The 80959-nt window shown below is 74.0% G+C and carries 68 protein-coding genes, 8 tRNA genes, 1 other RNA gene and 1 pseudogene (1 of these 78 cut by a window edge); 41 read left to right on the top strand and 37 right to left on the bottom strand.

Annotation, left to right across the window (positions count from 1 at the left end):
• Nucleotides 1–124 precede the first annotated feature (124 nt).
• The 7 genes from purM to purS all read right to left on the bottom strand — a co-directional run bounded on the left by purM (nucleotide 125) and on the right by purS (nucleotide 7578).
• Entirely contained in the window at nucleotides 125–1189 is a 1065-nt protein-coding gene (purM, locus tag ACZ63H_RS05965) for a phosphoribosylformylglycinamidine cyclo-ligase (protein ID WP_469862528.1), read from the bottom strand.
• Between the two features lie 35 nt (nucleotides 1190–1224).
• Nucleotides 1225–2754 carry an amidophosphoribosyltransferase gene (gene purF / locus ACZ63H_RS05960; RefSeq protein ID WP_469862526.1) on the bottom strand — a complete coding sequence of 510 codons (1530 nt, stop codon included), beginning with the start codon at nucleotides 2752–2754 and terminating at the stop codon, nucleotides 1225–1227.
• 202 nt (nucleotides 2755–2956) lie between these two features.
• Nucleotides 2957–3406 (bottom strand): META domain-containing protein, encoded by a 450-nt coding sequence (locus ACZ63H_RS05955; protein WP_469862524.1) that lies wholly within the window; start codon nucleotides 3404–3406, stop codon nucleotides 2957–2959.
• 35 nt (nucleotides 3407–3441) lie between these two features.
• On the bottom strand, nucleotides 3442–4239 hold the full coding sequence (locus tag ACZ63H_RS05950) for a maleylpyruvate isomerase family mycothiol-dependent enzyme (RefSeq protein WP_469862523.1): 798 nt from the start codon (nucleotides 4237–4239) through the stop codon (nucleotides 3442–3444).
• 143 nt (nucleotides 4240–4382) lie between these two features.
• On the bottom strand, nucleotides 4383–6641 hold the full coding sequence (gene purL / locus ACZ63H_RS05945; protein WP_469862521.1) for a phosphoribosylformylglycinamidine synthase subunit PurL: 2259 nt from the start codon (nucleotides 6639–6641) through the stop codon (nucleotides 4383–4385).
• On the bottom strand, nucleotides 6638–7318 hold the full coding sequence (purQ, locus tag ACZ63H_RS05940) for a phosphoribosylformylglycinamidine synthase subunit PurQ (RefSeq protein ID WP_469862519.1): 681 nt from the start codon (nucleotides 7316–7318) through the stop codon (nucleotides 6638–6640). Before purQ ends, purL begins: the two co-directional genes overlap by 4 nt.
• The gene (gene purS, locus ACZ63H_RS05935; RefSeq protein ID WP_014673609.1) at nucleotides 7315–7578 is read right to left on the bottom strand and encodes a phosphoribosylformylglycinamidine synthase subunit PurS; all 264 of its coding nucleotides are present in this window, start codon (nucleotides 7576–7578) and stop codon (nucleotides 7315–7317) included. The genes purQ and purS overlap by 4 nt, the downstream gene beginning before the upstream one ends.
• Before the next feature lie 311 nt (nucleotides 7579–7889).
• Here purS and ACZ63H_RS05930 point away from each other — a divergent pair, with 311 nt between their 5' ends.
• From ACZ63H_RS05930 to ACZ63H_RS05895, 8 genes are all read left to right on the top strand, one after another.
• A complete protein-coding gene (locus tag ACZ63H_RS05930; protein ID WP_318202584.1) occupies nucleotides 7890–8207 on the top strand; it encodes a histone-like nucleoid-structuring protein Lsr2 in 318 nt (105 codons plus the stop codon).
• A gap of 166 nt (nucleotides 8208–8373) precedes the next feature.
• A tRNA-Gly gene (locus ACZ63H_RS05925) sits at nucleotides 8374–8445 on the top strand.
• A gap of 80 nt (nucleotides 8446–8525) precedes the next feature.
• Nucleotides 8526–8598 (top strand) — tRNA-Gly (locus tag ACZ63H_RS05920).
• A gap of 126 nt (nucleotides 8599–8724) precedes the next feature.
• The gene (locus ACZ63H_RS05915) at nucleotides 8725–9666 is read left to right on the top strand and encodes an ABC transporter ATP-binding protein (protein ID WP_469862517.1); all 942 of its coding nucleotides are present in this window, start codon (nucleotides 8725–8727) and stop codon (nucleotides 9664–9666) included.
• Nucleotides 9663–10451: an ABC transporter permease gene (locus tag ACZ63H_RS05910; protein ID WP_469862516.1), complete on the top strand. Its 789-nt coding sequence runs from the start codon at nucleotides 9663–9665 to the stop codon at nucleotides 10449–10451. The genes ACZ63H_RS05915 and ACZ63H_RS05910 overlap by 4 nt, the downstream gene beginning before the upstream one ends.
• Before the next feature lie 16 nt (nucleotides 10452–10467).
• Nucleotides 10468–11721 (top strand): sensor histidine kinase, encoded by a 1254-nt coding sequence (locus ACZ63H_RS05905; RefSeq protein WP_469862514.1) that lies wholly within the window; start codon nucleotides 10468–10470, stop codon nucleotides 11719–11721.
• Nucleotides 11718–12332 carry a response regulator gene (locus ACZ63H_RS05900; RefSeq protein WP_469862512.1) on the top strand — a complete coding sequence of 205 codons (615 nt, stop codon included), beginning with the start codon at nucleotides 11718–11720 and terminating at the stop codon, nucleotides 12330–12332. Before ACZ63H_RS05905 ends, ACZ63H_RS05900 begins: the two co-directional genes overlap by 4 nt.
• 23 nt (nucleotides 12333–12355) lie before the next feature.
• Nucleotides 12356–12431, top strand: a tRNA-Gly gene (locus tag ACZ63H_RS05895).
• A 68-nt stretch (nucleotides 12432–12499) separates the two neighbouring features.
• Here ACZ63H_RS05895 and ACZ63H_RS05890 read toward each other — a convergent pair.
• The 6 genes from ACZ63H_RS05890 to ffs form a co-directional block, all read right to left on the bottom strand.
• A complete protein-coding gene (locus ACZ63H_RS05890; protein WP_469862510.1) occupies nucleotides 12500–13399 on the bottom strand; it encodes a phosphoribosylaminoimidazolesuccinocarboxamide synthase in 900 nt (299 codons plus the stop codon).
• A gap of 70 nt (nucleotides 13400–13469) precedes the next feature.
• Entirely contained in the window at nucleotides 13470–14966 is a 1497-nt protein-coding gene (locus ACZ63H_RS05885) for a N,N-dimethylformamidase beta subunit family domain-containing protein (RefSeq protein WP_469862508.1), read from the bottom strand.
• A gap of 290 nt (nucleotides 14967–15256) precedes the next feature.
• Nucleotides 15257–17599, bottom strand: coding sequence for a hypothetical protein (locus ACZ63H_RS05880; RefSeq protein WP_469862506.1), 2343 nt, complete (start codon nucleotides 17597–17599; stop codon nucleotides 15257–15259).
• Nucleotides 17600–17877: 278 nt separating this feature from the next.
• Entirely contained in the window at nucleotides 17878–19137 is a 1260-nt protein-coding gene (purD, locus tag ACZ63H_RS05875) for a phosphoribosylamine--glycine ligase (RefSeq protein WP_469862505.1), read from the bottom strand.
• 152 nt (nucleotides 19138–19289) lie between these two features.
• Nucleotides 19290–21623, bottom strand: a complete 2334-nt coding sequence (locus ACZ63H_RS05870; protein WP_469862503.1) for a DNA polymerase III subunit gamma and tau — start codon at nucleotides 21621–21623, stop codon at nucleotides 19290–19292.
• Nucleotides 21624–21692: 69 nt separating this feature from the next.
• Nucleotides 21693–21789, bottom strand: an RNA gene (gene ffs, locus ACZ63H_RS05865) — signal recognition particle sRNA small type.
• Between the two features lie 119 nt (nucleotides 21790–21908).
• On the opposite strand from ffs, the gene ACZ63H_RS05860 reads away from it, so the two are divergent.
• Nucleotides 21909–21996, top strand: a tRNA-Ser gene (locus tag ACZ63H_RS05860).
• Between the two features lie 215 nt (nucleotides 21997–22211).
• Complete coding sequence (locus ACZ63H_RS05855) at nucleotides 22212–23699, top strand: ApeA N-terminal domain 1-containing protein (protein WP_469862502.1); 1488 nt, start codon at nucleotides 22212–22214, stop codon at nucleotides 23697–23699.
• On the opposite strand, the gene ACZ63H_RS05850 is transcribed toward ACZ63H_RS05855, so the two are convergent.
• The 4 genes from ACZ63H_RS05850 to ACZ63H_RS05835 all read right to left on the bottom strand — a co-directional run bounded on the left by ACZ63H_RS05850 (nucleotide 23641) and on the right by ACZ63H_RS05835 (nucleotide 29682).
• Nucleotides 23641–25467: a copper resistance CopC/CopD family protein gene (locus ACZ63H_RS05850; protein WP_469862543.1), complete on the bottom strand. Its 1827-nt coding sequence runs from the start codon at nucleotides 25465–25467 to the stop codon at nucleotides 23641–23643. The genes ACZ63H_RS05855 and ACZ63H_RS05850 overlap by 59 nt on opposite strands.
• A 186-nt stretch (nucleotides 25468–25653) precedes the next feature.
• Nucleotides 25654–26427: an SDR family NAD(P)-dependent oxidoreductase gene (locus ACZ63H_RS05845; RefSeq protein WP_469862500.1), complete on the bottom strand. Its 774-nt coding sequence runs from the start codon at nucleotides 26425–26427 to the stop codon at nucleotides 25654–25656.
• A gap of 37 nt (nucleotides 26428–26464) precedes the next feature.
• Nucleotides 26465–26941 (bottom strand): cupin domain-containing protein, encoded by a 477-nt coding sequence (locus ACZ63H_RS05840; RefSeq protein WP_469862498.1) that lies wholly within the window; start codon nucleotides 26939–26941, stop codon nucleotides 26465–26467.
• On the bottom strand, nucleotides 26938–29682 hold the full coding sequence (locus tag ACZ63H_RS05835) for a GNAT family N-acetyltransferase (RefSeq protein WP_469862496.1): 2745 nt from the start codon (nucleotides 29680–29682) through the stop codon (nucleotides 26938–26940). The genes ACZ63H_RS05840 and ACZ63H_RS05835 overlap by 4 nt, the downstream gene beginning before the upstream one ends.
• 81 nt (nucleotides 29683–29763) lie before the next feature.
• Here ACZ63H_RS05835 and ACZ63H_RS05830 point away from each other — a divergent pair, with 81 nt between their 5' ends.
• The 3 genes from ACZ63H_RS05830 (at nucleotide 29764) to ACZ63H_RS05820 (ending at nucleotide 31495) form a co-directional block, all read left to right on the top strand.
• Nucleotides 29764–30507, top strand: a complete 744-nt coding sequence (locus tag ACZ63H_RS05830) for a siderophore-interacting protein (RefSeq protein ID WP_469862495.1) — start codon at nucleotides 29764–29766, stop codon at nucleotides 30505–30507.
• A gap of 37 nt (nucleotides 30508–30544) precedes the next feature.
• The gene (locus ACZ63H_RS05825; RefSeq protein ID WP_469862493.1) at nucleotides 30545–31141 is read left to right on the top strand and encodes an HhH-GPD-type base excision DNA repair protein; all 597 of its coding nucleotides are present in this window, start codon (nucleotides 30545–30547) and stop codon (nucleotides 31139–31141) included.
• Nucleotides 31142–31255: 114 nt separating this feature from the next.
• Nucleotides 31256–31495, top strand: a complete 240-nt coding sequence (locus ACZ63H_RS05820; protein ID WP_469862491.1) for a hypothetical protein — start codon at nucleotides 31256–31258, stop codon at nucleotides 31493–31495.
• 255 nt (nucleotides 31496–31750) lie between these two features.
• On the opposite strand, the gene ACZ63H_RS05815 is transcribed toward ACZ63H_RS05820, so the two are convergent.
• On the bottom strand, nucleotides 31751–33319 hold the full coding sequence (locus tag ACZ63H_RS05815; RefSeq protein WP_469862489.1) for a helicase HerA-like domain-containing protein: 1569 nt from the start codon (nucleotides 33317–33319) through the stop codon (nucleotides 31751–31753).
• Between the two features lie 135 nt (nucleotides 33320–33454).
• On the opposite strand from ACZ63H_RS05815, the gene ACZ63H_RS05810 reads away from it, so the two are divergent.
• Both ACZ63H_RS05810 and ACZ63H_RS05805 read left to right on the top strand, forming a co-directional pair.
• On the top strand, nucleotides 33455–33751 hold the full coding sequence (locus tag ACZ63H_RS05810) for a type II toxin-antitoxin system VapB family antitoxin (RefSeq protein ID WP_004943146.1): 297 nt from the start codon (nucleotides 33455–33457) through the stop codon (nucleotides 33749–33751).
• Between the two features lie 97 nt (nucleotides 33752–33848).
• Nucleotides 33849–34502, top strand: coding sequence for a LytR C-terminal domain-containing protein (locus ACZ63H_RS05805; protein WP_469862487.1), 654 nt, complete (start codon nucleotides 33849–33851; stop codon nucleotides 34500–34502).
• Between the two features lie 43 nt (nucleotides 34503–34545).
• On the opposite strand, the gene upp is transcribed toward ACZ63H_RS05805, so the two are convergent.
• Entirely contained in the window at nucleotides 34546–35181 is a 636-nt protein-coding gene (gene upp / locus ACZ63H_RS05800) for a uracil phosphoribosyltransferase (RefSeq protein ID WP_467941004.1), read from the bottom strand.
• Between the two features lie 96 nt (nucleotides 35182–35277).
• Here upp and ACZ63H_RS05795 point away from each other — a divergent pair, with 96 nt between their 5' ends.
• From ACZ63H_RS05795 to ACZ63H_RS05760, 8 genes are all read left to right on the top strand, one after another.
• On the top strand, nucleotides 35278–35457 hold the full coding sequence (locus tag ACZ63H_RS05795; protein ID WP_469862485.1) for a hypothetical protein: 180 nt from the start codon (nucleotides 35278–35280) through the stop codon (nucleotides 35455–35457).
• A gap of 301 nt (nucleotides 35458–35758) precedes the next feature.
• Nucleotides 35759–36286, top strand: a complete 528-nt coding sequence (locus tag ACZ63H_RS05790) for a tRNA adenosine deaminase-associated protein (RefSeq protein WP_469862542.1) — start codon at nucleotides 35759–35761, stop codon at nucleotides 36284–36286.
• An 89-nt stretch (nucleotides 36287–36375) separates the two neighbouring features.
• A complete protein-coding gene (gene tadA / locus ACZ63H_RS05785; RefSeq protein ID WP_469862483.1) occupies nucleotides 36376–36837 on the top strand; it encodes a tRNA adenosine(34) deaminase TadA in 462 nt (153 codons plus the stop codon).
• Between the two features lie 127 nt (nucleotides 36838–36964).
• A tRNA-Ser gene (locus ACZ63H_RS05780) sits at nucleotides 36965–37049 on the top strand.
• Nucleotides 37050–37205: 156 nt separating this feature from the next.
• Complete coding sequence (locus ACZ63H_RS05775) at nucleotides 37206–37385, top strand: hypothetical protein (protein ID WP_344351499.1); 180 nt, start codon at nucleotides 37206–37208, stop codon at nucleotides 37383–37385.
• Nucleotides 37386–37394: 9 nt separating this feature from the next.
• Complete coding sequence (locus ACZ63H_RS05770) at nucleotides 37395–37688, top strand: Dabb family protein (RefSeq protein WP_467941008.1); 294 nt, start codon at nucleotides 37395–37397, stop codon at nucleotides 37686–37688.
• A gap of 183 nt (nucleotides 37689–37871) precedes the next feature.
• Complete coding sequence (locus ACZ63H_RS05765; protein WP_469862540.1) at nucleotides 37872–38708, top strand: RNA polymerase sigma factor SigF; 837 nt, start codon at nucleotides 37872–37874, stop codon at nucleotides 38706–38708.
• A gap of 369 nt (nucleotides 38709–39077) precedes the next feature.
• Nucleotides 39078–40037 (top strand): RNA polymerase sigma factor SigF, encoded by a 960-nt coding sequence (locus ACZ63H_RS05760; protein WP_469862481.1) that lies wholly within the window; start codon nucleotides 39078–39080, stop codon nucleotides 40035–40037.
• Nucleotides 40038–40660: 623 nt separating this feature from the next.
• On the opposite strand, the gene ACZ63H_RS05755 is transcribed toward ACZ63H_RS05760, so the two are convergent.
• Nucleotides 40661–40855 carry a hypothetical protein gene (locus tag ACZ63H_RS05755; RefSeq protein ID WP_467941011.1) on the bottom strand — a complete coding sequence of 65 codons (195 nt, stop codon included), beginning with the start codon at nucleotides 40853–40855 and terminating at the stop codon, nucleotides 40661–40663.
• A gap of 205 nt (nucleotides 40856–41060) precedes the next feature.
• Here ACZ63H_RS05755 and ACZ63H_RS05750 point away from each other — a divergent pair, with 205 nt between their 5' ends.
• The 4 genes from ACZ63H_RS05750 (at nucleotide 41061) to ACZ63H_RS05735 (ending at nucleotide 45557) form a co-directional block, all read left to right on the top strand.
• Complete coding sequence (locus tag ACZ63H_RS05750; protein ID WP_467941012.1) at nucleotides 41061–41555, top strand: MarR family winged helix-turn-helix transcriptional regulator; 495 nt, start codon at nucleotides 41061–41063, stop codon at nucleotides 41553–41555.
• Nucleotides 41556–41637: 82 nt separating this feature from the next.
• A complete protein-coding gene (locus ACZ63H_RS05745; RefSeq protein ID WP_469862477.1) occupies nucleotides 41638–44112 on the top strand; it encodes an MFS transporter in 2475 nt (824 codons plus the stop codon).
• 103 nt (nucleotides 44113–44215) lie between these two features.
• On the top strand, nucleotides 44216–45037 hold the full coding sequence (locus ACZ63H_RS05740; RefSeq protein WP_469862475.1) for a YceI family protein: 822 nt from the start codon (nucleotides 44216–44218) through the stop codon (nucleotides 45035–45037).
• 49 nt (nucleotides 45038–45086) lie between these two features.
• The gene (locus ACZ63H_RS05735) at nucleotides 45087–45557 is read left to right on the top strand and encodes a PPOX class F420-dependent oxidoreductase (protein WP_469862473.1); all 471 of its coding nucleotides are present in this window, start codon (nucleotides 45087–45089) and stop codon (nucleotides 45555–45557) included.
• Here ACZ63H_RS05735 and ACZ63H_RS05730 read toward each other — a convergent pair whose 3' ends face one another.
• The 7 genes from ACZ63H_RS05730 to ACZ63H_RS05700 all read right to left on the bottom strand — a co-directional run bounded on the left by ACZ63H_RS05730 (nucleotide 45558) and on the right by ACZ63H_RS05700 (nucleotide 54808).
• Entirely contained in the window at nucleotides 45558–46316 is a 759-nt protein-coding gene (locus ACZ63H_RS05730) for a TetR/AcrR family transcriptional regulator (RefSeq protein ID WP_469862471.1), read from the bottom strand.
• Between the two features lie 131 nt (nucleotides 46317–46447).
• Entirely contained in the window at nucleotides 46448–47833 is a 1386-nt protein-coding gene (locus tag ACZ63H_RS05725; protein WP_469862469.1) for an MFS transporter, read from the bottom strand.
• Between the two features lie 61 nt (nucleotides 47834–47894).
• Nucleotides 47895–50057, bottom strand: coding sequence for a glycosyltransferase family 39 protein (locus ACZ63H_RS05720; protein WP_469862467.1), 2163 nt, complete (start codon nucleotides 50055–50057; stop codon nucleotides 47895–47897).
• Nucleotides 50054–51451, bottom strand: coding sequence for a bifunctional glycosyltransferase family 2/GtrA family protein (locus ACZ63H_RS05715; protein WP_469862465.1), 1398 nt, complete (start codon nucleotides 51449–51451; stop codon nucleotides 50054–50056). The genes ACZ63H_RS05720 and ACZ63H_RS05715 overlap by 4 nt, the downstream gene beginning before the upstream one ends.
• Before the next feature lie 14 nt (nucleotides 51452–51465).
• Nucleotides 51466–53088, bottom strand: a complete 1623-nt coding sequence (locus ACZ63H_RS05710) for an ATP-binding protein (protein WP_469862463.1) — start codon at nucleotides 53086–53088, stop codon at nucleotides 51466–51468.
• Entirely contained in the window at nucleotides 53085–53825 is a 741-nt protein-coding gene (locus tag ACZ63H_RS05705) for a response regulator transcription factor (RefSeq protein ID WP_358689112.1), read from the bottom strand. Before ACZ63H_RS05705 ends, ACZ63H_RS05710 begins: the two co-directional genes overlap by 4 nt.
• Nucleotides 53826–53935: 110 nt before the next feature.
• Nucleotides 53936–54808 (bottom strand): DUF2797 domain-containing protein, encoded by an 873-nt coding sequence (locus ACZ63H_RS05700; protein WP_469862461.1) that lies wholly within the window; start codon nucleotides 54806–54808, stop codon nucleotides 53936–53938.
• Nucleotides 54809–54919: 111 nt separating this feature from the next.
• Between ACZ63H_RS05700 and ACZ63H_RS05695 the strand changes: the two genes are divergently transcribed.
• Nucleotides 54920–55411 carry a MarR family winged helix-turn-helix transcriptional regulator gene (locus ACZ63H_RS05695; protein ID WP_469862459.1) on the top strand — a complete coding sequence of 164 codons (492 nt, stop codon included), beginning with the start codon at nucleotides 54920–54922 and terminating at the stop codon, nucleotides 55409–55411.
• Between the two features lie 116 nt (nucleotides 55412–55527).
• Here the strand turns inward: ACZ63H_RS05695 and ACZ63H_RS05690 are convergent.
• Together ACZ63H_RS05690 and ACZ63H_RS05685 are read right to left on the bottom strand one after the other, a co-directional pair.
• A tRNA-Arg gene (locus ACZ63H_RS05690) sits at nucleotides 55528–55600 on the bottom strand.
• 195 nt (nucleotides 55601–55795) lie between these two features.
• A tRNA-Ser gene (locus ACZ63H_RS05685) sits at nucleotides 55796–55886 on the bottom strand.
• Nucleotides 55887–56051: 165 nt separating this feature from the next.
• On the opposite strand from ACZ63H_RS05685, the gene ACZ63H_RS05680 reads away from it, so the two are divergent.
• Nucleotides 56052–56555 (top strand): SSI family serine proteinase inhibitor, encoded by a 504-nt coding sequence (locus ACZ63H_RS05680; protein ID WP_469862457.1) that lies wholly within the window; start codon nucleotides 56052–56054, stop codon nucleotides 56553–56555.
• Nucleotides 56556–56782: 227 nt separating this feature from the next.
• Nucleotides 56783–61777 (top strand): hybrid sensor histidine kinase/response regulator, encoded by a 4995-nt coding sequence (locus ACZ63H_RS05675; protein ID WP_469862455.1) that lies wholly within the window; start codon nucleotides 56783–56785, stop codon nucleotides 61775–61777.
• A 3-nt stretch (nucleotides 61778–61780) separates the two neighbouring features.
• Here the strand turns inward: ACZ63H_RS05675 and ACZ63H_RS05670 are convergent, their stop codons facing one another.
• Nucleotides 61781–62362 carry a TetR family transcriptional regulator gene (locus tag ACZ63H_RS05670; RefSeq protein WP_469862453.1) on the bottom strand — a complete coding sequence of 194 codons (582 nt, stop codon included), beginning with the start codon at nucleotides 62360–62362 and terminating at the stop codon, nucleotides 61781–61783.
• A 134-nt stretch (nucleotides 62363–62496) separates the two neighbouring features.
• Here ACZ63H_RS05670 and ACZ63H_RS05665 point away from each other — a divergent pair, with 134 nt between their 5' ends.
• Nucleotides 62497–63708, top strand: a complete 1212-nt coding sequence (locus ACZ63H_RS05665) for an MFS transporter (RefSeq protein ID WP_469862451.1) — start codon at nucleotides 62497–62499, stop codon at nucleotides 63706–63708.
• A gap of 427 nt (nucleotides 63709–64135) precedes the next feature.
• Here the strand turns inward: ACZ63H_RS05665 and ACZ63H_RS05660 are convergent, their stop codons facing one another.
• Together ACZ63H_RS05660 and ACZ63H_RS05655 are read right to left on the bottom strand one after the other, a co-directional pair.
• Nucleotides 64136–65791 carry a long-chain fatty acid--CoA ligase gene (locus ACZ63H_RS05660; RefSeq protein WP_469862449.1) on the bottom strand — a complete coding sequence of 552 codons (1656 nt, stop codon included), beginning with the start codon at nucleotides 65789–65791 and terminating at the stop codon, nucleotides 64136–64138.
• 119 nt (nucleotides 65792–65910) lie between these two features.
• The gene (locus tag ACZ63H_RS05655; protein ID WP_469862447.1) at nucleotides 65911–66465 is read right to left on the bottom strand and encodes a SigE family RNA polymerase sigma factor; all 555 of its coding nucleotides are present in this window, start codon (nucleotides 66463–66465) and stop codon (nucleotides 65911–65913) included.
• 310 nt (nucleotides 66466–66775) lie between these two features.
• On the opposite strand from ACZ63H_RS05655, the gene ACZ63H_RS05650 reads away from it, so the two are divergent.
• Together ACZ63H_RS05650 and ACZ63H_RS05645 are read left to right on the top strand one after the other, a co-directional pair.
• Nucleotides 66776–67651 (top strand): bifunctional DNA primase/polymerase, encoded by an 876-nt coding sequence (locus ACZ63H_RS05650; RefSeq protein WP_469862445.1) that lies wholly within the window; start codon nucleotides 66776–66778, stop codon nucleotides 67649–67651.
• 100 nt (nucleotides 67652–67751) lie between these two features.
• Nucleotides 67752–67994: a hypothetical protein gene (locus ACZ63H_RS05645; RefSeq protein ID WP_469862443.1), complete on the top strand. Its 243-nt coding sequence runs from the start codon at nucleotides 67752–67754 to the stop codon at nucleotides 67992–67994.
• A 173-nt stretch (nucleotides 67995–68167) separates the two neighbouring features.
• Here ACZ63H_RS05645 and ACZ63H_RS05640 read toward each other — a convergent pair.
• Nucleotides 68168–68254, bottom strand: a tRNA-Ser gene (locus ACZ63H_RS05640).
• A gap of 68 nt (nucleotides 68255–68322) precedes the next feature.
• Entirely contained in the window at nucleotides 68323–69822 is a 1500-nt protein-coding gene (locus ACZ63H_RS05635; protein WP_469862441.1) for a S1C family serine protease, read from the bottom strand.
• Between the two features lie 238 nt (nucleotides 69823–70060).
• Here ACZ63H_RS05635 and ACZ63H_RS05630 point away from each other — a divergent pair, with 238 nt between their 5' ends.
• The 3 genes and pseudogenes from ACZ63H_RS05630 (at nucleotide 70061) to ACZ63H_RS05620 (ending at nucleotide 72993) form a co-directional block, all read left to right on the top strand.
• The gene (locus ACZ63H_RS05630; protein WP_469862439.1) at nucleotides 70061–70888 is read left to right on the top strand and encodes a glycerophosphodiester phosphodiesterase; all 828 of its coding nucleotides are present in this window, start codon (nucleotides 70061–70063) and stop codon (nucleotides 70886–70888) included.
• A 92-nt stretch (nucleotides 70889–70980) separates the two neighbouring features.
• Nucleotides 70981–71580: pseudogene (locus tag ACZ63H_RS05625) on the top strand (ATP-binding protein); the annotation flags it as partial.
• A 450-nt stretch (nucleotides 71581–72030) separates the two neighbouring features.
• Nucleotides 72031–72993, top strand: coding sequence for a DUF5926 family protein (locus ACZ63H_RS05620; protein WP_469862437.1), 963 nt, complete (start codon nucleotides 72031–72033; stop codon nucleotides 72991–72993).
• A 296-nt stretch (nucleotides 72994–73289) separates the two neighbouring features.
• Here the strand turns inward: ACZ63H_RS05620 and ACZ63H_RS05615 are convergent, their stop codons facing one another.
• Both ACZ63H_RS05615 and ACZ63H_RS05610 read right to left on the bottom strand, forming a co-directional pair.
• Nucleotides 73290–73889 (bottom strand): hypothetical protein, encoded by a 600-nt coding sequence (locus tag ACZ63H_RS05615; RefSeq protein WP_469862435.1) that lies wholly within the window; start codon nucleotides 73887–73889, stop codon nucleotides 73290–73292.
• 55 nt (nucleotides 73890–73944) lie between these two features.
• Nucleotides 73945–74610, bottom strand: coding sequence for a bifunctional DNA primase/polymerase (locus ACZ63H_RS05610; protein ID WP_467940520.1), 666 nt, complete (start codon nucleotides 74608–74610; stop codon nucleotides 73945–73947).
• A gap of 493 nt (nucleotides 74611–75103) precedes the next feature.
• Here ACZ63H_RS05610 and ACZ63H_RS05605 point away from each other — a divergent pair, with 493 nt between their 5' ends.
• Both ACZ63H_RS05605 and ACZ63H_RS05600 read left to right on the top strand, forming a co-directional pair.
• Nucleotides 75104–76621, top strand: a complete 1518-nt coding sequence (locus tag ACZ63H_RS05605; protein WP_469862433.1) for a PP2C family protein-serine/threonine phosphatase — start codon at nucleotides 75104–75106, stop codon at nucleotides 76619–76621.
• Between the two features lie 165 nt (nucleotides 76622–76786).
• Complete coding sequence (locus ACZ63H_RS05600) at nucleotides 76787–78271, top strand: aminopeptidase P family protein (protein ID WP_469862431.1); 1485 nt, start codon at nucleotides 76787–76789, stop codon at nucleotides 78269–78271.
• 34 nt (nucleotides 78272–78305) lie between these two features.
• Here the strand turns inward: ACZ63H_RS05600 and ACZ63H_RS05595 are convergent, their stop codons facing one another.
• Entirely contained in the window at nucleotides 78306–78749 is a 444-nt protein-coding gene (locus ACZ63H_RS05595) for an ATP-binding protein (RefSeq protein WP_469862429.1), read from the bottom strand.
• Between the two features lie 206 nt (nucleotides 78750–78955).
• On the opposite strand from ACZ63H_RS05595, the gene ACZ63H_RS05590 reads away from it, so the two are divergent.
• The 3 genes from ACZ63H_RS05590 to ACZ63H_RS05580 all read left to right on the top strand — a co-directional run.
• The gene (locus tag ACZ63H_RS05590) at nucleotides 78956–79798 is read left to right on the top strand and encodes a hypothetical protein (RefSeq protein WP_469862427.1); all 843 of its coding nucleotides are present in this window, start codon (nucleotides 78956–78958) and stop codon (nucleotides 79796–79798) included.
• Nucleotides 79799–79971: 173 nt separating this feature from the next.
• Nucleotides 79972–80700 (top strand): YcnI family copper-binding membrane protein, encoded by a 729-nt coding sequence (locus tag ACZ63H_RS05585; RefSeq protein WP_469862425.1) that lies wholly within the window; start codon nucleotides 79972–79974, stop codon nucleotides 80698–80700.
• Nucleotides 80701–80803: 103 nt separating this feature from the next.
• Nucleotides 80804–80959, top strand: partial view of an SCO family protein gene (locus ACZ63H_RS05580; protein ID WP_469862423.1) — the beginning only. The gene runs 501 nt beyond the window's last position; only the first 156 of its 657 coding nucleotides appear in the window; the start codon lies at nucleotides 80804–80806; the stop codon falls past the right edge of the window.

The following is an 80959-nucleotide window of genomic DNA, read 5'->3' as shown; positions in this document are numbered from 1 at the left end:
TCAGAAGCCCCGTCGGTGCGATCGACTCTTGGGGCGATTTTTCCCCCCTTCCCCTGTTCTGGGGCCGGGTCGCTGGCTTTTTTTTTGTTCTGCCCTCCCCCCCCCCCCCCCCCCCGCACCGGTCTTACGCGTAGTCACCGATCAGCTCGGCGCCCGTCGTCCGGTCGCCGCGCTCGGTGATCTCGCCGGCCACCCAGGCGCCGACGCCCCGGTCGGCCAGGGTCGCGAGGGCCACCTCGGCCGACTCCTGCGGGACGATCGCCATCATGCCGACGCCCATGTTCAGGGTCTTCTCCAGCTCCAGGCGCTCGACGCTGCCGGTCTTCCCGACCAGGTCGAAGATCGCGCCCGGGGTCCAGGTGGAGCGGTCCACCACGGCGTGCAGGCCGTCCGGGACGACCCGGGCCAGGTTCGCCGCGAGACCGCCGCCGGTGATGTGGCTGAACGCGTGCACCTCGGCCGTGCGGGTCAGCGCCAGGCAGTCCAGCGAGTAGATCTTCGTCGGCTCCAGCAGCTCCTCTCCGAGGCTGCGGCCCAGCTCCGCGATCTCCGACTCCAGGGCCAGCCCGGCGCGGTCCAGCAGGACGTGACGGACCAGGGAGTACCCGTTCGAGTGAAGCCCGGAGGACGCCATGGCGATCACCGCGTCACCCGTGCGGATGCGATCGGCGCCCAGCAGCCGGTCGGCCTCCACGACGCCCGTACCGGCCCCGGCGACGTCGAAGTCGTCCTCGCCCAGCAGACCCGGGTGTTCGGCCGTCTCACCGCCCACCAGGGCGCAGCCGGCCAGCACGCAGCCTTCCGCGATGCCCTTGACGATGGCCGCGACCCGCTCGGGGTGGACCTTGCCGACGCAGATGTAGTCGGTCATGAACAGCGGCTCGGCGCCGCACACCACGATGTCGTCCATGACCATGGCGACCAGGTCGTGGCCGATGGTGTCGTAGACGCCCATGCGGCGGGCGATGTCCACCTTCGTGCCGACGCCGTCCGTGGCCGAGGCCAGCAGGGGACGTTCGTAGCGCTTGAGGGCGGAGGCGTCGAAGAGCCCGGCGAAGCCGCCGAGGCCGCCCAGCACCTCGGGGCGCCGGGTCTTCTTCACCCATTCCTTCATGAGCTCGACCGCGCGGTCGCCCGCCTCGATGTCGACGCCCGCCGCTGCGTAGCTGGCACCGGTTGTCTCAGACATGACTGTGAGAGCTTTCGTGTCGTACTGCGGGGGTGTTACGGGCGACGGATCGCGTCGGCCGCGGCCGTGGCGGCGGGACCGGCGGCCAGCTCGGTCTCCAGGAGCTGCTTTCCGAGCAGCTCCGGGTCCGGCAGCTCCATCGGGTACTCGCCGTCGAAGCAGGCGCGGCACAGGTTCGGCTTGGCGATGGTGGTCGCCTCGATCATGCCGTCGATGGAGATGTAGGCGAGGGAGTCGGCGCCCAGGCTGGTGCCGATCTCCTCGATGCTCATGCCGTTGGCGATCAGCTCCGCGCGCGTGGCGAAGTCGATGCCGAAGAAGCAGGGCCACTTCACGGGCGGCGAGGAGATCCGGATGTGGACCTCGGCGGCGCCCGCCTCGCGGAGCATGCGGACCAGGGCGCGCTGCGTGTTGCCGCGCACGATCGAGTCGTCGACGACGACCAGGCGCTTGCCCTTGATGACTTCCTTCAGCGGGTTCAGCTTCAGCCGGATGCCCAGCTGGCGGATGGTCTGCGAGGGCTGGATGAAGGTCCGGCCGACGTAGGCGTTCTTGACCAGACCGGCGCCGAAGGGGATGCCGGAGGCCTCCGCGTAGCCGATGGCGGCCGGGGTGCCGGATTCCGGGGTCGCTATGACCAGGTCGGCGTCGGCCGGGGCCTCCTTGGCCAGCCGGCGGCCCATCTCCACGCGGGAGAGGTACACGTTGCGGCCGGCGATGTCGGTGTCCGGGCGGGCCAGGTACACGTACTCGAAGACACAGCCCTTGGGCTTCGCTTCCGCGAATCGCGAGCTGCGCAGGCCGTTCTCGTCGATGGCGACGAACTCGCCCGGCTCGATCTCGCGCACGAAGCTGGCGCCGCAGATGTCCAGGGCGGCCGACTCGGAGGCGACCACCCAGCCGCGCTCCAGGCGGCCGAGGACCAGCGGGCGGATGCCCTGCGGGTCACGGGCGGCGTAGAGGGTGTGCTCGTCCATGAAGACGAGCGAGAAGGCGCCCCGCACCTTCGGGAGGACCGTGTGGGCGGCCTCCTCGATGGTCAGCGGTTTGCCGTCCTCGTCGACCTGGGCGGCCAGCAGGGCCGTCAGCAGGTCGGTGTCGTTGGTCGCCGCGACCCGGGTGGAGCGGCTGTTGTTGTCGTTGGGCAGTTCGGCGACCATCTCGGCGAGCTGCGCCGTGTTGACCAGGTTGCCGTTGTGACCGAGCGCGATCGAGCCGTGCCCGGTGGCACGGAACGTCGGCTGGGCGTTCTCCCACACGGAGGCCCCGGTGGTCGAGTAGCGGGCGTGTCCGACCGCGATGTGACCCTGGAGCGAACCGAGCGAGGTTTCGTCGAAGACCTGGGAAACCAGGCCCATGTCCTTGAAGACGAGGATCTGGGAGCCGTTGCTGACCGCGATTCCCGCGGATTCCTGACCCCGGTGCTGGAGGGCGTAGAGCCCGAAGTACGTGAGCTTTGCGACCTCTTCACCCGGAGCCCAGACGCCGAAGACGCCGCAAGCGTCCTGGGGGCCCTTTTCGCCGGGAAGCAGATCGTGATTGAGTCGACCGTCACCACGTGGCACGCCACCGAGTGTAGGCGAGGTCGACCACTGGTCCGAATTGGGGATACGTGCCCTCGACCGGCCCGACCGCTCCGATCACCTTGGTGCTTTCTGCGTTTCCGCAGGTCACCTGGCGTGTCCCGGCGACCGGGCCGTTCCCGGGCCGGGCCGGCGGGAGGCGAATACGAACGATTCGCCGCCGCGATGAGTGAGGTGTCGCACATCATTCGGGCGCGCTGCGGCCGAGCCGGACGAGGTCGCCGTGACCGCTGGTGAGGGTGAGCTTGCCCTGCTCGACGGTACCGGTGACCGTCTGCCCGTCGAGCACCCGGGTGAGCGCCCGCTCGAAGCGCATCCGCGCGGGATCACAGGCCATCTTGGTGGTGCGCAGCGCCCCGAAGCTGATCCGGTCCCCGCGCACCCCGACGCGGGCGCTGAACCGGTTGCAGCCGAGATCACCGGCCGCGGTGCCGTCGGTGCCGATCCTCAGGTGCGGGGAGCCGCCGGCGGGGGCGCCGAGGGTCTCCCCGCCCGCCGTGACGCTCTCGACCCGCCATTCCACCCCGGTCACCGACGCGTTCCCGTCCATGGCACTCCTGTCCGCCTCCCCGGCGGCGCAGCCCGCCAACAGGGGAACCATCAGCAGCCCGAGCCACTTCCCGTGCCGTTTCATGCCGTTTGGACGAGGGCGGGCGACCGCCGGTTCCGCTACCCCAGCAGCGGCAGCAGCCCGCCGAGGTCGGCCCGCTCCCCGCTGGCGGCGACCTGTGCGCCGGCCACGGCGTCCGCCCAGGCCAGGCGGCCGGTCGCGAGCCGGATCCAGGTCAGCGGGTCGGTCTCCACGACGTTGGGCGGGGTGCCGCGGGTGTGCCGGGGCCCCTCCACGCACTGCACGACGGCGTACGGCGGCACGCGCACCTCGGTGGAGCCGCCGGGCGCCTTGACCGCGAGCGCGTCGGCGAGCAGCCGGGTGGCGGCGGCCAGGGCCTGCCGGTCGAACGGCACGGCCGGGCCCGGGACGGCGGCGTTCAGGTCGTCGGTGTGGACGACGAGTTCCACCGTGCGGGTGACGAGGTAGTCGTCCAGCGGCATGGCGCCCGCGTTGGTCTCCAGCAGCCGGCCGCCGGGGTGCTCGTCCAGCAGGGCGCGCAGGCCGTCCTCGGCCCCGGCGAGGTACGCGTCGAGGTCCGGGTGCTCCTCGGCGATCCGGCGCGTGAAATCGGCGATCGCGGCCGAGTTGGCGGAGGTGGCGAAGGTCCAGTCGACCACTTGGACGTCCTGCTTCGGCGGCGCCGGCCGCGCGGCGGCCCGCAGCACGGCGGTGACGCTCATCCCGATGTGCGCGACCAGCTCCCGCACGGTCCACGCCCCGAGCCGGGTGGGCAGCCCGAGCCGCTCCTCGTCCAGCCCGCGCACGGCTTCCCGCACGTTGCCGAACTGGGCGAGGACGGCGGCCCGGGTCTTGGCCGGGTCGTAACTGCGCGCACGCTTCCTGGCTGTTGGCATGCGCCGAGCCTATGCGGACGCGGACCGGGCGAGGGCCGGGGGGCCCGGGGCGGCGGAGCGCGGAAGCCCGCGCGCGGAAACGTGTTCGTGTTTCCGGGCGCGGGCCTCCTCGCCGTACGGGCCGTGGCCCCGAGCCGGTGGGGTTACGCCAGCAGCGCCGGGATCGTCTCCTCGTGGGCCTTGCGGAGGTCTTCCAGGGGGAGGGAGAACTCGCCCTGGATCTCGACCGCTTCGCCGTCCACCACGCCGATGCGGGTGGCCGGCAGGCCGCGGGCGCCGCACATGTCGGTGAAGCGGATCTCCTCCGAGCGCGGCACGGCGACGATGGCGCGGCCGGCCGACTCGGACAGGAGGAAGGTGAAGGCGTCCAGGCCGTCGGGGACGACCAGGCGGGCGCCGATGCCGCCGAGCAGCGCCGACTCCACGACCGCCTGGATCAGACCGCCGTCGGACAGGTCGTGCGCGGAGTCGATCATGCCGTCGCGGGAGGCGGAGATCAGGATCTCGGCGAGCAGCCGCTCCCGCTCCAGGTCCACCGCCGGGGGCAGGCCGCCGAGGTGGTCGTGGACCACCTGGGACCAGGCCGAGCCGCCGAACTCCTCGCGGGTGTCGCCGAGGAGGTAGATCAGCTGGCCCTCCTCCTGGAAGGCGACCGGGGTGCGGCGGGCCACGTCGTCGATCACGCCGAGGACGGCGACGACCGGGGTCGGGTGGATCGCCGCGTCGCCGGTCTGGTTGTACAACGAGACGTTGCCGCCGGTCACGGGCGTGCCGAGCTGCTGACAGCCGTCGGCGAGACCGCGCACCGCCTCCGCGAACTGCCACATCACCGCCGGGTCCTCGGGCGAGCCGAAGTTCAGGCAGTCGGAGACCGCCAGCGGCTTGGCGCCCGTGGTGGCGACGTTCCGGTAGGCCTCGGCGAGGGCCAGCTGCGCGCCCGTGTACGGGTCCAGCTTGGCGTACCGGCCGTTGCCGTCCGTCGCGATCGCGACGCCGAGACCGGTCTCGTCGTCTACGCGGATCATGCCGGAGTCCTCCGGCTGCGCCAGCACGGTGTTGCCCTGCACGAAGTGGTCGTACTGCTGCGTGACCCACTTCTTCGACGCCTGGTTCGGCGACGCCACCAGCCTCAGGACCTGGTCCTTCAGCTCCTCGCTCGTCTCCGGGCGGGGCAGCTTGTTCGCGTCGTCCGCCTGGAGGGCGTCCTGCCAGTCGGGACGGGCGTACGGGCGTTCGTAGACCGGGCCGTCGTGCGCGACCGTGCGCGGGTCGACGTCCACGATCTTCCCGCCGTGCCAGAAGATCTCCAGCCGGTCGCCGTCGGTCACCTCGCCGATGACGGTGGCGATGACGTCCCACTTGTCGCAGATCTCCAGGAAGCGGTCGACCTTGTCCGGCTCCACCACCGCGCACATGCGCTCCTGCGACTCGCTCATGAGGATCTCCTCGGGCGAGAGCGTGGAGTCGCGCAGCGGCACGTCGTCCAGGGTGACGCGCATGCCGCCGGAGCCGTTGGAGGCCAGCTCGGAGGTGGCGCAGGACAGACCGGCCGCGCCGAGGTCCTGGATGCCGACGACCAGCTTCTCCCGGAACGCCTCCAGGGTGCACTCGATGAGCAGCTTCTCCTGGAAGGGGTCGCCGACCTGGACGGCGGGGCGCTTGGAGGGCTTGGCGTCGTCGAAGGTCTCGGAGGCCAGGATGGAGGCGCCGCCGATGCCGTCGCCGCCGGTCCGGGCGCCGTAGAGGATGACCTTGTTGCCCGCGCCGGACGCCTTGGCGAGGTGGATGTCCTCGTGCCGCATCACACCGATGGCACCGGCGTTGACCAGCGGGTTGCCCTGGTAGCAGGCGTCGAAGACGACCTCGCCGCCGATGTTGGGCAGGCCCAGGCAGTTGCCGTAGCCGCCGATGCCCGCGACGACGCCCGGCAGGACGCGCTTGGTGTCGGGGTGGTCGGCGGCGCCGAAGCGCAGCGGGTCCACGACCGCGACCGGGCGGGCGCCCATCGCGATGATGTCGCGGACGATGCCGCCGACGCCGGTGGCCGCTCCCTGGTAGGGCTCGACGTACGACGGGTGGTTGTGCGACTCGACCTTGAAGGTCACGGCGTAACCCTGGCCGACGTCGACCACGCCGGCGTTCTCGCCGATGCCGACGAGGAGGGCGTCCGACCGCGGGGCCTTCTCGCCGAACTGGCGCAGGTGGACCTTGGAGGACTTGTACGAGCAGTGCTCGGACCACATGACCGAGTACATGGCGAGTTCGGCGCCGGTCGGGCGGCGGCCGAGGATCTCCACCACCCGCTCGTACTCGTCCTTCTTCAGACCGAGTTCGGCCCAGGGCAGCTCGACGTCGGGGGTCGCGGCCGCGTGCTCGACCGTGTCCAGAGGCGTCCGGCTCATGCGCCCACCAGCTTCTTGAGGATCGAGGTGAAGAACGGGAGCCCGTCGGTACGGCCCGTACCGATCAGCGGCTCGACGGCGTGCTCGGGGTGCGGCATGAGGCCGACGACGTTCCCGGCCTCGTTGGTGATGCCGGCGATGTCCCGCAGCGAGCCGTTCGGGTTGAAGTCGAGGTACCGGAAGACGACGCGGCCCTCCGCCTCCAGCTTGTCGAGCGTGTACTCGTCGGCGACGTACCGGCCGTCCATGTTCTTCAGCGGGATGTGGATCTCCTGCCCGGCGCGGTAGTCGCCGGTCCAGGCCGTCCCCGCGTTCTCCACCCGCAGCTTCTGGTCGCGGCAGATGAAGTGGAGGTGGTCGTTGCCGAGCATGCCGCCCGGGAGCAGGTGGGCCTCGGTGAGGACCTGGAAGCCGTTGCAGATGCCGAGGACCGGCAGCCCGGCCTTCGCCTGCTCGATCACGGAGTCCATCACCGGCGAGAACCGGGAGATGGCACCGGCCCGCAGATAGTCGCCGTAGGAGAAGCCGCCGGGCAGGACCACGGCGTCGACCTGCTTGAGGTCCTTGTCCTTGTGCCACAGGGCGACCGGTTCGGCGCCCGCGAGGCGGATCGCACGCTGGGTGTCCCGGTCGTCCAGGCTGCCCGGGAAAGTGACGACGCCAATACGAGCGGTCACTTGGCCGCCTCCGCGACTTCGTCGACCCGGACCGTGAAGTCCTCGATCACGGTGTTGGCGAGGAAGGATTCCGCGAGATCGCGGATGCGGGCGAGGGCGGCCTCGTCGACCGGCCCGTCAACTTCCAGTTCGAAACGCTTTCCCTGACGTACGTCCGAGATCCCTTCGAATCCCAGGCGGGGCAGCGCACGCTGGACCGCCTGGCCCTGGGGGTCGAGGATCTCCGGCTTGAGCATGACGTCGACTACGACGCGTGCCACTGGCACTCCCGGTGTGTGGTGCTGAGCAGGTTCCTTCAGACTACCCGCACAAAATTTCTACGCGGGTAGAGTTGGAGGAAAGTACGTGAGGCGCATCACGATCGGGTGTCGAAGCCGCGCGCCCGCGAAAAGATCTGGGAAAGTTCCACAGTCCGCCCGCCCACGCCTATTGCGCCCGGACACGCGGGCGGATTTAGTCGGGCTTCACATTTCATTGCCGGGCACTGTACAAATGAATTGGCAATAGCCGATACTCGGCACGTCGTCGGCGCTGAGCTGTAACGACGTGCCGCACGAAGGGACCGATATTCGTGGCGCAAAAGGTCGTGGTCACTCTCTTTGACGACATCGACGGCTCGGAAGCGGCGGAAACGATCGCCTTCGGACTCGACGGCAAGTCGTACGAGATCGACCTGAACGAAACCAACGCCGAGAAACTGCGCAAGGCGCTCGCACCGTACGTCGAGGCCGGCCGCAAGCGGTCGCGCTCCGGCAAGGCGTACAAGCAGACGGAGGTCGCCCCCGACCCGGCGGCCGTCCGCGCCTGGGCCCAGGCCAACAAGATGGACGTCCCGGCCCGCGGACGCATCCCGAAGAAGGTCTACGAGGCGTTCACCGCCGCCCAGTGAGCCCGCGAAGGGGCGGCTCCCAGGGACCGTCAGGGGCCCCTGGGAGCCGTGCACTTGGGACATACGGGACCCGGGAGGGAGCCGACTTGCGCAACCCCCCCGACGATCGGCTAATGTCTGGGACACGCCGAGGGGCGAGGCCGACAGGCCGGAACCCCGAGGACACGCGGGTGTAGTTCAGTAGCAGAACATCCCCCTTCCAGGGGGAAGGCGCAGTGTGCAATTCCTGTCACCCGCTCTGCACCGCCGACACGACCACTGCCGTGGATCGGGTAGGCTGGTGCTCGCACCGGTCGGTGAGAGCCGATCGGGGGCAGTGCGGACGTAGCTCAGTTGGTAGAGCGCAACCTTGCCAAGGTTGAGGTCGCGAGTTCGAGCCTCGTCGTCCGCTCGGGAATGAGACCCCGGTCCAATGGACCGGGGTCTTTTCGTTCTCCGGCGCCCTTCTGACATTTGTCATGCGCGCGGATGACATCGCGCACTGCCGACGGGCGCCCGCCGCGCGGACGCTGGTGCCATGGACATCGACGGGCACGAGAACGTGATCGAGGTCACCGGCCTCAGGCGCGTCTACGGGGGCGGGTTCGAGGCCGTACGCGGAATCAGCTTCTCCGTGGCACGCGGGGAGATCTTCGCCCTGCTGGGCACCAACGGCGCCGGGAAGACATCGACGGTGGAGCTGCTGGAGGGACTGGCCGCACCGGCCGGCGGCCGGATCCGGGTCCTCGGCCACGACCCCCACCGCGAGCGGGCCGCCGTACGGCCCCGCACCGGCGTGATGCTCCAGGAAGGCGGCTTCCCCGCCGAACTGACCGTCGCGGAGACCGCCCGGATGTGGGCCGGCTGCACCACCGGCGCCCGGCCCCCGGCCGAGGTGCTGGAGCGGGCGGGGCTCGCGGACAAGCACGGGGTACGGGTCAAGCAGCTGTCCGGCGGCGAGCGCCGGCGCCTCGACCTGGCCCTCGCGCTGCTCGGCGACCCGGAGGTGCTCTTCCTCGACGAGCCGACCACCGGACTGGACGCCGAGGGCCGCCGGGACACCTGGGCCCTGGTGCGCGCGCTGCGGGAGGAGGGCACCACCGTGCTGCTCACCACGCACTACCTGGAGGAGGCCGAAGAGCTGGCCGACCGGCTCGCCATCCTGCACGAGGGCCGGATCGCCGCCTCCGGGACACCGGCCGAGGTCACCGCCGACCGTCCCTCCCGGATGTCCTTCGAGCTGCCCCCGGGCCACCTCCCCGGCGACCTGCCGCCGCTCGCCACCCTCGGCGTCCTGGACCACGAGTACGACGGCCGGACCGTCCGGCTGCGCACCCGCGAACTCCAGCGGACCGCCACCGCCGTCCTCACCTGGGCCGCGCGGGCCGGCGTCGAACTGCGCGCGCTGGACGTGCGCTCGGCCTCACTGGAGGAGGCATTCCTCGGGATCGCCCGGGAGCGGGCGGAGGTGGCGGCATGAGCACGTTCCCCACAGCGCCCACCGCGCCCTCCGCGCGCCGGCTGCGGGCGCTGGCCCGGGCCGAGCTGTCCCTCCTCTGCCGCAACCGCGGGGTCGTGTTCACCGCGCTCGTCGTGCCGCTGGTGCTGCCGTTCGGCATGCGGCCGGCCCTGGACCACGTGGACCTGGAGAAGCAGGGCATCGGCGTCGGCTCGGCCCTGCTCACGGCCGGGATCGGCTTCTCGTTCCTCTTCGCCGTCTACAGCGCGCTCGTCAACGCCTACGTGGCCCGCCGCGAGGAACTGGTCCTGAAGCGGCTGCGCACCGGCGAGTTGTCCGACACGGAGATCCTCGCCGGCACCGCCCTGCCCGCCATGACCGTGGGTCTCGCCCAGTCGCTGGTGCTGTGCGCCGGGTGCGCGGCGCTGCTGCGCGCCGGGGCGCCGAAGGCGCCGTACCTGACCCTGCTGGGGCTGCTCGCCGGGCTGGTGCTGAGCGCCGCGCTGGCCGCGCTCACCGCGTCCGTCACCCGGACCGTGGAGAGCGGCCAGGTCACCGCGCTGCCCGTGGTGTTCGGCTCGATGATCGGCTCGGGGATGATGGTTCCCACCGAGGTCATGCCGAAGCCGCTCGCCTCCGTCTGCGAGCTGCTCCCGCTGTCCCCCGCCCTCCGGCTCGTCCGGGGCGGCTGGACCGGCCAGTTGAGCGCCTACGAGGCATTCGGGGCGCTCGCGACCGCGCTGGCCTGGACCGTGGTGGCGGTGGTCGCGGTACGGCGGTGGTTCCGGTGGGAGCCCCGGCGCTGAGGAACGGGGGGCGTGCGTGGTGGTGGGGCCGATACGGCGGTGGCAGCAGCGGCACTGGCGGGAGCGCGGCAAGGCGGACCGGGTCGAGCTGTACACGGTCGTCACCTGGTACGTCACCACCTGGTTCTTCGTCCTGAGCTGGCTGGTGCTGCCGCTGTCCGCCGCACTCGCCCACCACCGGCCCGCGGCCCTCCTCGGCGTCCCGCTGATGCTGGTGGCGGCCCTGCAGTGCGCTGTCGCGAACCGGCTCACCCGGCCCGCCCTCGACCACTACCTGGGACGCGCCCGGCTGCCGGCCGGCGCCCACCGCGTCCCGGCCGCCCTGCTGGTCCTCTCCGTGGCGCTGATCGCGGCCCTCGCCGCGGTGGACGGGACCGACCGGGGGACGGCCCGGCTGGCGCTCGGCGCGGTCCTGCTGCCGTTCGCGCTGCTGTACGGCCTCACCGTCCCGGTACGGGTCTACCTGCGCGGCGCGGCCGTGTGCTCGGTGCCGCTGGCGGCCGCCCTCTGGCTCGCCGACCCCTCCGCCGCCGGGCTGCTCGCCACCGCTCTGGTCACCGCCTTCATGGCGGTGTTCGCCCAGCTCGCCTGCCGGTGCGGGGCCTGGACGCTGTCCGTGCTGTGGGAGGCGGAACGCGCCCGCGAGGTGGAGGCCCGGCTCGCCGTCGCCGAGGAGCGGCTGCGGTTCGGCCGGGACCTGCACGACGTGCTGGGCCGGAACCTGTCGGTGATCTCCCTCAAGAGCGAGCTGGCCGTCCAACTGGCCCGGCGGGGAAGGCCCGAGGCGGTGGAGCAGATGATCGAGGTGCAGCGCATCGCCCAGGAGACCCAGCGGGAGGTGCGGGCCGTCGTGCGCGGCTACCGGGAGGCCGACCTCGGCGCCGAACTCGCCGGGGCGCAGGGCGTGCTGGCGGCGGCCGGGATCGACTGCGAGGTCCACGCGGAGACCGGCGGACTGCCCGCCGAGGTGCAGTCCGCGCTCGGCTGGGTGGTGCGCGAGGCGGCCACCAACGTGCTCCGGCACGGGGACGCGGGCCGGTGCCGGGTGGGGCTGACGGTGCGTGAGGGGCAGGCGGTGCTGACGGTGGAGAACGACGGTGCCGTGGCGGCGCCCGGGGACGGGGGCGGCGGCTCGGGACTGGCCGGACTGCGGGAACGGCTGGCCGCCGTGGGCGGGACCCTGGAGGCCGGCCACGTCGGCACCGGCCGGGACCGGTTCCGGCTGATCGCGGAAGTACCCCTGACCACGGTGGGAGGAGTCGCCTCATGAGCGGCCCGGTACGGCTGCTGCTCGCCGACGACGAGCATCTGATCCGGGGCGCGCTGGCCGCGCTGCTGTCCCTGGAGGACGATCTGCTGGTCGTCGCGGAGGCGGCGAGCGGGCCCGAGGCGCTGGCCATGGCGCTGGCGCACGCGCCCGACGTCGCCGTCCTGGACCTGCAGATGCCGGGCGCCGACGGTGTGAAGGTCGCCACATCGCTGCGCGCCGAACTGCCCGGCTGCCGGGTGCTGATCGTCACCGGGCACGGCCGCCCCGGGCATCTGAAACGGGCGCTCGCGGCCGGTGTGCGGGGGTTCGTCCCGAAGACGGTCAGCGCCCGGCGGCTCGCCGAGATCATCCGCACCGTGCACGCGGGAAACCGTTACGTGGATCCCGAGTTGGCCGCCGACGCGATCTCCGCCGGGGACTCCCCGCTGACCGCGCGGGAGGCCGAGGTGCTGGAGCTGGCCGCCGACGGGGCACCGGTCGCGGAGATCGCCGAGCGGGCCGCGCTGTCGCCGGGGACCGTGCGGAACTACCTCTCCTCGGCCGTCACCAAGCTCGGTGCCGAGAACCGTCACACGGCGGTGCGTCTCGCCCGCGAGCGAGGTTGGGTATAGTTGCTCTCGCGCCACGGCGCAACGCGGACGTAGCTCAGTTGGTAGAGCGCAACCTTGCCAAGGTTGAGGTCGCGAGTTCGAGCCTCGTCGTCCGCTCCACGAAAAAGCCCCCGGTTCTCCGCCGGGGGCTTTTCGCGTACCCCCGGCTTTCGCCGGGGGCTCGCGGGCTACGACCAGCCGGTGCCGGTCAGCCGCTCGTACGCCTCCACGTACTTCTGCCGGGTCGCGGCCACGACCTCGTCCGGCAGCGGCGGCGGGGGCTGCTCGCTCCGCCGGTCCCAGCCGGAGGCCGGCGAGGTCAGCCAGTCGCGCACGAACTGCTTGTCGTACGACGGCTGGGCGCGGCCCGGCTGCCACTCGTCGGCCGGCCAGAAGCGGGAGGAGTCCGGGGTGAGGACCTCGTCGGCGAGGACGAGTGTGTCGCCGTCGAAGCCGAACTCGAACTTGGTGTCGGCCAGGATGATCCCCCGGTCCCGGGCGATGTCCCGGGCCCGCGAGTACACCGCGAGCGTGGCCTGGCGCAGCTGGGCGGCGGTCTCCGCGCCGACCTGGCGGGCCACCTCCTCGTAGGAGACGTTCTCGTCGTGCTCGCCGACCTCGGCCTTGGTGGCCGGGGTGAAGATCGGGGCGGGCAGCTCGGAGCCGTCGACGAGTCCCTCGGGGAGGGCGAGGCCGCAGACCGTGCGGGACTCCCGGTACTCGGCGAGGCCGGAACCGGTGAGGTAGCCCCGGGCCACGCACTCCACCGGGACCATCTTCAGGGACTTGCACACCAGCGTCCGGCCCGCCCAGTCGGCCGGGGCGCCCTCGGGCACCTCGGTGCCGACGACGTGGTTCACGGCGAGGTCGCGCAGCTGGTCGAACCACCACAGGGAGAGCTGGGTGAGGACCCGGCCCTTGTCGGGGATCTCCGTGGGCAGCACCCAGTCGTAGGCGGACATGCGGTCGCTGGCGACCATCACGAGGTCGCCCGCCTCGTTCTGGTACAGGTCGCGCACCTTCCCGGTGTGCAGGTGCACCAGGCCCGGAACCTCGATCGGCTCGGGCTTTTCTACGAATCCGGACACGGTTCCTCCCCGTGGCTCTGTCCAATGCACCCGATTCTCCCGTACGGGGCCGATCGGGCGCGCCCGGGGGTCAGTCGCGTTTGCAGATGCGGTCCAGCAGGTTCGCCGTGGCGCGCTGGACGCGGGCGTCCACGTGGCCCGGGCGGTCCAGGGCCGGGGACCAGGCGAAGGTCCCGGAGGCGAACACCCAGGCGCCGGAGGGGGCGCGGTAGAGGGACGTCTCCTGGTGGCGCAGGACGCCGTCGGCGTCGGTGTACGGGGAGTGGGCGAGCAGGATCCGTTCGTCGTGCTCGGGCAGCGCGGTGCGCGGGAAGTAGCGGTCCGCCTCGCCGGCGACCAGGTCCTTGATCTCGTCGCCCTCGTGCGCGCCGGTCGCCTCCCACAGCCAGTGGCCGCCGTTGCGGACGATCAGCGGGCGCGGCTCGGGCACCTGGCCCGCGTACTGGATGCCGACCAGTTCCTGTTCGGGCCGGTCGATCTCGCGCCAGAGCACCGGCTTGCCGGGCCCCTTGCGCTTGCGGCAGGTCAGCAGCCGGTCCGGGACGCCGGACGGGGACGGGGCGAGCTCCACCTGCCAGTACATGGTGTTGGCGGAGAGGAAGACCAGGGAGGTGCCCCGGTCGCGGGCCTCCTCGACGGCCCGGCGCATCGGCACCGACCAGTACTCGTCGTGGCCCGGGAAGACCAGGCCCCGGTAGCGGGTGGGGTCGATCCGGCCGGCGTGCAGATCGCGGGCGTCGGCGTAGGCGAGGTCGTAGCCGTAGCGCTCGGCCCAGCGGATGAAGTCGTAGGCGTGGCCGACGTGCAGGGGCAGGCCCGCGCCCGCGTACGGCCGGTCGAAGGAGACCGTGGTGGCGGCGTCGGCCTCGCCGAGGAGACGGCCGTGCTCGTCCCAGGCGTGGTAGAGGCTGGCGCCGGTGTGGCCGTCCTCCGGGTAGAGGTTGTACGCCTGCCAGGTGACGTCGGGCAGCAGCAGGAGCAGATCGGCGGGGTGGCTGTCGCGGACCGTGAAGGGCACGTGGGAGCGGTAGCCGTCGGCGGTGGTCAGAACGGCCACGTAGGCGCCGATGCTCCAGTAGGAGGGCACCTGGAGGCGCCAGGACAGCCACCAGTGGTGGCAGGAGACCGTGCGGTCGGCGGTCAGCGGCGGGGGCTGGACGATGCCGGACAGGCGCGGGCTGGTGGTGATCTTCGCCGCGCCGTCGCCGCCGTAGTGGCCGATGCGGTAGATGTCCACGAAGAACTCCTGCGGCGGGTCGACCGTGATGTGGAAGTCGATCGCCTCGCCGGGCGCGACGGCGCCGCTGGACGTGAAGCCCTTGATCTGGCGGTGCACGTCGTCGGCCGAACGGGGGCCGGAGGAGGAGGTGCGGGGGGCGGGGGCGCGGCGGCCGGCCGCCCCGGCGGCCTGCGGGCAGGCGTCGACGTACCAGGGCATCACCTTGCCGAAGTCGTCGATGTACGGCTCACTGCCGCGCAGCCAGGGCACCGGGCCCTGGCCGAAGGGATCCGTGACGCCATGCGCGAGTGCTCCGGACTCCCAGCGACGAATGTGGTCCGAGGCCATGGTCGCTCCCCTCCCTCATCCCCCCGTGTCTGTCTCGGTGGTGCCCGCTGAGCGGTGATGCTCCGCCGTGCTCGGCCGCGCTGTCGTATGTCGCGCGCCATTGCCAAAGGCGTGGTCGGTCCCAGCACATCACATTACGCACGGGGCCGGTCACTACTCGTTGCGAATTGACCTGAAGTGGAAGACGCGTTTCCGCTACGGGGGAGAGAGCGGAGGCGGCTTGCCGAAAGGTGCGGTGGCTGCGGTGGCCCGGCCCGGTTCCGGCCCGCGCGGCGCGGGCCGCGGCGGGATCACACGAGCCGTACGGGCTTTTCGGGGCGTATCCCGAACGCGGTGAGCCAGTCGCGCAGCGGGCGCGGGTCGCCGTCCTCGATCAGGGTGAGCACCTTGGGCGCGAGGTCGGCCGCGCGTTCGCCGTCCAGCAGCAGGGAGGGGCCGTCCAGCCAGTCCAGGGCGGGGACGGCGCCGGCGGTGTCCACGGCCGCGCAGCACACCATCGCCGTGACGTGGTCGGCGAGGAGTTCGCGGGCGGTGCGGTGGGGCTGGAGCGGGAACGGGGGCAGGCCGTAGTCACCGGGGGCCCACGCGGTGCCGTCGGGGCCGTGGGGGGCGCCGGCGGCGCCCTTGCGGTCCTTGCCCTTGCGGGCCTGCTGCGCGCGGGCCTCCTCGCGGGCCAGCTCGGCGGTGAGGAGGGCGGCCAGGGCGACGCTGCGGGGCGTTCCGGGCTCCGCCTCGGCCTCACCGTCGGCGTCCACTTCACTCCCACCCGTACCACCCGCGCGTGTGACGTCGTCGAGGACCGGAGGTTCCTGCGGGTGGCTCCCGCCGTCGGCGGCTCGGGAGTGGGGCGGGGCGGGGGACCCGACGGCGGCTTCCCACGCCGGGGCCGTGCCGGGGGCCGGCCAGTCCAGGGATGCGCCGGGGGCCGTCTCTGCCGGGGCGCTGCCGTCGGCGCTCTGCGTCTCGGGCCCGCCGCCGGGGGCCTGTGGGACGGTCTGTGGTCCCGGCCTGCCGTCGGGGGCTTGCGGGGCAGCCTGGGTCAGGGGGCCCTCGGGGGTCTGCGGGGCGGTCTGTGCCTCGGTCCTGCCGTCAGGGGTCTGCGGGGCAGCCTGGGCCAGGGAGCCCTCGGGGATCTGCGAGGCGGGTTGGTCCAGTCGGCCTTCGGGAGTCTGCGAGGCGGGTTGGTCCAGTCGGTCTTCGGGAGTCTGCGAGGCGGTTCGCGGCTCCGGCCCGGCGTCGGGGGTCTGCTGGGGGGCCTCGGTGGTGGCCCGGGTCGCCGGGCCGGCCGGTGTCTCCCGCGTGGTCTCTCGCGCCTGTTTCCCGTCGGTCTCGAACCCGAGCGCGGGCTCGTCGTCGGCTTCGGGGGCGGCGGTGGTCAGGTGGTTCAGGACACGGGCGAGGGTGGGGCCGCCCGGGTCGCGATGGCCGGCGGCCGGGGCGGGGCGGACGCCCAGCGAGTCCAGGGCCCGGTGCAGGCGGGCCGCGTCGACGCGCCAGGTGCGGTCCACGACCTCCTCCGGGTACGCCTGCCAGTCGACCGGCGCCCAGTCGGAACACGGCTCGGCGGGGCCGCCGTGGAAGAGGCGGGCGGCGAGCAGGGACGCGGCCTCGTCCACCGTGCCGGGCTCCTCCAGCAGGTCGCAGGCCGGCCGCTCGCCGAGCCGGGAGGCGAAGCCCTCGGCCAGCCGGTCGCGGCGGGACAGCTCGGTGAGCGCCGCCACCACGCCCGCGTCCAGCCGGGACGGCCAGCGGCCCATGCGCCAGGCGGGCAGCGCGACCCTGGTCAGCAGCCGGTCCCAGCCGGCGTAGGCCAGCCCGACCTGCTCCTGGGCGACGATCCGCAGGCCGTAGTCGACCGCCTGGGCGCGTTCGGCCGCCGCCGCCGCGACCCCGCGCTCCATCAGCGTCGCGTGCTCCTGGCAGCCGCGCAGCAGCAGCCGCGCCACCCAGCCGACGGCCGCGCACAGCCCCCGGGCCGGCGGACGGCGGCCCGGGGCCGAGGTGACCGCCACGGCCGCGTCCAGCCCGCGCACGAAGCGGCGGGCGGCCGCTATGTCGGGGTGCGCCGAGGGGCCCGTACTCGCGATGACCGGGGCGAGGACCGCGCGCAGCTCGCCGACGCGCATCCACCACAGGAACGGGGAACCGATGACGAGGACCGGCGGGGTCGGGGTCCGGGGGGACGCCGGCCGGCCGGGTGCCGGACGCGGGGGCGGGCCGTGCGCCGAGTGCGCCCGGTCCTCCAGCCAGCTGTCGCAGTCCGGGGTGAGGGCTATGGCCGACGGGGCCGGCACGTCCAGGCGGTCGGCGAGGTCGCGCACCATCCGGTACAGATCCGGGGCGGACTCCTCCGGGATCGGCACCGTGGGGCTGGTGGCGGGGCGGGCCCGGGCCACGACCAGGGCGACACTCGCGGCGGTCAGCAGCACCAGCACCGCGAGCGCGCCCACGGCCCAGCGGGCGGCGTCCCAGCCCGGGCCGGCGAATTGGCCGGTGGAGGCGCCGGTCAGCAGGATCACCGCGGCGCCCGCGGGCAGCAGCGCCACGCCCAGCGCGCGGCCCCGGACCCGCAGCACGGCGAGGGCCCGGGAGCGCGCGGCCTGCGCGCCCGCCTCCACACCGATTCCGTTCACGTGCCGATCTCGCCCCCTCCCTGCCGCTCGCGTGCTGTCCTGGTGGTGCTCACTCCCCCACTGTGGCACCCGTCACTGACATCGCAATGCCGGTGGGCCAAGTGCCGGAACGCTTGCGCGGCACCCTAGTTGGGGCCCGGGTCCCCGTCAGCCGGATAGCCGATTGCTCACTCGATGGAATGGCTTTGGTCAGAGCTGGGTGACAGACAGCAAGGGTCAGGCCCCGGATCGTGGATCCGGGGCCTGATGGCAGAACCGCAGGTCAGAAGGGCAGGGGCTCAGGCGTCCGCGGACTGCGCCGCCTTCGCCGCGATGTCCGTGCGGTGCTGCGAGCCGTCCAGCCCGATCCGGCCCACCGCCCGGTACGCCCGCTCGCGCGCCTCGGCCAGGTCCTTGCCGGTGGCGGTGACGGACAGCACGCGTCCGCCGGCGCTGACGACCGCGTCGCCGTCCCGCTTCGTGCCGGCGTGCAGCACGTAGGCGTGCGGGGCGTCCTCGGCGGCGACCGCGTCCAGCCCGGTGATCGGGTCACCGGTGCGCGGGGTGTCCGGGTAGTTGTGCGAGGCGACGACGACGGTGACCGCCGCGTCGTCGCTCCAGCGCAGGGGGGGCAGGTCGGCCAGGTTCCCGGTGGCGGCGGCCATCAGCACGCCGGCCAGCGGCGTCGCCAGGCGGGCCAGCACGACCTGGGTCTCCGGGTCGCCGAAGCGGGCGTTGAACTCGATGACCCGGACCCCGCGCGAGGTGATCGCGAGACCTGCGTAGAGGAGCCCGGAGAAGGGCGTGCCCCGGCGGCGCATCTCGTCCACCGTCGGCTGGAGCACGGTCTGGAGCACCTCGTCGACCAGCTTCGGGTCGGCCCACGGCAGCGGCGAGTACGCGCCCATGCCGCCGGTGTTCGGGCCCTCGTCGCCGTCCAGGGCCCGCTTGAAGTCCTGGGCGGGCTGGAGCGGTACGACGGTCTCCCCGTCGGTGACGGCGAAGAGGGACACCTCGGGGCCGTCGAGGAACTCCTCGATCACCACCTGCTCGCAGCCGGCCGCGTGCGCCTTGGCGGCGTCGAGGTCGGAGGTGACGACCACGCCCTTGCCGGCGGCGAGGCCGTCGTCCTTGACGACGTAGGGGGCGCCGAAGGCGTCCAGGGCCTCGGCGACCTCGTCCGCGCCGGCGCAGACGTAGGAGCGGGCGGTCGGCACCCCGGCCGCCGCCATGACGTCCTTGGCGAAGGCCTTGGAACCCTCCAGCCGGGCGGCCTCCCCGGAGGGGCCGAACACCGGGATGCCGGCCGCGCGGACGGCGTCGGCGACACCGGCGACCAGCGGGGCCTCCGGGCCGACGACGACCAGCTCGGCACCGAGGCGGGTGGCGAGTCCGGCCACCGCCGCGCCGTCGAGCGCGTCGACCGGGTGCAGCTCGGCCACCTCGGCGATGCCGGCGTTGCCGGGGGCGCAGTACAGCGCGGTGACGTCGGGGTCGAGGGACAGGGAGCGGCACAGGGCGTGTTCGCGGGCGCCGCCGCCGATGACGAGGACCTTCACGGGGTCAGCCTAATGGCAAGGTCGCCGAAGCCCGGGCGCCGGGTTTGTCGGAGCTTCCTCCAAAACGACGCCGGCTACGCCCGTCTCCGGCCCCCGGAGCGGGGGTTTCCCGCGAGACGGCGTGCCTGCCTCGGGGCCCGCCCGCCCGCGGGCTACTCGTTGGAGAACTCCTCCACGACCGTCGCTCCCAGCTCCCGCACGATCAGCTCGTGACCGGACAGGGCCGACTCGTCCAGGTCCGGGTCGTCGTCCTCGGGGATGTCGTCCTCGAGGGCCACGGGCGGGGGCTCCGGGGCGGCGGCCGGCTGGGGCGGCGGCACGGGACCGGAGGAGGCCGGGGCGCTGTGCCGCGGGGCGGTGGCCTGCGGGGCGGCCTGGGGCGCCGCGGGGCGGGGGGCGGCCGGGGCGCCGTAGCCACCACCGCCGGGAGCGCCGCCGTAGCCGCCGGCGGGGGAGCCGCCGTAGCCGCCGCCTCCGCCGTGGCCGGACGCGCCGCCGCCCGGAGACTGCGGGGCGCCGCCGCCGGACGGGTCGATGATCGCCTCGATCTTCCACTGCACGTTGAACTGCTCGGCCAGCGCCTGCCGCAGCACGTCCTCGCTGCCGCTGCCGGAGAAGTTGTCCCGGGCGCCGGCGTTGACGAAGCCGAGCTGGAGGGTGGTGCCGTCGAAGCCGGTCACCTGGGCGTTCTGGCTGAGCAGGATCCAGGTGAAGCGACGGCGGTTCTTGACGGCCTCCAGGATGTTCGGCCACAGCGCGCGGGGGTCGAGTCCCCCGGTGGGCGCGGGCGCCGGGGCCTGGGGCGCCGGAGCGGGCGCGGGTGACGCGTGTCCCGGCTGCTGCTGGGGCTGCTGCGGCTGACCGGTGCCCTGGCCCTGACCGGGCCGCCCGCTCGCCGGGGCGGCGGCCGTGGGCCAGCCACCGGGGCGCCGGCCGCCGCCGGCGGGGGCGGCGGCGGGCCAGGCACCGGGGGCGGGGGCGGGGGCGGCAGGACTCTGCGCCGCCGCGGGGGCCGGGGCCGCCGGGGCGGGGGCCGCCGCCGGCGCGGCGGGAGCGGCGGGCGCGGGGGCGGGTGGAGGCGCCGGTACGGCGGAGGCGGGCGGGACGGCCTCGGCCGGACCACCGGGAGCCGCCGGGACCCCCTCGGCACTCGGAGCGCCCGGGACACCGGGGCCCCGGACGGCCGCGCGGGCCGCCGCCGGGCCCCCGCCGGGCGGCACGGACACCGCACCCACGCCCGTGCCGGCTCCTGCCGCCGGAGCGCCTCCGTGGGCCTCGGGGCCCGGGACGTAGCCCATGGCGGGCGTGCCGCCCCCGCCGGAGAAGCCGATGCCGCGTTCCAGGCGGTCGAGGCGGGCCATGAGGGACCGCTCGTCGCCGTAGGCGGCCGGGAGCAGGACGCGGGCGCAGATCAGTTCCAGCTGGAGGCGGGGCGAGGTGGCGCCGCGCATCTCGGTCAGGCCCTCGTTGACGAGATCGGCGGCGCGGCTCAGCTCGGCGGCGCCGAACGTCTCGGCCTGGGCCCGCATCCGCTCCAGCACGTCGGCCGGGGCGTCGAAGAGGCCCTTCTCCACGGCGTCCGGCACGGCGGCGAGGATCACCAGGTCGCGCAGCCGCTCCAGCAGGTCGGCGACGAAGCGCCGCGGGTCGTTGCCCCCCTCGATGACCCGGTCGACGACCTCGAAGGCGGCGGCCCCGTCACCGGTGGCGAATGCCTCCACGACGGAGTCGAGCAGGGAGCCGTCGGTGTAGCCGAGCAGGGAGGTCGCCATGGCATACGTCACACCGTCCTCGCCGGCACCGGCGAGGAGCTGGTCCATGACGGACATGGAGTCACGCACGGAACCGGCGCCGGCGCGCACGACGAGCGGCAGCACGCCGTCCTCGACCGGGATGTCCTCCTTCTGGCACACCTCGCCGAGGTACTCGCGCAGGGTGCCCGGGGGCACCAGCCGGAACGGGTAGTGGTGGGTGCGCGACCGGATCGTCCCGATGACCTTCTCGGGCTCGGTGGTCGCGAAGATGAACTTCAGGTGCTCCGGCGGCTCCTCGACGACCTTCAGCAGCGCGTTGAAACCGGCCGACGTGACCATGTGGGCCTCGTCGATGATGTAGATCTTGTAGCGGCTGCTCGCGGGGCCGAAGAATGCCTTCTCGCGCAGCTCGCGGGCGTCGTCCACACCACCGTGAGAGGCCGCGTCGATCTCGATGACGTCGATGGACCCCGGCCCGTTGCGGGCCAGGTCGAGGCACGACTGACACTCCCCGCAGGGGGTCGGCGTGGGACCCTGCTCACAGTTCAGGCAGCGGGCGAGGATGCGCGCGCTGGTCGTCTTGCCGCATCCGCGGGGGCCGCTGAACAGGTACGCGTGATTGACCCGGTTGTTCCGCAGCGCCTGCTGCAGCGGGTCGGTGACATGCTCCTGCCCGATGACCTCGGCAAAGGTCTCCGGGCGATAGCGGCGGTACAGCGCGAGAGACGACACGCATACGAGGTTAATGGGGCGCACTGACAACGGGCCCCGCCCGCGGATCCGGACCCACGGCCCGGGGAACGCAAGGGCCCCCCACGCACCCGCCAGAGCCGACCTACCCTTGCTGCCTTCCGGCCCTGGGGGAGTTCAGTCAGATAGCGCCGCGTGAGGGGCTGTGCCCCACAGTACCCGATGGCGGCCCCCGGACCGAACCCGATCGCCCGGCCCCCCGCACCCGGGGACGGCCTGCGGGAACGGGTTCGCGAGCACTCCCCTCGGTCATGTAATGTTCTCGGCGGAGGATTCGCCTAGAGGCCTAGGGCGCACGCTTGGAAAGCGTGTTGGGGGCAACCCCTCACGAGTTCGAATCTCGTATCCTCCGCCAGTGCCTCACCGGGCACGATGTCGAAGGGCCCCCTGGAAACAGGGGGCCCTTCGACGTTGTCCCCAGACGTCGTCATTCCACTCCGGACGACAACGCGGCCCTAGTAGTGTGCAGTCCAGGCAGCGGCCGTCTTCCGTGTGATCCCGGACGAGCCGCCGGCCCTCCTCGTGGACGAAGCCGACACCTCTTCGGCAGCCCCGCTCGGGAGAAGACACTTGGCGAACAACCCGTTGAACCTCGACGAAGTCGGCGAATGGTCGGGCCTCTGGTGGCTGCCCGAAGATCCCGACCGGCGGATACCCGGTGTCCTGCGGTACTCCCCGGACGACGGCCTGGTGCTGTCGCTGATCGGTGCGTTCGAAGACCGCATCATGTCGACGCCCTCTCCTGGAATCACCGTGTTCCACCAGGGGAGCCGGCAGTGGGACGTCATCCATGGCGCTGCCGAGCAACGGGAGATCTCCCTCCTCGGCTGTTTCCCGAAGGACGGGAAGCGAACGATCGGCGCGCGGGTGAAGAGCCCCGACAAGCAGACCGTGGTGGCGATGACCGCCCTCGTCGGGGCGCACGTGAGCGGTGAGGACGACGCCGTGTTCTCCGCCGCGGAGATCGCCGTCGAGGACCTCGGCTTGTGGGCCGCGTCATCGGTGTTCGAGGGGTTCGTCGGCACCGCCGACGGCAGGTTCGACGGGACCGGGAGCATCTCCGTGAAACCGGTGGAGACGCGGTCGGCCCTGGTCGACGGGATCGAGTTCCAACTGCAGCACCAGCACACCGTGCCCTTCTTCGACCAGCGCAAAGGCGGCACCGTCGGGCGCATGCACGACACGGTGTTCGTACGCGTCGTACCGCCCACCCCGTATTCCCTGGCCGGCGCGCGGGAAGCGGCCGGCCTGGTGCAGGATCTCGTCTCGCTCGCGACCCATCGAGCCGCCGGCTTGATCTGGCTCCGGCTCGAGGTGGCGCAGACGGAGCCCGCGCCGCTGCCGGACGGCCGCCCCGCGCCGAGGCGACGCGCCGATGTGCTCTACTCGCCCACCGCACTCGGCAGGGGAGACGCCAAGGCGGTCGACCACCACCGTGTCTTCTTCACCTGTGCGTCGCTCCCGTTCGAAGACGTGGTGCCCCGCTGGTACGAGGCACACGGCCGGCTGCGGGCGGCCACCAGCATGATCCTGGGCCTGCGCTACGCACCGGCCCGCTACGTGGAGAACAACCTCCTGACGGCGGTGGGAGCCGCCGAGGTGCTGCACCGTGGTCTGCGCATCGACGAGAAGCCGTTTCCCAGGGCGGAGTTCAAGGCGATGCGGGACGCCATGCTCAAGCAGGTGCCGGAGAGGCACCAGGAGAGGTTCAAGGGGGTCATCCGCAACGACCCGACTCTCCGGGACCGGCTGTACGCCCTCGCCGCGCGCCCCGACCAGGACGCGATCGCGCTTCTCGTCCCGGACGTGGACCGGTGGGCCGAAAGGACCACTCGGGCGCGCAACGACCTGACGCACGAGGGAAAGACGCCGAATCACCGCGTGGAAGAGCTGATTGCCGTCGTGGAGGTGACCACGGCAGTCGTCATTCTCAATCTTCTGCACGAACTCGGCCTGCCTGCCCGGCGGCAGAGCGAGATCGTGCGGGAGCATCCCCAGCTCAGGGCAACCGCCAACGTCGCTCGCGAATGGCTGGTCCCGCCCGACGCCGTCTCCTGAGACTCCGTGTGACCGACGTCCTCAGCCCCGCGGAAGCTCCCTGGGCCTGTGGCGTTCGCCCTTCCACGGACTGGCGGATCACGTTCAGCGGTGCCGACACCGTCACCTGGTCGACCTCCGACACCCGGACCGTGGCCTTCAGGGTCCAGGTGCCGGGGAAGGGGAGGGTGAAGGCGTCGGCGGCCCAGTAGCCGCCGCGGTCCGTGAGGCGGGTGTCCAGGGGGCCCAGGCGCTGGGCGGGGAGCGTGAGGGTGATCCGGAGCGCGGGGACCGAGGACAGGCCGCCGTCGGGGCCGTAGACCACCGCCTGGACCGAGTTCCGGCCGGTCCGGCCCGGGTCCAGGGTGATCTGGACCGTGCCGTGGCCGCCGGAGGCGCCGGTGTCGAAGGGGACCGTGGTGACGGAGGCGGTGGGGACGCCGGCCGGTACGGGCGCGGACCCGGAGGCCGACGCGGCCGCCTGCTCCGCCGCCGCGCGGCCGGGGACGGTGCCGGTCAGGAGGGTGGTCAGCGCCAGGACGACGGTGGCCACGGCCGCCTCCGCCAGCACCGAGCGCCGCAGCGGGCGCGCGTCGCCCACGGTCGGGGCGGCGGCACCGGTCGGACGGGTGGTCCAGGCGCGGGAGCGGGCCGCCGCGAGGAGCAGGGCGCCGATCGCCGCCAGTTTGGCCAGCAGCGTGTGCCCGTACGCCGTGCCGGTCAGCGCCTGCCAGGAGCCGAGGCCGCGCCAGGACTGGTAGACGCCGGTCAGCACCAGGACCGTCACCGAGGCCGACGCCAGCCGGGAGAAGCGGGCCGGGACCCGGGCGGGGAGGGGACCCGGGGCGCGCCGTAGCGTCCACAGGAGCGCGGCCAGGCCGCCCAGCCAGACCGCCGTCGCCAGCAGGTGCAGGGTGGCCGAGACGATCGCCGCCGGGACCTGTATGCCGGCCGCGGCGTGGCCGGAGGCCGGCCAGGTCAGGCAGAGGGCGACGGCGGTGCCCGTGCCGGCCGCGAGGGTGGCGCGGCGCGGGAGCCGGACGCGGCGGGCGCGCGGCAGGGACGCGCCGGCCGCCACCAGGAGGAGCAGCGCGATGCGGGCCAGGAGCAGCAGGCCGGGGCGGGTCGTCGCGGTGTGGGTGAGGGCGGCCGCGGTGAACGCGGTCGCCGGGGCGGTGCCCCGCTCGTACGGCGCCCGCAGGAGGTAGCCGGCGGCCGTGGCGGCGAGCAGGGTGCCTCCGGCGGCCAGCGCGGGGGTGCGCAGGGGGGCCGTGACGGGCGGGCGGCAGTACGCCGCGAAGGCGGCGGTGCCCAGGAGCAGGGCCAGGGAGAGGTGGGCGAGGTGGCGGGCGATCGTGTGCAGGGCGGTGGTGGCCGGGTGCTCCGCCGGCTGCGCGGGAGGCGCCTCCGCTGCCGCCGTGCGCTCGCCGACCGAGAAGGTGAGGGCGCCGGACACCGGGTGGCTGTCGGCCGACACCACCCGCCAGGCGACCGTGTACGTCCCGGGGCCGAGGCGGGCGGGCAGGGTGACCCTGGCGGTGTCGGAGCGGCCCGGGACGTGATCGGCGGGGGCGGTGCGGACGCGGTGGTTGCCGGGGTCGTAGACCCGGAAGGAGTCGGTCGGCAGGCCGACCGGCTCGCTGAAGGCCAGCGTGACGTGGCGGGGCGCAGTGCGCAGCACCGCCCCGTCGGCGGGTTCCGTCACCCGCGGCACGGCGTGGGCGCGGGCGGGGGCGGCGGCACCGAGGAGGAGACCGCAGAGGAGACCGCAAAGGAGGACGGGGAGCAGAAGGACCGCGCGGAGGCGGATCCACCGGTCGGGGCGCGGGGCCGGTCGGGGCGCCGGGGGTTGGGTGGGGGTGGCCGGGTGTGTTCCATGTTCCTGGCGTCGCACCCTCGGTCTCCGTCCGTCGCCTCGTGTGCCGTGTCCGTCGGCAGGGCCCCGGGATACGTACGGAAGTGGCGGCCGGTGTGCTCACCAGGTCGGGCGGGAGGTCACCCCGCCGTCCACCACGAGGTCGTGGCCGGTGATCCAGGAGGCCAGCGGGGAGGCGAGGAAGGCACAGGCGTCGGCCACGTCCTCGGGGCGGCCCAGGCGGCCGGCCGGGGCGGCGGCGAGCCAGCGGCGGACGCCGTCCGGCCAGGACCCGGCGAGGCCGGGCCGGTCGATCAGGCCGGGCGAGACCGTGTTGACGCGGATGCCGTCGGGGCCGTACTCCAGGGCCGCCGCGCGGGCGTGCATGACCACCGCCGCCTTGGCGGCGCCGTAGTGGGCGTGGCCAGGGGCCGGGTGGGCGGCCTCGATGGAGGCGATGTGGGTGATGGTGCCGCCGCCGTGGGCGCGCATGTGGGCGGCGGCGGCCTGGGTGCAGGCGAAGACGCTGGTGAGGTTGGTGTCGACGACCGTGCGCCAGTCCTTCGCGGTCAGTTCCGGGAGCGGCTGGACGGGCTGGACGGCCGCGTTGTTGACGAGCGCGGTCAGGTGCCCGTCCGACCAGTCCGTCGTCTCCTCGACCAGGCGGCGGCAGGCGGCCTCGTCGGTCAGGTCGGCCCGCAGGACGACCGCCCTGCCGCCCGCCGCCCGGATGCGGCCGGCCACCTCGGTGGCGGCGGTGAGCGCCGTGCGGCAGTGCACGGCGACCGCCGCGCCGTGCTCCGCGAAGCGCAGTGCGAGGGCGCGGCCGATGCCGCCGCCCGCGCCGGTCACCAGGGCGGTCTGTCCTTCGAGCAGGCGCGGGGGCGCGGTCATGGGCGGCGGGGCTCCGTGATCGGGGACGCGGACGGGGTCATGGGCGGCAGAGTTCCGTGATCAGGGCGGCCTCGGCCGGATAACGCGCCGTGAGGTCGGCCGCATCCCCGTGTTCGTAGTCCGGGTAGGTGAATCCGGGGGCCATCGTGCAGCCGAAGAACGTCCACGCGCCGCCCGCCGCCACCCGCGCGCCCATCCAGGTGCGGGCCGGCACGGTCAGCTGGAGGTGCTGGCCGCCGCCGGGGTCCGGGCCGAGGACGGGGCGGCGGATGGTGCCGTCGGGGGCGAGCAGCAGCAGGTGGAGCGGGTCGCCGAGGTAGAAGTGCCAGGTCTCGGCGAAGGGCAGCCGGTGCAGGGCGGAGAAGTCGTCGGCGGTGAGCAGCGCCACGATCGCCGATCCCTCGGGGCGGCCGTCCGGACGCTCGGGCCCGGCCCAGGTGCGCCGGAACAGGCCGCCTTCGCGGGGGATGGGTTCGAGGCCGTAGCGCGCGATCAGCTCTTCGGGCGTCGTCACCCGGGGAAGGCTACCGCCCGGTCCAGAAAAGCGAGTTGGGCGTGCTTCTCGGGCAGGTACACCTCGGGCAGGTCGACCTCGGGCAGGACGACTGCTGGGCCGCGGGTGAAGCCCTGGCGTTCGAAGCGGGCGATCGCCTTGTCGTTGCGCACGTCCGGGTCGATCACGATCCGCGGCCGGTCCAGGACCCGCAGCACGTACGTCGTCATCGCCCTCACCAGCCCGGACGTCCAGCCGGGGTGCGGGCCGCCGGGTCCGGCGGGGGCGAGGAGGAGGTGGACGCCGAGGTCGCCGGGGCGGACGTCGTAGCACTCGCCGACCCGGTCGGCCGAGGGCTCGTACGTCTGGAACAGCGCGGCCGGTTCGCCGTCCTTGGTGACCAGGTGGGCGTGGTGGGTGTCGAGGGCGGCCATGTGTGCGTAGACGTCGGCGACCTGCTCCCGGGTGAGGCCGTTCATGCCCCAGAACGCGGCGCGTTCGTCGCTCACCCAGCTGTGGATCAGTTCCGCGTCGCCCTCCGGGTCGAGGGGGCGGATCCGGACGGTGCCGTAACCGTCGATGTGCTGGACGTGCAGGTCGGTCATGGGACTCCTCGGGGGTGCGGGGCGTTCGGGGGTGAGCCGGGACCAGTCGGTGACCACCGGGGCCAGGTCGCCCGCGAGCCACAGGGGCAGCTGGTCGTGGTGGTGGGCGGTGCCGGGTACGCCGTCGGCGCCGAAGGGCACCACCCAGCGGCTGTCGGCGCGGTCGGCCAGGTCCCAGACGAAGCGGGCGGCCGGACCGCGGGCGGCGCGGTCGGTGACGCCGGGGACGGCCGAGGTGCACAGCACGCAGTCGTGGTCGCCGCCGAGACCGGGTTCGGCGGCGGCGTCCGGCTGCCCGGGCAGCGCCCGCCAGGGGGCCAGGCGGTGGGTGGCCGACCAGGGCCGGGCGGGCGGTGCGGCGGCGGTCTCCTCGAGGGCCGAGCGGACGACCTCGGTGCGGTCGATGTCGTACAGCTCCTTCGCTTCCAGGAGGTGTTCGAGGGCGTGTCCGATACGGGGCACGAGGGCCAGCCAGGGGCGCAGGACGTCCGGGCAGGCCGGGGGCTCGGCGAGCGGGGCGAAGACCGGGTGCGCGGCGAGGCGGCGTACGACCGCGTGGCGCAGTGCCGCGAACGCCGCCGCGTCGGTGCTGTCCGCGTCCATCCGGCGGTCCCAGTCGAGCAGGCGGTCGCGCAGGGCCGCGGCGGCGGGGGTGAGGCCGGTGAGGGCGGTGAGGCGCTCCAGCAGGGGGGCGGCGGAGCCGAGGTGGGTGTCGGTGTGGATCGCGGCCATGTCGTCGGCGGTCCAGACGCGGCGCGTGCCGAGCAGGGTGGCGATACGGGCGGCGCGGTGGGGCGGGGCGAACTCGACGCCGAGGGGGGCGGCCGGGCCGCGGGCGTTGGCCATCACCGCGATGCCGTCGGTGGTGGGCGGGTCGGCGTACGGCGTCTCGTGCGTGCCGTCCCAGTCGTGGCCGGGCTCCCAGGCCGGGACCGGGTGGAGGAGGTTGGCGGCGGCGCGGCGGGGGACCTTTCCGGCGACGCGGTGCAGGATGCCTCCGGCGGTGTCGGCGGCCTGGACGACGTTGACCGGCTCGGTCCAGGCGTCCAGGGCGCGGTCGACGTCGGCGACGGTGCGGGCGCGGAGGAGGGGGAGCAGGGCGCCGAAGCCCAGGTCCTCCGTGACGCGGGGCGGGTAGCGCAGGGCCAGCGCCTCCGCTCCGCGCGCGCCGTCATCCGCCGTCACCGGCTGGTCCCGGCCGGCGTCCGCCCCCGGCGCCGCGAGCGCGTCCGGTTCCTCCGGGCCGCCGGTTATCACCGGCCCCCGGGGCGTCTCGATCAGCTCTATCTCCAGCGGTGGCGCGGAGGCGATGTGGACGGTCTCCGTGTGGCGGGCGGCGCGTTGCCAGGTGCCGTCGGGGCCGAGGGCCTCGACGCCCGCGCCGGTGCGGCGGAGCCGTTCGCGGTAGAGGTCCTGGTAGTCGGCCATGGCGTTGGTGATGGCCCAGGCGACCGTGCCGGTGTGACCGAAGTGCGCGATGCCGGGCGCGCCGGGCACGGCCAGGCCGACGACGTCGAACTCGGGGCAGGCCAGGCGGATCTGCTGGTAGACACCGGGGTCCTCGATGAACCGGTGCGGATCGCCGGCGAGCAGCGCCCGCCCGCCGGCGGTGCGTTCCCCGGTGACCAGCCAGCCGTTGCTGCCCGCCGTGCCCGTCCCGTCCGTGGCGAACAGGCCGACCGCGTCCGGGCCCAGATGCCGTATCACCTGCTCGCGCCAGAGCTTGGCGGGGAACCCGGCGAACAGGATGTGCGTGCCGAGCCAGACCGCGAGGGGCGTCCAGGGCCGCCAGCGGCCCGGGGCCAGAGCGGCGCGGGCGAACTCGGGGGCGCGGCGGGCACCGGCGGCCAGCCCCTCGTTGACGCCGTCGACGTACGCCCGTACCCAGTCGGCCGTCTCGGCGTCCCGGCGCTCCAGCGCGGCGAAGCAGCGCCGGGCGGTGTCCTCCAGCCGGGCCCGCCGGGCGAAGAGGTCCCAGGACAGGGCCTCGGCGCCGAGGAAGGACGCGGAGGTGCCCCGCGCCCGGTGGCGCTCGACCTCCAGTTGCCAGGCCCGGTCGTGCGCGGTGACCAGGCCCTGGGCACGGGCCAGTTCGCGGGCGCCGGACGCGCGCAAGTGGGGGACGCCCCGGGCGTCGCGGTAGATCTCGATGGCCACGAGGGACCCCCTAGAGGATTTTAGGTTAGCCTTGCCTAAGTATTTTCCGTGGCGGAATCGTACGCGAACGATGGAGGGGGCATGGGACAGGGGCGGGGCTGGGAAGGCGCGGTCCTACGACTGCTGCGCGCCAAGGACTTCGTACTGACCGTCCTAGACGCCGAGGACGTGACCCCCCACTACCGGCGGCTGCGGCTGAGCGACGGCGGGCTGCTCGCCGCGACCGGCGTCCACCCGACGATGTGGGTCCGGCTGTGGTTCGACGACCGGGGCCGGCCGCACCAGCGGGCGTACACCCTGGTCGACCCCGACCCGGCGGCGGGCACCCTCGGTCTCGAATTCGCCCTGCACGAGGGCGTGGCCTGCGACTGGGCCCGGGCCGCGCGGCCCGGCGACACCATCGAGGCCACCGTCCAGGGCACCGGCTTCCGGGACCCCGACCCCGCGCCCTCCCACCTCGTGGCGATCGGCGACGCGGCCTCGCTGCCCGCCGTCAACTCCCTGCTCGGCGCCCTCGGTCCGGCCCCGGCGACCGTCTGGTTCGAGGGCGAGCCGGCGGGTCTGCCCCAGCGGATCGAGCCCGGCCGGCACGAGATCCGGCCGGTGCCCCGCCGGGACGCGGGCGCCCACCTGGTGGAACGGGTCCGCGCCGAGTTGCCCGCCGTGCTCGCCGGCACCCCGCACCCGTACGTCTGGATCGCCTGCGACACGGCGACCACCCGCACCCTCGCGGCGTACGTGCGCAAGGAACTGGGCGTGCCGAAACAGCGCGTGCACGCGCTGGGGTACTGGCGCGCGGACTCCCCGCCCCAGGGACAGGACTGAGCGGGCGGGGCGGGCGCGGGCGCGGGATCATCGACGCATGGACGTCACCCTGCACCTCGCCCAGGACCCCGCGGCCGACGCGCTGCTCGGGCGCTCCCCGCTCGCCGCGCTGACCGGGATGCTGCTGGACCAGCAGATCCCGATGGAGTGGGCGTTCAAGGGTCCCCGGACCATCGCCGACCGGCTCGGCGCCGAGGACCTGGACGCCCACGAGATCGCCGCGATGGACCCGGAGGCCTTCGCCGCGCTGCTCTCCGACAAGCCCGCCGTGCACCGCTACCCGGGCTCGATGGCGAAGCGGATCCAGCAGCTGTGCCGGTACCTGGTCGAGCACTACGACGGGGACGCGGAGGCGGTCTGGCGGGACGCCGGCAGCGGGGCCGAGCTGCTGCGCCGGCTGGAGGACCTGCCGGGGTTCGGCAGGCAGAAGGCGCAGATCTTCCTGGCCCTGCTCGGCAAGCGGCTCGGGGTGGCCCCCGACGGGTGGCGGGAGGCCGCCGGCGCCTACGGCGAACCGGACTCCTTCCGCTCCGTCGCCGACATCACCGGACCCGAGTCGCTGGCCAAGGTGCGCGCCCACAAGCAGGAGACGAAGGCGGCGGCCAAGGCCGCCAAGGCGACGAAGAAGAAGTAGCGGAGGAAGGGGGAGGAGGGGAGGGGGAAGGGCGCTGCGGACGCGGAAGCGGAGGCTCCCGACCGCCGTCCGGACCACTCCGGTGCCCCCCGCCCCGGCGGGGAGACAACGCCCATGGGCAGGAACAGCGCCCGCGCGTCCGGCAGCCGCCACCGGCTGCGGCCGCCGGCGCTGCTGCTCGTCCTGTGGGTGCCCGGCGCCCAGGTCCCGCTCCAGGCCGTCCCGGACCTCGTGGTGGCCGCCCAGACCGCCGAGCACGACCTCCTCGGCACGACGGCGCTCCGCCCACCCGCGCCGTGCACCGGGCCGACGCCCGCCGCGTCCCCGCCGCGCACGGTGGTGCCGCGCCGCTGACGGACCCGCGCTCCCCCGCAAGGTCGGTCGGCTCTACGCAAGGAGCGGCACAGCCATGCCCAACGACCCCTACGCCGTCCTGTGCCCCCTGCTGCGCGCGGAGGCCCGGCGCGGCACGCCCCCCGGACCGGACCCACGGACCCCCGGCCCGAACGCGCACCGGACGGGAACCGGAACCGCTGAGCCGCCCCCGGCGGGGGTGGTCCCCCGCCTCCGCCGGACGGCTCCCCGCCCACCCCGTGCCCTCCCCGGGAGCTACCGCCTCCGCCGGGCCGTGCCGAACAGGGAGCGGGTGATCTCCCGGCCGATCTGCGTGCCGACCGAGCGGGCCAGCGACCGGAACATCCCGCTGTTCACGACCTGTTCGACCAGCGAGGGCTCCTCCCCGGGCGCCTGCCGCGGCCCCTCCCGGGGACCCGGTGCCGCCTCCCGCGGTCCCGCGGCGCTCAGCTTCTCGTACGCCGACTCGCGGTCCACAGCCTGTGCATAACGGCCGTGGAGCGCGGAGGCGCGGACCGCCCGCTCCAGTTCGGCGGGGTCCACCGGTCCCATCAGGGACTCCGGGGCGCGCAGCCGGGTGGCGGCGACCGGGGTCGGCGCGCCGGTCTCGCCGAGCACGGTCACCACGGCCTCGCCGGTGCCCAGCCCGGTGAGCAGTTCCTCCAGGTCGTACGCCGATTCCGGGAAGGTCCGCACGGTCGCCCGCAGGGCCTTGTGGTCGTCCGGGGTGAAGGCGCGCAGGGCGTGCTGGATCCGGTTGCCGAGCTGGCCGAGGACGTCGCCGGGCACGTCCTTCGGGGTCTGGGTGACGAAGAAGACGCCGACGCCCTTGGAGCGGATCAGCCGCACGGTCCGGGTGATGGACTCCAGGAAGGCTTTGGAGGCGTCCTGGAACAGCAGGTGCGCCTCGTCGAAGAAGAAGACCAGCTTCGGCCGGTCGACGTCGCCGACCTCGGGCAGGTCGTGGAAGAGGTCGGCGAGGAGCCACATCAGGAAGGTGGAGAACAGCAGCGGCTTGTCCTGGACGGCGGGCAGTTCCAGGACCGAGACGACGCCCCGGCCGTCCGGTGCCGTGCGCAGCAGATCGGCGGTGTCGAACTCCGGTTCGCCGAAGAAGTCCGCCATGCCCTGCGCCTCGAACTCCGTCAGCGAGCGCAGGATCACCCCGGCGGTGGCGCGGGACAGGCCGCCGATCCCCCTCAGCTCGGCCCGGCCCTCGTCCGAGGTGAGGAAGGCGGCGACCGCGCGCAGGTCCTTGAGGTCGGTCAGCTCCAGGCCCTTGGTGTCGGCGTAGTGGAAGACCAGGCCGAGGGACTGCTCCTGGGTCCGGTTCAGCCTGAGGGCCTTGGCCAGCAGCACCGGGCCGAAACCGGTGACCGTGGCCCGTACCGGAATGCCGTGGCCGAGACCGCCGAGCGCGTAGAACTCCGCCGGGAAGCCGGCCGGGGCCCACTCCTGCCCGACCTCGCCGGCCCGCCGCCGTACCCGGTCGCCGCCTTGCCCGGGCCGCGCGATGCCGGACAGGTCGCCCTTGGCGTCCGCGAGGAACACCGGCACGCCCCGCGCGGAGAGCTGCTCGGCGATCAGCTGGAGGGTCTTGGTCTTGCCGGTGCCGGTGGCGCCCGCGACCAGGCCGTGCCGGTTGAGCACCGACAGCGGGACGCGGACGGGCGCGCCCGGCAGGCACCGCCCGTCCCACAGGAGCGCCCCGAGGTCGAGCGCGGGGCCGGCGAAGGCGTAACCGGCGGCGATCCGCGCCGCCTCGGCGGGCAGCGCGGCGGCCTGCGGGGCGCCGGCGGACGGCACGCTCTCGCTGTCACTCATCTCGGGCCCCTGTTCCCGTAGCAGACTGTATGCCCGTATTCGTGCTTCTTTGACCTGTCTTCGAACCGTCTTTTCAAGCGTCGCACCGGGCCGCCATGGCTGCGCCCGGAACGTGTTGGCCGGTAGGCTTTCCGTGTGATCTTCAAGCGCATCGGAAACGGCCGGCCGTACCCCGACCACGGCCGGGAGAGCACCCGGCAGTGGGCGGACGTCGCGCCGCGCCCGGTCCGCCTCGATCAGCTCGTGACCACCAAGCAGCAGCTCGACCTGGAGACCCTGCTCGCGGAGGACTCGACGTTCTACGGCGACCTCTTCGCGCACGTCGTGAAGTGGCAGGGCGACCTGTACCTGGAGGACGGGCTGCACCGCGCGGTCCGCGCCGCCCTCCAGCAGCGCCAGGTGCTGCACGCACGCGTGCTCGAACTCGACTGACCCGGCACGACACGGCCGTTGGCCCTTTCGGGTTCGCTCTCCGGCATCGGCTGATCATCTGATAGGCATCGCCGCCCGGGCGCACTACGCTGCGCTCATGAGCATGCTGACTCCTCCCGGCATGGGCGGCCAGTACCGGATCACGGGGGACAAGTACCCCCGAATGCGTCCGCCCCGCCGGCACGGCAGGCTCGTGGCCGCGGCGGTCGCGTCCGTCGCCGTGCTCGGCCTGCTCGGCTGGGGCACCGTGCAGCTCATCGACGTCTTCACCGGCGGCGGCGACACCGCGGCGGCCCGCCGTACGGCGGACTGCCGCACCGGGGCCCACCGGGCCGGCCGGACCGATCCGGCCCCGGCCGCGCGGGCGGACTCCCTGCCCGCGCCCGGCCGGATCACGGTGAACGTCTACAACGCCACCGCGCGCACCGGGCTCGCCAAGAAGACCGCCGACGAACTGCGCCGGCGCGGCTTCCGGATCGGCAAGGTGGGCAACGCGGCCAAGGCGTACGACAAGAAGGTGAAGGGCACGGGCCTGCTCCTCGGCTCCCCCGCCGCCCAGGACACCTCGCTGCGGGTGCTCGCCACCCAGCTCGCGGGCGCCGACCTGCGCGCCGACGCCCGCAAGGGCGCCGACCTCGACCTGATCATCGGCGACGCCTTCAAGACCCTGGCCCGCCAGCGGACGGCCGACGAGGCCGTGACCACGCTGACGGCCCCCCGGGCCACGGCTCCCGCGAAAAGGGCCTGCTGATCAGGCGCGGGGAGCCGCACCCCGGCGAAAGCGCCGCGGGGAACTACTCCGCGGAGCCGTAGAGCCGGTCCCCCGCGTCCCCCAGCCCCGGCACGATGTACCCCTGCTCGTTGAGGTGATCGTCGACCGCCGCCGTGACCACGGTCACCGGCGTCCCCGCCAGCTCGCGCTCCACCACGGCGACCCCCTCGGGAGAGGCCAGCAGCACCACGGCCGTCACGTCGTCGGCACCGCGCTTGATCAGCTCCCGGATCGCCGCGACCAGCGTGCCGCCCGTCGCCAGCATCGGGTCGAGCACGTACACCTGGCGGCCCGACAGGTCCTCCGGCATGCGCGAGGCGTACGTGGACGCCTCCAGCGTCTCCTCGTTGCGGATCATGCCCAGGAAGCCCACCTCGGCGGTCGGCAGCAGCCGGACCATGCCGTCCAGCATGCCGAGACCGGCCCGCAGGATCGGCACCACCAGCGGACGCGGACGGGCCAGCTTCACACCCGTGGTGCGGGCGACCGGTGTCTGAATGTCGACGGTCTCGGTCCGCACGTCCCGCGTGGCCTCGTAGGCCAGCAGGGTGACCAGCTCGTCGGCGAGCCGCCGGAAGGTCGCGGAGTCGGTGCGCTGGTCGCGCAGCGTGGTGAGCTTGTGAGCGACCAGGGGGTGGTCGACGACATGGAGACGCATGCCCCTAACGGTACCTGCGCCCCCGGCCGCCCTCACGCTGGCGTCAAACCGGCCGTCCGGGGGAAAGGGGGAAGGAAGGGAATGGGGTGGTGTGACGTGTCCGACCTGCCTGACCAGCCCGGAAAACCCGAGAGCGAGGCCGAGCGCCGGCGGCGGCGCGCCCGGTTCCTGCGCGATCTCGCCGAGGCCCGGGAGCTGCGCGCCCGGGTGCGGCCCCGGCACGCCAAGGCCGCCCGGCTGCGCCAGGCGCTGCGGATGCGCACGTTCCGCTGGTAGCCCGCGAGGCCGTGACCGGCGTGGAAGACCCCCGTCCGCACCGGTGTTGGAGAGGTGGCCGTGCGTGGCCGCGGCGAAAAGCCGCGTACGATCCGCAGGTGGCGGCAACGAGTGCGCTGCTGAGCCGATCACGGACCAACGATCGAAACAGCCAGACACAGGGAGCCGAAGACGTCCCCTGAACGCCTTGTTTCTGCCACGATTCCGAGTGGGTGGGGCTCGGAGCCCAGCTCTCTCCGCCCAAGTACCTCCGCCGGGGGGACCCCCAACCGGCACGCCTATGACCAGTGGGAGAGTCACGGTGTACTTCGCCGCACTGCTCGCGCGCACCGAAGACGGGTGGGAAGCGAGCGACACAGAGCTCGACGATGTGGAAACCCTGTCGGATCTGGCCGACCTGGCCCGGGAAGCCTCTCCCGACGACGACACGGTGCTCGTCCTGATCGAGCAGGAGGGCGCCTGGTTCGGCGTCGTCCGCGTGGACGGCGAGGACGACCCTCGCATCTACGTCTCGGACGCCGCCGCCGCCCGCCGCAGCGCGTACGGGGAGCTGCTGCTCACCGACGAGCTGCTCGGCCGGGAGCCCGGTAAGGACGACGGCCCGGACCTGGACGCCCTGGACCTCGACGGCACCGAGGAGGGCGAGTCCGAGGACGACGAGGAGGAGAGCGCCGCGGGCGCCGTGCCGCACAGCCCGGTGGGCGACAGCGGCATCCTCGACGACCTCGGCATCAGCGAGAAGGAGCTGCGGGCCCTGGACGCCGACGACGCGCTGGGCACGATCGCCGAGGCGCTGGGCGCCTCGGAGGTGCTGGAGACCGTCCGCTGACCACGGCACGGAATCCGCGGGAGGTCCCGGAACCGGCGGGACACCCGCGCGGCACACCGGACCCGGTACGGGACCCCTGGCGGGCCGCGATGCGGCTCGCCCTGGACCAGGCCGGCCTGGCCGCCCGGGGCGGCGACGTCCCGGTCGGCGCCGTCGTGCTGTCCCCGGACGGTACGACGGTGCTCGGCTCCGGGCACAACGAGCGTGAGGCCACCGGCGATCCCACGGCCCACGCGGAGATCCTCGCCCTGCGGCGGGCGGCGGCCACCCTGAACGGGGCGGCGGACGCCGGAGGGCGGATCCGCGAGTGGCGGCTGACCGGCTGCACGCTCGTGGTGACCCTGGAACCCTGCACGATGTGCGCGGGCGCGCTCGTCCAGTCCCGGGTGGACCGGGTGGTCTACGGCGCCCGGGACGACAAGGCGGGCGCGGCCGGCTCCCTGTGGGACGTGGTGCGCGACCGGCGGCTCAACCACCGCCCGGAGGTCATCGCCGGCGTCCTCGAGGCGGAGTGCGCCCGGCCGCTCAGGGAGTTCTTCCGGGACCGCTGACAGGGACTGCCGGCGGGACCGCCCGCGGAGCGCCCGCGCGGCGGCCGACCGGAGCGCCGGGCACGGTCACCGGGCACCGCGGCCATCGATTTCGAACCACGCCTCCCCGTGCTGTAAGGTCTCCCTCGGTAGCGTGTCCGAGCGGCCGAAGGAGCTCGCCTCGAAAGCGAGTGTGGCGCAAGTCACCGAGGGTTCAAATCCCTCCGCTACCGCTTGTCGAAGGGCCCCGCCGAGAGGCGGGGCCCTTCGCGTGTTCCGGCTCACAACGGGCGTGCCCCGGCGGGCTGTCGCCCCGGCGCGCGAAGCCCGGACGTTACACTCACGGCCGGCAACAGGGGGGCCTCGGGGCCCGGCACAGGGAGGCCGTGGTGGCGGTGAACGTCAAGAAGATCGCCGTGTACGTCCTGGTGGTCTTCGCGCTGTACGTGATCATCACGGACCCGGCCAAGGCGGCCGACTACGTCCAGATAGGCTTCGAAGGCATATCGGACGCGGCCGGGGCCGTCGGGGACTTCATGACCTGGGCCGCCAACGGAGGAAAGAGCTGAGGTACCCCCATGATCCGCCATCTGGTCCTCTTCCGGCTCAACGAGGGCGTCGAGCGCGACGATCCGCGGGTCGTGGCAGGCGTCGAGGCATTCCGGGCCCTCGGCGGGCAGATCGAGGAGCTGCGGTTCTGGGAGTGCGCCTGGAACATCAGCGACCGTCCCATCGCCTACGACTTCGCGATCAACTCGGCCGTGGACGACGCCGACGCCCTCAAGCGCTACCTGGAGCACCCGGCCCACCAGGCGGCCGGCGCGCAGTGGCGGGAGTTCGCCACCTGGGTGATCGCCGACTACGAGTTCTGAGCCCCGGACACCCGCGAGCCCCCCGCCGATCCGATTCGGCGGGGGGCTTTCGCATGGCCGTACGCCCGTCAACTTGTCGGTAACGGACGGCAACACGGTGTTATCGGGTGCTTGCACACCGTGCACATGTCTTGTGATGCTATGACCGCTTTTGACGGATGATTGACGGACGAAGAGGTGGCGTTGACCGTGTCGGCCAGTACTGCGCCCCCTCAGGACGAGGCGGCGTCCCCGACCCCGTCGGCCCCCGCGAAGCGTCGTGGCGCGGACACCCGCGCCCTGACCCAGGTGCTCTTCACCGAACTCCAGCAGCTGACCCCCGGCACGCCGGAGCACAACCGGGTGCGGGGAGCGCTGATCGAGGCGAACCTCCCGCTCGTACGCTATGCCGCCGCCCGCTTCCGTTCCCGCAACGAGCCGATGGAGGACGTCGTCCAGGTCGGCACCATCGGCCTGATCAACGCCATCGACCGGTTCGACCCGGACCGGGGCGTGCAGTTCCCGACCTTCGCCATGCCCACCGTGGTCGGCGAGATCAAGCGCTACTTCCGGGACAACGTCCGCACCGTCCACGTCCCGCGCCGGCTGCACGAGCTGTGGGTGCAGGTCAACAGCGCGACCGAGGACCTGACCACGCTCTACGGCCGCTCGCCGACCACCGCCGAGATCGCCGACCGGCTGCGGATCAGCGAGGAGGAGGTGCTCAGCTGCATCGAGGCGGGGCGCTCCTACCACGCCACCTCGCTGGAGGCCGCCCAGGAGGGCGACGGACTGCCCGGCCTGCTGGACCGGATCGGCTACGAGGACCCGGCCCTGGACGGCGTCGAACACCGCGACCTGGTCCGCCATCTCCTCGTCCAGCTCCCCGAGCGGGAGCAGCGCATCCTGCTGCTGCGCTACTACAGCAACCTCACCCAGTCCCAGATCAGCGCCGAGCTCGGTGTCTCCCAGATGCACGTCTCCCGGCTGCTCGCGCGCAGCTTCCAGCGGCTGCGCTCCGCGAACCGGATCGACGCGTAACCCACGAACGGTACGCGGACACCACCGGCACCGGCCCGGAGCACGCCGGGGGTCGGCCTGGCGCACGGCGGGCGCACGGAAGCACGACCCTCATGGCACTGCATCGCATACCCGATCGATCGGTAACCGGCGCGAGCGAATCGCTCACCAGGGCGGATGCCGGCAAACACGGCCCGAAACCCCGTCAGACCCCTTCCGTGCAGGGGCGATTCACCACTCCCGTGTCGACATGTCGGTACAGAGCGTTGCCGACATGTGACATTCTGCGGGAAGCGCGTTTGCCGTGGCTCCGGCTCCGGTATTCAGGTGAAGGCTGCGTTGCTCGACGACGGCGCCGCCGCGACCGTCCCGCGACCCAAAGGGGGTGGCATGTCCGCAGACCAGGGCAGCTCGAAGGTGCTGACGCCGACGAAGTGCGAGGCAGCGCCCAAGGAGCTCGACGCTCTCGACGTCCTCGACGGCTTCGAGGGTGTCACGGCCCTCGACGCCGTGCCGGCCCTCGACACCGTGCCGGCCCAGGCCGCCGACCCGTCCGTCGAAACGCTCCCGGCCCCGCAGGCCGCGGCGAACATCGACACCCGCACCCTGTCCCGGTCGCTGTTCCTGCGTCTGGCCGCGCTGGAGCAGGACAGCCCCGAGCGGGCGTACGTCCGGGACACCCTGATCGAGCTGAACCTCCCGCTGGTCCGGTACGCGGCGGCCCGCTTCCGCTCCCGCAACGAGCCGATGGAGGACATCGTCCAGGTCGGCACCATCGGCCTGATCAAGGCGATCGACCGGTTCGACTGCGAGCGGGGCGTGGAGTTCCCGACGTTCGCGATGCCCACCGTGGTCGGCGAGATCAAGCGGTTCTTCCGGGACACCTCCTGGTCCGTGCGGGTCCCGCGGCGGCTCCAGGAACTGCGCCTGGCGCTCACCAAGGCCAGCGACGAGCTGTCGCAGAAGCTGGACCGCTCCCCCACGGTCACCGAACTGGCCGCCGTGCTCGGCGTGTCCGAGGAGGACGTGGTCGACGGCCTCGCGGTCGGCAACGCCTACACCGCCTCCTCCCTCGACTCGCCGGCCCCCGAGGACGACGGCGGCGAGGGCTCCCTGGCCGACCGGCTCGGCTACGAGGACACGGCCCTGGAGGGCGTGGAGTACCGCGAGTCCCTCAAGCCCCTGCTGGCCAAACTCCCGCCGCGCGAGCGCCGGATCATCATGCTGCGCTTCTTCGCCAACATGACGCAGTCGCAGATCGGCGAGGAGGTCGGCATCTCCCAGATGCACGTCTCCCGGCTGCTGACCCGCACGCTGGCCCAGCTCCGCGAGGGCCTGATCTCGGACTGAGGCCCCCCGCCCGCCTCTCCCGATGGACACGCGGCCGCCGGGTCGCCGCCACGGCGGCCTCGGCGGCCGTCGCCCTGAGCGGGTGCCGCCCGCGGGGGCGACGGAGCGGGCGGCGGTCCCACCGGGGTCGGCGCGGGCCGCGGCGGACCGACGGCCGCGGCGCGACGCCGACGGATCCGGTGCCGCGCGCACCGCTGGACGAGCCCGCCGACGGGCGGGGCGAGCGGAGAGCAGGCCCCGGGCGGACCGGAATCCCGGCGGACCTCAGGACCTTGACGGACGCACAGGCGTCCACGGCCGTACGGGCACGGCCGCGCCGGCTCCCCAGGGCACGGCGAACACGCGCGGCACGGCTCCGGCCCCCGGAACCCGGCGGCGGGCAGGACGGCCGTACGACGGCATCGCCGTCACCGGCCGCGTCGGCACCTCGTGTACCCCACCCCCGCCGACCGCCTCGCCCGGCCGTACGACCCCCGCCGGGGGAAGCTGGTGAGGGCGCGGGCATGGACCGGCGCCGGTGCCGGAAGGCGACCGCCGCCTCGCGCGACTCCGGGACGGTGGCGGTTCGTTCCGGGACCGAGCCCCACGGGGCCGCGCCCCGCGGGGACCGCCCCCTGCTTCGGCTACTTCAGCGCCAGCCAGGCGACGCCGGCCACCACGACGAGCGCCACGACGACGCCGATGATCAGACCGACCCGGGGGCCGGAGGAGGCCGCCTGCTGCTGACGCCCCTGGGGCGCCTCGTCGACGAAGGCGCGGAACATCTGGGTGCTGCCTGCGGGGTCGTAATTGCCCTGGGGGCCCTGGGTGTTAGCCATGCCCCGAGACCCTAGCGAATCCAGGCGACCGGCCCAACCGCGGGGCCTTCGGGACAGACGGGGACACCCCACCCGCAGCCACCTGCACATTTACGTTCGCAATACTTGCCTTTGCCAAGTTTTTGCGCCGACGACCCCATGATTGTTTGCCTTCAGCAACCAAACAGTCCTATGGTTGCCCCAAGCAACGAATACGGGAGGTGTGATGGCCGAGCGGGCGCAGTTTGAAGAGCTGGCGCGTCAGCTCAGTGCCGTCGGAGCCGTGAAACGGGACATGGGGCGGATCCTGCCGCCCGACTGCCCGGCCGGCTCGGCCGCCGTGCTGACCCTGCTCGGCCGCCACGGCGACATGCGCATGAGCAAGCTCGCGGAACTGCTCGCCGTGGACATGTCGGTCACCAGCCGGCACGTCGCGCACGTGGCCGCACGCGGCTGGATCGAGCGGCTCCCGGACCCGGCGGACAAGCGGTCGCGCATCCTGCGCCTGACCCCGGAGGGCCTGGAGCAGCTCGACGAGCTGTCCCGGCGGACCACGCATCTGCTCGCCGAGCGGCTGGCGGACTGGACCGACGACGAGGTCGGCCAGCTGATCCGGCTGATGACGCGGCTGCGCGACTCCTTCGGAGACTGCCGGTCCGCACCGGTCCGGCTCCCCGCCCCCGTAATCGAAGAGACCACCCGTACACCCGCAAGCACGTAAGAAAAGGAAGCCCATGGCAACGACCACACCAGCCGGTGTGCGGGCTCACGCCAAGCACGGGGGAGGCCCAGGCGACGCCCCGATGACGCACCGGCAGATCATGGAGGCCCTGTCCGGGCTGCTGCTCGGCATGTTCGTGGCGATCCTGTCGTCCACGATCGTCTCCAACGCCCTGCCGGAGATCATCGGAGACCTCGGCGGCGGCCAGTCCGCCTACACCTGGGTGGTCACGGCCGCCCTGCTGTCGATGACCGCGGCCACTCCCCTGTGGGGCAAGCTCGCCGACCTGTACAGCAAGAAGGCTCTCGTCCAGATAGCCCTCGTCATCTACGTGGTCGCCTCCATGGCGGCCGGCCTGTCGCAGAACCCCGGCATGCTCATCACCTTCCGGGTGTTCCAGGGCATCGGCGTCGGCGGTCTGTCCGCCCTGGCGCAGATCGTGATGGCGGCGATGATCTCCCCGCGCGAGCGCGGCCGGTACTCCGGCTACCTCGGCGCCACCTTCGCCGTCGCCACCGTCGGCGGCCCGCTGCTCGGCGGCGTCATCACCGACACCTCCTGGCTGGGCTGGCGCTGGTGCTTCTACGTCGGTGTGCCCTTCGCGATCCTCGCGCTGATCGTGCTGCAGAAGACCCTGCACCTGCCCGTGGTCAAGCGCCAGGTCAAGGTCGACTGGGGTGGCGCCACCCTGATCGCCGCCGCCGTCTCCCTGCTGCTGGTCTGGGTCACCTTCGCCGGTGACAAGTACGACTGGCTGTCCTGGCAGACCTACGCGATGGTCGGCGGTTCCATCGTCCTCGGCGCGCTGTTCGTGCTCGCGGAGTCCAAGGCGAGCGAACCGATCATCCCGCTGCGCCTGTTCAAGAACCGCACGATCACGCTGGCGTCGCTCGCCTCGCTGTTCGTCGGCATCGCGATGTTCACCGGCACCGTGTTCTTCAGCCAGTACTTCCAGCTGGCCCGCGACAAGTCCCCGACCATGTCGGGCGTCATGACCATCCCGATGATCGGCGGCCTGTTCGTCTCCTCGACCGTCTCGGGCCAGTTCATCACCCGCACCGGCCGCTGGAAGGCCTGGCTGGTCAGCGGTGGCGTGCTGGTCACGGCCGGCCTGCTGCTGCTCGGTGGCATCCGGTACGACACGGACTACTGGAAGATGGCCGTCTTCATGGCCCTGCTGGGTCTCGGCATCGGCATGATGATGCAGAACCTGGTGCTCGCCACGCAGAACCAGGTGGCGCCCTCCGACCTCGGCTCGGCCAGCTCCACGGTCACCTTCTTCCGCTCCCTCGGCGGTGCGGTCGGCGTCTCCGCGCTCGGTGCCGTGATGTCCCGCCGGATCACCCACTACGTCAAGGACGGCGTCTCCGCGCTGGACGCGAAGTCCCAGGCCGCGCTGGCCGGCAGCTCCGGCTCGACCGACAGCATCCCGGACATGGACAAGCTCCCGGCGCCCATCCGGACGCTGATGGAGAGCGCCTACGGCCACGGCATCGCCGACGTCTTCTTCATCGCCGGCTGCCTCGCCGCCGTCGCCTTCCTGATCACGCTGTTCATCAAGGAGGTCCCGCTGAAGACCAAGGGCGCGCTCGCGCAGTCCGCCGACGGCGACACCCCGGCCGCCGCCGAGGCCACGGCCGCCGCCCAGGCCCAGACCGCCGCCCAGGCCGCCGCGGCTCCCGCCCCGGTCCCGGCCGCGGTCGCCCAGGCCGTCCCGGCCGCGTCCGGCGGCACCGCCGCCGACACCCGGCCCATGGCGGCCGTCGCCACGGTCGCCGAATCCGGCGCCGGCCAGGGCGGCACCCCGGTGCACGGCTTCGTCCGCGGCGCCGAGAGCGCCCCGGTCGCGCAGGCCGCGGTCACCCTGATCTCGCTGTCCGGCCGCCAGCTGGGCCGCTCGGTCGCCCAGGCCGACGGTTCCTACGCGCTCGACGCCCCGGGCACCGGCAGCTACGTCCTGATCGCCTCCGCCGACGGCTACCAGCCGCAGGCCTCCACCATCGTGGTGGGCGAGGAGCCGGTGGCGTACGACATCCTGCTCAGCGGCACCAGCGGGCTGACCGGTGTGGTCCGGGCCGCCGGGAGCGCGCTGCCGGTCAAGGACGCGATGGTGATCGTCACCGACGTGCGCGGTGACCTGCTGGCCACCGCCGCCACCGGCGAGCAGGGCGACTTCGCCCTCACCGACCTGGTGCCCGGCACGGTGACCGTCGCGGTCAACGCGAGCGGCTTCCGGCCGCGTGCCCTGCCCGTCGAGGTCGGCGCCACCGGCGTCACCCGGGTCGAGGTCGACCTGGACGCCGGCGCCCGGCTCCAGGGTGTCGTCCGGGCCCCGCACGGCCCGCTGGCCGACGCCCGGGTCACCCTGGTCGACCAGGCGGGCAACGTGGTCGGCACCGCCACCACCGGGACGGACGGGGCGTACGCCTTCACCGACCTGGACGGCGGCGAGTACACCGTCATCGCGACCGGTTACCCGCCGGTGGCCACCGCGCTGACCGTGACCGGCCCCGGTGTGGACGGCCACGACATCGAACTCGCCCACCCCGGCGAGTAGGCACACCCCGGCCCGTGGCGGCGCGCGTCCTGAGCGGAGGGCGCGCCCGCCGCGGGCCGGTCTCGTACGAACAATTTTTGAGCCTTTTTCAGGGAGAAACGGGATGGGACTGACCGCGAAGATCCGTACGCGGGACGGGTGGGCCGTGTCGCACGCGGTCGTCACGGTGACCGACATGACCGGTGCGCAGGTGCTGCGCGCCGAGGCGGATCACGAGGGTGCCGTCCGGGACGCCACCGAGCTGGCGCCGGGGGCGTACACCGTGATCGTGACGGCCGTCGGCTACGCGCCCGCGGCCTCCTCCGCGATCGTCACCGCGAGCGGCCGGGCCGAGGTCGGCACGGTCACGCTGGCCCGGCAGGGCGGTACCGAGCTGCCGCCGCCCGGACCGTGGACCATCGACCCGGCGCACTCCTCCGTCGCCGCGGTCGCCCAGCACCTGGGCATCTCCAGCGTGCACGGCCGGTTCACGGAGTTCGGCGGCACGATCGAGATCGCCCCCGACGACATCGCCAAGTCCCGCGTGGAGGCGGTGATCCGGGCGGCCTCCGTCGACACCGGCAACGGCATGCGCGACACGCACCTGCGCTCCGCCGACTTCCTGGACGTCGAGCGGCACCCGGAGATCACCTACCGTTCGACGGGCCTGGACCAGGCCGGCTCCGACCGCTGGACGGTGCACGGCGAACTGTCCCTGCACGGCGTCGTACGACCGGTGGACCTGGACCTCGCCTACCTCGGCACCGGCGCCGACCCCTGGGGCGGCACCCGCGCCGCGTTCCGGGCCACCGCCGAACTGCGCCGCGAGGACTTCGCGATGAACTACAACCAGGTCCTCCAGGCGGGCATCGCCGCCATCGGCACCACCCTGAAGGTGGAGCTGGACATCCAGGCCGTGCAGGGCGACTCGCTCCCCCAGGCGTAGGAACGGCAGGGTCAGCCACGGGGGCACCCGTTGCCCCTAGGCTGCCCCCATGGCACCGAACATCGCTACGAACACCCGGGTATCGCAGGCCGAACTGCTCGACTTCGTACGGTCCCGGCACCGTGCCCTGCTGATCACCCGCCGCTCCGACGGCTCCCCGCAGGCGTCCCCGCTGACCTGCGGGGTGGACGACTCCGGACGGATCGTGATGTCCACCTACCCGGAGCGGGCCAAGACCCGCAACGCCAAGCGCGACGACCGGGTCAGCCTGGTCGTCCTCAGCGACGACTGGAACGGCCCCTGGGTCCAGATCGACGGCACGGCCGAGGTCGTCGACGCCCCGGACTCCGTCGAACCCCTCGTCGAGTACTACCGCAACATCGCCGGCGAACACCCCGACTGGGACGAGTACAGGGCGGCGATGCTCAAGCAGGGCAAGTCCGTCATCCGGGTGACCCCCGAGCGGTGGGGGCCGGTGGCGACCGGCGGGTTTCCGGCGCGGCTGGTCCAGGAGGGGTAGTCAGCCCCGGGCCACCATCGCCTCGATGCCGGCGATCAGCAGGTCCAGGGCGAAGGTGAAGTCGCGGTCCAGCATCTCGGCCACCGTGTCGCCGCCGCGCGCCGCCATGATGTCCTTGGACTCCCGGATGATCTCGGCGGTCCCCGGGACCTCGTCCACCAGGGACATGGCCTGCTCGAAGTACTCCTCCGGGGACAGCCCGGTGTCCGCGATCCGGGTGAGGAAGTGGCTCTCGATCGTGCCGTAGCCGTAGACGAACTGGAAGACGGCCGAGATCGCCCCGGTCACCCCGTGCGCGGGCAGCCCGGCCCGGCGGACGACCCGCTGCACCGCGCGGGAGAACGCGAGCGAGTTCGGACCGATGTTGAGGTAGCGACCGGCCAGCGGCGACAGCCAGGGATGGCGGACCAGCAGCTCCCGGTAGGCGGCGGCCAGTTTCCGCAGCTGCTCCCGCCAGTCCTCGCCGGTGTCGTCCGGATCGGGCAGCCGCAGCTCGGCGAAGACGGCGTCCAGGGCGAGTTCCAGCAGGTCGTCCTTGGTGTCGACGTACCAGTACAGGGACATCGCGGTGACGTTCAGCTCGGCCGCCAGCCGGCGCATGGAGAACCCGGCGAGCCCCTCGGCGTCCAGCAGCCGCACCGACGCCCCGGTGATCCGCTCCCGGTCGAGCCCGGAGGGCTGCCCGCCGCGTCCCCCGCGCCGGGCCCCGCGCTCCCGCCAGACACTGTCCCGCGCCGACCGACCTGCCGCCTTCGTCACCGGCGCACCTTCCTCGTACTCGGATCGCTTGCCACGATGCTAGGACCGCGGCCGGCCCGGAACGGCGCGGGGCCGGGTCGTGGTGCGACCGCCGCCGCGCGGGCGTGACCAGCCACGACGTCCCCGGGCCATCAGGCGGACACCCGCTCCGCGCGCCGCAGCAGCCCCGCCGCCACGAACCCGCCGACCAGCACGGCGACCGCCCCGACCAACTGCCCGGTACCCAGCCCGGCGGACAACGACTCCCCGGCGGACACGGACGAGCTGAGCACGGCACCGAGGACGGCCACACCGAGCCCGTTGCCGAACTCGGCCAGCGTGCCGTTGATCCCGGCTCCGACACCGGCCTTCTCCGGCGGGATCGCGCTCATGATGGCGTGTGCCATCGCCGGGTTCGCCACCGCGCAGCCCGCGCCGATCAGCAGCAGCCCGAGCAGCGTCCCCGCGTAACCGCCGGAGTCCACCTCCGCGATCGACACCAGGCCCGCGGACATGCACACCATCCCCAGCGCGATCGACGCCGGCGTGCCCAGCCGCGCCGACCACTTCGCGGACAGCCCGCTGAAGTTGAGCACCACCACCGTCAGCGCCAGCGGGGCGGTCCGCAGACCGGCCTCCAGCGGCTCGTAACCGAGGACGAACTGGAGGTGCTGCGTCAGCAGGAACAGCGCCCCGCCCATGCCGAAGACGATGAGCACGGCTCCGGCGACCGCGCCCGTGAACCGCCGGTCCCGGAAGAAGTGGACGTCGAGCATCGGCTCGTCGGCCCGGCTCTCCCACCAGGCGAAGGCGCCCAGCACCAGCACCGCGACGGCCGCCGTGACCAGCACCCGCGCCGAGGTCCAGCCGTGGCCGGGGCCGGAGATGATCGCGTAGACGAGCGAGGCCATGCCGACGGTGGACAGCACCGCGCCGATCAGGTCGGGGCGGTCGCCGCGCGGGTTCTTCGACTCGGGGACGAGGATCACCACCGCGACCACGGCCAGTGCGGCGACCGGCAGGTTGATCAGGAAGATGGCGCCCCACCAGAAGTGGTCGAGCACGAAGCCGCCGATCAGCGGGCCGCCGGCGAAGCCGAGCGCGTTGACCGCGCTCCAGATGCCGATCGCCTTCGGCTGCTCCGCGGGGGTGAAGATCTGCATCGCCACGGCCAGCGTGGTGGTCATCAGCAGCGCGCCGCCGATGCCCATGCCGGCCCGCGCGCCGATCAGCTGGGCGGTGCTGCCGGCGAGCCCGGCCACGAGCGAGCCGGCGCCGAACAGGACGAGCCCGGTGATCAGCATCTTCTTGCGGCCGTAGCGGTCGGCGGCGCTGCCCGCGGTGAGCAGCAGACCGGACTGGACCAGGGAGTACGCGTTGATCATCCATTGGATGTCGGACGTCGTCGCGTGCAGCTCGCGGGTGAGGGAGGGGATGGCCACGTTCAGGACGGTGTTGTCGAGCAGCACGGTGAGCTGCGCGAGACAGATGACGCCGAGGATCAGCCAGCGCTGGGGATGGCCTTGCGGTGTGGACATGCCGTACACCGTATAGCCGCGCTATACGGTGTACACCATATTTTCCGGTCGGCTTCCGGCCTCAGCCGTCCGCCTTCCGCGTGAGGTCGTAGAACGTCGTCGAGCCCACCGTCACCTTCTCGAAGGTGCCCTGCACCCACGAGCTGATCCGGGAGGCGGTGCCGCTGTCGCCGCCGCCCATGCCGCCGCCCGCGATGAAGTAGTGGATCCTGCCGTCCGCGACATACTTCTGGAACTCGGCGAGCGTCGGGGAGGGGTCGGTGCCGTTGAAGCCGCCGATCGCCATCACCGGGTCGCCCGTGGCGAGCTGGTAACCGGCCGCGTTCTGCGAGCCGATGGAGGCCGCCACCCAGGTGTACGACCCGGCGTCCTGCTCCAGCAGCCTCCTGGCCTCGGCCGACACGCTCGCGCCGTTCAGCAGGCCGCCGATGCCGCCCGTGCGTCCCTCGCCGGTCCCGCCGCCGGGAAGACCGTTGCCGTCCGGCAGGTTCTGCCCGTTCCCGTTGCCGTTCCGCTGGCCCTGGCCCGGCATGCCGCCGGGGAAGCCGCCGCCCGGGAAGCCGTTGCCCTGCCCGCCGGTCCCGCCCGGCCGACCCTGCCGGTTCTGCTGCCCGGGCCGCCCCTGACCGGGCGCGCCGTCGCCGAAGCCGCCGCCGGGCGCGCCGCCCGGGCCGCCGCCCCGGCCGCCCATCACGCTCGCGCCCGCCGGGCCCGCCGTGACGATCGAACCCGTGTGGCCCTGCCGGACGGTGCTGAGGGTGTACGCGGCCGGTCCGGCCAGCGCGGCCACGAGGCCCACGGCCGCCGTCGCGAGGGCGAGGCGACCGAGGAGCCGGCCGGCGAAGACCAGGCCGAGCGCCGCGGCCAGCCCGCCGACCAGCACCAGCCACCTCAGCCAGGGCAGATAGTCGGGCGTGCGGTGCAGCAGGACGTAACCCCAGGCCGCCGCCGCGACGAGGGACGCGGCGAGCGCGACGCCCGCCCACCCCTCGCGCCGCCGCTCCCACAGCAGCCCGGCGCCCATGCCGGTGACGGCCGCGAGGTAGGGGGCGAGGGCCACCGTGTAGTACTGGTGGAAGATGCCCGCCATGTAGCTGAACACCACCATGGTCGTCAGCAGCGAGCCGCCCCAGACCAGGAACGAGGCACGGGTGACCGAGGCCCTGCGGGCCCCGCGCGTGGCGACCAGGCCGGCCGCGAGGAGGATCAGCGCGGCGGGCAGCAGCCAGGAGATCTGGCCGCCGGTCTCCGAGTCGAACATCCGGTTCCAGCCGGTCTCGCCCCACATGCCGCCGCCACCCGGCCCGCCACCGCCGCCGACGCTGCCGGTCTCCTCGCCGTTCAGGCGGCCGAGACCGTTGTAGCCGAAGGTCAGCTCCAGGAAGCTGTCGTGCTGCGAGCCGCCGATGTACGGGCGGGAGGAGGCCGGCCACAGCTCGACCACCGCGACCCACCAGCCGCCCGAGACGACCAGCGCGAGCGTCGCCGCGGCCAGCTGCGCGAAGCGCTTCCGCACGGCCACCGGCGCGCACACCGCGTAGACGACCGCCAGCGCCGGCAGGATCAGGAACGCCTGGAGCGTCTTGGCGAGGAACGCGAACCCGATCGCGGCCCCGGCCCACACCAGCCACTTCGTACGGCCGTCCTCCAGGGCCCGGACGACGAGGTAGCAGGCCACCGACATCAGCAGGGCCAGCAGCGCGTCCGGGTTGTTGAACCGGAACATCAGCGCCGCGACCGGGGTGAGCGCGAGCACCACGCCCGCGACCAGGCCGGCCACCGGGCTGAACCGGCGGCGCACGGCCGCGTACACGACGGCGACGGTCGCCACGCCCATCAGCACCTCGGGCGCCAGGATCGCCCAGGAGTTCAGGCCGAACAGGCGCACGGACAGCGCCATCGGCCACAGCGCGGCCGGCGGCTTGTCGACGGTGATGGCGTTGCCCGCGTCCAGCGACCCGAAGAAGAACGCCTTCCAGGACCTGCTGCCCGCCTGGACGGCCGCCGAGTAGAAGGAGTTGGCGTAGCCGGAGGCGCCGAGGCCGTACAGGTAGAGCAGGAGGGTGGCGGCCAGCAGGACCAGCAGCGCGGGGCGCGCCCAGCGGGGGTCCTCGGGCCGGCCGCGCCACAGCCGGCCCGGGAACGGCCGTCCGGGCCCGGCGGCCGGCCCGGCCACGGCCGGCCCGCCGGGCGCGGTCGTCGGCGGATCGTAGTGGGTGGTCATCGGGCGTCCCCCGGTTCGGTGTCGTGCGGGCGCACCGGCCGCGGCCGCGGGAGGGCGTCCGCTGTCTCGCCGGCGTGGAGGTGGGCGGCGGCCCGGTACGGCCGGCCGTACGGGGGCGGGGCGGGCACGGCGGTCACCGCGGCCCGGCCGGTCTCCGTACGGTCCGGGAAGACCCAGGCGCGGAAGAGCAGGAACCGCAGCACGGTCGCCGCGAGGTTGGCGGCGATGAGCACCGCCAGTTCGGTGGAGTGCGCCGGGCTGTCGCCGGCCACGTCCAGGGCGGCGAGCGAGCCGCTGGTCAGGGCCAGGCCGATGCCGAAGACGACCAGGCCCTGTGCCTGGTGCCGGACCGCCCCGCCCCGCCCGCGCACCCCGAAGGTCAGCCGGCGGTTGGCGGCCGTGTTCGCCACGGCGGAGACGAGCAGCGCGAGCGCGTTGGCGGTCTGCGGGCCGGCCATCTGCCGGAAGGCGCTGTACAGCAGCAGGTAGAAGAGGGTGGACAGGCCGCCGACCACGCAGAAGCCGACGAGCTGGCGGGCCAGCCCGTGCGGCACGTCCGTCAGTTCGCGGTCGCGCGGGTCGTCGCCGAAGGGCCGGGCCAGCCGGTCCAGCGGCAGTGACCCGGTGGCCAGCGCCCTGCCGACGCGCCACACGCCCTTGAGGTCGTCGGTGGCCGTCTTGACGATGTGCACGGTGGAGTCGGGGTCGTCGACCCAGTCGACCGGCACCTCGTGGATCCTGAGGCCCGCCCGCTCGGCGAGCACCAGCAGCTCGGTGTCGAAGAACCAGCCGGTGTCCTCCACCAGCGGCAGCAGCACCTGGGCCACCTCCCGGCGGATCGCCTTGAAGCCGCACTGCGCGTCCGAGAAGCGGGCCTGGAGCGAACCGCGCAGGATCAGGTTGTAGGCCCGGCTGACGAACTCCCGCTTGGGGCCGCGTACGACCCGGGAGGCGCGGGCCAGCCGGGAGCCGATCGCCAGGTCGGAGTGGCCCGAGATCAGCGGCGCCACCAGCGGCAGCAGGGCGTTGAGGTCGGTGGACAGGTCGACGTCCATGTAGGCGAGGACCGGGGCGTCGGAGGCCGACCACACGGTCCGCAGCGCCCGCCCCCGCCCCTTCAGCTCCAGCCGTACGGTCTCCGCCTCGGGGAACTCGGCCGCCAGCCGCGCCGCCACCAGCGGGGTGGAGTCGGTGGAGGCGTTGTCCGCGACGGTGATGCGGAACGCGTACGGGAAGGTGCGCGTGAGGTGCGCGTGCAGCCGGCGGACGCACGGCTCGAGGTCCTTCTCCTCGTTGTAGACGGGGATCACTACGTCCAGGACAGGCGTACCGGCGTCTGTGGCCGGGAGGTGCTCCCGCGCCGGCAGGGTGCCGGGAGAAGAGTCGGTTCGCATGGCACCGACTCTTCTCAGGCCCCCTGTCGCGCCCGTGTGGTGGCGCTGTGCTGCGGCTGTGAGTGCGGTGACCGGCCGGTTCCCGGCACCGGTCCGGCGGCGTCCGAAAGGGCGGGGGCGGGCAGCCGCAGGGTGAACACGGTGCGGCCGGGCCCGCTGTCCACGGTCACGGTGCCCCCGTGCGCGGCGGTCACGGCCTGCACGATGGCGAGCCCGAGGCCGGTGGAGCCGGTGGCGCGGGTGCGCGCGGAGTCGCCCCGCGCGAAGCGCTCGAAGACGTGCGGCAGCAGCCCGGCCGGGATGCCCGGCCCGTCGTCCTCCACGTCCACGAACGCCCACGGCCCGTGCCGGCGCACCCGCGCGGTGACGGTCGTACCGGGCGGGGTGTGCTTGCGGGCGTTGCCCAGCAGGTTGACCAGCACCTGCTGGATCCGGGCCGGGTCCGCGGAGACCGGGACCGGCGCGTCGGGCAGGTCCAGCCGCCAGGTGTGGTCCATGCCCGCCGCGCGGGAGTCGCTGACCGTGTCGACGACCAGCGGGACCAGATCGGTGGGCTCGAAGCAGAGCGGCCGGCCGGCGTCGAGCCGGGCGAGCAGCAGCAGGTCCTCCACGAGCAGGGTCATCCGCCCGGCCTCGGACTCGATCCGGCCGAGGGCGTGCCGGGTGTCGGGCCCGATCTCCTCGCGGCCGCGCCGGGTGAGTTCGGCGTACCCGCGGATGGAGGCGAGCGGGGTGCGCAGCTCGTGGCTGGCGTCGGCCACGAACTGCCGTACCCGCGTCTCGCTGCGCTGCCGGGCGTGCAGGGCGCCGTGCACGTGGTCGAGCATCCGGTTGAGCGCGGCACCGACCCGGCCCACCTCGGTGTGCGGGTCGCACTCCGCCTCCGGGACCCGCTCGCTGAGGATCACCTCGCCGGTGTGCAGCGGCAGTTCGGAGACCCGGGAAGCGGTGGCGGCGACCTTGCGCAGGGGGCGGGTGGCGACGCCGACGAGGACGTAGCCGGCGATGGCGGCGGCGACGAGGCCGGCGGCGGTGACGCTGATCTCGACCAGGACGAGCGTGTTGATGTTGTCGTCGGTGTCCTTGGTGGGGAGCCCGACGTAGAAGGCGTCGCTCCCGTCCTGGCTCGCCCTGTACTTCACGAGGTACCCGCCGAGGCCGGGGAGCCGCACGGCGTGCGCGGCGCCGTCCCGCGGCACGGTGCGCAGCGCCGTCTTCTGCGCGGCGGTCAGGCCGTCGGCCCGCGACCGCTTGAAGAAGCCGTTGTCGTCGTTCTGCTGCCGGGCGACGGCGGCGCCGGTGACCGAGGAGCCGCGCACATAGGCGGCGACGGCCCCGAACGGGGTGGGCCCCTTCGTCAGCAGGTCCTCCACCTTCGTGCCCGGGGTGGAGGCGTCCGGCATCCGGGGCGGCCCCGGTCCGGCGCCGCCGGGCTCCAGGTGCCCGACCCCGCGCATGGCGATCTCGGTGACCTTGCCGTCCAGCTGCTCGTACAGGTGCGAGCGCAGCGCCAGCGTGGTGACCGTGCCGATGACCGCGCACACCACCGCGATCAGCGTCACGGACGCCACGACGAGCCGCGTGCGCAGGGTGCGCGGCTGTCCCCGCCGCGGTCGCGGCCGGCGCCGCCCGCTCACGACGCGGCGGGCTTGATCAGGTAACCGGCCCCCCGCCGGGTGTGGATCATCGGCTCGCGGCCGGCGTCGATCTTCCGCCGCAGGTACGAGATGTACAGCTCGACGACGTTGGCCTGGCCGCCGAAGTCGTACGACCACACGCGGTCCAGGATCTGCGCCTTGCTGAGCACCCGCCGGGGGTTGCGCATGAGGAAGCGCAGCAGCTCGAACTCGGTGGCGGTGAGGTGGATCGACTCACCGCCCCGCGAGACCTCGTGGCTGTCCTCGTCCAGGGTCAGGTCGCCCACGACGAGCACGGAGTCGGAGCGCCGGTCGGCGGCTCCCGACCGGCGGATCAGCCCGCGCAGCCGGGCGACGACCTCCTCCAGGCTGAAGGGCTTGGTGACGTAGTCGTCGCCGCCCGCGGTGAGCCCGGCGATCCGGTCCTCCACCGCGTCCTTGGCGGTGAGGAAGAGCACGGGCACGTCCGGCAGTTCGCGCCGCAGCCGGCCGAGCACGGACAGGCCGTCCATGTCCGGGAGCATCATGTCGAGCACGACGGCGTCGGGCCGGAACTCGCGGGCCGCCTGGATCGCCCCCTGGCCGTCGCCCGCGCTCCTGATCTGCCAGCCCTCGTAGCGAAGGGCCATGCTCAGCAGTTCGGTGATCGACAGCTCGTCGTCCACCACCAGCACGCGGACGGGGCTCCCGTCCGGCCTCAGCAGTTCGGTGCGCCCCTGGGGCGAGGTCGTGGTCATGGCGGACACCCTGGCGGGGGGCTCTGAGAAGACGCTTTCCAGAGTCTGTGATTTCTCTGAGAAACGCCCGAGGACCGTGCCGGGGCCGGATGCCGGCGGTGCCTCGCCGCTCAGAACAGCCCGTCCGGCTCCCTGCCGAACTCCCGGACGGGGAAGGCGCACCCATCCGCCGCCGGTGCGGCCGGCACCAGCTCCCACCCCGTCAACAACCGGCTGTCCAGGACGACGGCTCCACGCCCGCCGACGGCCAGCTGGAGATCGGGCCCGGCGACCGCGACCAGCTCGCCGCGCACGGCCCCGCCCGGCACCAGCTCCGTGACCTCACCGAACGCCTCCGGGGCGCCGGCGAGCCCGAAGACGCCGAGGTGATCGACGACCCGGCAGGGCTCGGGCCGCAGCGTCTGGGGCCACCCGGGAAGCGCGAGGGCCCGCGCGTGCAGCTCCCGGACCTCGGCGGCGCGCTCCGCCTCCGACCGCGGCAGCGCGGCCCGCACCGCCCGCTTCTCGGAGTACGGCACCCGGTCCGGCACGCGCAGCGCGGCCCGCAGGACTTCCTCGGTGCGCCGCGCGGCCATCAGCGGACCCGTGCCGAGCCAGCTGAAACAGACGGCACCCTGTTCCAGCAGCCGGGCCGGTCCCCGCTCCACGGCGGTGATGCCGGCCTTCACCCTTCCGGGCCCGAACCAGGCCAGGTACACCCGGTACGGCCGGGGGTCGTCCGCGATCGTGTCGGCGGCCACCGAGTGCGCCCGCTCCAGCCGCGCGCACTCCTCGCACCGGCCGCCCGTGCTCCGCCCCGGCACGAGGGCCCGCACCGGACAGCCGTTCCCCCGCGCTCCGGCACACGCCCGCACGGCCCCCTCCGGCACGGCGAAGGCGATCCGCTTCCCCCGGGCCAGCGCGCTGCGCCGCCCACCGCCCCACACCAGTACCGGCCCGTCCACCGACCAGCGGAGCCCCGCGCATTTCCAGACCTGTGCCATCACCGGCGAGGGTAAACGCCGGGTCTGACACCATGCTTTCCTTACCGGCTAAGCGATACGAAACCGGCTAAGCGAACGAACCGAAACTCCCACCCCCGAGGACTCCCGAAGATGCACGGCACGCCGATCGAGCCCGCCACTCCGGCCCAAGCGCTGTCGGCGATGGACCACCTCATCGCCGCCCACCTCATCGGACAGCAGGAGCTGGCCCGGCGGCTGGGCCTGACCGTCACCGACCTGGCCTGCTTCACCTTCGTCCTGGAGGCGGGCGACGCCCTGCTCACGGCGGGCGACCTCGCGGCCCGCGCGCACGTCACCACGGGCGCGGTGACCGGCATCCTCAACCGCCTGGAACGCGCCGGCTACGTCACCCGCCGCCCGGACCCCACGGACCGCCGCCGGATCCGCGTGGCGGCCGTCCCGGAGGCGATCACCCGCGTACGAACGGTGTACGCGGGCCACACCCAGCGCCTGACGGCCCTCCTCGCGGACTACTCCCCGGAGCAACTGGCCCTCGTCACCGACTGCTTCACCCGCACCACGGCCCTGGCCCACGAATACCTGGAAAAACTCAACCGCAACGCCCCGGACGAGGACTGCTGACACCGCGGCTGTCCGATGCCACGGGCCGACGCCGGCCCATGCGGTCGCTGTACTCCGCTGCTGTACGCCCCCGAAACGCAAGAGGCCCCGGATTTCTCCGGGGCCTCTCACCTGTGTGCACTCGGCAGGATTCGAACCTGCAACCTTCTGATCCGTAGTCAGATGCTCTATCCGTTAAGCTACGAGTGCTTGTTTTTTTGTTTTGCCCCCGGTCCCGGTCCTTTCGGCCCGCTCGCGGCGACAGGAAGAACATTACATGACTGCCGCCGTCATGTGAAATCCGGTCCCCACACCCCTTGTGACCTGCGGAAACGTCCGGCGGACGCCGATCGGGCAGAGGTAACGACGAAGCCCCGGTCCTGAGGACCGGGGCTTCGGTGGGAGCGGAGGCGGAGGGATTTGAACCCTCGATGGGCTTTAAGGCCCAAACCGCATTAGCAGTGCGGCGCCATAGACCGGACTAGGCGACGCCTCCAGCACAACCGCCCACGCGAGCGCGCGAGTGGTGCGTGCAGATGATGACACAGGCAGGTGCCCTGTCACCAATCGCCCCCCACGGTACTAGGCAGTCGGGCCGCAGGGCAAAGGGCTTCCCGGTGACGCGGCGCAACGTCTCGGCCGGTGGGGCGTTGGACAGGGCATGAGTTCCGTCCTGCCGGTCACCGGGCGCCGCCGCCTCCTCGCGGCCCTCGCCACCGCCGCCTGCCTCGTCCCGCTCCTCGCCGTCCCCGCCGCCGCGTCCGGCGCCATGCCGCCGCCCGTCCGGCCCGAGGACGGGGGTGATCACCTCACCGTCGTGGTCCGGCACGCCGGCCCCGGGCGGGACGGGACGTACCGGATCCGCTGCCACCCGGAGTCCGGCCGGCACCCGGACGTCGCCGGCGCCTGCCGGGCGGTCGACTCGCAGACGCGGTGGGGCCGGGACCCCTTCGCCCCCGTGGCCCCCGGCACCCTCTGCACCCAGCTCCACGGCGGTCCGGCCACCGCCCGGATCACCGGCACCTGGGCCGGACGCCCGGTGAACGCTTCGTACGACCGCGGCGACGGGTGCCGGATCGCCCGCTGGGACCGCCTGGTGCCCCTCCTGCCGAGGATCGGCGACCCCGCCCGGAGCGGCCAGCCGGGCGACGGACGGCACGGGTGACCTGCGGGCCCGCCGGGCGCACCGGTTCCGTGAAGGACCCGGGGAGGTGTCGCGGAGCAGGGGCATCGGTCACGCGTTCGCCGTCACTTCCTGGTGGTACCTCCCCGTCGTCCGGCGCCGCGAGGACGACCCGTGCCCTTAGACTCCCTCGCGTGACACGTCGCGGGCCCCTTGGCAAGATGGCCCGAACGGTCGGCAAGGTGCGGTAACAGGGAGGAAGGCGTCTCGTGAGCAGCAGGCCATCCCGAGGCGCTGCTCGCCTCGCAGCCATACTCGACGCGCTGCCGGACGCGTTGGTCCTGGTCAACGCCAACGGAACCGTCGTCAACGCCAACACCATCGCGCTGGAGGCCTTCGAGACGCCCGGCACGGCTCTCGTGGGCCGCGGGCTGCTCGATCTGCTGCCGCAGTTCGACTCGCGGCTCATCCCCGGCTCGATGCGGCGGCCCAGCCACATGGACCCCCGGGGGCGGACCAAGCCCACCCGGATGGTCGCGCGGCGGACCGACGGGACGGAGTTCCCGGTCGAGGTCACCAGCGCGAACCTGGAGAACGGGCAGCAGGCGTACGACGGTTACGGCTACACCGGCGACGAGCTGTTGATGATCGTGGTCCGGGACCTGTCCGGGACCGTCGACACCGAGGCGGAGCTGGCCCGCTCGCAGCGGCAGACCGAGATGATCCTGCGGGCGGCCTCGGAAGGTGTCGTGGGCACCGACACCGACGGGCGGATCGTGCTGGTCAACCCGGCCGCCGCCCAGATTCTGGGGTACCGGGCCGGTGAGCTGGGCGGTAAGGAGCTGCACACCCTCGTGCTGCACTCGCGCGCCGACGGCTCCCCCTTCCCGTACGAGGAGTCGCCGCTGGCCGACACCCTGCGCTCCGGGCGCAAGCACCGGGTGCGCGGCCAGGTGCTGTGGTCCAAGGGCGACCGGCAGGTCCCGGTCGACCTGACCACCGCGCCGGTACGGGACGGGGACCAGCTCGTCGGCGCCGTGATGACCTTCACCGACCGGCGGCCGTACGACGCCGTGGTGGAGGAGAAGGCCGCGCTGGAGAAGGCGCACGCCGAGGAGCTGGAGCGGCTCTCCGAGGAACACGCCTCCGACCTGACCGCGCTGCGCCAGCAGCACGTGACCGAGGTCGAGGAGCTGCGCGAGAAGCACGCCACCGAGGTCGAGGGACTGGTCGAGAAGCACGCGGAGGAGCTGGCGGCCGACGAGGACCGGTACGCGGCGCTCGCCGAGCGGGAGAAGGACCGCTACGAGGCCCTCTCCGGGCGGCACGAGCAGTTGCTGACCCTGCTGGGCCGGTCGCTGCGCGGTCCGCTGGACGAGTTGCGGCGCGAGCTGTCCGCGCTGGCGGCCGACGACGCCGGCCAGCTGTGGCCCGAGGCCAACCAGGTGCTGCACCACCTGTCCGCCGGGTACTCCCGGATCACCACCCTGATCGACAACGTCCTCGGCTACCAGCGGCTGGACGCGGGCAGCGAGGACATCACCCGTACGAAGGTGATGCTGGACGCCGTCGTCGCCGCCGGTGTGGACGGGGCCGTGGAGCTGATCGGGCCGGGGCGGGTGCAGTTCGCCGTGCACGCGCCGCCCATCGAGGCCGAGGTCGACCCGCGGCGGCTCGCCGTCGCCCTCGCGCATCTCGTGGCGGATGTCGCCGGGGTCGACGCCACCGGCAACACGCCCGTGTCGGCGGGCGGCTACCTGGACAACACCGTCGTGGTCGCCGCCGCCCAGCGCGGCGAGGTCGCGCGGATCGAGGTGCGCGGGCCGTACGCCGGGGGAGACCCGGTGCACGAGCCGATCGTGCGCGGGATCGTGCGTGCCCACGGCGGCGTGCTCCAGACGCACGAGGTGCCGGGCATGAGCGGCAGCGCGTACGTCCTGGAGGTGCCGCTCGGCGGCGGGGCGGGCGCGGTCGCCGCGCAGGTCCCGGACCCGGCCGTCGCCCCGGCCGGCGGGCCGATGCCGGAGATCGTCGCGCGTGTCCCGCTCCCGGACGCCGCTGCCGGGGCCCCGCTCCCGGCGGTCGGCGCCGGTGCGCCGATGCCGGGCGCCGGCATCGCGCTGCCGGAGGCCGGCGAGGTCGCCGGGGACGAGACCGGCGCGGGCGAGCAGGGCGGCGGGGGCGGCCGGCGGCGGGCCCGGCGGTCCTCCACGGACGCCTTCCTGGAGAGCGACCTGGCCGGTGCCGGGGACACCGGTGAGTTCGAGGCGCCGGCCCCGACCGGCCGGCGCCGGCGGCGGGCCGTCGCGTCCGCCGGGCAGGGCGCCGCGGTCCCGGCCGAGGACGCGGAGAACGCGTCCGGCGGGACCGGGCGGCGCCGGGCGCGGGCGGCCGAGGGCGCCGACGCCGGTACGGGCGAGGGCAAGGGCGTGACCGAGGGCGCCGTCGTGACCTCGGCCGAGCAGAGCGCGGGCGCCGCCGCCTCGGGTACGGGACTGGGCGGCACCGTGCCGCCGCAGGGCGTGCCCGTGGGCACGGGCCTGCGGCCCGGTCACGAGCCGGACGCACCGCAGGCCGCGTTGCCGCCCGCCCTTCCCGCGGCGGGGTCCGACGGCGGATCCGCGCCGGGTGCCCGGACCGTTCCGGCACAGGGCGGGCCGTCGGCCGCGGACCAGGCCGGCCAGGCGGACGACGCCGAGTCGGCGCAGCCGTCCGGGCGGCGCCGGCGGGCGCTGGCCGCCGCGGCGGAGCGTGCCGCGGCGCAGGAGGCGAGCGGCCCGCGCACGGTGTTCGCCCTGCCGCCGGCCGAGGCCGACCGGACTCCGGGGACCCCTGGGTCCCTCGGGACGGATCAGGCCCACGGGACCGACGGGGCCGCCGCGATTCCGGCCCCGGTGAGCGGCCCGCCGGCAGGTGGCCCCGCCGTGGCGGGGCCGGGCGCGGGTACGGCCGTACCCGTGGCCCCGGGCGCCGGTGCGAGCGCCGGCGCGCCCGTGGCCCCGAACACCGGTGTGCCCGTGCCCCCCGACGCCGCCGTCCCCGTTCCGCCGGGCCCCGCTGCCCCGGTGCCGCCGAACGCCGGTGCGCCCGTTCCGCCGGCCGCCGGTGCGCCCGTCGCTCCGGGCGCCGGGTCCGCCGGGGCCGGCCGGCCGCGCGTGCCCGGTGCCGGGCCGCTGCCCGGCCAGGTGCAGGTGCCCGCGCAGATGCCGATGTCCGCCGCGGGGCTGCCGGGTGCCGAGGGGCGGCACGACGCCGTACCGCTCGACCAGTCCGAGGACCACACCCCGCCGCAGCCGCACCCCACCAGCGCGCCGACCGGCCGTCGGCGCCGGGCCGTGGCCCGGCCCGCGGAGGCCGCCCAGGCGATGGCGCCGGGGGCCGCCGTACCCGGCCAGGCGGCGTCGCGGGCCGTTCCGGTGCCGGACGCTCCCGGCCGGGCGCCGCAGGGCAGCGCCGCCGCACCGCCGGCTTCGGGCCAAGGGGCCCAGGCGGCCCAGGCACCCGGCGTTCCGGCGCAGGGCACGGCCGCGCACGGACCGGCCCCACAGGGCACGATCGGACAGGGCATCCCCGTCCAGGGCGGCCCCGTCGCCCCCGGTGCCACGGTGCCCGGTGCCCCCGTACCCGACCGGGGGCCGGCCGATCGGCCCGCTCCTCCCGCGCCCGCGGCCCCGCCTTCGGCCGCTGCGGCCCAGGGCACGCCCGCCCACGGCATGCCCGCGCAGGGCACGCCCGCCCGGGCGCCGCACTCCCCGGCCGCGCAGCCGGGCACCCCGGCCGCCGTGCAACCGGGCACTCCCCCCGCCGGTACTCCGGTGACGGGCCCGGGTCCGCTGCCGTTGCCCGCCGAGGCCGCGACCGGAGCCCCGCCGCAGTGGCCGGGCGCCGGTGACACCGCGGGCGCGGGAACCCCGCTGCCGGCTCCCGGCGCACCCGCACCCGCACCCGCACCCGCCACACCGGCCCAGGGCACTCCCCTGCCCACCGGACCCGCCGGGACCGCCGTACCCGTCGCGCCCCCGCTCCCCGGTCAGCCGCCGCGTGCCGCGCAGCCGTTGCCCGCCGAAGCCGTGGGCGGCGGACCGGTCGACCCGGACTCCACGCAGGGCCGGGCGATCTCCGTGCGGACGCTCGGGCAGGGCGTGCCGTTCGCCCGGCAGGCCGCGCAGGCGCAGCAGCCGACGGCGACCCCGCCGCCGCACGCGCCCGGCGGTTCCGGCCGCAGGCGCAAGCTCGGCACGCCCCCGGACCCGGCCGCCCGCCAGGAGCCCGGACCGGACCAGGGCGCCCGGCCGCACCCGGCGTCCGAGGCGCTGTCCGCGCACCCGGCCCCCGGCGGCCGTCCGCCGGCACCGCAGCCCGCGCCGGCCGGTCAGCCGCCCATGCCGGGACGGCCGGCCCCGGGCACCGAGGGGGCCGGGCGGTCGTACGCCATCGGCGCCCCGGAGCCCGACGCGGCCGAGGGACCGGAGCCGCTGGACGGTCCCGGCGGGGCCGTGGAGGTGGCGGACACCCCGCGCCCGCAGCCGATGGACGACGAGCTGCCCCCGGAGCCGCTGGACAACCCGCGCCGGCTGCTGGTGTGGCCCGCGCCGGACGTGACGACCCAGCAGGCGCTCAGCGACCGCGGCTACCGGCCGGTGATCGTGCACTCGCGCGAGGAGGTCGACGCCCAGATCGCGGCCTTCCCCGCCGCGCTGTTCGTGGACCCGCTGACCGGGCCCATCACCCGTACGGCGCTGCAGTCGCTGCGCCAGGCCGCCGTGGCGGCCGAGGTTCCGGTGCTGGTCACGGCCGGACTCGGCCAGGCGTCGCGCGAGGCGGCGTACGGCGCCGATCCCGCCGTCCTGCTGAAGGCGCTGGCCCCCCGGGACAGCGAGCAGCATCCGCCGCGGGTGCTGCTCGTCGAGGAGCACGCGGAGATCGCGCTGGCACTGACCTCGACGCTGGAGCGGCGGGGCATGCAGGTGGCGCGGGCCGCGAGCGACAACGACGCGGTGACGCTGGCGGGACAGTTCCGGCCGAACCTGGTGGTGATGGACCTGATGCAGGTGCACCGCCGGCGGGCCGGGATCGTGGACTGGCTGCGCGCGAACGGGCAGCTCAACCGCACGCCGCTGGTCGTCTACACCGCCGCCGTCGACCAGGCCGACCTGCCCCGGCTGGCGTCGGGCGAGACGGTGCTCTTCCTCGCCGAGCGGTCCACCAGTACCGAGGTGCAGAGCCGGATCGTCGACCTGCTGGCCCGGATCGGCACCAACTGACGGCTAGCGCGCCACCAGCCTGCGGGCCGCCTCCTTGATGGAGGCCCGCAGGCGGTCGCGGTCTCCGTCCCCGGCGCCCGCGAGGATGCGCCGCATCTGCGGGACCACGGAGACCCAGTTCGTCAGCGAGATCAGCAGGATGAGCAGGTCGCCGGCCGGGATGGCGTCCGTGATGACGCCCCGGTCCTGGCCGTCCCGGATCGCGGCGACCTTGCGGGCGTAGTGGTCCTGGCGGGCCGCCTCGTCGGGCAGGTCCGCGCTGCCGTACTCGATGCCCTCCCAGAAGAGCAGGCGCAGCAGTTCGGGGTGGGCGGCGTGGTAGTCGAGGAGGCGGTCCACCCAGCCGTCGATGTCGTCGGGGTCGACGGGCACGGACGACGCCAGGTCGACCATGCACCGGCCGAGGACCTGGGTGAACAGCTCGGCCTTGTTGCCGAAGTAGGCGTAGATCAGTTGCTTGTTGGCCTTCGCCGCGGCGGCGATGCGGTCGATGCGGGCGCCCGCGATGCCGTGCCGGGAGAACTCGGCGACCGCCGCCTCGAAGATCCGGGCCTTGGTGGCCTCGGGGTCCCTCACTGTTGCCATGGGGACAGGGTAGGCGCCCGGAAAGCGGTAACCAACTATTTGGTTGACGGGAATGCGAGGGGCGGGGCACGCTGTTGGAGCCTTGCAACCAACCAGTTGGTTGTGTGAGTCGGCTCTAAGGAGAACGTCCGCTCATGCCGTCAGCCACCACCACCCAGCAGACACCGCCCGTCCGGGTCCCCGCCCGCGAGCGGTCGGCCTCCGGCACCCTCTTCCTCCTGCTCATCGCCGTCTGCACCGCCGTCACGGCCGCCAACATCTACCTCGCGGCCCCGCTGCTCCCGCTGATCGCCCGCGACTTCGGCACCACCGCCTCCGCCGTGGCCTGGATCGCCTCGGTGGCCCAGCTCGGCTACGCGGCCGGGCTGCTCTTCTTCGCGCCGCTCGGCGACCGCGTCAACCGCCGCTCGCTCGTCGCCTGGCTCTCCGTCGCCACCGCCGTCGCACTGGTCGGCGCGGCCGCCGCGCCGGGCACCGCGGCCCTCGCCGTCGCCGTCTTCGTCGCCGCCGCGGCGACGGTCGTGCCCCAGCTGCTGGTCCCGCTGGTGGCCGCCCGCGCCCCGGCCGACCGGCGCGCCCGGCATGTCGCCGCCGTCATCGCCGGGCTGTTCACCGGCATCGTCGCGGCCCGTGTGCTCGGCGGTCTCGCCGGGCAGGGCCTCGGCTGGCGCTGGGTGTTCGGCGGGTCCGCCGTTCTCACCCTCGCGCTGGGACTGGCCACCGCCCTGGCCCTGCCGGCCGAGCGGCGGGCGCGGCAGGGCGGGCTGTTCTCCGGCATAGCCGAGCTGCCGGGGCTGCTGGGCCGCTCGGCCGAGCTGCGGCGGGCGTGCATCCGGCAGGCAGGGATGTTCGGCGCCTGGAGCGCCCTGTGGACCTCGCTGGCCCTGCTGCTGACCGGGCCGGCCTACGACCTGTCCACCGCGACCGCCGGGCTCTTCGGCCTGTTCGGGCTGACCGCCAGCGTGGTGGCGCCCCTGGCAGGCGGCCTGGTGGACCGGTTCGGCGCGGGGCGGGTCGTCGGCTCCGCGTTCGCGCTGGCCGCCGTCGCCGTACCGCTGTTCTGGCTCGGCGGGCACGCGCTGCCGGCGCTGTTCGCCGCCGCGATCGCGATCCACGCGGCCCTGGTCGCCTCCCACGTGGCCAACCAGACCCTGGCCCTGACCACGACGACCACCCCGGCGACCGCCAACACGGCCTACGTCGTCTCGGGCTTCGCCGGCGGCGCCCTCGCCTCGGCCGCCGCGGGCCCCGCCTTCGGGCACTGGGGCTGGACCGGGGTGTGCGCGGTGGCGGGCGTGTGGCTGGCGCTGGGCTGGGCGGCGACGCTGCGCACCGGCCGCCGGTGACGTCCACGGCCGGGACCGGGGCCGGGACCGGGACCCGCCGGAGGCGCGGGTTCCGGCCCCGGTCCACGTCACGGCCGACGGGGCCGCAGACCGCCAGGGGCGCGGGGCCCGCCCCGGCCCGCGACACGGCCGCCGAGCCCACAGCCCGCCAAAGGCACGGAACCCGCCCCGCTCCGCGTCACGGCCGAAGGGTCAGCAGACCGCCAGGGGGCGCGGGGCCCGTCGCCCAGCCCGCGACACGGCCGCCGAACCTCCAGCCCGCCACGAGCACGGAACCCGCCCCGCTCCGCGACACAGCCGACGGCTCCACAACCCGCCACGAGCACGAGGCCCGCCCCAGCCCGCGACACGGCCGACGAGCCCCCAGCCCGCCAAAGGCACGGAACCCGCCCCGCTCCGCGTCACGGCCGACGGGGCCGTGGCGGCGTCACAGGTGGGTGATCTCCAGTTCCCCTTCCGCGTACTGCCGTCGCAGCACCTTCTTGTCGAACTTGCCCACGCTCGTCTTCGGCACCACCGGCACGGTGGTCCAGCGCTCGGGCAGCTGCCACCGGGCGATCCGGCCCTCCTCCGCGAGGAAGGTGCGCAGGGAACGGAAGTCGGCGGTGGCGCCGGGCCGCAGGACGACGGTGGCCAGCGGGCGCTCGCCCCACTTCTCGTCGGGTACGGCGACCACGGCGGCCTCGGCGACGTCCGGGTGGGACATCAGGGCGTTCTCCAGCTCCACCGAGGAGATCCACTCGCCGCCGGACTTGATGACGTCCTTGGCGCGGTCGGTGAGGGTGAGGTAGCCGTCGGGGGAGATGGTGCCGACGTCGCCCGTCTTCAGCCAGCCGTCCGCGCTGAACTTGTCGCCGGGGCGCAGCGGGTCGGCGTCGGGGCCGTTGTAGTAGGCGCCCGCGATCCAGGGCCCGCGCACCTCCAGCTCGCCGGCCGACTCGCCGTCCCAGGGCAGGCGGGTGCCGCCGGGACCGGTGAGGCGGGCCTCGACGCCGGCCGGGAAGCGGCCCTGGGTGACGCGGTAGCGGAACTCCTCGTCGGTGCCGGCCACATGGGCCGGCGGACGGGCCACCGTGCCCAGCGGGGAGGTCTCCGTCATGCCCCAGGCGTGGCAGACCCGCATGCCCAGCTCGTCGAAGGCCGTCATCAGGGACGGCGGACAGGCGGCGCCGCCGATGGTGACCTGGCCGAGGGAGGAGACGTCCCGCGGGCGCGCGGTGAGTTCGCCGAGCAGGCCCTGCCAGATGGTCGGGACGGCCGCCGCGTGGGTGGGCCGCTCCGATTCGATCATCTCGGCGAGCGGGGCCGGCTGGAGGAAGCGGTCCGGCATCAGCATGTTGACGCCGGTCATGAAGGTGGCGTGCGGCAGCCCCCACGCGTTGACGTGGAACTGCGGGACGACCACCAGGGAGGTGTCCTGGTCGGTCAGGCCCATCGACTGGGCCATGTTGACCTGCATGGAGTGCAGGTAGACCGAACGGTGGCTGTAGACCACGCCCTTGGGGTCGCCGGTCGTGCCGGAGGTGTAACACATGGCGGCGGCCTGGCGTTCGTCCAGCTCGGGCCAGTCGTAGTGGCCGGGCCGGCCGGCGATCAGCTCCTCGTACTCGTGCACCCGGGCGGCGGCTCCCGCGAGCGGGGCACGGTCGCCGGGGCCGGAGACGACGACGTGCTCGACCGTCGGCAGTTGCGGCAGCAGCGGTGCGAGCAGTGGGATCAGCGAGCCGTTGACGAGGACGACCTTGTCGGCCGCGTGGTTGACGATCCACACCAGCTGCTCGGCGGGCAGCCGCAGGTTGAGCGTGTGCAGCACCGCGCCCATGGACGGCACGGCGAAGTACGCCTCGACGTGCTCGGCGTTGTTCCACATGAGCGTGGCCACCCGGTCGTCGCCCGTGACGCCCAGCTCGTCGCGCAGGGCGTGCGCCAGCCCGGCGGCGCGGGCCCCGATCTCCGCGAAGGTGCGCCGGTGCGGCTCGGGCCCCCCGGTCCAGGTGGTCACCCGCGACGCTCCGTGGACCGTGGACCCGTGGGTCAGGATCCTGGAGATCAGCAGCGGTACGTCCTGCATGGTGCTCAGCACGGAGTCCTCCCGGGCGACATTGCCTACGCGGTGGTAGAGGTTGCGCTGATTCTGCGCACATACCACGCGGTATGTCACTAGGGGGCGGGTCACGCTCCGGTCACCGTGGGCCGGGCGACCTAGCGGGCCGGCGCCAGTTCGGGGTCCTCGCGCAGCTTGCCCAGCGCCCGTGAGACCGCCGACTTCACCGTGCCGACCGACACCCCGAGCACCTCGGCGGTCTGGGCCTCGCTCAGGTCCTCGTAGTACCGCAGGACGACCATCGCCCGCTGGCGGGCCGGCAGCCGCAGGACGGCCCGCCACATCGCGTCGCGCAGCGCCTGCCGCTCGGCCGGGTCGTCGCCGCACGGGAGGGGCTCGGGCTCGGGCAGCTCGTCACAGGTGAACTCGTCGACCCGGCGCTTGCGCCACTGGGAGGTCCGGGTGTTCAGCAGCGCCCGGCGCACATAGCCGTCCAGCGCGCGCTGGTCCTCGATCCGCTCCCAGGCCACGTAGGTCTTGGCCAGGGCCGTCTGCAGCAGGTCCTCGGCGTCGTTCGGGTTCGCCGTCAGCGAGCGCGCGGTGCGCAGCAGGACCGGCTGGCGGGCCCGCACGTACGCCGCGAACGTCGGGTAGAGGGCAGCCTGCCGCCCGGGTGCGGCGGCCGAGGCGCTGATGCAGACGGGTGTGGTCATGGCCTCCACGCTAGGAGCGGCTGCCCCCACCGGGTATCGGCCGCAGGTCCTGAAGGCGAGTCCCCCTCAGGTTGTAGGGGTGGGGCTGGCTCCACCTCCTGAAGGTGGAGCACGGGCGCGTCCCGTCTGCGGGTACGACCCTGAGGACTCGCCCGCCCGCCGTCGGGACCAGTCCCGATGCCGGCACCCGGCAACCGGCCGTCACCAGGGTCCACGAGGCCCCGGGCACCCGATCCGGCGGCGACGGCGACGGCCCGGGCACCCGACACCCACCCTTCCCTTTTTCGAACGTACGTACGACCATGAAGCCATGGCCACCTCCGACCGGCAGGCCACGACCCTGGCCCTCGCGCACGCCCTGTCCGCCGCCGAGCGCGGCCTGGCCGTCATCCCCCTGTCCCGGACGAAGCTCCCGGCCCTGCGCTCCCCCCACCGCGACGAACCGGCACCGCAGGGACCGCCCTGCCACGGCGCCTGCGGCCGCTTCGGCCACGGCGTGTACGACGCCTCCACCGACCCCGGGCGCATCCGCGCCCTGTTCGCCGCCGCCCCCTGGGCCACCGGCTACGGCATCGCCTGCGGACTCCCGCCGTACCACCTGATCGGCGTCGACCTGGACACCAAGCCGGGCACGGACTCCTCGGCCACCCTGCGCGAACTGGCCCTGCGCCACCTGTTCACGATCCCGGAGACGGTCGTCGTGCTCACCCCGAGCGGGGGCCGCCACCTGTGGCTGACCGGACCGCCGGACACCGTCGTCCCCAACTCGGCCGGCCGGCTCGCCCCCGGCATCGACATCCGGGGCGCCGGCGGCTATCTCGTGGGCCCCGGCTCACGCACCGACCACGGCGTCTACGCCCCCGCGCCCGGCACCGCCCACCTGCCCCCGGCCCCCTGCCCGCCGGCCCTGCTCCGGCTCCTCGTCCCCCCGCCCCGGCCGCGCCACCCGGCGCCGCCCGCCCCGGGCGACCACGGCCAGGGCCTGGTGCACTTCGTCCTCTCCGCGCATGAGGGCCAGCGCAACACCCGCCTCTTCTGGGCGGCCTGCCGCGCCTACGAGAGCGGCATCGGCCCCGCCCTCGCGGACGCCCTGACCGAGGCGGCCCGGACGACCGGCCTGCCGGAACACGAGGCCCGCGCGACGATCGCGTCGGCGGCCCGGATGACCACACGGCGGGACCACTGAGCCGGGGCCGCGGGCCGCCGGGCGGGGGCCGCGGACCGCTGGGCGGGGGCCGCGGACCGCTGGGCGGGCGCGGCGGCGCGAAGCCTCTTACGATCCGAACGTGACGGACATACCGGATGAACTGATCAGGCTGGAACGCACCGCCGAAGAGGAACGCGCGCGCCTGGCGGGCCTCACCGGCGAGGCGTACGACGAGCAGCAGCGCCGCTTCCGCAGCGCCTCGGACGCCGTGCACGAGGCGATCACCACGCGCGCCGAGGCGACGGGCACCGACCCGCACGAGGTCGAACAGGCGGTACGCCGCGCGGTTCGACAGGCCCAGGAGGACCCGGCCGTGGAATAGCACCCACCCGGACGGACGCCGGGCGGCGGCCGCGGAAGGCCCGCGTGACGGCCGCCGCGGGGTTCCGGCCCGCCTCCGGAGCACGGCACCGGCCACGGCGCGACAGGCCCCCACGCAGAAGGGGTGCCCCCTCGAGGAGCACCCCTTCTGACCCTGCGCGTCTAGGAACCGCGCGGAGGCGGTGGGATTTGAACCCACGGTGACATCGCTGCCACGACGGTTTTCAAGACCGTTCCCTTCGGCCGCTCGGGCACGCCTCCCCGCGCCGACGGAGATCGACGGCGCGGGTACAGATTACCGGCCCCCGGGCCGCGGCGGGCGGGCCCCGTCAGCTGTCGCCCTGCCGGGTGCCCAGCGTCAGGTCCACCGTGTGCTCCTGGCCGCCCCGCTTGTAGGTGATCGTCACCTTGTCGCCCGGCTTGTGGGTCCAGATCTCGCCGATCAGGGTGGGGCCGCTGTCGATCACGTGGTCGTCGAGCTTGGTGATGACGTCCCCGGGCTTGAGGCCGGCCTTGTCCGCCGGACCGCCCGACTCGACCGCGGCGGCACCGCTCGTGCCCTGATCGGTGATCTTCGCGCCGTCGGAGGACTCCTCCAGGGAGACCGAGGCGCCGATCTTGGCGTACACCGGCTTGCCGGTCTTGATCAGCTGCTGGGCGACGTACTTCGCCTGGTTGATCGGGATCGCGAAGCCCAGGCCGATGGAGCCGGACTGCCCGGAGCCGAAGCCGCCGCTGCCGGTGGACTGGATCGCGGAGTTGATGCCGATGACCGCGCCGGAGGCGTCCAGCAGCGGGCCGCCGGAGTTGCCCGGGTTGATGGACGCGTCGGTCTGCAGGGCGCTCATGTAGGACGCCTTGCTGGTGGAGCTGCCGTCGCTGGAGGCCACCGGGCGGTTCTTGGCGCTGATGATGCCGGTCGTCACCGTGTTCGACAGGCCGAAGGGGGCGCCGATGGCGATCGTCTCGTCGCCGACGGCCACCTTGTCGGAATCGCCGAGGGCGAGCGGCTTGAGGTCGGAGGGGGCGTTCTTGAGCTTGATGACCGCCACGTCGTAGCCCTGGGCGTGCCCGACGATCTCGGCGTCGTACTTCTTCCCGCTCGGGAAGGTGGCCGTCAGCCGGCCGCCGTCCACCGCCTCCGCGACCACGTGGTTGTTGGTGACGATGTGCCCCTGGGTGTCGAAGACGAACCCGGTGCCCGTGCCGCCCTCGCCGTCGCTGCTCTCCGCCTGGATGGTCACCGTGCTGGGCAGCGCCCTGGAGGCCACGTTGGCGATCGTCCCCGGCGCGCGCTTGACCTGCGTGGCGCCGTCGGAGGCGGAGATGGTGGTGGAGCCGTGGTCGTCGCGGTCCTTGGCCAGGGTGTAGCCGAGGCCGCCGCCGAGGCCGCCCGCGACCAGCGCGGCCACCAGGACCGCCGCCACCAGGCCGCCGCGACCGCGCGGCCTGGGCGCGGGCTGCTGCCAGGAGGCGCCCCAGCCGGCGCCCGGACCGCCCGCGTCGCCGCCGTAGGAGGGCCCGCCGCCGTGAGACGGGCCGCCGTAGGCACCCGGGTCGCCGTAGGACGGGGTGGCCGGGGGCGGGGGCGGCCAGGAGCCGTCGGGTGCCGGGCCGGTGGGGGCCGTCCCGTGGGCCGCCGGGGCCTGGCCGGGCGCGGGGGCCGCGGGCGGGGCCGCCGGGTCCTTGGGGGGCACGGGCGGAAGCGGTGCCGTCGGGGCGCTCCCCCCGGGCGCGGGGCCCTGCGGGGAAGCGTCGGGAGAGGCCACCGGCACGGGAGGTGCGGACGGCGCCGGGGGTACCGCGTTGCCCTCGTTCTCGGTGCTCACAGCTCTTCTCCTCGGTCCACGCCTGTTGTCGTCGGTCGCACTGGTCTTGCGTCAGCTTTTCCCACGGGCCGTCAGAGCACCATAAGCGGTGACTGTGCGTCCGGCGGTCCTCTTTATATAGGATTTTTAGTGGCCTTCTCCGCAAACGTTATATAAGCGATCAGGAGGCCCCGCCCGCGCGCCGGGAAGTCGCGCCCGCCCCGCCACGGCTACCCGGTGACGGTGGCACCATGACGCGGTGACCCACGCACCCCAGCGCTCCATCCAGGTCGTCGCCCACCGGGGCGCCTCCGAAGACGCCCCCGAGCACACCCTCGCCGCCTACCGCAAGGCGATCGAGGACGGCGCCGACGCCCTGGAGTGCGACGTACGGCTGACCGCGGACGGCCATCTGGTCTGCGTCCACGACCGGCGGGTGAACCGTACCTCCAACGGCCGCGGCGCGGTCTCCGCGCTGGAACTGGCCGACCTGGCCGCGCTCGACTTCGGCTCCTGGAAGACGCGCGAGGCCTGGCACGGACGGGACGAGGAGCCCGACTGGGAGCACCGCCCGGAGGACCGCGAGGAGACCTCCGTCCTCACCCTGGAGAGGCTGCTGGAACTCGTCGCGGACGCCGGGCGGCGGGTGGAGCTGGCCATCGAGACCAAGCACCCCACGCGCTGGGCGGGCCAGGTCGAGGAGCGGCTGCTGGCCCTGCTGAACCGTTTCGGCCTGGCCGCGCCGGCCTCCGCCGCCGAGTCGCCGGTCCGGATCATGAGCTTCTCGGCCCGTTCGCTGCACCGCGTGCGCACCGCGGCACCGACCCTGCCGACGGTCTACCTGATGCAGTTCGTCTCGCCCCGGCTGCGCGACGGCCGGCTCCCCGCGGGCGTGCGCATCGCCGGGCCCTCGCTGCGCATCGTGCGCAACCACCCCTCCTATGTGGAGCGCCTGCGGCAGTCCGGCCACCGGGTCCACGTGTGGACCGTGAACGAGCCCGAGGACGTCGACCTCTGTGTCGAGCTGGGCGTCGACGCCATCATCACCAACCGCCCGCGCGCGGTGCTGAGCCGTCTCGGCCGCTGAGCGGCCCCGCGGCCGCCCCTGCCGGTCACGGGCGGGAAGACCCCGTCACGGGGAGTGCACCGGCGCGTTCGCCGCGGGTCCGCGTGTGTCGAGTGCGTCACCGGAAGAGGACTGGCCGGTTTCCGGCGCAGACCAAGAGGGCATCCACACCGTGGCGTGGGGCGAAGGAGGTCTCGGGGGTGGCGTTGGTGGTGGCACAGGAAGTGCCCACGTCGTCGAGCATGGCCGTACCCCATGGCCCTGCGGGCGTGGGGAAGGCACGGCACCGGATGCGGACGCAGTTGCGCAGCGGGGGCGTGGCGGAGTCGGTCATCGACGACGCCGTACTGATCCTTTCGGAACTGCTGAGCAATGCCTGCCGGCACGGGCGGCCCCTGGGGGACGCGCCGGCCGGGGACGGCGACGTACGCGCCGCCTGGCGGGTCGACGCGCGCGGGCGGCTGCTCGTGGAGGTCACGGACGGCGGCGGCCCGACCCGCCCGGCGCCGGCGACACCGTCGGTGACCGCGCACGGCGGGCGCGGGCTGAACATCATCACGGCCCTCGCCGACGACTGGGGCGTCCGCGACGACGTCGAGGGCGAGGTGACGGTCTGGGTGCTGGTCCACGGGGACGTCCACGACCCCGATGCCGGCGGCCCCCACGACCCGTTCGCTACGCGCGTCACCCGGCCCGCGGCCCGGGAGACACCGCTCACCGGCCTGGCGCTGCCGGCCGTCGCGGCGGCCTCGGAGGCGGCGCTGACGGGCGCGGTGGCCGGCGAGGTGCCGCTGCCCCGCTTGCCGGCGGCGGACGACGGCCTGCCGGACCTGCCGCTGGCAGGCATATCGGATACGGCGCTCACGGGCATCACCGGCACCGACGTGCCCCTGTCCGGTCTGACCGCCCCGGGGCTGGCGCTCCCGGACCTGTCCGGCCTGGACTTCACGGACGCCTTCGAGGACCTGGACTGACCCGGGACGGCCGGCGGCAGGCGCGCCGGTACGGTGCCCGCGCGCGGCGCCGGACACCGGCGGGCGGGACCCCGCGCGCGCCCAGCAGCCGTCGAGCGCCCGGGCGTTGTCCACAGGTTCCCGTCGGCCACGGCCCGAACGGCTAGGCTCCCGACGTACGAGAAGAGCCGTAACCGGGAGACACCCACCATGGCCAAGAAGCGCCCCCAGACGAAGGCCAAGCCGCAGCCGATCGACGGGGAGATCCCGGTTGTCGGCGCCCGCGAGCCCTGCCCCTGCGGCAGCGGCCGGCGCTACAAGGCCTGCCACGGCCGGGCCGCCGCGCACGCCGTGACCGAGCTGGTGCAGCGCCCGTTCGAGGGACTGCCCGGCGAGTGCGACTGGGTCGCGCTGCGCGAGCTGGTCCCGGCCGCGACCGCGGAACTGACCCTGCGCGACGGCCTGCCCGAGGGCGTCCCGTCGGTCACGCTGGCCACGGTCCTGCCGATGGCCTGGCCCGCACTGCGCCGCGACGACGGCTCGGTCCTGCTGGGCCTGCAGAACGACACGGCGTCCGGCGACATCAGCCGCGACCTCGCCGACACCCTGCTGCGCGCCCTGGAGGCCGAGCCGGGCACCCCGGTGCAGGGCCGCCGCGCCCCCGCCGAGGGCCCGCGGCTCCAGGAACTGCTGGACCCGGAGGGCGCCTTCCAGCCGGTCGTGCACAGCGGCTTCGAGTTCTGGGTGCCGGACGCGGAGAACGCGAGCCCGGAGGTGGCCGCGTCCCTGGAGCGGGCCAACGCGGCCGCGATCCCGACCGTGCGGCTGACCGGCGTGCCGGCCGCCTACTGGTGCGAGACCCCGGAGAAGAACCACCTGCGCTGGGTCATGCCGCACCCGGAGGAGCAGCTTCTGGACGCTCTCGCGCGGCTGCACGCGGCGGGCCGCTCCGGCCTCGGCGAGGGCACCCGGCTCGTGGGCTCCTTCCGTGCTCACGGCCTCACCGTGCCGGTCTGGGACCTGCCGAGCGGCATCTCGGCCAAGGACGTGGAACAGCCGGCCGCCGAGTTCGCCGAGCGTCTCGCCGCCGCCCTCGCGGCCACGGAACCGCTCACTGGGGAGGAGCGCCGGGCCCGCGGCGGACTGACCAACCGGCAGGTCACGCTCAGCTGACGCGCCGCATCCGCCCCGCCCGGCCGACCGGCCGGGCGGGGCGGGCCGACGGGCCGGACGAAGAGTGACTCGCGTCACAACTCGGCCCTTCTCCAGGAAAATCGGTGTCCGAATCGGCAAGACCGAATTTGCGAACCGCCGATCTCTTGTTACCGTTCCTGTAGCCCGGTTGCTGGTGCATCCCCCGTCGCCAGCAACCGGGCCTTTCCATGCCCTTTTCCAGGACCGCCCCGCGCCCGTGGCCGTGCCCGCACCGGTGCGGGGAGCGCGGCGGCGCGTCAACGGGAAGCGAAGCCTCAGGAGTTGCTGCCCGAGCGGAGCAGCAGGGCCCCGTCCGTGCCGTGCGCGGCGAACTCGGTGACGGCCGTGTAGGCGCCCGGGCCGCCCCGGACGGGCTCGCGCGGCGTGTCGCAGGTGGCGGGCTCGTCGTCGGTCCCGGTGACGCAGTGCGTCCGGACGGCCCGGCCACCCGGTCCCATCAGGCTCAGCAGCGCATCCAGCGGTCCGCCGGTGGCGTTGCGGTAGTAGGTGCGCGCCCAGGTGTCCCCGCCCCGGGTGAGCACGCAGGTCTGGGCCTCGATGCCGTCCGGCGAGGTGAGGGCCGGGCCGCAGCGGGCGGTGGTGGCGAGCGCGACGCCGAGCGGGGAGGGGGAACGGTGCGCGCCGGCCTCGGCGTCGGCCGGTACGGGCGTCCGGCCGGTCCCGGCGTCGGCCCGGGCGGCGGTCGGCACGGCGGTCCGGCCGGCCTCGCCCGCCTGTCCCGCGGAGGCCACGGTCAGCGGCAGCGCGGCCACGGCCGCCACGACGGTCCCGAGGGCGAGCAGACGCGGCCCGCGCGGGCCCGGCCCGCCGTGGCGCGGCCGGGCGGCCCGGCGGCCGCCGGAAAGACGCAGCATGTCCGGACGATAACGACGGGGCGGGCCCCGCCCGCCCCGGCCGCGCCCGACACCCCTACAACTCCGGTGCGCTCACACCCGTACGAGTGAGGGCGTCGACCACGGCGTCCACCACGGCCTCCACATCGGGCACCCAGGGCGCGGCGGAGCCGGGCAGCGGGGCGCGCTCCCAGCGCACGGCGCCCTGGCCGGTCTCGGACGGGGGCAGGGCGATGTAGCCGCCCGTGCCGTGGAAACGCAGGGAGCCGGGGACGAAGTCCTTGGCGTAGAGCAGTTCGCCGAGCTGCTCCATGGAGTACGGCTTCACCAGCAGCGACCAGCGGGTGGGCGAGGCGACCACCGGGCCGAGCCGCATGCCGCGCCGGTCGAGCAGGGCGAGGGCGCGGGAGGCGGCGAGGGCCGGCAGGCTGACCGCGCACGGCGCCCGGTCCCCGGTGGCCAGGATGATCGGGGCCTCCGGCCGGTTGGCCCACCACCAGCGGACCATGCGCGCGTCGGTGGTGGCCGCGAGCAGCCCCGGGTCGAAGGGGTGCGCACCGGGCACCGTGCACTCCGGGTCGGGGCAGGCGCAGCGGGCCCGTCCTTGCGGGTCCGGCGCCACACCGGGGAGTACCGGCCACTGCCACTCGGTCGCGAAGGTCAGGGCCGCGCCGATCAGCTCGGGCCGCCCGCCGTTCCGCCTGGACAGAAGCCTGCGTCGCCTTTTGAGGATCTCGCGCATGAGCGCTCGTTCCTTTCCGTTGCACCGCTGGCAACACCGTGGACTCATCACACCATGTGTCGATCACTTCACTGTGCGTACCTGTTGGCGCATCACACCCCCGCGCACGGCATGGATAACCCCAGGGGGTCGAGCGTGGGCCGCGTCCGCGTCCATAGTCCGTCTATCAAAAGCACGTCCGCGGCGTACGGGTGGCGAAGTCTGGCGTTTTGCCGTCGCGCGTATTTCTCTCCGCCTCCGCCGCGGGAGGATGGGGCTCGGCCGTCGGTGGCTATGACGCCCGGGTCCGTCGCCAGGTTCCGGGTGGCCCCCAACCACCCCTGGCCTTCTCCGAGTACGTACCCATCACGACCGTTGTGACGCTCCGTCGAGCAAGGCCAGTCGACCGCAATGGACCGATACCTAAGGCAGTTTTCAGCCAACTTGCCGGTAACGCAAGGGGTTCGGACAAACCCTCTCGCGTCTCCTGGACACCAGGAATCCCCGCAGGACAATGCTGGACATCCCCTCACGAGTGCGTGTACATGTGGAGACACTGCTAGCGGCGCAGAATGACATGGGGGTTTGCGATGCTTCCCAGCAATACGCACCGGTCTGGAAGCCGGACGCCATGAACGCCCCGCACCCTCCGAAAGTGGCCGGAATCGACCCCACAGTTCCCACGCCCGCCCACACTGCGACGTCCGTCCCTCCCGTCTCGGGCGCCCCGTGCGTCCCGGGCACCACCACCGTCCCCGCCCCCCATCCGCCCGCCCCCGGCACCCTGCTCCAGGACCGGCTGGCCGGCTGGGTCTCCGATCTGACGACCCTGCACGAACTCACCGAGCGGCTCTCCCGCACCGGCGCGCTCGAGGCCGCCCTGCACGAACTGCTGCGCGCCGGAGCCTCCCTGGTCGGCGCCCGCCGCGGCCTGGTCGCCCTGGAGCCCGCCGACGGCCTCGGCCCCCGCACCAGCCTCGGCCTCGGTCTCGGCCGTGCCGACCTCGGCCACCTCGAGACCGTGCCGCGCGGCTCACTGCCGTACGACACCGGCGGCACCGCCGAGATCACCCACCCCGACCTGCTCGCCGAGGACGGCCTCGACCCGCGCCACCGCGAGGTGGCCGTCCGTCTCGGCTACGCCGCCAGCTACGCCCTGCCGCTCGCCACCGAGTCCGCCGGCCGCCTCGGCGCCGCCGTCTGGTTCTACGACGAACCGGCCGAGCCGCACGAGCGCCGCCGCCACCTCGCCGGGCTGTACGTCCGGCACGCCACCGAGCACCTGGCCCGGCTGCTGGAGGTGGAGCGCACGCGCGCGTGCGTGGCGACCCTCACCGGTGAACTGCTGCCCTCCCGGCTGCCCCGGGTGCCCGGCGTCCAGCTCGCCGCCCGGCACCGCACGAGCGCGCGCGGCGGCGGCGACTGGTACGACGCCCTGCCGCTGCCGGACGCCGCGCTCGGCCTGTCCGTCGGCTCGGTCACCGGCTCCGGGCCCGGCGCGGTGGCCGCGATGGGCCGGCTGCGCGCCTCCCTGCGCGCCTACGCCGTGATGGAGGGCGAGGACCCGGTCGCGGTCCTGTCCGACCTGGAGCTGCTGCTGCGGCTGACCGAGCCCGCCCGCTCGGCCACCGCCCTGTTCGCCTACTGCGAGCCCGCGCTGCGCCGGATCACCCTGGCCGGCGCCGGGCACGCCCCGCCGCTGCTGACCGGCGAGCGGCGCACCGAGTTCGCCGAGACCTCCGTCTCCGCGCCGCTCGGCATGCTGGCCTGCTGGGAGGCGCCGAGCGCCGAGGTGCGCACGGAGCCCGGCGAGACGGTCCTGCTCTACACCGACGGGCTGCTGCACCGTACCGGCGACCCGACGGACCGCGCCTTCGCCCGGCTGCACGCCGCCGCCGCGGGCGTCCCGCGCGCGCTGCGGCACGATCCGGGCGCCGTCGCCGACCACGTCCTGCGCACGGTCCTGCCGGACGGCCCGGACGCGGCCGACAGCGAGGAGGACGTGGTCCTGCTGGCGGCCCGCTTCGACTGACGGGGGCGGCGGCGGGCCGGCCGGCCGACCGGTATGACCGGGCATAACAGGTCATCCGACCCCGCCCGCTCCAGGTACGACCGTACGATGATGGAGGCCCCGCTCGGCCACAAGCAGGAGCGCACGGGCCCCGGGGGAGATCACTGGCGTATCGAGGAGGATCACGTGTCCGACGAGCTCAACCCGGCTGTGCCCGACTCCGCTACCGCGGAGGGACCGGAGACCGAGGCCGAGGAGCCGGTCAAGCAGCGGAAGAACGGCCTGTACCCGGGCGTCTCCGACGAGCTGGCCGAGAACATGAAGTCCGGCTGGGCGGACACGGAGCTGCGTGACCTGGAGCCCATCGAGCAGGCCGCGCACACCGCGCGCCGCCGCGCCGCGCTCTCCGCCCGCTTCCCGGGCGAGCGCCTGGTCGTCCCGGCGGGCAACCTCAAGACCCGCTCGAACGACACCGAGTACCCCTTCCGCGCCTCCGTGGAGTACGCGTACCTCACCGGCAACCAGACCGAGGACGGCGTCCTGGTGCTGGAGCCCGAGGGCGACGGCCACCGGGCCACCGTCTACCTGCTGCCGCGCTCCGACCGCGAGAACGGCGAGTTCTGGCTCTCCGGCCAGGGCGAGCTGTGGGTCGGCCGCCGCCACTCCCTCACCGAGTCCGAGGCGCTCTACGGCATCCCGGCCGCCGATGTGCGCGAGCTGGCCGACGCGCTCCGCGAGGCCACCGGCCCGGTCCGCGTGGTGCGCGGCCACGACGCCGGCATCGAGGCGGCCCTGACCGACAAGGTCACCGCCGAGCGCGACGAGGAGCTGCGCGTCTTCCTCTCCGAGATGCGCCTGGTGAAGGACGAGTTCGAGATCGGCGAGCTGCAGAAGGCCGTCGACTCCACCGTGCGCGGCTTCGAGGACGTCGTGAAGGTCCTCGACAAGGCCGAGGCGACCTCCGAGCGCTACATCGAGGGCACCTTCTTCCTCCGCGCGCGCGTGGAGGGCAACGACGTCGGCTACGGCTCCATCTGCGCGGCCGGCCCGCACGCCTGCACCCTGCACTGGGTCCGCAACGACGGCCCGGTCCGCTCCGGCGACCTGCTCCTGCTGGACGCCGGCGTGGAGACGCACACCCTGTACACCGCCGACGTCACGCGCACACTGCCCGTCAACGGCACGTACACCGACCTCCAGAAGAAGATCTACGACGCCGTGTACGACGCCCAGGAGGCCGGCATCGCGGCCGTCAGGCCGGGCGCCAAGTACCGCGACTTCCACGACGCCGCCCAGCGCGTGCTGGCCGAGCGGCTCGTCGAGTGGGGCCTGGTCGAGGGCCCGGTCGAGCGCGTCCTGGAGCTGGGCCTGCAGCGCCGCTGGACCCTGCACGGCACCGGGCACATGCTCGGCATGGACGTCCACGACTGCGCCGCCGCGCGGACCGAGACCTATGTGGACGGCACCCTGGAGCCGGGCATGGTGCTCACCGTCGAACCCGGCCTGTACTTCCAGGCCGACGACCTGACCGTGCCCGAGGAGTACCGGGGGATCGGCGTCCGGATCGAGGACGACATCCTCGTGACCGAGGACGGCAACCGGAACCTCTCCGCGGGGCTGCCGCGCCGCTCCGACGAGGTCGAGGCGTGGATGGCCGCGCTGAAGGGCTGATCCGCCGATCCCGGGACGAAGGACCCCCCGCAGCTCACGCCGTGAGCAGCGAGGGGTCCTTCGTCCACTTGAGGATCTTGTCGAAGCTGACCACCGTCCCGCCCCGGCCGGGTCCCGCCCCGACGTGGACGTGATCGGTCAGCTCCTGGATCAGACACAGGCCGCGCCCGTGCTCGGCGTCCGGGCGGGCGGGCCGGAAGTCCTGGGCGCGGGGCAGACCGGGCCCCGAGTCGGCCACCTCGATACGGCACCTCTCCCCGTCGAGGTACGCCGTCACCTGGTACGCCGCCGAGGCGCCGGGAGCGGTGTCACCCCCGTGCTCGACCGCGTTCGCACAGGCCTCGGACAGGGCCACCGACAGGTCGTAGGAGATGTCGGGGTCGACCCCCGCCGTCTCCATCGTCCCGATGAGCAGCCGTCGCGCGAGCGGGACGCTCGCAGCCTCGCGCCGCAGTTGGAGTGACCACCAGATGCTCATGCTCCAGCCTCCTGGCCGCGGCTCGACATACCGTTACGTATTGCCACCGGCGGGTGGCCGTAAGCACTCCATTGACGTGAACGAGCCCATTCGGCCGATGCGCCGCGGCCGGAATCGGTGTATGGGCAGGTCGAACCGGTGATCGGGGACGGCGCGGCCCACCTGCCGTGTACGGCGGGTGGGGCCAGTGGGATGATGAGCCCGCCATGACTGCCCCCCACCCGCGCACGGCGCGTCCCGGAGCCGCGCTCCGGATCCTGCGGGCCGCGGTGTTCGCCGCGGCCTGCGTCGCGCTGGCCGCGTGCGGGCACACCCTGGCCTCCTGCGCGGGCGTGCCCCTGTGGACGCTCGGCGCGGGCTTCCTCGGCTGTCTGCTGTTCGTGGTGCCGCTCGCCGGACGGGCCCGCTCGCTGCCGGGCATCGCCGCGCTGCTCGCCCTCGGCCAGACCGTGCTGCACACGCTGTTCGGGCTGGGCCAGCACGGGGCCGCGGCGGCCGCCGGCGGGATGCCGATGGCCACCGGGTCCACGGGCGCGGCGCTGAGCGACCGGGCGCTGGTGGAGCAGGCCACCCGGCTCGTGTGCGGGTCGACCCCGTCGTCCCTCACCCCGGGGCACGCCTACCGGTTGCTGCTCGACGCCCGGCTGATCGACCGGTCGGGCCGGCCCACCGCGTCCCCGGGCGCCGTGGAACACGTGCACGACGCCGCGGGCGCCACCGCCGGCCTGCTGCCCTCGCTGCCGATGCTGCTCGGCCACGTGCTCGCCGCCGTGGCCGCCGGCTGGCTGCTGCGCCGCGGGGACCTGGCCGTGCTGCGGCTGATGGAGCTGTCGGCGCACGGCGTCGCGGAGACCGCGCTCATACGGTCCCTGCGCGCCGCACTCACGCTGGCGCGCGCCCTGTGCGCCGGGCTGCTTCCCGACACCCCGCCCGGCCCGCGCGGCCGGCGTTCCGGCCGGGACGAGACCCCGGCGCCGCACACCGCCGTACTCCAGCACACGGTGATCCGGCGCGGTCCGCCCGCCGCCGCCTTCCTCCTCGCCGCCTGACACGACGCGACGACCACTCCAGCCGGGACGCAAGAGAGCCGGCCGGGAGGCGCCGCCGTCGTGCGGCACGCGCGCGTGCGCCCACCGATCGCCGCCGTCACGAGTGGCACGGCCGCCCGCACGCGTACTCCCGATCACCACGCAACCTCACCCGGAGTGGAGTACTCCCTGCCATGAAGGCTTCCCGCATCACCGCCGCCGCCCTCGTCGCCGGCTCGGCCGTCCTCGGCCTGTCCGCCCCCGCGTTCGCGCACGTCACCGTGCAGCCCGAGGGCACCGCGGCCAAGGGCGGCTACGCGGTCGTGGACGTCAAGGTCCCGAACGAGCGCGACGACGCCTCGACCACCAAGGTCGAGATCAACCTGCCGGCCGACCACCCGATCGCCTCGGTGATGCCGCAGCCGGTGCCCGGCTGGAAGGTCGCCGTCACCAAGTCCAAGCTGGACAAGCCGCTGACCATGCACGGCGAGAAGATCGACGAGGCCGTCACCAAGGTCACCTGGACCGCCGACGGCAAGGGCATCGAGCCCGGCTTCTTCCAGAAGTTCCCGGTGTCCCTGGGCGCCCTGCCCGAGAACACCGACCAGCTGGTGTTCAAGGCCCTCCAGACCTACTCCGACAAGGAAGTGGTGCGCTGGATCGAGGTCCCGCAGGAGGGCCAGGAGGAGCCGGACAACCCCGCCCCGGTGCTGAAGCTGGCCGCCGCCTCCGACGACGAGCACGGCTCGGCGAGCGCGGCGAACGCGGCCGGCAAGGACACCGGGGCCGGGAAGACGGCCGCCGCGGACTCCGGTGACGGCACCGACACCACCGCGCGCGTGCTCGGCGTGGCCGGCATCGTCGCCGGCGTCGCGGGCGTGGCCTACGGCATCTTCGCCGGCCGCCGCCGCACCGCCGCCTGACCCTCGTTCCACAGCGCGCGCCGGGTGTCGCACGGGGCCGTCCCCGCACGCCCCCGCACGACCCCGGTGCGCGCCGGAGTTCACACATCTGGGACATTTTCCTATGCGCAAGAAGACGTTCGCCGCGGCGGCGCTGCTCGCCGCCGCCACCCTCACCCTCTCCGCCTGCGGCAACGGGAACGACGCCGACGACTCACCGGTCGCCGTGGTCTCCGGCGGCTCCGGCTCGAACAAGCCGGCCACCGTCCTCGACCAGCCG

It is taken from the genome of Streptomyces sp. NPDC104831 (assembly GCF_055583025.1).
The sequence above is the reverse complement of the archived record's forward strand: the minus strand, read 5'-3'. Positions and strand labels throughout refer to the sequence as shown.

Excerpts from the sequence above, each read along its gene's own strand:
- ACZ63H_RS05665 (WP_469862451.1), top strand. The coding sequence starts at position 62,497 with ATGCCGTCAGCCACCACCACCCAGCAGACACCGCCCGTCCGGGTCCCC.
- ACZ63H_RS05705 (WP_358689112.1), bottom strand. The coding sequence starts at position 53,825 with ATGACCACGACCTCGCCCCAGGGGCGCACCGAACTGCTGAGGCCGGAC.
- ACZ63H_RS05755 (WP_467941011.1), bottom strand. The coding sequence starts at position 40,855 with ATGGCTAACACCCAGGGCCCCCAGGGCAATTACGACCCCGCAGGCAGC.
- ACZ63H_RS05750 (WP_467941012.1), top strand. The coding sequence starts at position 41,061 with ATGGCCGAGCGGGCGCAGTTTGAAGAGCTGGCGCGTCAGCTCAGTGCC.
- ACZ63H_RS05915 (WP_469862517.1), top strand. The coding sequence starts at position 8,725 with ATGGACATCGACGGGCACGAGAACGTGATCGAGGTCACCGGCCTCAGG.
- ACZ63H_RS05695 (WP_469862459.1), top strand. The coding sequence starts at position 54,920 with ATGCACGGCACGCCGATCGAGCCCGCCACTCCGGCCCAAGCGCTGTCG.
- ACZ63H_RS05745 (WP_469862477.1), top strand. The coding sequence starts at position 41,638 with ATGACGCACCGGCAGATCATGGAGGCCCTGTCCGGGCTGCTGCTCGGC.
- ACZ63H_RS05655 (WP_469862447.1), bottom strand. The coding sequence starts at position 66,465 with ATGACCACACCCGTCTGCATCAGCGCCTCGGCCGCCGCACCCGGGCGG.
- ACZ63H_RS05770 (WP_467941008.1), top strand. The coding sequence starts at position 37,395 with ATGATCCGCCATCTGGTCCTCTTCCGGCTCAACGAGGGCGTCGAGCGC.
- ACZ63H_RS05615 (WP_469862435.1), bottom strand. The coding sequence starts at position 73,889 with ATGCTGCGTCTTTCCGGCGGCCGCCGGGCCGCCCGGCCGCGCCACGGC.
- ACZ63H_RS05585 (WP_469862425.1), top strand. The coding sequence starts at position 79,972 with ATGAAGGCTTCCCGCATCACCGCCGCCGCCCTCGTCGCCGGCTCGGCC.
- ACZ63H_RS05950 (WP_469862523.1), bottom strand. The coding sequence starts at position 4,239 with ATGCCAACAGCCAGGAAGCGTGCGCGCAGTTACGACCCGGCCAAGACC.
- ACZ63H_RS05680 (WP_469862457.1), top strand. The coding sequence starts at position 56,052 with ATGAGTTCCGTCCTGCCGGTCACCGGGCGCCGCCGCCTCCTCGCGGCC.
- ACZ63H_RS05955 (WP_469862524.1), bottom strand. The coding sequence starts at position 3,406 with ATGAAACGGCACGGGAAGTGGCTCGGGCTGCTGATGGTTCCCCTGTTG.
- ACZ63H_RS05605 (WP_469862433.1), top strand. The coding sequence starts at position 75,104 with ATGCTGGACATCCCCTCACGAGTGCGTGTACATGTGGAGACACTGCTA.
- ACZ63H_RS05590 (WP_469862427.1), top strand. The coding sequence starts at position 78,956 with ATGACTGCCCCCCACCCGCGCACGGCGCGTCCCGGAGCCGCGCTCCGG.
- ACZ63H_RS05735 (WP_469862473.1), top strand. The coding sequence starts at position 45,087 with ATGGCACCGAACATCGCTACGAACACCCGGGTATCGCAGGCCGAACTG.
- ACZ63H_RS05805 (WP_469862487.1), top strand. The coding sequence starts at position 33,849 with ATGAGCATGCTGACTCCTCCCGGCATGGGCGGCCAGTACCGGATCACG.
- ACZ63H_RS05720 (WP_469862467.1), bottom strand. The coding sequence starts at position 50,057 with ATGACCACCCACTACGATCCGCCGACGACCGCGCCCGGCGGGCCGGCC.
- ACZ63H_RS05845 (WP_469862500.1), bottom strand. The coding sequence starts at position 26,427 with ATGACCGCGCCCCCGCGCCTGCTCGAAGGACAGACCGCCCTGGTGACC.
- ACZ63H_RS05740 (WP_469862475.1), top strand. The coding sequence starts at position 44,216 with ATGGGACTGACCGCGAAGATCCGTACGCGGGACGGGTGGGCCGTGTCG.
- tadA (WP_469862483.1), top strand. The coding sequence starts at position 36,376 with ATGCGGCTCGCCCTGGACCAGGCCGGCCTGGCCGCCCGGGGCGGCGAC.
- purL (WP_469862521.1), bottom strand. The coding sequence starts at position 6,641 with ATGAGCCGGACGCCTCTGGACACGGTCGAGCACGCGGCCGCGACCCCC.
- ACZ63H_RS05610 (WP_467940520.1), bottom strand. The coding sequence starts at position 74,610 with ATGCGCGAGATCCTCAAAAGGCGACGCAGGCTTCTGTCCAGGCGGAAC.
- ACZ63H_RS05670 (WP_469862453.1), bottom strand. The coding sequence starts at position 62,362 with ATGGCAACAGTGAGGGACCCCGAGGCCACCAAGGCCCGGATCTTCGAG.
- ACZ63H_RS05725 (WP_469862469.1), bottom strand. The coding sequence starts at position 47,833 with ATGTCCACACCGCAAGGCCATCCCCAGCGCTGGCTGATCCTCGGCGTC.
- ACZ63H_RS05715 (WP_469862465.1), bottom strand. The coding sequence starts at position 51,451 with ATGCGAACCGACTCTTCTCCCGGCACCCTGCCGGCGCGGGAGCACCTC.
- ACZ63H_RS05820 (WP_469862491.1), top strand. The coding sequence starts at position 31,256 with ATGGGCAGGAACAGCGCCCGCGCGTCCGGCAGCCGCCACCGGCTGCGG.
- ACZ63H_RS05830 (WP_469862495.1), top strand. The coding sequence starts at position 29,764 with ATGGGACAGGGGCGGGGCTGGGAAGGCGCGGTCCTACGACTGCTGCGC.
- ACZ63H_RS05885 (WP_469862508.1), bottom strand. The coding sequence starts at position 14,966 with ATGGCCTCGGACCACATTCGTCGCTGGGAGTCCGGAGCACTCGCGCAT.
- ACZ63H_RS05700 (WP_469862461.1), bottom strand. The coding sequence starts at position 54,808 with ATGGCACAGGTCTGGAAATGCGCGGGGCTCCGCTGGTCGGTGGACGGG.
- ACZ63H_RS05910 (WP_469862516.1), top strand. The coding sequence starts at position 9,663 with ATGAGCACGTTCCCCACAGCGCCCACCGCGCCCTCCGCGCGCCGGCTG.
- ACZ63H_RS05650 (WP_469862445.1), top strand. The coding sequence starts at position 66,776 with ATGGCCACCTCCGACCGGCAGGCCACGACCCTGGCCCTCGCGCACGCC.
- ACZ63H_RS05595 (WP_469862429.1), bottom strand. The coding sequence starts at position 78,749 with ATGAGCATCTGGTGGTCACTCCAACTGCGGCGCGAGGCTGCGAGCGTC.
- purM (WP_469862528.1), bottom strand. The coding sequence starts at position 1,189 with ATGTCTGAGACAACCGGTGCCAGCTACGCAGCGGCGGGCGTCGACATC.
- ACZ63H_RS05620 (WP_469862437.1), top strand. The coding sequence starts at position 72,031 with ATGGCCAAGAAGCGCCCCCAGACGAAGGCCAAGCCGCAGCCGATCGAC.
- ACZ63H_RS05900 (WP_469862512.1), top strand. The coding sequence starts at position 11,718 with ATGAGCGGCCCGGTACGGCTGCTGCTCGCCGACGACGAGCATCTGATC.
- ACZ63H_RS05760 (WP_469862481.1), top strand. The coding sequence starts at position 39,078 with ATGTCCGCAGACCAGGGCAGCTCGAAGGTGCTGACGCCGACGAAGTGC.
- ACZ63H_RS05815 (WP_469862489.1), bottom strand. The coding sequence starts at position 33,319 with ATGAGTGACAGCGAGAGCGTGCCGTCCGCCGGCGCCCCGCAGGCCGCC.
- upp (WP_467941004.1), bottom strand. The coding sequence starts at position 35,181 with ATGCGTCTCCATGTCGTCGACCACCCCCTGGTCGCTCACAAGCTCACC.
- ACZ63H_RS05825 (WP_469862493.1), top strand. The coding sequence starts at position 30,545 with ATGGACGTCACCCTGCACCTCGCCCAGGACCCCGCGGCCGACGCGCTG.